Origin of the sequence: Bacteroides sp. AR20 (assembly GCF_964250605.1) — a bacterium.
In the GTDB taxonomy this organism is placed as follows: Bacteria; Bacteroidota; Bacteroidia; order Bacteroidales; family Bacteroidaceae; genus Bacteroides; species Bacteroides uniformis.
The window spans coordinates 1-88,600 of the sequence record NZ_CAXUGK010000020.1; the positions used below are offsets into that span (position 1 = coordinate 1).

The 88,600-nt window shown below is 44.8% G+C and carries 72 protein-coding genes, 2 tRNA genes, 3 pseudogenes and 1 riboswitch; of the genes and pseudogenes, 36 read left to right on the forward strand and 41 right to left on the reverse strand.

The window, feature by feature from the left end; genetic code table 11:
- Nucleotides 1-134: 134 nt before the first annotated feature.
- From ACESTD_RS11400 to ACESTD_RS11415, 4 genes are all read right to left on the reverse strand, one after another.
- On the reverse strand, nucleotides 135-1,832 hold the full coding sequence (locus ACESTD_RS11400) for an alpha-amylase family protein (protein ID WP_005837091.1): 1,698 nt from the start codon (nucleotides 1,830-1,832) through the stop codon (nucleotides 135-137).
- Between the two features lie 32 nt (nucleotides 1,833-1,864).
- A complete protein-coding gene (locus tag ACESTD_RS11405; RefSeq protein ID WP_005837092.1) occupies nucleotides 1,865-2,674 on the reverse strand; it encodes a patatin-like phospholipase family protein in 810 nt (269 codons plus the stop codon).
- Nucleotides 2,675-2,959: 285 nt separating this feature from the next.
- Nucleotides 2,960-3,469, reverse strand: coding sequence for a hypothetical protein (locus ACESTD_RS11410; RefSeq protein WP_005837093.1), 510 nt, complete (start codon nucleotides 3,467-3,469; stop codon nucleotides 2,960-2,962).
- A gap of 64 nt (nucleotides 3,470-3,533) precedes the next feature.
- A complete protein-coding gene (locus ACESTD_RS11415; RefSeq protein WP_373158885.1) occupies nucleotides 3,534-4,655 on the reverse strand; it encodes a DUF362 domain-containing protein in 1,122 nt (373 codons plus the stop codon).
- A gap of 169 nt (nucleotides 4,656-4,824) precedes the next feature.
- On the opposite strand from ACESTD_RS11415, the gene ACESTD_RS11420 reads away from it, so the two are divergent.
- The gene (locus ACESTD_RS11420; RefSeq protein WP_005825555.1) at nucleotides 4,825-5,472 is read left to right on the forward strand and encodes a DUF4476 domain-containing protein; all 648 of its coding nucleotides are present in this window, start codon (nucleotides 4,825-4,827) and stop codon (nucleotides 5,470-5,472) included.
- A gap of 108 nt (nucleotides 5,473-5,580) precedes the next feature.
- Here the strand turns inward: ACESTD_RS11420 and thiD are convergent, their stop codons facing one another.
- The 10 genes from thiD to fabD all read right to left on the reverse strand — a co-directional run bounded on the left by thiD (nucleotide 5,581) and on the right by fabD (nucleotide 14,209).
- On the reverse strand, nucleotides 5,581-6,408 hold the full coding sequence (thiD, locus tag ACESTD_RS11425; protein ID WP_005837097.1) for a bifunctional hydroxymethylpyrimidine kinase/phosphomethylpyrimidine kinase: 828 nt from the start codon (nucleotides 6,406-6,408) through the stop codon (nucleotides 5,581-5,583).
- A 28-nt stretch (nucleotides 6,409-6,436) separates the two neighbouring features.
- Nucleotides 6,437-7,030 (reverse strand): thiamine phosphate synthase, encoded by a 594-nt coding sequence (locus tag ACESTD_RS11430; protein WP_005837099.1) that lies wholly within the window; start codon nucleotides 7,028-7,030, stop codon nucleotides 6,437-6,439.
- Nucleotides 7,031-7,048: 18 nt separating this feature from the next.
- Nucleotides 7,049-7,744, reverse strand: coding sequence for a HesA/MoeB/ThiF family protein (locus ACESTD_RS11435; protein WP_005837100.1), 696 nt, complete (start codon nucleotides 7,742-7,744; stop codon nucleotides 7,049-7,051).
- 35 nt (nucleotides 7,745-7,779) lie between these two features.
- Nucleotides 7,780-8,913, reverse strand: a complete 1,134-nt coding sequence (gene thiH / locus ACESTD_RS11440) for a 2-iminoacetate synthase ThiH (RefSeq protein ID WP_005825548.1) — start codon at nucleotides 8,911-8,913, stop codon at nucleotides 7,780-7,782.
- A 20-nt stretch (nucleotides 8,914-8,933) separates the two neighbouring features.
- Complete coding sequence (thiC, locus tag ACESTD_RS11445) at nucleotides 8,934-10,616, reverse strand: phosphomethylpyrimidine synthase ThiC (RefSeq protein WP_117866584.1); 1,683 nt, start codon at nucleotides 10,614-10,616, stop codon at nucleotides 8,934-8,936.
- Between the two features lie 164 nt (nucleotides 10,617-10,780).
- Entirely contained in the window at nucleotides 10,781-11,560 is a 780-nt protein-coding gene (locus ACESTD_RS11450) for a thiazole synthase (protein WP_009038437.1), read from the reverse strand.
- A 23-nt stretch (nucleotides 11,561-11,583) separates the two neighbouring features.
- The gene (locus tag ACESTD_RS11455; protein ID WP_009038436.1) at nucleotides 11,584-12,234 is read right to left on the reverse strand and encodes a thiamine phosphate synthase; all 651 of its coding nucleotides are present in this window, start codon (nucleotides 12,232-12,234) and stop codon (nucleotides 11,584-11,586) included.
- Between the two features lie 5 nt (nucleotides 12,235-12,239).
- Nucleotides 12,240-12,437, reverse strand: coding sequence for a sulfur carrier protein ThiS (gene thiS / locus ACESTD_RS11460; protein ID WP_005837106.1), 198 nt, complete (start codon nucleotides 12,435-12,437; stop codon nucleotides 12,240-12,242).
- A gap of 69 nt (nucleotides 12,438-12,506) precedes the next feature.
- Nucleotides 12,507-12,597: riboswitch (TPP riboswitch) on the reverse strand.
- Nucleotides 12,598-12,671: 74 nt separating this feature from the next.
- A complete protein-coding gene (locus ACESTD_RS11465) occupies nucleotides 12,672-13,214 on the reverse strand; it encodes a hypothetical protein (RefSeq protein ID WP_016273742.1) in 543 nt (180 codons plus the stop codon).
- 107 nt (nucleotides 13,215-13,321) lie between these two features.
- Entirely contained in the window at nucleotides 13,322-14,209 is an 888-nt protein-coding gene (gene fabD / locus ACESTD_RS11470; protein WP_005825542.1) for an ACP S-malonyltransferase, read from the reverse strand.
- 398 nt (nucleotides 14,210-14,607) lie between these two features.
- Between fabD and ACESTD_RS11475 the strand changes: the two genes are divergently transcribed.
- The 5 genes from ACESTD_RS11475 to ACESTD_RS11495 all read left to right on the forward strand — a co-directional run bounded on the left by ACESTD_RS11475 (nucleotide 14,608) and on the right by ACESTD_RS11495 (nucleotide 21,614).
- A complete protein-coding gene (locus ACESTD_RS11475; protein WP_005825541.1) occupies nucleotides 14,608-15,339 on the forward strand; it encodes an NUDIX domain-containing protein in 732 nt (243 codons plus the stop codon).
- 47 nt (nucleotides 15,340-15,386) lie between these two features.
- The gene (locus tag ACESTD_RS11480) at nucleotides 15,387-16,865 is read left to right on the forward strand and encodes a xylulokinase (protein ID WP_034529774.1); all 1,479 of its coding nucleotides are present in this window, start codon (nucleotides 15,387-15,389) and stop codon (nucleotides 16,863-16,865) included.
- A gap of 105 nt (nucleotides 16,866-16,970) precedes the next feature.
- Nucleotides 16,971-18,287 carry a xylose isomerase gene (gene xylA / locus ACESTD_RS11485; protein ID WP_005825539.1) on the forward strand — a complete coding sequence of 439 codons (1,317 nt, stop codon included), beginning with the start codon at nucleotides 16,971-16,973 and terminating at the stop codon, nucleotides 18,285-18,287.
- Between the two features lie 114 nt (nucleotides 18,288-18,401).
- Nucleotides 18,402-19,889, forward strand: a complete 1,488-nt coding sequence (gene xylE / locus ACESTD_RS11490) for a D-xylose transporter XylE (protein WP_005825537.1) — start codon at nucleotides 18,402-18,404, stop codon at nucleotides 19,887-19,889.
- Between the two features lie 192 nt (nucleotides 19,890-20,081).
- The gene (locus tag ACESTD_RS11495) at nucleotides 20,082-21,614 is read left to right on the forward strand and encodes a carbon-nitrogen hydrolase family protein (protein WP_005825535.1); all 1,533 of its coding nucleotides are present in this window, start codon (nucleotides 20,082-20,084) and stop codon (nucleotides 21,612-21,614) included.
- Nucleotides 21,615-21,655: 41 nt separating this feature from the next.
- Here the strand turns inward: ACESTD_RS11495 and ACESTD_RS11500 are convergent, their stop codons facing one another.
- Nucleotides 21,656-21,784 carry a hypothetical protein gene (locus ACESTD_RS11500; RefSeq protein ID WP_005837113.1) on the reverse strand — a complete coding sequence of 43 codons (129 nt, stop codon included), beginning with the start codon at nucleotides 21,782-21,784 and terminating at the stop codon, nucleotides 21,656-21,658.
- Between the two features lie 47 nt (nucleotides 21,785-21,831).
- Here ACESTD_RS11500 and ACESTD_RS11505 point away from each other — a divergent pair, with 47 nt between their 5' ends.
- A complete protein-coding gene (locus ACESTD_RS11505) occupies nucleotides 21,832-22,638 on the forward strand; it encodes a hypothetical protein (protein WP_005825533.1) in 807 nt (268 codons plus the stop codon).
- Between the two features lie 274 nt (nucleotides 22,639-22,912).
- Here ACESTD_RS11505 and ACESTD_RS11510 read toward each other — a convergent pair whose 3' ends face one another.
- Genes ACESTD_RS11510 through ACESTD_RS11525 form a run of 4 tightly spaced genes read right to left on the reverse strand, consistent with a single transcriptional unit; the run spans nucleotide 22,913 to nucleotide 26,093 of the window.
- The gene (locus ACESTD_RS11510) at nucleotides 22,913-23,785 is read right to left on the reverse strand and encodes a site-specific DNA-methyltransferase (RefSeq protein WP_005825531.1); all 873 of its coding nucleotides are present in this window, start codon (nucleotides 23,783-23,785) and stop codon (nucleotides 22,913-22,915) included.
- Nucleotides 23,782-24,303, reverse strand: coding sequence for a hypothetical protein (locus ACESTD_RS11515; protein WP_005825529.1), 522 nt, complete (start codon nucleotides 24,301-24,303; stop codon nucleotides 23,782-23,784). Before ACESTD_RS11515 ends, ACESTD_RS11510 begins: the two co-directional genes overlap by 4 nt.
- A gap of 8 nt (nucleotides 24,304-24,311) precedes the next feature.
- A complete protein-coding gene (locus ACESTD_RS11520) occupies nucleotides 24,312-25,172 on the reverse strand; it encodes a type II restriction endonuclease (RefSeq protein WP_005825528.1) in 861 nt (286 codons plus the stop codon).
- 6 nt (nucleotides 25,173-25,178) lie between these two features.
- Entirely contained in the window at nucleotides 25,179-26,093 is a 915-nt protein-coding gene (locus ACESTD_RS11525) for a DNA adenine methylase (RefSeq protein WP_008664601.1), read from the reverse strand.
- A gap of 319 nt (nucleotides 26,094-26,412) precedes the next feature.
- Here ACESTD_RS11525 and ileS point away from each other — a divergent pair, with 319 nt between their 5' ends.
- From ileS to ACESTD_RS11550, 5 genes and pseudogenes are all read left to right on the forward strand, one after another.
- A complete protein-coding gene (gene ileS / locus ACESTD_RS11530) occupies nucleotides 26,413-29,904 on the forward strand; it encodes an isoleucine--tRNA ligase (protein ID WP_195288657.1) in 3,492 nt (1,163 codons plus the stop codon).
- A 20-nt stretch (nucleotides 29,905-29,924) separates the two neighbouring features.
- Nucleotides 29,925-30,305 carry a TraR/DksA C4-type zinc finger protein gene (locus tag ACESTD_RS11535; RefSeq protein WP_005654117.1) on the forward strand — a complete coding sequence of 127 codons (381 nt, stop codon included), beginning with the start codon at nucleotides 29,925-29,927 and terminating at the stop codon, nucleotides 30,303-30,305.
- A 2-nt stretch (nucleotides 30,306-30,307) separates the two neighbouring features.
- Nucleotides 30,308-30,925: pseudogene (locus ACESTD_RS11540) on the forward strand (lipoprotein signal peptidase); the annotation flags it as partial.
- Nucleotides 30,926-31,154: 229 nt separating this feature from the next.
- Nucleotides 31,155-32,081, forward strand: coding sequence for a DUF4296 domain-containing protein (locus ACESTD_RS11545; RefSeq protein WP_373158883.1), 927 nt, complete (start codon nucleotides 31,155-31,157; stop codon nucleotides 32,079-32,081).
- Complete coding sequence (locus ACESTD_RS11550) at nucleotides 32,078-32,413, forward strand: hypothetical protein (RefSeq protein WP_005837115.1); 336 nt, start codon at nucleotides 32,078-32,080, stop codon at nucleotides 32,411-32,413. Before ACESTD_RS11545 ends, ACESTD_RS11550 begins: the two co-directional genes overlap by 4 nt.
- Here the strand turns inward: ACESTD_RS11550 and ACESTD_RS11555 are convergent.
- Nucleotides 32,361-33,122 carry an RNA methyltransferase gene (locus ACESTD_RS11555; protein ID WP_008664596.1) on the reverse strand — a complete coding sequence of 254 codons (762 nt, stop codon included), beginning with the start codon at nucleotides 33,120-33,122 and terminating at the stop codon, nucleotides 32,361-32,363. The two genes, ACESTD_RS11550 and ACESTD_RS11555, sit on opposite strands and share 53 nt — an antisense overlap.
- Nucleotides 33,123-33,265: 143 nt before the next feature.
- On the opposite strand from ACESTD_RS11555, the gene ACESTD_RS11560 reads away from it, so the two are divergent.
- Nucleotides 33,266-35,575 (forward strand): BamA/TamA family outer membrane protein, encoded by a 2,310-nt coding sequence (locus tag ACESTD_RS11560; protein ID WP_005837118.1) that lies wholly within the window; start codon nucleotides 33,266-33,268, stop codon nucleotides 35,573-35,575.
- A gap of 76 nt (nucleotides 35,576-35,651) precedes the next feature.
- Here ACESTD_RS11560 and ACESTD_RS11565 read toward each other — a convergent pair whose 3' ends face one another.
- From ACESTD_RS11565 to ACESTD_RS11575, 3 genes are all read right to left on the reverse strand, one after another.
- The gene (locus tag ACESTD_RS11565) at nucleotides 35,652-36,206 is read right to left on the reverse strand and encodes a DUF3332 domain-containing protein (protein ID WP_005837119.1); all 555 of its coding nucleotides are present in this window, start codon (nucleotides 36,204-36,206) and stop codon (nucleotides 35,652-35,654) included.
- A 138-nt stretch (nucleotides 36,207-36,344) separates the two neighbouring features.
- Nucleotides 36,345-36,782 (reverse strand): DoxX family protein, encoded by a 438-nt coding sequence (locus ACESTD_RS11570; RefSeq protein ID WP_005837120.1) that lies wholly within the window; start codon nucleotides 36,780-36,782, stop codon nucleotides 36,345-36,347.
- Between the two features lie 56 nt (nucleotides 36,783-36,838).
- Nucleotides 36,839-38,125 (reverse strand): NAD(P)/FAD-dependent oxidoreductase, encoded by a 1,287-nt coding sequence (locus ACESTD_RS11575; RefSeq protein WP_008664590.1) that lies wholly within the window; start codon nucleotides 38,123-38,125, stop codon nucleotides 36,839-36,841.
- 208 nt (nucleotides 38,126-38,333) lie between these two features.
- On the opposite strand from ACESTD_RS11575, the gene ACESTD_RS11580 reads away from it, so the two are divergent.
- Entirely contained in the window at nucleotides 38,334-39,527 is a 1,194-nt protein-coding gene (locus ACESTD_RS11580) for a BamA/TamA family outer membrane protein (protein ID WP_008664589.1), read from the forward strand.
- Complete coding sequence (locus ACESTD_RS11585; protein WP_005837124.1) at nucleotides 39,514-41,214, forward strand: lipid A phosphoethanolamine transferase; 1,701 nt, start codon at nucleotides 39,514-39,516, stop codon at nucleotides 41,212-41,214. The genes ACESTD_RS11580 and ACESTD_RS11585 overlap by 14 nt, the downstream gene beginning before the upstream one ends.
- 24 nt (nucleotides 41,215-41,238) lie before the next feature.
- Here ACESTD_RS11585 and ACESTD_RS11590 read toward each other — a convergent pair whose 3' ends face one another.
- The 8 genes and pseudogenes from ACESTD_RS11590 to ACESTD_RS11625 all read right to left on the reverse strand — a co-directional run bounded on the left by ACESTD_RS11590 (nucleotide 41,239) and on the right by ACESTD_RS11625 (nucleotide 49,024).
- A complete protein-coding gene (locus tag ACESTD_RS11590) occupies nucleotides 41,239-41,655 on the reverse strand; it encodes a DUF1893 domain-containing protein (RefSeq protein WP_005825513.1) in 417 nt (138 codons plus the stop codon).
- A 1-nt stretch (nucleotide 41,656) separates the two neighbouring features.
- Entirely contained in the window at nucleotides 41,657-43,057 is a 1,401-nt protein-coding gene (locus ACESTD_RS11595) for an aldo/keto reductase (RefSeq protein ID WP_009038429.1), read from the reverse strand.
- A 21-nt stretch (nucleotides 43,058-43,078) separates the two neighbouring features.
- A complete protein-coding gene (locus ACESTD_RS11600; RefSeq protein ID WP_055288547.1) occupies nucleotides 43,079-44,575 on the reverse strand; it encodes a 4Fe-4S binding protein in 1,497 nt (498 codons plus the stop codon).
- Between the two features lie 130 nt (nucleotides 44,576-44,705).
- Nucleotides 44,706-45,566 (reverse strand): annotated as a pseudogene (locus ACESTD_RS11605) (trehalose-6-phosphate synthase); the annotation flags it as partial.
- A 140-nt stretch (nucleotides 45,567-45,706) separates the two neighbouring features.
- On the reverse strand, nucleotides 45,707-46,264 hold the full coding sequence (locus tag ACESTD_RS11610) for an NAD(P)H-dependent oxidoreductase (RefSeq protein WP_057258613.1): 558 nt from the start codon (nucleotides 46,262-46,264) through the stop codon (nucleotides 45,707-45,709).
- A 324-nt stretch (nucleotides 46,265-46,588) separates the two neighbouring features.
- Nucleotides 46,589-46,661 (reverse strand) — tRNA-Lys (locus ACESTD_RS11615).
- Between the two features lie 94 nt (nucleotides 46,662-46,755).
- Entirely contained in the window at nucleotides 46,756-47,559 is an 804-nt protein-coding gene (locus tag ACESTD_RS11620; protein ID WP_025835841.1) for an MBL fold metallo-hydrolase, read from the reverse strand.
- Nucleotides 47,560-47,641: 82 nt separating this feature from the next.
- On the reverse strand, nucleotides 47,642-49,024 hold the full coding sequence (locus ACESTD_RS11625) for an MFS transporter (protein ID WP_195288658.1): 1,383 nt from the start codon (nucleotides 49,022-49,024) through the stop codon (nucleotides 47,642-47,644).
- A gap of 207 nt (nucleotides 49,025-49,231) precedes the next feature.
- On the opposite strand from ACESTD_RS11625, the gene ACESTD_RS11630 reads away from it, so the two are divergent.
- Entirely contained in the window at nucleotides 49,232-49,921 is a 690-nt protein-coding gene (locus ACESTD_RS11630) for an HAD family hydrolase (protein ID WP_009038423.1), read from the forward strand.
- Between the two features lie 42 nt (nucleotides 49,922-49,963).
- Here the strand turns inward: ACESTD_RS11630 and uxaC are convergent, their stop codons facing one another.
- On the reverse strand, nucleotides 49,964-51,370 hold the full coding sequence (uxaC, locus tag ACESTD_RS11635; RefSeq protein ID WP_005837136.1) for a glucuronate isomerase: 1,407 nt from the start codon (nucleotides 51,368-51,370) through the stop codon (nucleotides 49,964-49,966).
- A gap of 233 nt (nucleotides 51,371-51,603) precedes the next feature.
- Between uxaC and ACESTD_RS11640 the strand changes: the two genes are divergently transcribed.
- Together ACESTD_RS11640 and ACESTD_RS11645 are read left to right on the forward strand one after the other, a co-directional pair.
- Nucleotides 51,604-52,665 carry a substrate-binding domain-containing protein gene (locus ACESTD_RS11640; protein ID WP_120175585.1) on the forward strand — a complete coding sequence of 354 codons (1,062 nt, stop codon included), beginning with the start codon at nucleotides 51,604-51,606 and terminating at the stop codon, nucleotides 52,663-52,665.
- Between the two features lie 39 nt (nucleotides 52,666-52,704).
- Nucleotides 52,705-54,153, forward strand: a complete 1,449-nt coding sequence (locus tag ACESTD_RS11645) for a tagaturonate reductase (protein ID WP_005837138.1) — start codon at nucleotides 52,705-52,707, stop codon at nucleotides 54,151-54,153.
- 108 nt (nucleotides 54,154-54,261) lie between these two features.
- Here ACESTD_RS11645 and ACESTD_RS11650 read toward each other — a convergent pair whose 3' ends face one another.
- Complete coding sequence (locus ACESTD_RS11650) at nucleotides 54,262-54,795, reverse strand: FHA domain-containing protein (protein ID WP_005825486.1); 534 nt, start codon at nucleotides 54,793-54,795, stop codon at nucleotides 54,262-54,264.
- Between the two features lie 50 nt (nucleotides 54,796-54,845).
- Nucleotides 54,846-56,000, reverse strand: coding sequence for an SPOR domain-containing protein (locus ACESTD_RS11655; RefSeq protein WP_005825483.1), 1,155 nt, complete (start codon nucleotides 55,998-56,000; stop codon nucleotides 54,846-54,848).
- 233 nt (nucleotides 56,001-56,233) lie between these two features.
- On the opposite strand from ACESTD_RS11655, the gene ACESTD_RS11660 reads away from it, so the two are divergent.
- Genes ACESTD_RS11660 through ACESTD_RS11675 form a run of 4 tightly spaced genes read left to right on the forward strand, consistent with a single transcriptional unit; the run spans nucleotide 56,234 to nucleotide 60,360 of the window.
- On the forward strand, nucleotides 56,234-57,652 hold the full coding sequence (locus tag ACESTD_RS11660; protein WP_005837139.1) for a capsule assembly Wzi family protein: 1,419 nt from the start codon (nucleotides 56,234-56,236) through the stop codon (nucleotides 57,650-57,652).
- Nucleotides 57,653-57,656: 4 nt separating this feature from the next.
- The gene (gene rfbC / locus ACESTD_RS11665) at nucleotides 57,657-58,205 is read left to right on the forward strand and encodes a dTDP-4-dehydrorhamnose 3,5-epimerase (RefSeq protein WP_005825481.1); all 549 of its coding nucleotides are present in this window, start codon (nucleotides 57,657-57,659) and stop codon (nucleotides 58,203-58,205) included.
- A gap of 3 nt (nucleotides 58,206-58,208) precedes the next feature.
- Nucleotides 58,209-59,522: a UDP-glucose/GDP-mannose dehydrogenase family protein gene (locus ACESTD_RS11670; protein WP_373158882.1), complete on the forward strand. Its 1,314-nt coding sequence runs from the start codon at nucleotides 58,209-58,211 to the stop codon at nucleotides 59,520-59,522.
- Between the two features lie 37 nt (nucleotides 59,523-59,559).
- Nucleotides 59,560-60,360, forward strand: coding sequence for a DUF4738 domain-containing protein (locus tag ACESTD_RS11675; protein WP_005837141.1), 801 nt, complete (start codon nucleotides 59,560-59,562; stop codon nucleotides 60,358-60,360).
- A gap of 36 nt (nucleotides 60,361-60,396) precedes the next feature.
- On the opposite strand, the gene ACESTD_RS11680 is transcribed toward ACESTD_RS11675, so the two are convergent.
- Together ACESTD_RS11680 and serB are read right to left on the reverse strand one after the other, a co-directional pair.
- Complete coding sequence (locus tag ACESTD_RS11680) at nucleotides 60,397-61,683, reverse strand: DEAD/DEAH box helicase (protein ID WP_044467634.1); 1,287 nt, start codon at nucleotides 61,681-61,683, stop codon at nucleotides 60,397-60,399.
- Nucleotides 61,684-61,811: 128 nt separating this feature from the next.
- Entirely contained in the window at nucleotides 61,812-63,041 is a 1,230-nt protein-coding gene (gene serB, locus ACESTD_RS11685; protein WP_005837143.1) for a phosphoserine phosphatase SerB, read from the reverse strand.
- 276 nt (nucleotides 63,042-63,317) lie between these two features.
- On the opposite strand from serB, the gene ACESTD_RS11690 reads away from it, so the two are divergent.
- Nucleotides 63,318-63,818 carry a thioredoxin-like domain-containing protein gene (locus ACESTD_RS11690; RefSeq protein ID WP_005825473.1) on the forward strand — a complete coding sequence of 167 codons (501 nt, stop codon included), beginning with the start codon at nucleotides 63,318-63,320 and terminating at the stop codon, nucleotides 63,816-63,818.
- 273 nt (nucleotides 63,819-64,091) lie between these two features.
- On the opposite strand, the gene ACESTD_RS11695 is transcribed toward ACESTD_RS11690, so the two are convergent.
- Genes ACESTD_RS11695 through lon form a run of 3 tightly spaced genes read right to left on the reverse strand, consistent with a single transcriptional unit; the run spans nucleotide 64,092 to nucleotide 68,832 of the window.
- Nucleotides 64,092-65,228, reverse strand: coding sequence for an LptF/LptG family permease (locus ACESTD_RS11695; protein WP_005825471.1), 1,137 nt, complete (start codon nucleotides 65,226-65,228; stop codon nucleotides 64,092-64,094).
- Nucleotides 65,225-66,355 carry a tRNA guanosine(34) transglycosylase Tgt gene (gene tgt, locus ACESTD_RS11700; RefSeq protein WP_117878072.1) on the reverse strand — a complete coding sequence of 377 codons (1,131 nt, stop codon included), beginning with the start codon at nucleotides 66,353-66,355 and terminating at the stop codon, nucleotides 65,225-65,227. The genes ACESTD_RS11695 and tgt overlap by 4 nt, the downstream gene beginning before the upstream one ends.
- Complete coding sequence (gene lon / locus ACESTD_RS11705; protein WP_057097906.1) at nucleotides 66,352-68,832, reverse strand: endopeptidase La; 2,481 nt, start codon at nucleotides 68,830-68,832, stop codon at nucleotides 66,352-66,354. Before lon ends, tgt begins: the two co-directional genes overlap by 4 nt.
- A gap of 171 nt (nucleotides 68,833-69,003) precedes the next feature.
- On the opposite strand from lon, the gene ACESTD_RS11710 reads away from it, so the two are divergent.
- Together ACESTD_RS11710 and ACESTD_RS11715 are read left to right on the forward strand one after the other, a co-directional pair.
- Nucleotides 69,004-69,711 carry a tRNA1(Val) (adenine(37)-N6)-methyltransferase gene (locus ACESTD_RS11710; protein WP_005837149.1) on the forward strand — a complete coding sequence of 236 codons (708 nt, stop codon included), beginning with the start codon at nucleotides 69,004-69,006 and terminating at the stop codon, nucleotides 69,709-69,711.
- 86 nt (nucleotides 69,712-69,797) lie between these two features.
- Nucleotides 69,798-69,872, forward strand: a tRNA-Pro gene (locus tag ACESTD_RS11715).
- Between the two features lie 61 nt (nucleotides 69,873-69,933).
- On the opposite strand, the gene ACESTD_RS11720 is transcribed toward ACESTD_RS11715, so the two are convergent.
- Together ACESTD_RS11720 and ACESTD_RS11725 are read right to left on the reverse strand one after the other, a co-directional pair.
- Nucleotides 69,934-70,899 (reverse strand): PAS domain-containing sensor histidine kinase, encoded by a 966-nt coding sequence (locus tag ACESTD_RS11720; protein ID WP_117688981.1) that lies wholly within the window; start codon nucleotides 70,897-70,899, stop codon nucleotides 69,934-69,936.
- Nucleotides 70,896-72,269, reverse strand: coding sequence for a sigma-54 dependent transcriptional regulator (locus ACESTD_RS11725; RefSeq protein ID WP_034523182.1), 1,374 nt, complete (start codon nucleotides 72,267-72,269; stop codon nucleotides 70,896-70,898). Before ACESTD_RS11725 ends, ACESTD_RS11720 begins: the two co-directional genes overlap by 4 nt.
- 218 nt (nucleotides 72,270-72,487) lie before the next feature.
- On the opposite strand from ACESTD_RS11725, the gene ACESTD_RS11730 reads away from it, so the two are divergent.
- From ACESTD_RS11730 to ACESTD_RS11780, 11 genes and pseudogenes are all read left to right on the forward strand, one after another.
- Entirely contained in the window at nucleotides 72,488-73,975 is a 1,488-nt protein-coding gene (locus tag ACESTD_RS11730) for a TolC family protein (RefSeq protein ID WP_022402419.1), read from the forward strand.
- 169 nt (nucleotides 73,976-74,144) lie between these two features.
- The gene (locus tag ACESTD_RS11735) at nucleotides 74,145-75,395 is read left to right on the forward strand and encodes an efflux RND transporter periplasmic adaptor subunit (protein ID WP_005837154.1); all 1,251 of its coding nucleotides are present in this window, start codon (nucleotides 74,145-74,147) and stop codon (nucleotides 75,393-75,395) included.
- Nucleotides 75,396-75,406: 11 nt separating this feature from the next.
- Nucleotides 75,407-77,812, forward strand: coding sequence for an ABC transporter permease (locus ACESTD_RS11740; protein ID WP_373158881.1), 2,406 nt, complete (start codon nucleotides 75,407-75,409; stop codon nucleotides 77,810-77,812).
- Between the two features lie 11 nt (nucleotides 77,813-77,823).
- The gene (locus ACESTD_RS11745) at nucleotides 77,824-80,199 is read left to right on the forward strand and encodes an ABC transporter permease (protein WP_373158880.1); all 2,376 of its coding nucleotides are present in this window, start codon (nucleotides 77,824-77,826) and stop codon (nucleotides 80,197-80,199) included.
- Nucleotides 80,200-80,217: 18 nt separating this feature from the next.
- The gene (locus ACESTD_RS11750) at nucleotides 80,218-82,617 is read left to right on the forward strand and encodes an ABC transporter permease (RefSeq protein WP_008664546.1); all 2,400 of its coding nucleotides are present in this window, start codon (nucleotides 80,218-80,220) and stop codon (nucleotides 82,615-82,617) included.
- Between the two features lie 23 nt (nucleotides 82,618-82,640).
- The gene (locus ACESTD_RS11755; RefSeq protein ID WP_005837160.1) at nucleotides 82,641-84,998 is read left to right on the forward strand and encodes an ABC transporter permease; all 2,358 of its coding nucleotides are present in this window, start codon (nucleotides 82,641-82,643) and stop codon (nucleotides 84,996-84,998) included.
- A gap of 38 nt (nucleotides 84,999-85,036) precedes the next feature.
- On the forward strand, nucleotides 85,037-85,711 hold the full coding sequence (locus tag ACESTD_RS11760) for an ABC transporter ATP-binding protein (RefSeq protein ID WP_005837161.1): 675 nt from the start codon (nucleotides 85,037-85,039) through the stop codon (nucleotides 85,709-85,711).
- Nucleotides 85,712-85,870: 159 nt separating this feature from the next.
- Nucleotides 85,871-86,138: pseudogene (locus tag ACESTD_RS11765) on the forward strand (RyR domain-containing protein).
- A gap of 24 nt (nucleotides 86,139-86,162) precedes the next feature.
- Complete coding sequence (locus ACESTD_RS11770; protein WP_022402415.1) at nucleotides 86,163-86,558, forward strand: hypothetical protein; 396 nt, start codon at nucleotides 86,163-86,165, stop codon at nucleotides 86,556-86,558.
- Between the two features lie 13 nt (nucleotides 86,559-86,571).
- The gene (locus ACESTD_RS11775; protein ID WP_229079755.1) at nucleotides 86,572-88,218 is read left to right on the forward strand and encodes a hypothetical protein; all 1,647 of its coding nucleotides are present in this window, start codon (nucleotides 86,572-86,574) and stop codon (nucleotides 88,216-88,218) included.
- The gene (locus tag ACESTD_RS11780) at nucleotides 88,185-88,541 is read left to right on the forward strand and encodes a hypothetical protein (RefSeq protein ID WP_229079753.1); all 357 of its coding nucleotides are present in this window, start codon (nucleotides 88,185-88,187) and stop codon (nucleotides 88,539-88,541) included. The genes ACESTD_RS11775 and ACESTD_RS11780 overlap by 34 nt, the downstream gene beginning before the upstream one ends.
- The last annotated feature ends 59 nt before the right edge of the window (nucleotides 88,542-88,600 follow it).

An 88,600-nucleotide genomic window follows, 5' to 3' on the forward strand; every position in this document is an offset into this window, starting at 1 on the left:
AAATTAAGAGAAAAGCTAACATAAAGTAAAGCTTTTCTCTTGATTTATTAGAAAGAGGAACATTTACTGAATATCCCCGTGTTGTTCTGCATAATCAGTGCCAAACCTAATAAATCACCTGAGTTGTGCCCCCATTATAGCTTTATCTTAAGTATCTTTCCTCCATATCCTTCGACGGCCACATTAGTAGCCTTATAGGGAAGCAGACTTATGTTTTCTTCTTTTCCGCTGAGCAGCTCCGTAGCTTTGTACTGGTCCATCTGCGGTATTTGCAGGAAGTCAAAAGCATGAGAAGGAATATTTATGGCAAGGTCTGCCGAGATATGGTCGAAGTTCACGACGAACAGCAGCAGGTCTCTCTCAAATTTGCGCAGGAATGTATATTGCTTATGTTCATTAAAGCGCCATCCGTTGACATTGGCATACATCAAATCGAAGAAAGCCCCCTGAGAGATGGCCTTTTCTTCATTGCAAAGAGTCAGTAGCCGTTTATAAATGCTGTATAGGTGTTTCTGGTCCTCCGTCAGCATCTTGCCGTCGAACTTGCCGCCATTGCGCCAACGGCGGATAGTATCTACACTCCAATAGTCAAAGATGGTTGTACGTCCGTCCCGGCCGCTGAAACCTTCACTATCCATGCCCAGCTCACCAAACTCCTGACCGAAATAAATCATCATCGGATTGGTGTTCATGCAAGCTGACACAATGAGTGCCGGAATCGCCTTGCGTGGGTTACTGGCAAAAAAGTCGGAAGCGATACGTTGCTCGTCATGGTTTTCCAGAAAGTTCAGCATGCGTTTTTCTATACCTCCCAGACTTTGCCAAGAGCGGGTGATGGCAGTTGCCGATTCATACCCGCAAGTAACAGCCCGCAAGGTATCATAAAGTCCTACTTTGTCGTATAAATAATCAAACTTGCCACGGAACAAGTAATTCTTGTATTCTCCCGGGTTATAGACTTCGGCTATAAACAGCAGGGAGGGATATTGCTCCTTTACCTGCGGGATTGCCCATTCCCAGAACTCTACGGGAACCATTTCGGCCATATCGCAACGGAAACCGTCTATATTCTTTCCCGCCCAGAACAGCATGATATCCAGCATCTTGGTCCATGTGTCGGGAATGGGGTCGAAATGGCAAGTCCCGCCGTTCTGATAATCCACTCCATAATTCAACTTTATAGTTTCGTACCAATCGGTGATGTTTGGATAAGCGTCAAAACGGTTGTTTCCGGTAGCTTTTGCCGGAAATTCCCTATAAGATTCGGCGGCTGTACCTTTCATGTCAAATTGGCCATGCAGTTCCGATTTCGGGATATAATAGAAGTTATTATATGGGCTGAACGCATAGTTGGTGTCATCGTTTGAACCCAGTTGTGAAGTGCCATCCGGCTGGGCATCCGAGTGATATTGACGGGCTACGTGGTTGGGAACAAAATCTATGATGACCTTCAGACCGCTACGGTGAGTACGCTGCACCAGATTCTCAAACTCTCTCATACGCTCCGGTACGTCCTTGGCGAGATCCGGATCGACATCATAATAGTCCTTGATGGCATAGGGAGACCCGGCTTTACCTTTCACAATGGCCGGATGGTCGGGTTGGATATTGTGACGGCGGTAGTCAGTTTGCGTAGCATGCTCGATGATGCCCGTGTACCATATATGTGTAGCGCCAAGCTTCTTGATTTCTCCCAACGCCTTGGCTGTAAAGTCAGCCATCTTGCCGCATCCATTTTCGGTGATGCTGCCATTATTGATGCAGTGGTTATTGTTGTTTCCGAATAGTCGGGTGAACACTTGATAAATAATCAATTTGTTTTCGTCGTTCATTTCTTTGTTTTCTATGTTATAGAATGGTTGTTTTATTCTTTCCAAATGCTGCCTTTGTCTATGAGCAGACGTTCCAATATATCATTGGTCGTATTATATCCCTGCATGAATATCTCCTCCGCCTTTTCCAGCTCTGTATTGCTGTATCCCTCCAAGTTATAAGGTTCTATCAGCAAATCAGCCTTCTCGCGTTCAGGAAAAGAGTTGGAGCGGAACATAAAGTTATAGGAACGTAAGGCAATGCTCACAATGTTCATTTTATACTTGGTCGCCATCAGAGGGCTGACATTCACGGCAATCACTTTTTCGCATATACGGCGGAGGGTAGAGACCGGCAGGTTCATCAGCAGACCTCCATCCACGTAATGTGTACCGTCTATATTGACCGGAGCAAACAATACCGGCATGCAACACGAAGCAGCTATGCGTTCGGCGATGTCACCCTTATGGAAATGTACCAAACGTCCATGGTCCAGATCAGTAGCTGTAATAATCAGAGGAATTTGCAGTTCTTCCAGTTTTTTGGATTTCAAATTGCTTTTCAGGAAATCGATGAATTCTCCCAATTCAAACAATCCGACTTTGGGAATCACCAGTTTGGTCAGGTCCTGAAACTTGTGCCCGGCAAAGTAGTCAAGAACTTTATGCGGTTCATTGCCGTCGGCGTAGAATACCCCGGCCAAGGCTCCGGCGCTGACTCCGGAAAGTATATTGGGCTTTATGTCATGTTCCAATAAGGATTGCATGGCACCCAAATGGGCAAAGCCTTTGATGAAACCGCCGCTTAAGGCAAAACCTATTGGATATTTTTTAGTGAACCAGTTGTTCGTTACTACTTCCATGTTGAAAATATGATATATTGTTCGGCACGAAATTAATGATTTTATTGTAGGGAGAAAGGAAAATAGCGGAAAAAAGTTCAAAGTATTAAGAGAAAAGTCTTCTCTATTAAGGAGAAAGTTTTTCTTAGTTAGGGAAAAAGTTTTTATCAGTTAAGAAAAAACTTTGTTTATGGTTTGCGGATGTCTATCCCAAGCCTTGGGATAGACATCCGCAAACTGGGGATATGTATCCGCAGTTTGCGAACAAAGTTTTAGGATTAAGGGATACTGTTTGAGAATATACGCTTAATTTTTTGCGATTGCTTTCAGCAGTGCATATCCTCCGAACCACTGAATCAGCATGCCCGGAATCCCCATACGGAAATCTTGCACAGCCAGAAAGAAATTACCGCACAACGCCCATTCAAAGACCGTACCGATAATTTGATAGGAGAGGACTACACCCAGCAATGCCAATAAAGAGATATTCTTGGCATAGCGTGCAGCAAGAGCGGCGGTTCCGGCCAGCAGACCGGACTTTATAAGTATGGCCGGCAACACGGCTGCTGCAGGCATGGCAAAAAGCAGATGATTGATGACCGGAGACAAGAGAGCCGTCAGCAGACCTACCTTGAAACCATATTTATAAGCAGCTATCAGTGTAAAGAAATAGATGGGAAGCAACGTCGGACCGCCTGCTGGGACCAGATGGCAGAGTTGCGGCAAGGCGATGTTTCCTGCCACGAACAGCAGGACGAATAGATAGGTCTTTACGTTGCCGAAAGGCAAAGAATAAAGTTTTGCAGATGTTTCCATTTGTATAATATTATAGTTGATAAATCTATTTTTAGTATGACTGTTTAAAACTGAAAAGGTTTAATCAAATCTTCACCAATTCATATTCCATGGTTCCCAATCCTATTTTCTCGGCATGGCGCAATCCGGCAAGCCAGTCCGTGTCGGGGTGCATCAAGTGGAACTTGTCGCATCCACACAAGTCGTCGTGCTCGTGTGCCGTGGCAAGGCAATTGTTACCGTGCAGTATCGGGGCTTGGATGACCATATCTGCACATGCCTTGTCCAGTGCAACCGGGTCTGCCGAAGCCAGAATGCCGAGGTCGGGCACGATGGCGGCATCGTTGTGGTTCCAGCAGTCGCATTCGGGAGATACGTTCATGATGAAGCTGATGTGGAAATGGGGCTTGCCCATAACGACAGCGAGGGCATATTCCGCAATCTTGTAGTTCAGGCGCTCGGAGGTATCTTCGGCTCCCATCACGGCACCGTCGTGCTGGCAGAGGGCTACGCACTGTCCGCAACCTACGCATTTGGTGTAGTCTATTTCTGCCTTGCGGCTGGTATTGAGGTGCACAGCGTCGTGTGCGCAGTGCTTCACGCAGATGTTGCAGCCTATGCAGCTTTCTACGTCAATCTTGGGTTGCGAGGCGCAGTGCAGTTCCAGCTTTCCGCCTACACTGGCACATCCCATGCCCAGATTCTTCAAAGCACCGCCGAAGCCGGCTTGTTCGTGTCCCTTGAAGTGGTTCATACTGATTACAATATCGGCGTCGGCTATCGCTGTACCGATTTTGGGTGCCGGACAATATTCTCCGTTCAGAGGGATTTCGCGGTAGTCCGTTCCCTTCAGTCCGTCGCCGATGATGACCTGGCACTGGGCCGAAATGGGGTTGAACCCATTCTCCATCGCGCTTTGCAAGTGGTCTACGGCATTGGCGCGACGACCGGAATACAGTGTGTTGCAGTCCGTCAGGAAAGGTTTGGCTCCCAGGCTGCGGAGCAGGGTTGGCATTCGAGCTGCATAATTGGGACGCAAGTATGCCAGATTGCCGGGTTCGCCGAAATGGATTTTGATGGCAGCAAAGCTATCCTTCAAAGGGAGTTGCTCGATGCCTGCCCGTTTCAGCAAGCGTTCCATTTTATCCAAAAGATTGGATGTAGGGGAGGTACGCAAATCAGAGTAGTATACTTTTGCTTTTTCCATGTGTTTTTACCTATTTATAGTGATAGTATCTGCAAAAATAACGGATTATTTCCATATTAATAGGTATATGGCTAAAAAAAGTAGGGAAATCCCTTTTGACAAATAGGGGGATAATAAGAGGTCTATCCATGTTTCTGCCTACCTTTGTGGCAACTAAAAACTCGATAAGATGAAAACAATCAGACTAATTATTGCGGGACTGGTAATGACGATGGGATTCAGCAGTTGTTCCAGTTTGTTTTATGATGCTAAGGTAGATGTGTTGAACAGTATCCAGAAGGGGATGAGCAGGCAGGAGGTCACCAAGATATTGGGAACTCCAGAGTATCGCCGCTTCGACCGGGATATAGAAGAATGGGAATATTCCAGAGTGCTGTCCGGTAAAAGTAATATCAGCCGAACTCAGATTGTCGTGACTTTTGAAGGTGGGAGAGTCGTTGCAATGGACTCATTCTCCGGAGAGCCACGTACGTTGCCGGTTGTTCCCAGTGAAGTAGTGATAGATTCTCCAGCTCCGGTTTATGTCAGGGGGATGCACCCCGAAGACTTCCGGCATTTTTATGAAAAAGTGAAGTCCCGCCCTTTCAAGGATGATCAAATCGAAATGATGAGAACTGTTGCCCGAAACAACAGTCTGAACTGTGTGCAATGTGCCAGTTTGATGGCACTATATACTTTTGATGACGACAAGATGAAAGTCCTCAACATATTCGCTCCCAATATCGTAGATCCGGAAAACTACGAAGCGATTTTAGACGTCATTGATTCACTGTTCAAGAAAGACGATGCCAAGAAAATTCTGGGCATACGCTATTAAGAAGCAGACATGTCGAAACGCATTGTCCGTTGGTGCCAAACACATGATGTATCGGAGGCTGACAGATAATGCGTTTAAGGTAAACAGATAATGCGTTTCGACGAGCTCTTATTCCGATAAAGGAAAGTGCCATAACGGACCGTTCCCGTGCCCTATATTCATGTCTTTCCCCCGGTTTATCGCAGTACCGATATACTCTTTAGCCTTGCAGACCGCTTCATCGAGTTTGTTGCCACCGGCAAGAAATGTAGCTATGGCAGAGGAAAGGGTACACCCTGTGCCGTGCAGGTTACGGCTCTCTATTTTGGGGTTGGAATAGAGGATGCATCCGGATGGCAGGATGTCAGCCCCGGCAGAAGGTTGCCGGCAATAAAGCACGTCGCACATGTCATTATCCTCTAGATGTCCGCCTTTGACGAGAATAGCGGTGTTGTATCTGCAGGATAATTCCTGTGCCGCTTGTCGCATCTCCACAGTACCGGTAATGGTTTGCCCCCAAAGCAGGCTTGCTTCATTCAGGTTGGGAGTAATGAGGGTGCATAGCGGAAACAGTTCCGTCTTAATGACTTGTATGGTTTCTTCGGTCATCAGTCGCCGTCCGCTGGTCGATATCATGACGGGGTCATAGACTATACACTCCGGAGTATAAGTCTGAAGACAATCGACAATGGTGGTCACAATACCGGCATCATGTACCATACCTATCTTGACGGCATCCGGCCTTAAATCATCCATAACAGAGGTGATTTGTGCCTTAACCATATCCGCAGGTATCGGATAAACCGATTGTACTCCCAGTGTGTTTTGTGCAGTAACAGCCGTGATGACGGAAGCGGCATAACCTCCCAAAGCGGAAATGGTCTTTATGTCTGCTTGTATGCCTGCACCGCCCGAACAGTCGGAACCGGCAATGGAAAGGATAATAGGGGGAAGCATGAAATAATTAAAAATTAGAAATTAAAAATTAAAGGGGGGAGGAGAGCTGTTTCAGGTGGAGGAAGTGGGGGATGAAATCTTCCTTCGCTTGCTGCCAGATGTCTCCTAGCAGGACGGCACCTCCGAAACCTAAAACGGCTATTTCCGGAAGATGCTCCAGGCTGATGCCACCCAATGCCATGACGTTGGAATCGATGATACCTGCTTGCTGTGCTTTCTTCAAGGTATCGCAGGAGTAAGCGGAAGAGTAGCCTTCTTTGGATATACTGTCATAAATGGGACTGAGGAACACATAGCTACAATCTGATTTATGTTTCAACACTTCTTCAAGAGAGTGGCAGGAACAACTGATGTGTCCCTTATATCCGAACGGTATCTGCGGATTGCGCCCGTTCAGATGAATTCCTTTCAGACCGAAAACGGATGCCAGCTGGAATTGCTCATGCGTGACAATGCGCGGCATATATTCCATCGGCAACTGCCGCAGGAAATACTCCATCTCTTCTGCCGAAGCTCCCGGCTTGCGCAGATGGAGTATTTCCAAACCGTTTTGGAATAAGGAGGTAACTGCCGCTGCTTCTCCTTCAAAGAATTGCGGCGTGGTAATGACTATCAGTTTCATATCTTTATGGATGTTTGTCTATAATGAGAGAATATACGACTGCATGGTTCTTAAATCAATCGTCCATAGCTTTCCTGCCAAGGGTTCACCGTAGCCGCAAATCAGTTTCAACACTTCATTGGCTTCTACGCTACCCACAATGGCAGGGGTTACGCCGATAACCGATTTGTCCGGAGATGGCATGAGCAGTGTCCCTTCTTCATCCGGATAGAGGTCACGATAGTTTTTTGCACCCTCACCGTAGCAGAAGACGGACACTTGGCCTTCAAAGCCTTGAATGGCACCATAAACGTAGGGCTTGCCCCAAGCGTTGCATACGTCATTCAGCAAGTAGCGGGTAGCGAAGTTATCGCATCCGTCTACCACTATATCGTAGTTCCTTATCAGTTCTCCGGCATTCTTCTTGTCCAGACGGAAGGGGTATACTTCCACGTTTACATCGCTGTTCAAACCCTGCACTCTACGGGCGCCACATAGAGGTTTAGGCTGTCCAAGGTCAGCTTCAGCATACAGAACCTGACGTTGAAGATTACTGATGCTGACCTGGTCATCGTCCACCAATCCCAGCGTTCCGACTCCTGCTCCCGCCAGATAGAGGGCAATGGGAGAACCCAATCCTCCCACACCGACTATCAACACCTTGGCATTACGCAGTTTCTCTTGTCCGGCTTCGCCTATTTCGGGAAGGGACGTTTGTCTGGCATATCGGTTCATTTGTTCATTGTTATTAAGGTTCTGTATTCGGTCACTCATCTCTTGAAAGCCTTCAAATCAAAACTCGCATCCCAATCTTTCCACACCGGTTCGCGCCCCAGGCGTTTCAACGCTTTGTCCACTTCCACAGCCTTGCGCTCGTCGCTGACATGAAACTGTTCCAGCGTTTGCGGATAGCTGTAATATCCTCCCGGCTCGGTCTTGCTTTCGGCGCTCATGGTTGTCACACCAAGTGTTGCCATATGGTCGCGTATATCGGCAGGCTCGCGGGTGGAGTAGGAGATGTCCACATCATGGTCAAAGATACGCATGGCAAAAGTGACTTGTGCCAGTTCGCAGTCGCTCATGATGACATTGGGCTGGAAGCCGCCATTCTCCGAAGGACGCATACGGGGGAAGTTGACGCTGTATTTCGTCTGCCAATAATGTTTCTGGAGATAGCGCAGGTGATAAGCCATCATGGTGATGTCTGTCCGCCATTCTTTCTCCAGACCGATGAGCACTCCCATGCCGATGGAATGGACGCCTGCCTGCCCCATACGGTCAAAACCGTTGACACGCCATTCAAACTTGGACTTCATGCCGCGGGGGTGGTAGATGTTGTAATTCGCTTTGTGATAGGTTTCCTGGAAACAAATCACACCGTTCATGCCGTGCTCTTTCAGCTCTGCATACTCTTCCGTTTTTAAGGGCATCACTTCTATTTTCAGATTGCTGAAGTAGGGTTTTGCCAGGTCCAGTGCGCGGGCTATGTAGGGCACGCCTGCTTTGGCCGGATTTTCTCCCGTCACCAACAGCAAATTCTCGAAAGGTGCCAGCTTCTTGATGGCCTTGTACTCGTTCACGATTTCTTCTTCCGTCAGTATGGTACGCGGCATGGGGTTGCTGATGTGGAAACCGCAATACACGCAAGAGTTGGTGCAGGAATTCGTGATGTAAAGAGGCACGAACATGGAGATGGTCTTCCCGAATCGTGCCTCGGTGTATTTCTTGCTCAATCGTGCCATCGTCTCCAGATAGGGGGCAGCGGCGGGTGAGATGAGGGCCATGAAGTCCTCTACATTACAATGTTCTTTGGAGAGGGCACGGCGTACATCCGCATCTGTCTTGGCATGGATGCGTGCCGTGGTTTCCTCCCAGGATATATGTTCTAATTCGTCTGAAAACATAGTGTTCTATCAATTCCCATTTATTTCTTTTTTAATTCTCTCGACAACCGCATTGCACAGAAGTTCGGTCCGCACATCGTGCAATACTCCCCATCCACATGCTTCCCTGCATGAAAATAGCTGAACGCACGTTCCGGGTCGAGCGACAAGTCAAACTGGTCTTTCCAGCGGAATTCATAACGTGCTTTGCTCAGTGCATTGTCACGCACTTGTGCTCCGGGATGCCCTTTTGCCAGGTCGGCGGCATGGGCGGCTATCTTATAGGTGATGACACCTACACGCACATCCTCCTTATCGGGCAGTGCCAGATGCTCTTTGGGAGTGACATAGCAGAGCATCGCCGTACCCAGCCAGCCTATCTGCGCTGCACCGATGGCGGACGTGATATGGTCGTATCCCGGTGCGATGTCCGTCACGATGGGGCCGAGCGTATAGAAAGGCGCATCGTGGCATTTTTCTATCTGGCGCTCCATATTCTCCTTAATCTTGTGCATGGGCACGTGGCCGGGACCTTCGATGAAAGCCTGCACATTCTTGTCCCAGGCACGCAGCACAAGCTCGCCCATCGTGTCGAGTTCTGCAAACTGCGCTTCATCGTTGGCATCGTGCGTAGACCCCGGACGCAGCCCGTCTCCCAAAGAGATGGCAACGTCATACTGTGCCAGAATGTCGCAAATGTCATCAAAGTGTTCGTAAAGGAAACTTTCGCGGTCGTGCACCAGGCACCATTTGCTCATGATGCTGCCGCCACGGCTCACGATGCCGCACAACCTTTTCTCGGCCAGATGCACATTGTGGCGGCGTATGCCGGCATGGATGGTGAAGTAGTCCACTCCCTGCTCGCATTGTTCAATCAAGGTGTCGCGGTAGATTTCCCAGGTGAGGTCTTCCACCTTGCCGTTCACTTTCTCCAATGCCTGGTAGATGGGGACAGTGCCCACGGGAACGGGACAGTTGCGGATAATCCATTCGCGCGTTTCGTGTATGTTCTCGCCCGTGGAGAGGTCCATCAGCGTGTCGCCGCCCCATTTGCAGCTCCACAATGCTTTCTCTACCTCTTCTTCGATGCCCGAGGTGGTGGCGGAGTTTCCGATATTGGTATTTATCTTCACCAGGAAGTTACGGCCTATAATCATCGGCTCTGCTTCGGGATGGTTGATGTTGGCAGGAAGCAGGGCGCGTCCGGCAGCAATCTCCTGGCGTACAAATTCCGGTGTGATGTGCGTCTCTATTCCCAGCTCCGCGCAGTTCATGTTCTCGCGAATCGCCACATACTCCATTTCAGGCGTGATGATACCTTGTTTGGCATAGTACATCTGTGTGCAGCATTTTCCTTGAAGGGCGCGGTAGGGCAGGGTGATATGCTCAAAGCGCAGAGAGTCGAGCGACTGGTCGTCGCGGCGCATGCGTCCGTACTCCGACGTTATTTCGGAAAGCTGCTCCACATCGCCGCGTTTCAGTATCCACGGCTCGCGCAGACGGGGCAGCCCTTTCTTCAAATCCACTTCGACGGCAGGGTCGCTGAACGGTCCGCTGGTATCATACACATACACTTCCGGATTCGGAGTAAGTACCTTTTCTCCATCAACGAAGTTCGTACTGGGCACTTGCTCCACCTTGCGCATAGCTACGCGCAATTCGGGAAACAAGGTGCCCGGCAAATATACTTTCTCGGAACGGGGGAATTTTATCTTCTGGTTCATTTTTCTTTAGGTTTTGTTATGTAGAGATTTACGATTAGACAATTTACGATTTACGATTGGAGTTTGTATTGTTAAACAACCTCTCTCAACCGGTAGGTTTATGATTGCATGAGTAACTTCAATCGTAAATCGTAAATTGTCTAATCGTAAATCTCCCTGTTTTGTCATTTTTCATTCAAGAAAGCCGTCAGCGGTGAGCTGGCTTCCGCAACAAAATTATCTGCCTGTATGCCCAGACCTGCTTCGTATGCCATGCGTCCCGCCTCTACAGCCTGCTTGAACGCTACCGCCATGGTCACGGGGTCGCCCGCCACTGCAATGGCTGTATTCACCAGGCAAGCCGAAGCGCCCATTTCCATAGCCTCTGCCGCATGGCTCGGGGCACCGATACCGGCATCCACCACTACGGGGATATTGGCTTGTTCAATGATTATTCTCAGGAAATCCCTTGTCTGTAGTCCTTTGTTTGTACCGATAGGAGCACCCAGCGGCATGACGGTGGCGGCACCGGCTTCTTCCAGCCTCTTGCACAGTGTGGGGTCGGCCTGGCAATAGGGCAGTACCACAAATCCTAACTTGACCAGTTCTTCCGTGGCTTTCAGCGTCTCTACAGAATCGGGCAACAGATAGCGGGGGTCGGGGTGTATCTCCAGTTTCAGCCAGTTCGTGCCGAAAGCTTCACGCGCCATCTGTGCAGCAAAAACAGCTTCTTCGGCATTGCGCACGCCGGAGGTGTTGGGCAGAAGCTGGATACCGGGATGCTGTATGTGTACCAGCATATTGTCTTCCTTGTTGTCCAGTTCAATGCGTTTCATGGCTACCGTCACCATTTCTGTGCCGGATGCCAGGATAGACTGCTCCATCACTTCATCGGAATTGAACTTTCCGGTTCCTAAAAACAGACGGGAGTTGAACTCACGTTCCGCAATCACTAATTTTTCCATATCAGTCGTCATATATTAATTCTTTATTTTTCATTCTCCATTAAAGAAATGATTCTTTTCATTTCATCTGCCGGACTATCGGCATGCAGTACCGTGCCCGAAAGGGCAATCCCGCTTACCCCCGTCTGCATAACGGCTGGAATATCCGCTATGGTTATTCCACCGATGGCTACTATCGGAAGGTGTATATCCTTCTCCTGCATCCGGTGGATGATAGCTGTATATCCTTCCAGTCCCAATATCGGACTCAGATTCTTCTTGGTAGTGGTGTAGCGGAAGGGGCCGCAGCCTATGTAGTCGGCACCGGCTTTGTAGTGTTGCAGTACATCCTCAAAAGTATTGGCGGTACCGCCTATAATGTACTCCGCGCCCAGAATCCGGCGTGCGTCGGCTATGGGCATGTCTTTCTTTCCAAGATGTACGCCGTCGGCATGCAGTTTTCGCGCCAGTTCCACATGGTCGTCAATGATGAAGGTGGCACCGTATTGCCGGCAAAGGGCCTGCACTTCCAAAGCTACGGGTTCTATCGTTTCCACCGGGGTGTCTTTCATGCGCAGTTGCACCCAGCGGCAACCGCCCTCAAGAGCCATGCGTGCAGCATCCAGATACGAATATCGTTCCGTATAGTGCGTGATGAACTGCATTCCTCCGTTTTTCAGTCTCTCGTCCTTCATCTTCCTCACCCTCCGCAAGCTGCTTTGATAATGATGATGGGCATGTATTCCCTCAGGATGCATTTTGTCCATTCCGTGCGAAGTACAATACGGTTGTCTACGGCCACGGCAATGCCTTGCATCGGTAGGGCAAGTTCCTCGATAAGTTGTGAAAGGGTAGTGGCGCCGGTTTTCACTTCCTTGTTGTTGACCAATACTTTCATTTTTCTGTTCATTAAGAAATAAAACAATGGAAGTAAATACAAAGAAGCGTCTTTACGGCAAGTTCAGTGAAGAAAGAAATATCCAATTCCTACGGCAGTACTAACTGCATCAGGTTCGAGGGTATAATCTCAGCCCGTCGGGGCACCCCTTTGTCTTTACGGCAACAAAGGTAAGGGAAAATCGGAAATAAAAAACAAAAGAACGTACTTTTTATTTCAGTGATTACTTTTTGTTTACTTGCGCCCCTTTGTGGCACGTATCTTTTTCAGCGTATTCCGAACAGTGGTTCTGACTCCAGTTGAATAAAAATCAAGCTCTGTATTTTCTAGTATCAGTTGCAATTCCTGCAGCAGTTCCGGCTCCTTCCTGCAAAGCAGATAGGCTATTCTGATGGAAAGGGCTTGCACTCCTATGCTTTCTTGCGGAGATAGCATGTGGTCCAGGCAGTAATTCAGCAAATCGACGGAGATTGGAGTAGGGATGGGAATATTATACAGTATAGATAATAAGAGACGTTTGGAACCGTCGTGCGTGCAGTCTATCAGCCGTTGAATGATTTCATCGTACAGTAGGATGAACCAGTCGGGATGGATTTCGCTCAATTTCTCGCATACCCATATTGCTCGCCATGACACCGTCTGTTTTTCATCGTATGTCAATCGGTATATATCTTCAAAATACTCGGGGCAGAGGCATACCTCTTGTACCAGAGAGTCTATCGATAACTTATGAATAGGTACTGCCAAGGTATTTCTGAACTCCGTAATCTTTTCCATATATCCCATTTTGTTGTGAGTGGCAAATATAAAGGAAATGGCCTACTAAAACAAGAAAGGCTGTCTATTTGAAGAAAGACAGCCTTGAAAATATTCTATTTAAGGAATTATGCAATCCCGTGAGCCGTAGCTTCCGGTGCAATCTTCTTGATAAGACCTTGCAGCACTGCACCAGGACCGCACTCTGTGAAGTCCGTAGCACCATCGGCAACCATGTTCTTCACTGTTTGCGTCCAACGTACCGATGCTGTCAGCTGAGCCACCAGGTTCTTCTTGATTTCTACCGGGTCAGTATGAGGCATAGCGTCTACATTCTGATATACGGGGCACTTCGGAGCATGGATTTCTGTTGCATTGATGGCTGCTTCCAGTTCAACTTTGGCAGGGTTCATCAGCGGAGAGTGGAACGCACCGCCTACCTTCAACGGCAGAGCACGCTTTGCACCTGCAGCCTTCATCAGTTCGCAAGCCTTGTTGATACCTTCTATGGAACCGGAAATTACAATCTGTCCCGGGCAGTTATAGTTGGCTGCCACGCAAACTTCACCTTCAGCACTTACTTGAGCGCAGATTTCCTCAACCTTTTCATCCGGCAGGGCAATAATGGCTGCCATAGTGGAGGGCTGTGCCTCGCAAGCCTTTTGCATAGCCATGGCACGGGCATACACCAGTTTCAGACCATCTTCAAAGCTCAGTGCACCGGCAGCAACCAAGGCAGAGAACTCGCCCAATGAGTGACCGGCGGTCATCTCCGGCTTAAAGTCATCGCCCATGCAGAGGGCGGAAATAACGGAATGAAGGAACACGGCAGGTTGGGTAACTTTAGTCTGGCGCAGGTCTTCATCTGTTCCGTTGAACATAATATCAGTAATACGATACCCGAGGATATCATTTGCTTTCTCAAAAAGTTCCTTGGCTAATGCCGAATTTTCGTACAGGTCCTTTCCCATGCCAACGAATTGGGCACCTTGACCCGGAAATACAAATGCTTTCATATTTACTCGTTTTTTAGTGTTTAAATAAAAAGTGCTGCAAAGGTAGAGGTTTTTCTGATATTCACCGCACAAACGGATGTTTTTTGTGCAATGCCCTTACTTTAAGGAGGGAAGCTAAAATACAATATGTATGCTTGGGCCTTCTGTGGTATCCGGAGGCTGAAATACTTATAAATGAAACACTTTCTCCTTATTGTACTTCCTACAATTAGACCTCTTGTATATTCTTGTAAATTACATATTGTATTCCATACGATAACAACTGAAAATGATATTGTATAAAGTAAGATATGTATTCAGTTGAAAAATAATGCTTTATAATATTATAAAAATATTCTTTTCCTTTATTGCAAATTAGAAAAACCTATTTATATTTGCAGCGCTTAACGAGATATATTATGCAAAACATAGAACAAAAAACGCCGTTGGCAAACAATCATATCTCTGTGGACTGTGTAGTGATTGGTTTTGACGGAGAACAGCTAAAGGTTCTGCTGATTAAGCGTGCAGGAGAGGAAGAAGGAGAAATCTTTCATGATATGAAGCTTCCCGGAAGTTTGATTTACATGGATGAGGATTTGGATGAAGCTGCCAAACGGGTGTTGAATGAATTGACGGGGCTGAAGAACGTCAATCTGATGCAATTCAAGGCATTCGGCTCAAAAAACCGTACGAAGGACCCCAGAGATGTACATTGGCTGGAACGTGCCATGCAGTCCAAGGTAGAGCGTATTGTCACCATAGCCTATCTTTCCCTGGTGAAGATAGACCGCGCATTGAACCGTGATTTGGACAATTATCAAGCTAGTTGGGTAGCCATGCCGGATATAAAGGCTCTGGCATTCGACCACAACCTGATTATCAAGGAGGCCATTACCTATGTCCGTCAGTACGTCGAGTTCAACCCGTCTTCACTGTTCGACTTGTTGCCGCGTAAGTTCACCGCATCCCAGCTTCGCACTTTGTACGAACTGGTGTATGACAAGCAGTACGACGTACGCAATTTCCATAAAAAAATTGCCTTGATGGAGTATGTCGTCCCCCTGGAAGAAAAACAGCAGGGCGTGGCCCACCGGGCGGCACGCTACTACCGTTTCGACAAAAAGATATACAATAAAATCCGACGGTAGCCGGATTGTAAATTCTTCATATCACTTTCATTTTAATATTGATAGAAATGTATTTATTAGGTTATGACATCGGCAGCTCGTCTGTAAAAGCGAGTCTGGTAAATGCGGAAAGCGGCAAGTGTGTATCGTCTGCCTTCTTCCCCAAGACTGAAGCGGAAATTATCGCAGTGAAGCCCGGCTGGGCAGAGCAAGACCCCGGAAACTGGTGGGAAAACTTGAAACTGGCCACACAAGCGGTATTGGCAGAATCCGGAGTAAACGCAGAAGACATCAAGGCGATCGGTATCTCTTATCAGATGCATGGCTTGGTATGTGTAGATAAAAACCAGCAGGTGTTGCGTCCTGCCATTATCTGGTGCGACTCCAGAGCCGTGCCCTACGGACAAAAGGCTTTCGAAACATTGGGAGAGGAGACTTGCCTTTCACATCTGCTGAATTCTCCGGGCAACTTCACGGCCTCCAAACTGGCTTGGATTAAGGAGAATGAGCCTTCCGTTTACGAAAAGATTCATAAGATAATGCTGCCGGGCGACTATATCGCCATGAAGTTGAGCGGTACCATCTGTACCACGGTGTCCGGTTTGTCCGAAGGGATGTTCTGGGATTTCAAGAACAACCGGGTTGCCGACTTTCTGATGGACTATTATGGGTTCGACTCCTCTCTGATTGCCGACATCAAACCGACTTTCTCCGAGCAGGGACGTGTCAATGCTGCTGCAGCCGCAGAGCTGGGTCTGAAAGAAGGTACGCCTATCACTTACCGTGCCGGCGACCAGCCCAACAATGCCCTTTCCCTGAATGTATTCAATCCGGGTGAAATAGCTTCCACCGCCGGAACGTCCGGCGTGGTATACGGCGTGAACGGTGAGGTGAACTACGACCCCAAGTCACGTGTCAACACCTTTGCACACGTCAACCATGCTGCCGGGCAAACCCGTCTGGGTGTTCTGCTGTGCATCAATGGTACGGGCATTCTCAATTCATGGGTAAAACGCACCGTTGCTCCCGAAGGCATCTCCTACAGCGATATGAATCTGCTGGCAGCACAAGCTCCCATCGGCAGTGCCGGTATCAGCATCCTGCCCTTTGGAAACGGTGCGGAGCGTATGCTTGAGAACAAGGAAACAGGCTGTTCCATTCATGGCATCAACTTCAACCAGCACGGCAAACAGCATATCATCCGTGCAGCGCAGGAAGGCATCGTTTTTTCCTTTAAATATGGAATCGACATCATGGAACAAATGGGCATTCCCGTGCAGAAAATTCATGCAGGCAAGGCTAATATGTTCCTCAGCCCGCTGTTCCGCGAGACATTGGCCGGTGTGACGGGAGCTGTCATCGAACTGTATGATACCGACGGCTCTGTAGGTGCCGCCAAAGGCGCCGGAATCGGTGTGGGCATATACAAGGACAACAACGAAGCATTTGCCACGCTTGAGAAGCTCGAGGTGATAGAGCCGAAAGTGGCAGACCGCCAGGCTTATGCCGACGCATATGCGCGCTGGAAACACTGGGTAATGTGCTAATGTGCACATTAAAACGTTAGCACGTTAAAACAATAAATTAATAATTAACCCCGTGATGAATGTGTCTGTCATTGGCACATTCTCACATTAAAACATTAAATTCTTATGGCAACAAAAGAGTATTTTCCCGGAATAGGAAAGATTAAATTCGAAGGTAAAGAGAGCAAGAACCCGATGGCATTCCGTTATTACGATGCCGATAAAGTAATCATGGGTAAGAAAATGAGCGAATGGCTGAAGTTCGCCATGGCATGGTGGCACACTCTTTGCGCAGAAGGTGGTGACCAATTCGGTGGCGGAACAAAGAAATTCCCCTGGAACGGTGAGGCTGACAAGGTTCAGGCTGCCAAGAACAAAATGGACGCCGGCTTTGAATTCATGCAGAAAATGGGTATCGAATACTACTGCTTCCACGATGTAGACCTCTGCGAAGAAGCCGAGACCATTGAAGAATACGAAGCCAACTTGAAGGAAATCGTAGCGTATGCCAAGCAGAAACAAGCAGAAACCGGCATCAAACTGTTGTGGGGTACTGCCAACGTATTCGGCCATGCCCGCTACATGAATGGTGCAGCCACCAATCCCGATTTCGATGTTGTGGCACGTGCCGCCATCCAAATCAAAAACGCCATCGACGCTACTATCGAACTGGGAGGCTCAAACTATGTATTCTGGGGCGGTCGCGAAGGCTACATGTCATTGCTGAATACAGACCAGAAGCGTGAGAAAGAGCACCTCGCACAGATGTTGACCATCGCCCGCGACTATGCACGTGCCCGCGGCTTCAAAGGTACCTTCTTGATTGAACCGAAACCGATGGAACCTACAAAACACCAGTATGATGTAGACACCGAAACCGTTATCGGCTTCTTGAAGGCTCACAATCTGGACAAAGATTTCAAGGTGAACATCGAAGTGAACCACGCTACTTTGGCGGGCCACACCTTCGAGCACGAACTCGCAGTAGCCGTAGACAACGGTATGCTCGGCTCCATCGACGCCAACCGTGGTGACTACCAGAACGGCTGGGATACAGACCAGTTCCCCATTGACAACTTCGAACTGACCCAGGCAATGATGCAAATCATCCGTAACGGAGGCTTTGGCAATGGCGGTACAAACTTCGATGCCAAGACCCGTCGCAACTCCACCGACCTGGAAGACATTTTCATTGCCCACATCGCCGGTATGGACGTGATGGCACGTGCACTGGAAAGTGCAGCCAAACTGCTTGAAGAGTCTCCTTACAAGAAGATGCTGGCCGACCGCTATGCTTCCTTCGACAGTGGTAAAGGCAAGGAATTTGAAGATGGCAAACTGACGCTGGAGGATTTGGTAGCTTACGCAAAAGCCAACGGTGAGCCGAAACAGACCAGCGGCAAGCAGGAATTGTATGAGGCAATCGTGAATATGTACTGCTAATAATGATCAATGTTTAGTGATTAGTGGTTAATAAGTTGCGCATGAGGTGTTTCAATATTAATCATTAATCGCTAATCATTAATCGCTAATCATTAACCATTAATCATTAATATCATGAATTATACAGAAAAAGGCAGTAAACTCTACCTCTTCTCTATTGTGCTGGTAGCCGTCATCGGGGGCTTGCTTTTCGGCTACGATACAGCAGTCATATCCGGTGCCGATAAAGGGCTTCAGGCATTTTTTATGGGTGCCTCCGATTTTGTCTACACAGATACGATTCACGGCATTACCTCTTCCAGTGCACTTATCGGATGTATCATCGGTAGTGCTCTTTCGGGATTCTTCGCATCCAATCTGGGACGTAAGAATTCTCTTTTCATAGCCGGCGTCTTGTTCTTTCTGTCGGCATTGGGCTCCTACTACCCGGAATTCCTTTTCTTCGACTATGGTGTTCCTTCCTATTCCTTGCTCGTGGCATTCAATTTCTACCGTGTATTGGGAGGAATCGGCGTAGGTTTGGCATCGGCCATCTGCCCGATGTATATTGCGGAAATTGCGCCGAGCAACATTCGCGGGACTCTGGTATCATGGAATCAGTTTGCCATTATCTTCGGCCAGTTGGTGGTTTACTTCGTGAATTTCCTTATTCTGGGCGAGAATTCAAATCCGGTGATAAAGGCCATTGAAGGAGTCAACCAGATTCTGAATCCCGAAGCGGCAGCATGGACCACAGAGATAGGATGGCGTCTGATGTTTGTCAGTGAGGCTGTTCCTGCAGGAGTCTTTGCGTTGCTCGTACTGTTTGTTCCCGAAACGCCACGCTATCTTGCCATGAGTGGCAAGGATGATAAGGCACTCCAGGTGTTAAGCCGTATCAACGGCTTGGCTCAGGCAAAGGTTATTCTGTCTCAAATCAAAGCCACGGCAGAGGAAAAGACGGAAAAGCTTTTCACTTATGGCTGGATGGTTATCTTTATCGGTATCATGCTGAGTGTATTCCAGCAAGCGGTAGGTATCAACGCCGTACTCTATTTCGCACCGCGTATCTTCGAAACGATGGGAATGGGCAACCCGATGGTTCAAACCGTCATCATGGGTATCATCAATATTCTGTTCACGTTGCTGGCTGTCTTTACAGTCGAGAAATGGGGACGTAAACCGCTGCTCATCTCGGGGTCTATCGGCATGGCGATAGGTGCTTTCGGAGTAGCTCTTTGCAACGTTGTGGCAGGGCTTCCTCCCATGTTGGCTGTTGTCAGCATCATGGTCTACAGTGCTTCGTTCATGTTCAGCTGGGGCCCCATCTGCTGGGTACTGATTGCTGAAATCTTCCCGAATACCATCCGTGGCGCTGCAGTAGCCATTGCCGTAGCCTTCCAATGGATATTCAATTTCATTGTATCTTCCACCTTCGTACCTATGTACAATATGAGTTTGGGAGATATGGGAGACAAGTTCGGGCACATGTTTGCTTATGGCTTATACGGAATCATCTGTGTGGTGGCTGCTCTGTTTGTCTGGAAGCTTGTTCCCGAAACGAAAGGCAAGACACTGGAAGACATGACCAAGCTGTGGAAGAATAGAAGAAACAATAGATAAGACCGTCATTGAAACTGTCCATATAAGACGGGAAAGAGGAGGCCTGATGAATGCCTCCTCTTTTTGTTATCAATTCCGTATCTTTTCCCTTATCCGTTCAAGATGGGAAAGAAAAATCTTCGGAGGGGAAGATAACATGTAAGGATAAACCGTACCTTTGCACTGTTTTTAATCAGGAATAGCAAGAAAGTTATGGATTCAATGAAAATCAATAAGGTGCAGATACGCAATCTGCAGATTGAAGATTATGACCAGTTGGCACAATCGTTTACGCGCGTTTATTCAGACGGAAGCGATGTGTTCTGGACGCACAAACAAATAGAAAAACTGATACGCATCTTCCCCGAGGGGCAGATTGTGACGGTGGTTGACGAGAAAATCGTGGGCTGTGCGCTTTCCATCATAGTGAACTACGATGATGTGAAGAACGACCACACTTACGCCCAGGTTACGGGCAAGGAGACTTTCAACACCCACAATCCGAAAGGCAACATACTTTATGGCATCGAAGTCTTTATCCATCCCCAATACCGTGGCCTGCGTCTGGCACGCCGTATGTATGAATACCGCAAGGAACTTTGCGAGACATTGAACCTGAAGGCAATCATGTTTGGCGGACGTATCCCCAACTACTACAAATATGCCGATCAAATCCGCCCCAAGGAGTACATAGATAAGGTGAAGCAAAAGGAGATCTTCGATCCGGTGCTGACCTTTCAGCTCTCTAACGACTTCCACGTGCGCAAGGTGATGCGCAACTACCTTCCCAATGATGAGGAGTCCAAGCACTACGCCTGCCTGCTGCAATGGGACAATATCTACTATCAGGCTCCCACACAAGACTATGTAAACCCCAAAACCACTGTCCGCGTAGGCTTGGTACAATGGCAGATGCGTACCTACAAGACACTGGATGACCTTTTTGAGCAAGTGGAATTTTTTGTGGATGCCGTGAGCGACTACAAGAGTGACTTTGTCCTTTTTCCCGAATACTTCAACGCACCGTTGATGGCAAAATTCAACAACGAGGGCGAGTCGCAGGCTATCCGCGGGCTGGCGGCCTATACCGAGGAAATCAAGGAGCGTTTCGTCAAGCTCGCCATCAGCTATAACATCAACATTATTACGGGCAGTATGCCGCTTATCAAGGAAGACGGGCTGCTATACAACGTAGGATTCCTCTGCCGACGTGACGGAAGTTATGAAATGTACGAAAAGATACATGTCACTCCCGACGAGATAAAGTCCTGGGGACTGAGCGGAGGCAAGTCCATCCAAACTTTCGATACGGACTGTGCTAAGATAGGCGTGCTGATATGCTACGATGTAGAGTTCCCCGAACTGAGCCGCATCATGGCGGACCAAGGCATGCAGATACTCTTTGTTCCTTTCCTTACCGATACGCAGAATGCTTACAGCCGCGTAAAGGTGTGCGCCCATGCTCGTGCCATCGAAAACGAGTGCTTTGTAGTGATAGCCGGCAGTGTAGGCAATCTTCCCCGCGTGCACAACATGGACATCCAGTATGCCCAGTCCGGCGTGTTCACTCCCTGCGACTTCGCTTTCCCCACAGACGGCAAGCGTGCGGAAGCCACTCCGAATACCGAAATGATTCTTGTGTCGGATGTGGATCTGGACTTGCTGAATGAACTGCATACCTACGGCAGTGTACGCAACCTGAAAGACCGGAGAGGCGATTTGTACGAGGTGAAGATGAAAAGATGACTTTCCCGAATGCCACACTCGGTTGCCTCCAATGCCACACCTTATTCTCCGAAATGCCACACTTCATCGTCCGGAATGCCATAGGTTTCGGACAACGGAGTGTGGCATTTCAGCTGCTGAAGTGTGGCATCCGGGACGATGAAGTATGGCATTTCGGATGGTAATTCCATAGTTTATCCGTATCTTTACAAAACTTTTATTCTAAAAAACAGAAACAATGGCCAAGAAAGCTCTCTCTGCTCCCGAAATACCTCTCTGCATCAATGTGTTGCGATTACTTAACTACCGTCTGGCTCCCGACGAGCTGATTCTGTTCGACTGGCTTACAGTAAAACAGATTTCTTTTAAATACAAGCCTTTCCATTACTCCCAGGCGCGTGTAGAGGAAGAAACCCGTATCCGCCGTACCCGGCAGGAAGTCATCATTAAGCAATTCTCGGCCTTGGGCTTCTTGAAAACCGACATAAAGGTCAATTCCGTCACCCGTGGACGTGTCCGCTATTACTCCGTGGACTTCAGTGTACTTGCCGACGTGGATGTCCTGGTAGAAATCATCATGCCCCAAACCACGCTCTTCCGTGACTTCATCCTCTACTTTGCCTACCACGCCACTATGCAGAAGAAGAGCAAGGAAGAACAACTGAAGCCTGCCTCCGCCATAAATCACGAGGCTGCCGCCCGAATCTATCAACTGCTGAGCCAAGTCTATGACGAGCGCCGCCAATACTATAATGATGGGGGACTGACCGGAGATGTGAAGCCTGAACGCTCGAAATCTGCCATGCAATTGCAGCATAACAAACCCATAGAACGTAAACTGGCAAAGTTGGCAGACTACTACAACGATAACAGCATCAAAAACGCCTTTCTTGCCTATGTGGACGAAATCCTGACCCAAAAGAAAGAACCCGAAAACCTGATGTATTACTTTCTCTCTTTCGATGAGACATCGGATTGTTTCGGAGTGGTGAATCATTACCTTAATTATTTCACCTTGCATTATAGTTACAGCAGCAACAGTTGAAGTCTATCCGCTGATGATGCTGTTATTATTTCTTTTAATATAATACTTTATTATTCTTTCCCATGCTGTTCTCTGCACGCTTATTGCTGATTGCGGCAATAGCATTCGCAGAATTCTACATACCATTTGTTGAACTCAGCAAAATAGCCCTCTCATTTGTTGTTTTCAACGTAGTTTTCAGGTCGCTTGTTTGAGCTAAATTTACGTTTTTTGCCGTTTTTGCTTAGGGAACCCGTGGATTTTGGCTTATTTTGAGAAACGTGATTCGCTCAAACTAAAACGGCAAATCATAAATGGAGACTTCTTTTTCGTGTACTGACATTCTCTCTGCATTATTCAAAAGAGAAATATCTTTAATCTTTTTATGATATAGAGAAAATTTTGCAATTTGTTCTATTTCTTTTTTACGGTTTTTACTAAGGATTAGATATTCTTCTTCTCTATCAATTCCTAAAAAACGGCGTCCCAAAAGATTGGCTGCAATTCCTGTAGTGCTGCTGCCTGTAAATGGGTCGAGAATCCACGCACCACCACGAGTTGATGCCAAAATAATACGCGACAATACAGATAAGGGTTTCTGAGTAGGATGTTTGCCACATGATTTTTCCCAACGAGCTATGGCCGGTAATTGCCATACGTCCGTCATCTGCTTGTTGCTGTTGATTTGCTTCATGATACTATAATTATAGTAGTGTGTTATTTTAGCAGACTTGCGTGCCCAAATAATGAACTCTGTTGAGTGTGTAAAATAACGACATGAAATATTAGGTGGCGGATTGGTCTTTGCCCATGTCACTACATTCAAAATCTTAAATCCTAATTCAGTCAGGATATTGGCTATTGAAAAAATATTATGATATGTACCGCTAATCCATATTGTTCCATTTTCCTTCAGTTTATTTTGGCATTCGCTTATCCATGCTCGATTGAACGAATCTATGTATTCAGGAGTACCTCCTTTATCCCATTCCCCTTTATCCACGCATACCATCTTCCCACTTTGCACACTTATCCCTCCATTACTGAGAAAGTAAGGAGGATCGGCAAATATCATATCGAACTTGAAACTGAATTGCTTTAATAATTCGATGCAGTCACCATGCAGGAGGGTAAAGGCACGGTCGGAGGATTTGAAATAAGGAATCATAATTTAGCAATAATCTCTTGATATTCCTTCCAGGACATTAACCGACCTTCTCCAGTGGGATAATTGACATCTTCCTGCCCCCATATCCATTTATATACTTTTATTAAAGCCTCAGGAGTTTCACCGGAAGCGAAATTTAAAGCTCTTATTTCATTTATAAAATCGGAAGGTTCTTCTCCATTATATGTTTTTTCCATTAAAGTCAGAAATACTTTTGCTTTATCTTTGTTTTCCTGAACTTTATTTATTACATCTTCTAAGATTTGTTTGTGAGATATTTGCCATAGTGTATTATCATTGGGATTATAGATGAATACTAAAAAATCTTCTTTTTTAGGTCTTCCATATACAGATTTACCACCAGGCTTCGTGATAACGATTTTCCTACCATCAGAGAGTTCTTCGACTTCATAACCTCGATATGGTAAATCTATAAGTTTTTGTGAGAAAGTAGCTTTATCCGCATTGTTTATACGAATAGGCTCTAGTTCTATATTATGTTGATAGATGTTTTTCATCGTTCTATTTATTTCATGATTTTACTTATAATGCCGTTCTCCATATCATTAATATTGTATATATGTTCAAGTACATCAAAAGTTTCTTCCAAATTTCGACGCGCACTATTCCATCCTTTTCCATCCGTAAACCAGACAAATGTAAAATCTGTTAGGTCTTTGGTTTCCAAGGTTATCGTTTTGTAACTTCTTGCTGTTTCGTTAAGCTTAGAGCCACTACTTCCATAAAAATTGGTTTCTATACCATATACCATGGTAGGTGTTTTTACGACAAAATCAAATCGTTTCTCTGCCTTACCTTGGTTAGATATTGAAGATAAATCAATACCCCATTTCTTTTCGATAGCATGAATATACATTTCTTTGAAGTAGGTGATACCTTTTACAAACCCAGCCTTCTGTATATATGATTCGACGAGGTTCTCCATCAGGTGTCCACCTCTATTTTTTCTTCCATTAGAATCAAGCCCAGTTTCTATTCCTGTAACATAATCTACAAGACTTCCGATAATGCGATTCTCAATCAAGTTGAAAATACCAGTTTTGCGCATAAATATTTTATATTGCTCTACACTATAGTTCATTTTTTTGAAATTATAACAGAAGCTGCCTTCTTCATCTATAGCTTCTATATCCATTTCACGCTTTGCTATCAGAATAGGAATACACTTTAGAATACTAGGGTATTTACATAATAAATTATCAAAATCGTTTTCTATATTTTTGCTGCCAATAAGAGAATTCATAATATTCAATTCCACTTTAATAGCATCAACATTAGAGAAAACTTTGTCAAAGTATGTATAATATTGGTAGTTCGCAATACTTGTACGAAACAGTGCAAGCCATTGTTTAAAATCTCTTTCCATACAAATTTATCTATAATTCATGCTAATATTAGAAATCATAAGTTCGGACAGTTTCCCTCTTTTTTCAGGATTGGCATTAACCATTCGCGTAGCCATTACTCGCTGAATATGGTATTCGTTATAAATCTCATCAAAGAAATTATCATTTTCGTCTTTGCCTTTCACATCCGAATTACTTAAGATGAAATTAGTTTTATATTGAACTATCTTGTGACAAAAATCGCGTAGCCGTATTTGTTCATTATCGTCAAACTCATCTTTGGCATACGAGTTGAAAGAAGAAGTTTTGCTTAAAGGTTTATATGGAGGATCAAAGTAGAATAAAGCATCAGGAGAAGCGTAAGCTATTGTTTTCTCGAAATCCCCACACAAAATATCTACCTTTTGCAAAATCTTAGAATCTGCAAGAATTGTATCTTCATCACAAATTCTAGGATTGGCATATTTTCCATGGGGAACATTGAATTTTCCTTTAGAATTTACTCTATACAACCCATTGAAGCATGTCCTATTTAAAAAAATGAATAAAGCGGCGGTCTCTATTTCAGACAAGGATGAAGCGTTATATATGTCGCGCTTATTTAAATAATACTCTTTTCTGTCTTCTTCTCCCAAGGGGATATACTTTTCTTGAAGTTCTTTTAATTGTTCAATCAATTTATATGGTTGTTCCTTAATAACTTTATATGTAGTTATCAAATGGGGATTTATATCATTAATCACAGCTTTTTGAATATTGGGAAATTGCTGTAATATCCAAAATAAAACAGCCCCACCTCCAACGAAAGGTTCTACATAAATAACGTTTTTTTTCTGTGAGAAGTCAGATGGTAAGGTACGCTCTATATCTCCTAAAAGCTGCGTCTTTCCACCTACCCATTTTACAAAAGGTTTTGCAGTTCTATATATTCTATGTTGCATATTTGGTCTAAATATCATTCTTCTAATGGCAAAGATAGTGAATCTCTTCAAGTTGTGCGAATATATTAGGAGTCTTTCTTTTTATTTTTTGAATTCTATGTCTAAAAGGATATTAATCACTCTTATTATCCCTCTTTTCATCCTTAAATAAAACATTTTACTGCACTTATCCAGCTTTTTCTACCTAAAAAGTCTCTTGTATTTAAGTTTTTTGTAAATTTGCACCCTTAAAATGGAGAAGGTAGCTTTTGACGTACCAAATGCCTATCAAGAGTATCTTCAATCGTAAATTGTAAATTGTCAAATAGTAAATATCAAGATGGGTAAGAAGTTTGCCGAATATTCGAAGCTCGACCTTTCCGAAGTGAACGGAAAAGTGTTGAAGAAATGGGACGAAAACCAGGTTTTCGCCAAGAGTATGACAGAACGTGAAGGTTGTCCTTCTTTCGTATTTTTCGAAGGACCTCCCTCGGCCAATGGTATGCCGGGCATTCACCACGTAATGGCTCGCTCCATTAAGGACATTTTCTGCCGTTACAAAACGATGAAGGGGTTCCAAGTAAAGCGTAAGGCCGGATGGGATACTCATGGACTGCCCGTGGAACTGGGTGTGGAAAAAGCACTCGGCATTACGAAAGAGGATATTGGCAAGACTATTTCCGTAGCAGAATACAATGCTGCCTGCCGCAAGGACGTCATGAAGTTCACCAAGGAATGGGAAGACCTGACGCACAAGATGGGCTACTGGGTGGACATGACGGACCCGTATATCACCTACGACAACCGCTACATCGAAACCTTGTGGTGGCTGCTGAAACAGCTCTATAAGAAAGGACTCCTTTATAAAGGGTATACCATACAACCTTATTCTCCTGCTGCCGGAACCGGACTCAGCTCGCACGAGTTGAACCAGCCCGGATGTTACCGTGACGTAAAAGACACGACCATGGTGGCACAGTTCAAGATGAAGCATCCGAAACCGGAAATGGCAGAGTGGGGAACTCCTTACTTCCTGGCATGGACCACTACTCCGTGGACGTTGCCCAGCAACACTGCGCTCTGCGTCGGTCCCAAGATAGACTACGTGGCCGTACAGACTTACAACGGATATAGCGGTGAGAAGATGACTGTTGTCTTGGCAAAAGCACTGCTCTACACTCACTTCAACAAAAAAGCGGAAGGCATTGCATTAGAGGATTATAAGCCGGGTGATAAGCTGATACCTTTCAAGATAGTAGGTGAGTACAAAGGCCCCGATTTGGTAGGTATGGAGTACGAACAGCTCATCCCTTGGGTGAAACCGATAGACGTTGCCGAAGACGGTAGCTGGACTCCCAGCGACAAAGGTTTCCGTGTAATTTCTGGTGACTATGTGACGACTGAAGACGGTACGGGTATCGTACACATTGCCCCGACCTTTGGTGCGGACGATGCTTTTGTGGCACGCGCTGCAGGTATACCGTCCTTGTTCATGATAAACAAGAAGGGTGAGACCCGCCCGATGGTAGACCTCACCGGTAAGTTCTTCTTGATTGACGAACTGGACGAGGAGTTTGTAAAGGCATGTGTCAATGCAGACCTTTACAAAGACTATCAGGGCAAGTGGGTAAAGAATGCCTATGACCCTCAATTCACTGTAGACGGCAAGTATGATGAGCAGGCTGCACAAGCTGCCGAATCATTGGATATCGAACTCTGCATGATGATGAAAGCCGCCCGCCAGGCATTCAAGATAGAAAAGCATGTACACAATTATCCGCACTGCTGGCGTACGGACAAACCCGTATTGTACTATCCGCTGGATAGCTGGTTTATCCGCAGCACCGCTTGCAAAGAACGTATGATAGAGTTGAACAAGACCATCAACTGGAAGCCGGAAAGCACCGGTACGGGACGTTTTGGCAAGTGGCTGGAAAACCTGAATGACTGGAACCTCAGCCGTTCGCGCTATTGGGGTACTCCGCTGCCCATCTGGCGCACGGAGGACAATAGCGAGGAAAAATGTATCGAGTCTGTAGAAGAGCTCTACAACGAAATAGAGAAATCCGTGGCTGCCGGCCTGATGCAGTCCAACCCTTACAAGGAGAAGGACTTCCAGCCGGGTGTATATACCAAAGAGAATTACGACAAGATAGACTTGCACCGTCCTTACGTGGACGATGTCATCCTTGTTTCCAAAGACGGCAAGCCGATGAAACGCGAGACGGACTTGATTGACGTTTGGTTCGATTCCGGTGCCATGCCTTATGCACAAATACACTATCCGTTCGAGAATAAGGAACTGCTGGATAGCCACCAGGTATATCCTGCCGATTTCATCGCCGAAGGGGTGGATCAGACACGCGGTTGGTTCTTCACGTTGCACGCCATCGCCACGATGGTGTTCGACAGCACCGCCTACAAAGCCGTCATCTCCAATGGTCTGGTGCTCGACAAGAACGGAAACAAGATGTCCAAGCGCTTGGGCAATGCCGTAGACCCCTTCTCGACCATCGAGAAATACGGTTCCGACCCGTTGCGCTGGTACATGATTACCAACTCCTCTCCGTGGGACAACCTCAAGTTCGACGTGGATGGCGTGGAAGAGGTGCGCCGCAAGTTCTTCGGAACACTCTATAACACCTATTCATTCTTCGCCCTCTATGCCAATGTGGACGAATTTGAATACAAGGAAGCCGACGTGCCCATGACGGAACGTCCCGAGATAGACCGCTGGATTCTCTCCGTGCTGAATACGCTGGTGAAGAACGTGGATACCTGCTACAATGAATACGAACCCACAAAGGCGGGACGTCTCATTTCCGAATTCGTGAATGACAACCTCTCCAACTGGTATGTCCGCCTGAACCGCAAACGTTTCTGGGGCGGTGGTATGACGCAGGACAAGCTCTCTGCATTCCAGACACTCTATACATGCCTCGAAACCGTGGCTAAGCTGATGGCACCCATCGCTCCGTTCTATGCTGATATGCTCTATTCCGACCTGACCGAAGTTACCGGACGCGACAACGTCGTTTCCGTACACCTTGCCAAGTTCCCCGAGTATAAGGAGGAAATGATAGACAAGGAACTGGAAGCCCGTATGCAGATGGCGCAAGACGTCACTTCCATGGTATTGGCATTGCGCCGCAAAGCAGATATTAAGGTTCGTCAGCCATTATACACAGCATGGATACCTATCACAAATGAGGATATGGAAAGACGTCTTAACGCAGTAAAGCATTTAATAGAGGCTGAAGTTAATGTTAAATCCTTAACATTAATGAGTAGTAATACTATTGGGATGATTATAAAACGCGTCAAATGTGATTATAAAAAGATGGGGCCCAAGTTTGGCAAACTGATGAAGTCCATAGCTATAGCTGTAGAAGAACTTTCTCAAGAAGAAATATTAAAATTCGAATCAGAAAGGAAATACTCTTTGAAAATAAATGATACAGTTGCTGTTATAGAACTTAGTGATGTGGAAATATTAACAGAAGACGCTCCTGGCATGTTGACAATGACGAATGGTAATCTAACAGTAGGTTTAGATATTGAGATAACGGAAGAACTTCGATTTGAAGGTATTGCTCGTGAATTAGTAAATCGTATCCAAAATATACGTAAATCAAGTGGTCTTGAAATTACTGATAAAATAAAAATAACACTATCTAAAAATCCACAAACAGATAGTGCAGTAATTAATAATAAAGACTATATTTGTAACCAAGTTTTGGGGACTTCTCTAGAACTTAAGGATTTTATTGAAAATGGTACCGAAATAGAGTTTGAAAACTTCAAACTCCATGTGAGCATTGTTAAAGAATAATTAATTAAACATGTAAAGTTATGGCAGAAAAGACAAGATACTCAGATGCAGAATTGGAAGAATTCCGTGCTATCATTTTAGAAAAGTTGGAATTGGCACAACGTGACTATGAACTATTAAAGGCCAGCCTAACAGGTGCAGATGGTAACGATACCGACGATACATCTCCTACTTATAAAGTGTTGGAGGAGGGCGCTAATACTTTGTCTAAGGAAGAAACAACACGTTTAGCACAGCGTCAACTAAAGTTCATCCAAGGATTACAAGCTGCTTTAGTACGTATTGAAAACAAAACATACGGTATTTGTCGTGAAACTGGTAAGTTGATTCCGGCAGAACGCTTACGTGCTGTGCCCCATGCTACCTTAAGCATAGAAGCTAAAAATAACGGCAAGAAATAGAAATGGGTAATTTTTTCACCAAAAGTCGAATTGCGTTACTTGTTATTTTTTCGGTATTAATTATCGACCAGATAATAAAAGTATGGATAAAAACACATATGTATTGGCACGAAAGTATACGTGTCACAGATTGGTTTTATATATACTTTACAGAAAATAATGGTATGGCTTTCGGTATGGAAATATTAGGAAAGCTGTTTTTGACGTCATTTCGTATTGTTGCTGTAACAATCATAGGATGGTTCTTATATAAATTTGTAAAACAAGGTGTTAAAACTGGATTTATAATCTGTATATCACTTATCCTTACTGGAGCATTAGGAAATATAATTGATAGTGTATTTTATGGTGTACTGTTTAATGAAAGTACTCATTCCCAGATAGCCTCTTTTCTACCTGAAGGAGGAGGGTATGCTTCCTTATTTTATGGTAAGGTAGTAGATATGTTTTATTTCCCTATCATTGATACTAACTGGCCCCAGTGGCTACCATTTATCGGTGGACAGCATTTTATTTTCTTTAGTCCGATTTTTAACTTTGCTGATGCAGCAATAAGTTGTGGTATTATCTCACTATTGTTATTCTATAGCAAATATTTGAATGAAGTTTTTCATACTGTAACTCCTAATTTAACGAAAATCGGAAAGAACGGAATAAAAATTGGCATTACTTGTATCGCATTAGGTTGGCTCATTGGTTATATATTTAATGATATCAAGTTATTTGTAGACATGTTAATGCAAGGTTGCATTCTAATTTTGATAGGGATTACTGTATATATTATTGGCAAAATAAAGAAAAATAAGAAATAGTTATATCCTTAACTAATGTTAGAGGAATAAATTATAAATGAAAGGAATAAATCGAATTCAATGGTGTAGCGTAGTCCTTCTGGCGTTCAGTCTGACGGCTTGTAAGGTGAAAAGACCTGAAACCGTCCTTCCGGATGCCAAGATGGAAAACGTGCTTTATGATTATCACATAGCCAAAGCTATGGGTGAAGAAGTGCCGTATAACGAAAGTTATAAGCGGGTGCTATACATTGAATCGGTTTTCAAGAAATATGGCATTACTCAGGCCGATTTTGACTCTTCTATGGTCTGGTTTGCCCGTAACCCGGAAGTACTTACCAAAATCTACGAGAAAGTGAATGTACGGTTGAAAGCCGAGAGAGACGGTATCAACCACTTGATTGCCCTGCGTGACAACAAGCCGAAAGAATCACTTCCCGGAGACAGTATCGACGTGTGGATATGGCAGCATATCTATCAGTTGACGGGTATGCCCCTGGACAACAAGATAACGTTTACGTTGCCATCAGACACCAATTTCCACGACCGTGACACGCTGCGCTGGAGCGTGCGCTTCCGTTTCCACAACGGTGCACCGGACAGCATACATGCTCCGTTGATGGCGATGCAGATTCTTTACGAAAAGAATGACAGTGTCATCAGTGCCATTCGGAAAGTACAAGACACAGGTGTGGAAACGCTCACCTTGTTTACCGATACTTTAGGAGAAATCAAGGAAATACGCGGGTTCATCTATTATCCGCAGCAGGAGACTCCACAGCCTTTGCTGGCAGACCGTATCTCACTGATGCGCTATCACGCCACGGACAGCTTGGTCATTGCCCCAAAGGACAGCCTTCAGCAGGCGACAGACTCCCTTCGCAAAGACAGTATCGGAAAACCTGAGAAATTGAAACCTCTGGAAATTCAGGAGCAGGAAAATACCACGACTCCCAGAACCATACGTCCCCGTCCGAAAGCATGAAACGCTACGCTTCCCATTTTCTGTTTCTTCCCGGGCATGGCTATCTGAAACAATATGTGGTGGAGATAGGTGAAGGACAATGTGTATCACGTATCTTCCCATTGACAGAAGAGGTGGAGAATACGGAATGGCTACCGGGAGTCATAGCTTTGCTTACGGAGGTGGAAACAGACTATCCTCATTTTGATACGTGCTGCAATATACTGACGGCAATCCCTCCGGTTATCGAGGAAGAATTGCCTTATTTGATTCCCTGGTTGTTTTTTCCTTTTGATTTTACTACAATGCAGCCTGGCGCCGGAACTCAGCGCAAACTACTGCTGTGGCAATAGCCACGTTCAATGACTCCGAGGTCTCACGGCTGGCGGGATAATTCGGTATGTATAGTTTGCGGTTGATGAGTGCCTCCACTTCTTTTCCGATGCCATTTCCTTCATTACCCATCACAATCAGCCCATTTTTCGAAAGCGGTTGTCCGTACATATTCTCTCCGTCCAGGAAAGTGCCGTAAACGGGAATATCCTTCAGTGAGCGGATGAACTCGGGTAGGGGAGTATAATGCAGTCTGACGCGTGCGATACCTCCCATCGTGGCCTGCACAGTTTTGGGATTATAGATATCCACCGTGTTGGGCGAACAGAAAATATGCTCTATCCCGAACCAATCAGCAAGGCGGACAATCGTTCCCAGGTTACCGGGGTCTTGCACATCATCCAAAGCCAGACAGAGGGAGTGGCTGATGACGGAAATATCCGTCTCCTCATCCGGCTGCCGGAACACAGCCAGCACTTGTTGGGGAGTTTTCAGCAGGCTGGCACGCGAAAGTTCCTCCTCCGATACTTCCGTGACATCCGTTACGGTGGAGAGAGGGCGGTTCCGGGAAAGCCATTCTGAAGTTGCCAGCAAGAACTGACAAGGAAAATGTCCCAACAAATCCCCTACGAGTTTAGGTCCTTCTGCCAGAAATACCTTGTCGGCCTTCCGGTTCTTTTTCTGCTCCAACGAGTGGATATATTTAATGCGATTTTTACTTAATGCCATAGGACACACATGTTATCATTTGACAAAAATACGTGATTATTTCAATATAATCAAAAACTCTGCACTCTTCCGGCGTTTTTTATTTCGGGAACAAAAAAATACAAGTATATTTGTAGCTGTTTATGCGCAATTAATGACTCGGTATGAATAAAGGTTTCCGCTACGCGATACTTACTACTATCGTACTTTTGTTGGCTTCCTGTTCTTCTACCAAATATGTGCCGGACGGCTCGTATTTGCTGGATGAAGTGCGCATACATACTGATAATAAGGAAGTAAAACCATCCAATCTCTCCATGTACATCCGCCAGAATCCCAATGCGAAGTGGTTCAGCCTGATAAAGACCCAGTTGTATGTCTACAACTGGTCCGGACGGGACTCTACACGCTGGATAAACCGTACATTGAGGAAATTAGGTGATGCCCCGGTCATATACAGTGAGGAGGAAACCAACCGGACCAGGGAAGAAATCACTAAGGCTGTGCAGAATATGGGCTATATGGGCGCCCTGGTGGAACCGGTACGCCAAGTCAAGAAGAAAAAGATGAAGTTGGTCTATAAAGTGACAACCGGCAAGCCCTATAAAGTTCGTACCTTGAAATATGATATCCAGGACAGTAAAATAAAGGAATACATGCGGCAGGATTCCGCAGTAACCTTATTATCCGAAGGCATGTATTTTGATGTCAATGTACTGGATGCAGAACGCCAGCGCATCACAAACAAACTGCTTCAGAATGGATATTACAAGTTCAATAAAGAGTACATATCCTATACTGCGGATACTGTCCGTAATTCTTATCTGGTAGATTTGACACTGCATTTGGCTCCATACAGACAGCATAACGAGGATACGCCGCAGAATCACCGGCAATACACTATCAATAAAGTGAGTTTCATTACCGATTATAATGTGTTGCAGGCATCCACCCAGAACAGCATCGAGGTGAATGATTCATTGCATTACAAAGGCTTTCCCATCTACTACAAAGACAAGCTTTATCTGCGCCCCAAAGTGCTGACCAACAATCTGCGCATCACTCCGGGAACTCTCTATAACGAGCAGAACGTGCAGCGTACCTACTCCAACTACGGACGCCTGCAAGCCCTGAAATATACCAATATCCGTTTTTTTGAAGTGCAACAGAGTGACAGTGCAAAGCTCAACGCCTATGTGATGCTGACCAGAGGCAAGCATCAGTCCGTATCTTTTGAGGTGGAAGGCACAAACTCTGCCGGCGATTTGGGAGCTGCCGCTTCGGTGGCTTTTCAGCACCGCAACATGTTCAAAGGTTCCGAAACATTCATGTTCAAGCTACGTGGGGCATACGAGGCTGTGTCCGGTTTGCAGAGCTCCTTGAATCAAGACTACATAGAATTAGGTGCGGAAGCAACCATCAACTTCCCACGGTTTATGTTTCCCTTTGTATCCAGCGATTTCAAGCGGAGGATAAGGGCTACTACAGAATTCGGATTGCAATATAACTACCAGATGAGACCCGAATTCACGCGCATTGTAGCATCTGCCGGATGGAGCTACAAATGGGGGGTACAACAACAGCGTTCGCAGCATCGCATTGATTTGCTGGACATCAACTATCTGTATATGCCCAGCATAGACCAGACATTCAAAGAGGATTATCTGGAGAAAGACGAGAACTACATCCTCAAATACAATTATGAAGACCGCTTTATTGTCCGCACCGGCTATAGCTATATCTACAACAGTGCCGGAAGAGCATTGATGAATAACTCCGGTATCGGAAATTCCTATACCATCCGCCTCAATTTTGAATCGGCGGGTAACTTGTTGTATGCTGTGGCAAAGCTCGGAGGAATGAAGAAGAATGCATCGGGGGAATACACCTTGTTGAACATTCCTTTTGCCCAATACCTGAAAGGCGATTTTGACTTTGCCAAGAATCTGGTCATTGACAACCGCAATTCATTGGCATTTCATTTTGGTGCCGGTATTGCCATTCCATACGGCAATGCAACAATGCTTCCATTTGAGAAGCGCTACTTCTCCGGCGGCGCCAACAGTGTGCGCGGATGGTCTGTACGTGATTTGGGGCCCGGTTCTTTCCCCGGCGATAATAACTTCATGAACCAGTCGGGAGACATCAAGCTGGATGCCAGCATTGAATACCGCACACGGTTGTTCTGGAAATTCAGAGGAGCCCTCTTTGTAGATGCCGGGAATATCTGGACAATACGGGATTATAAAGACCAGCCGGGAGGTCAGTTTAAATTTGACAAGTTCTATAAGCAGATTGCCGTGGCATATGGTTTGGGATTGCGTCTTGACCTGGATTTCTTTGTATTGCGTTTCGACGGAGGTATGAAGGCCATCAATCCGGCTTATGAAAAGAAAAAAGACCGTTATCCCATTATTCATCCTAAATTCAGCCGCGATTTTGCTTTCCACTTTGCTGTGGGATATCCGTTCTAATGAAAGTTGAAAATGGAAAGTGAGAAATGCTTATTGGGCATCTATGTACCAGCCACTTTCCATTTTCAATTTTCCATTAATTAAAAGCGTAGTACGTGCCAATCATCGTCGCCTGACGTGCTGCTGCCACACCTTGGGCATCCAGCGTCACTGTCATTTCCTCACCGTTCGGAAGGGTCATTTGTGCAGTGCCGTCATTGTTCATTTGCAGCAATTCTGTGCTGACACCATCGGCAACAACATTCCAAGTATTCAACTCTTTGTTGTAAATGAGTTCCATAGAAGCAGTCTCACCTTCTTTGGTGATAGAATAGCCGTTTTCAAGTGTCTCTACCAGGTAGTCACCGTTTTCGCCTTTCACTTTCTTTACATCACCAATGCTGGCCATAGGGTTTGAACCACTCCAGAATTCGATGGAGTTGATGACCAATGCATCGGCCAGATAGCAAACGCCATATACCGGGATAATATTGAATGCCAGATAAACCAGTTCGTTTACAAACTTGGTACCAATACCTTGATTCCAGCTGACCAGTTTACTATGCAGTCCAAAAGAACCGATACAAGAACTGAAAAGAAACGAGCCGCAAATCATTACGGTCGCAGCCATCTTCAAATTGAACTTTTTCATAATCACTCTTTTTTATTTTACTGTGTTTAATTAGCTTTATAGCTCATCGAGTTATTTTAAGCATCCGCAAATATAGGATTTTTTACGAAAATACATCCTATTTGAGCTTAAAATCTGTTTTCAGTAAAACGGAAGTGTCTATTTACGAGCCTTTTGGAAAAGAGCTTTTCTTATCCAGCGGTCAACGGCAAACTTGCCCGGACCTATGATATACATCAATATGAACACTACCAGATATACAAAAGCCAACTCTTTCGTGGCAAACGGGTCATTACCATGAATTACAAAAAAGGCAACAGCCATTGTAAACACCATTGGTATCATAGCCAAACGATAGAGAAAACCTATAATGAATGCCATGGAACATGCCAATTCACCAAAGATAGCCAGTCCTAAAGACAGCGGACTGCCTACACCCAGCGGGTCAGGGAAAACGGCCGACAGCTCTTGAAAGTTAGTCCACTTCTGGATACCGTGGTTCATTAATAATATACCGAATACAATTCTTGCAATCAATAGCATAGCAGATGTTGCCGTTCCGTCCGGTTTGACAGGAAATAAAAGTCGTTTTAACATATTCATTCGTTTTTAAGTTCGTATATGAACTATAACAAATATTACTCAATAAAAGTTTACTCCCGTTTCAACGGTTTGATGATAATCCGTAAAGACGGGTCATAGGTAAAGTAACTCCACATCCAGTCTACGAAGATGAAAAGACGGTTCTTTACACCCACAATACTCATCAAATGGATGAATAGCCACACAGCCCATGCCGGAAAACCGCCAAAACGCAGTTTCTTAAGCTCGACTACGGCATGATTGCGGCCAATGGTCGCCATGGAGCCTTTGTTTTGATATATAAACGGCTGCAACGGCAGGCCTGTTTCTGCACGCTGCAAGTTCCTTATCAAGTTGCGGGCCTGCTGGATGGCTGGTTGCACCACTTGCGGGTGTCCTTTGGGATACTCCTCAGAAATCATAAGGGCCGTATCCCCGATAGCGAAAATATTGGGATATTGAGAAAGACGGTTATAAGTGTCCACCTTCAAGCGGTTTCCCGGTCCATAGGCATCGGCAGGCAATCCTTGAAGGCTGTTTGCCTTGACACCGGCCACCCAGAATACATTTTTGGTATCGATGGCAGTCCCGTCATTCAATGCCAATTGATAATTCTCGTATCCCATCACCCGTTGATTCAATTTGATTTCCACATCACGCTTCTTCAGATAATCGGCCACTTCTTTGGAAGACTCTTCTGAAAAAGCAGACAAGAGCCGGGAAGAGCCATCCAACAAGATGATACGCATCTCATTGATATTCAAGTCCGGATAGTCTTGAGGAAGGACAAACTTCCTCATCTCGGCCAAAGCACCAGCCAACTCTATTCCCGTAGCTCCACCGCCTACAATGGCAAAGGTCATCAGACGCCTGCGCTCTTCTTTATTACCGGTGTTCTGGGCTTGTTCAAAACTATCCAATATCTGGTTTCGGTTGAACAAGGCTTCCGAAGTATTCTTTAGTGCCATGGTCTGTTTCTCCAGCCCGTCGTTTCCAAAATAATTTGTGTTGCAGCCGGTGGCAATGACCAAATAGTCGTATGCCAGCGTGCCGATGGAAGTCTCCAGCAGATTGTGTTCCGGGAAGACTTGCTGTGCTTCACAAATACGTATATGGAAATGCTCTCTTTTTTTGAAGATTTTTCGGTATGGGAATGATATGGCACTCGGTTCAATACCTGCTGTGGCCACTTGATAGAGTAACGGTTGGAAGATGTGATGGTTATTCTTATCCAGTAAAACTATCTGAAACTTGTTGCTTTTCAATTTTCGTGCCAGCTTTAATCCGCCAAAGCCGCCGCCTACGATTACCAGTCGTTTCTGTCCCTCTTTATCGGGAATGTCCATTGCTGTTTTCATAATTCAATATCATGTTGTTCTTTGTAATATTAAAATAACAGTATAAATCGAGGAAAGTTCTATAAATGATGTAGTTAAAAAGAGTAAACCCCACATGCAATGTAGAAATGAACATTAAAAGAGAAAAATTGGAAACAAAAAGAACAGTAACATTGTTGTAATGAAGAACATAAAAACTAACTTTGCCACGGAAGTTTTCTACAAGTAAATGGACACTAAATTGACAAAATGGATATTACCAATATTGATGCTGATTACAGAAACGGCTGTTCATGCACAAACACACCTTGCAGAAGCAAAAAACTCTGTGGACTCAATTTCTACGTATCCGATAGACTCGCTTCCCAAGAAACGCAGTTTTTTCGGAAAAATTTTGAATTACTTCAACGATGCCAACAAAGAAAAGAAAAACAAGAAATTTGATTTCAGCATTATAGGCGGGCCTCATTATTCCAGTGACACCAAATTTGGAATCGGACTGGTGGCGGCAGGACTCTACCGTACCGACCGGAACGATAGTATTCTCCCTCCGTCCAATGTCTCTCTGTATGGGGATGTCTCCACAGTGGGATTCTATTTGCTGGGAGTACGTGGAAACCATCTGTTTCCCCAAGACAAATACCGGTTGAACTACAATCTGTATTTCTATTCTTTCCCAAGCCTTTACTGGGGACAAGGATATGACAATGGAGCCAATGATGACAATGAGAGTGAATACGATCGCTTTCAGGCGCAGGTTAAGGTGGACTTCATGTTCCGGATGGCACGTAACTTTTATATCGGTCCGATGACAGCATTTGATTACGTGTATGGACATGACTTTGAAAAACCGGAATTATGGAAAGGAATGAAAGCGCGTAGCACCAACGTGAGCTTGGGGTTTTCCTTGTTGTATGATTCACGCGATTTTCTGACAAATGCCTATAAAGGATATTACCTACGGATAGACCAGCGCTTCAGTCCGGCCTTTTTGGGAAATAAATATGCATTCAGCAATACGGAACTGACGACCAGCTATTACCAGTCCGTGTGGAAGGGTGGGGTGTTGGCAGGCCAGTTCCATACTCTGCTGAACTACGGAAATCCGCCCTGGGGACTGATGGCAACATTGGGAAGTTCCTATTCTATGCGTGGCTATTATGAGGGGCGCTACCGTGACAAGTGTGCAATGGATGCCCAGCTGGAACTACGCCAACATGTATGGAAGCGAAATGGAGTTGCCGTATGGGTAGGGGCGGGAACCATATTCCCGAATTTCTCGGAATTGGAGGCCAGGCATATTCTTCCTAATTATGGTTTCGGCTACCGCTGGGAGTTCAAAAAGAGAGTAAACGTACGTTTGGATTTAGGTTTTGGCAAACACCAGACCGGATTTATATTCAATATCAATGAAGCTTTTTAGAGACATAAAAAAATGGTTCGACAATCAGGAACATTTGTTCTATCTGTTTCTGGTCATTCTGATAGTGCCCAATGTAGTGCTATGCTTTACAGAACCCATATCATGGACGGCAAAGATATGTAATATCCTGCTACCCCTTTCTATATATTATGCTGTAATGGCTTGGTCGAGAAACTGTGGCAGGACATTCTGGCTGCTATTTCCGTTCATCTTCTTCGGAGCCTTCCAGCTTGTATTGCTGTATCTTTTCGGTCAGTCCATTATCGCAGTGGATATGTTTCTGAATCTGGTGACAACCAATTCGAGCGAGGCGCTGGAACTGCTGGACAATCTGATACCTGCCATCGTTATTGTGGTAGTGCTCTATATACCTGCATTAATTCTGGCAACCATATCCATTGTACACAAACGCAGACTGTCCGAAGCATTCATCCGGCAAGCTCGCCGTCGCACTCTGTATGTGTTGTCTGCCGGAATATTATCCTTAGGCACTGCTTATTTGACAGATAACCGGTATGAGCCGAAATCCGAACTGTATCCTGCCAACGTATGCTACAACATAGCACTTGCTTTTCAACGGACGGCCCAGACGCGGAATTATCACAAGACCTCTAAAGATTTTACCTTTCATGCTAGAAGTACTCATCAGGCTGATGAAAGGGAAGTATATGTAATGGTGGTGGGAGAAACCTCACGGGCATGCAACTGGGCTTTGTACGGCTACGAACGGGAGACTAACCCGGGACTGTCGGGCATTGGCGGACTGACAGCTTTCAGCCATGTGCTGACAGAATCAAACACTACCCACAAGAGTGTTCCGATGTTGCTGTCGCCGGTCAGTGCTTCCAGTTTTGATTCCATCTATTATCAGAAAGGGATTATCACAGCATTCAAGGAAGCCGGTTACCAGACCGCCTTTTTCTCGAACCAGCGTTATAACCACTCATTTATAGACTTCTTCGGCAAAGAAGCCGACACGTATGATTTCATTAAAGAAGATGTGGGGGATTCCAATTACAACCCCTCTGATAACGAACTGTTGAAACTGGTAGCAAAAGAACTGGGCAAAGGAGTTTCCAGGCAATTTATAGTTCTCCACACTTACGGTTCTCATTTCAATTATAAAGAGCGCTATCCGGCAGAGCAGGCTTTCTTCCTGCCGGACATGCCCGTTGATGCGGAAGTGAAATACAAAGACAACCTGATTAATGCCTATGACAATTCTATCCGCTACACGGATAATTTTCTGGTTCGTCTGATAGATATGCTTCAAGAACAACATGTCAATTCTGCCCTGATATACACTTCAGACCATGGAGAAGATATTTTCGATGACAACCGGCATCTCTTTCTGCATGCCTCACCGGTACCTTCCTATTATCAGATACATGTGCCATTCTTTATTTGGATGTCCGACAACTACCGGCAGAGATACCCATCGTTATTGGAGGCCGCACAAGCCAATAGGCAGAAGAATGTATCTTCCAGTGCCTCATTCTTCCAGACAATGCTGGAAATAGGTGGAGTGGAGACCCCATACCGGAATGACTCTTTATCTGTCACCAGCGCTCTGTTTATCGAAAGACCCAGAGTCTATCTGAACGACCACAATGAAGCCCGCACACTGGATGATGTCGGTATGCTCAAGGAAGACTTCAAGATGCTGGAAGAGAAAGGCATCAGGTAATCAGGGAAAGAGAGCAGGCTGTTGCTATTTTGCCCTGATTCTTGATATAAAATTCTGAATCACCGGATACATCTCCTCTACCGTATTCAGCTCCATGCAAGCCGTCTCCAACGGGCACCAGCCGGTCTTGTCACGGTTAATGATATGGGGAACCTCTTGGGCAAAAGTCGTTTCAATTCCTGCTTCGCACAGCAATGCCAGCGCAGGAGTGCTGATTATATCGGCATAGACCGTTTTAAAGCCTCCCAGTACCATCAAAGCAGCGGCACCTTTCCCTATAACCTTATCGGCAATGGCAGCCCCCTTCATAAATGCAGAATCTGCCTGGTACAAATCATACAAATCCGCTACTCCCCGTTGGGTGAAAGTACGGACTTCCTCCCGGTTCTTCATAACACAAGAGTATCCTCCCTTGTGCAGTATGTCAATGATACTCTCCATTTTATAAAGTCTCTTGTTTCAACTGTTCTACAAATTTGTCAATACGATGCAGTTCTTTGGGAATATCAATCGTTTGCGGGCAATGCGGAGAACACTGGTTGCACCCGGTACAATGGTCGGCCTGCCTCAGTTTGGGTACACTTCGGTCATATCCTACGAGAAAAGCACGGCGTGCTTTCCGATAATTCTCATCCTGGCTGCTTTCCGGCACATTTCCTTCATTGACACATTTATTGTAATGTATCAAGATGGCAGGAATGTCAATTCCATACGGGCAAGGCATGCAGTACTTGCAGTCGTTGCAAGGTATGGTGGGGTACTCCATCATCAAATCTGCCGTATCATACAGATACTGAGTTTCCTCTTCTGTGAGTGGTACCAATGGAGAGTAAGTACGGATGTTATCCTGCAAATGTTCCATATAAGTCATGCCGCTCAGCACTGTCAGTACATCCTGGGGAGAACCGGCATAACGGAATGCCCAAGACGCCACACTGCGTTCGGGTTCGCGCTGCTTCAGCCGTGCCACAATATGGTCGGGGACATTGGAGAGCCGCCCACCCAGCAGAGGCTCCATAATGACAGCAGGGATCTTACGCTTGGCCAGCTCGTCATACAGATACTCTGCCTTGAAGTTGCTGCCCGAAGCATGTTTCCAGTCCACATAATTCAACTGTATTTGTACAAAGTCCCAATGAACTTCACCACGGTCATGCATCTGCAAGGCATAGTCATAGACTTCGATATCTCCGTGGAACGACCATCCCAAACGGCGGATGCGTCCTGCTTCACGCTCCTTGACAAGAAAATCAATCATACCGTTGTCTATGTAGCGTTTGCGGAATTGCTCCATGCCACCGCCACCAATCATGTGTAGCAGATAGTAGTCTATATAGTCCACCTGCATATCCTCGAACGACTTACGGTACATGGCGATGGAACCCTCGCGAGTCCAGGTATCAGGATGAAAATTGGATAGTTTGGTGGCAAGATAGAACGATTCGCGTGGATGGCGTTTCAGAGCTATTCCCGTAGACTTCTCACTCCATCCTTGTACATACATCGGAGACGTATCGAAATAATTCACGCCATGGGCAATGGCATAATCCACCAGTTCGTTTACAGCATCCTGGTCTATCATTTCCCCTTTTCCATCCGGAGCAGGAACGGTAGGCCAGCGCATACAGCCGTATCCTAAAATAGAAACTTTGTCACTCCCCAAACCAGGAAAACTACGATAGGTCATTTTATCCGTCGGAATGGGGCCCAATACTTTACTGCCTTCACTGCTTCCTTCCTTAGAACCACATCCATAGAGGGCAGCAGTAGATGTGGCGGTTGTAATTCCCACTATCTTCAAGAAATCACGACGGTTCATATTGTTTTTATGATGTTCTTCCATACTTATAGAAATTCTACTTTGTTATATAATTCGATGTCTTTCATGTCCTTCCACATAGATGGCACTGAACGGACGGGCCGGACAAAGATTCTCACATGCCCCGCAGCCGATACAACGCTCCACATTGATTACCGGAATCTTTGGAGAATCCTTGTCTTCAGGTATACTCGGCACCATTTGTATGGCTCCCGTCGGACAATGGCGTGCACAGTTGCCACACTGCACACCATCCGTCAGTGGTATGCAATTTTTCTTTACCCACACGGCATGCCCTATCTGAACGGATGATTTATCAGCTTTGGTTATCGGACGGATAGCCCCTGCAGGACATACCTCCGAACATTTTGTACATTCCGGTCTACAATAGCCGCGTTCGTATGACATTTCCGGTTGCATCAATTTCCTTAAGTCTGCAGAAGGACGAAGAACCTGATTGGGACATGCCGACACACAGAGCTGGCAGGCCGTGCAGTGTTGCGCCATATTGCGGGCACTCAATGAGCCGGGAGGAGTGAGGGGAGTGCTTCGCTCAGGAATCTTCTTATCTTCAATGGCTGCCAGTCCTCCGTCTACTTTCTTTTCCTGCGCTTTTAAAACAGAAGTGGCTGCAACCAGAGCCGTTGCTGTGAAAAAACTGCGGCGGGTTTCGTTTATCTGTTCCGAATCTGCCTTGCCCGCAGCAGGTTTACCGAAAGGATGATACTTGTAGGAAATGGCTCCATGCTTGCACTTCTCAATGCAGTTCATGCAAACCACACACCGGCTTGCATCAATCTGATGCTCCTTAAAGTTGATGCAGGCTGCCTTGCAGTTGCGTGAACAAAGACTGCATTGGTTGCACTTTTCCGAATCTATTGTGATGCGGAAAAGCGAATAACGTGAAAGGAAGCCCAAGACCGTTCCTACCGGGCAAATCGTATTACAATAGGTTCGTCCGTTGCGTCCGGCCAGAACAACAAGCACAGCCAAAGTAGCGGCAGCAATAATAAAAGTCGGCAGGCTCTTCAACCATACATCCGTTTCATAAAAGGCATAACTGTCTGCCCGTTCAGCCAGATAAGCAAGCAGATTGTTGCCCCATTGCCATATAGGTTGAAAAAGATTATTGGCAATACGTCCGTATGCACTATAGGGTGCAAGTAGAGCAGCCAATGAACCAATTCCGGCAATCAAAGCAATGATAAACACACCCAATACGCCATAGCGCAGCCAAGATAAGGCCGGAGAATAAGAGTAAGGAAGCTTCCTGCGTTTTTTAGGTTGCCGGCCCAGCCATGCCAGTATATCCTGAAATACCCCTAAGGGGCAAATCACAGAACAATAGATACGCCCGCATACCAAAGTGAGAATTACAAGAAACAATATCACTCCCACATTCAGCGCCAATACAGCCGGCAAAAACTGGATTTTGGCTAACCAGCCGAACCACCCATGCAACGTTCCCGTAAAATCAAGGAACAGCAAGGTGATGAGTGCAAAACAAATCATTGCAAAAGTCAGTCTAATCTTCCGTAACATGATAATCCTTTATTTTGAGTTCCTAAACATTCTATATCAGCGATATGAGTACAAAACAACTGCCGAAATAGTGAAATTTTCTTTATGCAAAAATAAAGAAAAAAAGAAAGATATCATCATTCAATGGAATTAAAAACGAAAGAAATAAACGGTGCAGAATGCCTTTACTATAATCCAAGCGGTCTACAGAAAGAATCAACTTATGATTTCCGAAAAATTTCCGTGTACGGTCTATCGCCCGCCGTACTTCCGGTCTGGAAGAAGCATTGTGATACAGTCCGTAGTTGATTCCCATAGGAAGAGCATCGGTCTCAACTACTCTATTCCCGAGTTGTGCTTCGTCCAGTTTAAAGTCAATACGCAGTACCCGTTTGACAGCACTGATAAAATGCCGCATATAGTCATAAGTATGGAAAGCTATAAAGTCAGCATCCAATAATCCTTTCAGGATTTCTGCACGTTCCGGTAATATCCGGAAAAGTTCATAGGAAGGGAAAGGGATATGATGGAAATATCCGATATTCAAATTCGGGTAAACCTTCCGAAGCATTCCGGGAAGCAGCATTGGCTGATAGTCTTGAATCCACACCTTGTCACCTGGATGTATCACGCGGCAAATGGCATCGCAGAACAACTGGTTCACTTCCTGATACGATTGCCAGAAAGAGTTCCGATATAGCGTATAAACAAAAAAGTAGTGACATAATGGCCAAATAGTACTATTACTATAGCCTTCATAATAATTCTTTATCTGTGTTTCGGACAAGAATACTGGGTGAAAATTTATTCCTTCCAATCTAGAAGTGATTTCCTTTTTACTTTCTTCGTTGTCAACGCATATTCCAGGCCATCCAATCCAATGTTTTTCGTAGGAAATCTGAAGTGAGTCCAAACCGGTAGCCAGTCCACCTTCACTTCATGAAAACACGAACGTTTCATCCTCTTTGGTAACCTTAACGGGTAATCTGTTTGATATAATATAAAATTTCATGTATGAGTTAACACAAGAAATATGCCAACTCATACAATATTTTATTTATTGCTTATAATCAGGATTTTAGAAAAAGATAAAGAGAAAAACAAACATTCAAAAAATGAAAAAGAATGTTCCATTTCGATATGGTCCTACTATTACCAATTATCACTGGAAATGTCTTTCTTCACCAATGCTTCAATTCTTTGCTTATAGCAATTTATCCCTTCTGCTATATTTTTACTAGCTTCCGAGGTCCCCATTCCATAGACTATAAGAGGAGTTTGCCATACCATTCCGGCATGTACAGCACTTGCTTGATAAGGTCTTAACAACTCATCCACCGTAAAACGATTTCTTCCTCCGCTTCTATAAGCATCATGTTCAGAGCCGGCAGTAGTGACCACCATCAATGTCTTACCAGCCACAGCAGGAGTTTTTGCCAGATAAGTAAATACTTCATCCAACCATCTCTTCAATAAAGAAGGAGCCGACATCCAATAGAACGGAAACTGAAATACAAGCGCAGATGCATGCGATATGATAGTGCTCCATATCTCTGCATTAAAAGCATCTTCCACACGCATCTCATATAAATTGTATATGGCCACCTCTCCCATGTCACTAATAGCATCCATCAATGCCTTGTTAGCTCGCGACTCTTTTATATTGGGATGTGTCAGAAGAACCACTACTTGCTTTGAATCTTTATCCATATTGTTTTTCTTTTAGTTTAAAATCATTGATGTGTGTACAAATATACAAAATATAGATATACGAGTAGAAGGAAATAAAAGTTTTCTTCCTACTTTCATTTTCTGACATATATTTTCGAATGTGACGGAAGAGGCGGCAAGCGGGTGAGGGCAAAGGCATAAAAACAAACTTCTGAAGAATTTATTATGCGGACTAACGAAAAATAATGTATCATCCTCATATATATTTACTAGTGATTCCGTATGAGGAGCTTATACCCATCAAAGCATGTTCTTGTTAAGACAAATTAAAAAAGGAACAACAGTCATTGTTCCTTTTTTAAGTACACCCTCAGGGATTCGAACCCTGGACCCACTGATTAAGAGTCAGTTGCTCTACCAACTGAGCTAAGAGTGCATTCCTTATTTCTTGTTTGCGGGTGCAAAAGTAGTCCTTTTATTTTATTCGTGCAAACAAAACGGGGTGTTTTTTGCGATGGAATGGGATTTTTTTATTCAAACTCGTATAAATCAGAAGGAGTAGTACGCTTCAAAGCACACAACTGTACATCCTTTCCTACGATAATTCCTTTTTCCCTTAATTTCCATTCCACTGTTTTATATGCCAATTCAGGATGATTGTTGTCCTTGCTCAAATGGCAAAGCCAAATATACTGTAAATGTTCCGTCATATTTTCCGAAAGAAATTCAGCAGTAGCAATATTACTCATGTGTCCGGTGCGGCTGGTAATCCGTTCTTTCAGGTATTGGGGGTAGGTACCCATGCGTAACATTTCCTCATCGTAGTTGGCTTCCAATATCAGATAATTTGCCTTTCTGATATATTCTGCGGCCGTAGGAGTAATTTCACCAAGGTCTGTAAGAAAAGCAAACACTTTTCCGTCTATCTCAATACAATAGCCCACATTGTCCGTGCCGTCATGAGGTACCTCAAAAGATTCGATATGAAAATCTTCCAACTGCATGGGTTGCTGCTTTTCCAGGTAACGGACAGACGAATATAACTTTTCTGTCATGCAATAGCTCCGGTTGATACCCTCATGAATCCGGGCAGTTGTATAAATAGGAATATTCTGTTTCTCACCCAATCCACCTACCGCTTTAATATGATCTGCATGATCGTGCGTAACAAATACCGCACGTATCATTTCCATGCTGATACCTGCTTCCTTCAGTCCTTTTTTTATCGTCCGTACTGCAATGCCGGCGTCGATGAGTATTCCATATTTTTCTGTGCCTATATAATAGCAGTTGCCGCTACTTCCACTGGCAAGGCTTATAAATTTTACTTTCATCCTAATCTCCTTAATTACAAAAAAGCCGTCGCTTTAAAAAAAAGTGACGGCAAATATACAAAAAGTATGCAATATATAAACCTTATGCCTTCTTCTTTTTGTCGATGAATTCGGTAGTTTTGGCAAAAACGAATAATGCTATTGCCGCAACCAATCCTATAGCAGCGAAATAATACCAGATATAATGTGCATTGACACTGGCTGCTTCCCACGCTTCGCGGGTTTCAAACAAGACTGGATCAGGACAATATTTTGTCAGAAGCACCCCCGCAATACCGAATCCGAAAATAGAAGAGAGGAATGAATGAAGATGGCTGAAACCGAGGTACATACCTTCTTCGCCCTTGGGGGCCTGCAAAGAGAAGTATTCCAGATAACGCGGTGAGATAAAACATTCTGCCAAAGCTTGCACAACAATACCAAGCACCATCATCAAAGTAATATTGCTCATGCCGGAAATAATATCGTTACCCAGCAAATTACCGCATGCCATCAGCAATGCCGATACCGGAATAAGAAACATGCCTATATTCATAGAAGTAATAGCTGTGCGCTTTGCCATCCACCGGGTGATAAAACTTACGCAGCAAACCACTACAAACGGGTTTACATTGGCTATCCACCCCGGTTTGGCTGTTTCACCCGCCATGCGGATGACATATTTGGGCATAGTTGCATAGAGTTGTTGCTGTACCATCCAAAAGCCGGTTACGATGAGGATAAGAATCAACAAACGCCAATTAGTGATAATACGTAGAAAACCTTGTCCAATTTCACGCATGCTTTTCCCTTCACCTGCTGTATGTGCCGATTTATACAATAAAATGACAGCCAATAATGCCAGCACCGTCATGGCAGCCGAGAAGTAATTGATATAAATATAAGCCTGCTCACCGATAACATTCCGTAGAGGATCGACCACCGTTTTTCCGGTAAAAGCTCCTATATTCACCATCATATAGAAGATGGAATAGCCGCGAGCACGGGTAGCCTCTGTTGTTTCCTTAGCCACCGATCCCGATATGATAGACTTGATGAACGAACCTCCTACCATGATAACAAACAACACGGGGACAATTATCCAGCGGTCATTACTATCCGGCAATCCTGAAAAACGGGTTGTCTCGCCATACTCCACCAGACCGGCTGCTTCCAGTAGGGTGGGAAGCAATCCCAAACCCAAATACCCGATGGAAAGCAGTGAGAAAGCAATAATCATCGACTTTCGGAAACCTATCTTATCGGCATATGCGCCCGTAAAGATAGGCAACAAATAGAGCCCTCCCGAAAACAGACCGGAAATCATGCTTGACTCAAAATCATTGAAACCTAAAATATTGGAAAGATAAATGGTAAGAACAATAAATACGGCATAATATGCCATGCGTTCGAACAGTTCTACTGTACTGCTTACCCAGAAAGCTCTGCTGAAGCCTTTGGAAGCGGGTTGGGGTGATGTCATCATCCTTTTGTACGATTAAAATTTATGTATTAAATGAAAAAATAAGTGCAAAAATAGGAAATTAATATCGTGTTTGCAAGATATTAATTTTCTGCAAACACAATATTAATAAGTTGCAGACAAGATATTAACTTCCCATTTATCACTATTTATCTTTTCATTTATATAGAATACTCCGTATCTTTGGACGCTTTTATAAAACGACCATTCATGAAAGATAAAATCGAATTTATAGCTTTTGACGCTGATGACACACTGTGGGAAAGCGAACTTTATATTCAAGAGTTCGAGCACAAATTCTGTAACCTTTTAAGGCAATATCTGCCTGCTTCATCCATATCACAAAGGTTTTTTGAAACAGAAATGAAGAATCTGCATATGTATGGCTATGGGCTGAAGAGCATAATGCTCAGTATGACTGAAACCATCTGCAAAGTGACAGACGGAAACGGGAATATGCATCTTATAGAAGAAGTAATAGGATGGGGACAAGAGCTTCTGCAGAAACCGGTTACACTACTGGAAGGCGTGAAGGAGACCATATCGTCACTTCATGGGAAATATAAATTGGTGTTGGCCACTAAGGGGGACTTGTTCGACCAGAAAAGAAAAATAGAAGCTTCCGGACTGCGAGAATATTTCCATCATATCGAAATTATGAGTGACAAGAAAATCGATGATTACCAGAGGCTGATTGATACATTGGGCTGTCCGCCTGAAAAACTCCTGATGATAGGTAATTCTGTAAAATCAGACATACTTCCGGTATTGGAACTTGGGGGATACGCTGCCCATGTACCATACCACGTGACTTGGGCATACGAGCAACATGAAGGGGAAATACGACATCCCAATTTTATACGATTGGATAGTATCAAAGAAATATTAGATAAGCTATAAGTTATGGGTGAAACTGCATAACTTATAGCTTACTATTGCTTTTTAGAATTGGAAGAAATTCTTAGCGTTATAATAGCTGATATCTTCAATCATCTGGTTTACGCGTTCCATCTCGGAAATAGGAATTTCACCATTTTCTACATCACGGCCTACAAGATTACACAATGTACGGCGGAAATATTCATGGCGCGGATAGGAGAGGAAGGAACGGGAATCGGTCAGCATACCAACAAATCGGCTCAATAAGCCCAGTACAGAAAGGGCATTCATCTGCTTTTCCATACCATCCTTCTGGTCAAGGAACCACCAACCGGAACCGAATTGAATCTTACCGGCAACCGTACCATCCTGGAAGTTACCCAGCATAGTAGCAATGACTTCGTTGGCGCATGGATTCAAATTATAAAGAATAGTCTTGGTCAGCTTACCATTGGAGTTTAAGCGGTCGAGAAATTTAGCCATAGCTTTTGCTGTAGTAAATTCGCCAATGGAATCAAAACCGGTATCAGGACCTAACAGTTTGAACATCTTACTATTGTTGTTGCGAATAGCACCATAATGGAACTGTTGTGTCCAACCTTTCTCCCAATCCATTTCGCCGAACACAACCAGCATGGCCGACTTGAATTTCAGAATTTCCTCCTTCGTCAATCCAGTACCGCCATATACCTTGTTAAAGATAGCCTTAACTTCCGCTCCTGTATAATCCTCGGCATAGAATTCTTCAATTCCGTGGTCAGACAGTTTACATCCTTGTTCCGCGAAAAAATCGTGACGCTTACGCAAGGCAGCAACCATATCGTCAAAGCAGGAAATAGCCACATCGCTCACTTCGGCCAACTTTTCTACATATGCGCGAAAATCGGCAGGAACTTCCACCGCCATTGCCTTATCCGGACGCCAAGTAGGCAACATCTTGATTTCAAAGCCGCTCTCACGTGTCTTGATATGGTATTCCAAGGAATCAATAGGATCATCTGTAGTACAAACCACTTCCACATGATAACGGCGCATCATGCCACGGGCGGAATATTCAGGCTGTTTCAACTTCTCATTACATTCATCATAAATTTCACGGGCCGTATGAGGATTGAGAATTTTATCGATTCCAAAAGCGGTCTTCAATTCAAGGTGGGTCCAGTGATACAACGGATTACGGAAAGTATAAGGTACCGTTTCGGCCCACTTCTCAAACTTTTCCCAATCTGTAGTATCCTTACCGGTACAGAAACGTTCGTCCACACCATTGGTACGCATGGCACGCCACTTGTAGTGGTCACCTCCCAACCAAATCTCAGTCAGTGACTTAAATTGATAGTCTTCCGCCACCATTTGAGGAATCAAGTGACAATGATAGTCGATAATCGGCATTTTAGCCGCATGCTCGTGGTACAACTTCTGTGATGTTTCCGTTTGCAACAGAAAATTTCCGTCCATAAAGTTTTTCATCTTCTTGTGTTTTAAGTATCTAAAAATATTACTTTCTATTTATTACACCTATATAGTATTGATTGTAAAGCTAATAGGTCGTATAATTGTTTTTAGTTTTATTAACCGTTATCGAACACAAAAGTAGAAATTTTACTTGGAGAAACAAAATAATTCGTATCTTTGCGGCGAATATTTATAATATTTAAGCTTCAGACGTCTCACCTTTACTGCCTTAGGCAGCATACCTCAAGATGAAAAACAAGAACTATACCATTAAAGACATAGCACGCATGTCCGGCGTCTCTGCCGGCACTGTAGACCGCGTACTGCACAACCGCGGAGACGTATCCGTTTCCAGTAGGGAAAAAGTCCAGAAAGTACTCGACGAGATAGATTATCATCCCAATATGTTTGCCATCGGGCTGGCGGCTAAAAAGCGCTATCATATTGTCTGCATTATACCTTATTATATAGAACATGATTATTGGCATGCTGTAGCAGCGGGAATTGACCGTGCCGCACAAGAATTACGGCCGTTCAATGTTGGGGTTAGCTATCTGTACTATCGGCATGCGGACAAATCCTCCTATAAAGAAGCATGTGCTGTGCTCCGGGAGGAAAATGCCGACGCCGTACTTGTTGCCCCGAATTTCCGAGAGGAGACCATAAAACTCACTACTTATTTGGAGGAAGCGGATATTCCCTATGCATTCATAGACTTCAATATTGAACAGACGCATGCCTTGTGTTATATCGGACAAGATTCCAAAACCAGCGGATACATTGCTGCCAAGATTCTGATGCGTAGCTATGAAAAAGGGCAGGAGCTTGTGTTATTCCTGAGCAATCAGAAAAACAATCCGGCAGAAATCCAGATGCAACGCCGCCTCGAGGGGTTCATGCAATACCTTTCCGAGGAACATAAGGATTTGACTATCCATGACATTGTGTTGCACAAGGAAGATACTGATGGCAACAGACGGATATTGGATGCTTTTTTTAAAGAACATCCCCAAGCCGTACTGGGAGCTGTTTTTAATTCCCGTGTTTATCAAGTGGCAAGTTATCTGCACGAAAAGGGGTGGAAGCTGGCAGGACTTGTGGGATATGACCTTTTACACAAAAATACAGAGCTCCTGAAAACCGGTGAAGTAACCTTTCTCATCGGTCAACGTCCAGGCCTGCAAGGCTATTGTGGCGTAAAGACTTTATGCAACCACGTGGTATTTAAAAGACCGGTCACTGCAGTGAAATACATGCCCATCGACATATTGATGAAGGAAAACATAGACTTTTACTTTGAGTTTGAATAATTAAAAAATTACATATCAACCATTTAAATCATTTTTTAAATGAAAGCATTAAACAAAGAAACTGCTCCCAAAGCACAACGCCCGGAACGCATTATCCAGTTTGGCGAAGGTAATTTCCTTCGCGCATTTGTGGATTGGATTATTTATAACATGAATCAAAAGACCGATTTCAACAGCAATGTGGTAGTAGTCCAACCCATCGATAAAGGTATGGTTAACATGCTGAATGCCCAGGATGACCTTTATCATGTAAATCTGCAAGGTCTGGATAAAGGAGAAACCATCAACAGTCTGACTATGATAGATGTAATCAGCCGTGCCTTAAACCCCTATACTCAAAACGATGAGTTCATGAAATTGGCCGAACAACCGGAAATGCGTTTTGTCATTTCCAACACGACGGAAGCAGGTATAGCCTTTGACCCTGCTTGTAAGCTGACAGATACACCGGCGTCTTCTTATCCGGGCAAACTGACACAGCTGTTGTATCACCGCTTCAAGACATTCAACGGCGACAAGAGCAAAGGACTGATTATCTTCCCTTGCGAACTCATCTTCCTGAATGGCCACAAGTTGAAGGAGGCAATCTATCAATATATTGAATTATGGCAATTGGGTGATGAGTTCAGAGCTTGGTTTGAGGAAGCCTGCGGTGTGTATGCAACACTGGTGGACCGTATCGTTCCAGGATTCCCCCGCAAAGACATTGCCGCTATAAAAGAAAAGATACAGTACGATGACAATCTGGTAGTGCAGGCTGAAATTTTCCATTTATGGGTCATCGAGGCTCCGCAAGAAGTCGCCGAAGAATTCCCTGCCGACAAAGCCGGACTGAATGTATTGTTTGTTCCTTCTGAAGAACCTTACCACGAAAGAAAAGTAACCTTGCTGAATGGACCTCATACCGTATTGTCTCCAGTAGCCTATCTGTCGGAGGTAAATATTGTACGCGATGCCTGCCAGCATCCTATAATCGGACAATACATCCATAAAGTGATGTTTGACGAGCTGATGGAAACGTTGAACCTGCCGAAAAACGAATTGAAAAAGTTTGCAGAAGATGTATTGGAGCGCTTCAACAATCCGTTTGTTGACCATGCCGTAACCAGTATTATGCTGAACTCTTTCCCTAAATACCAAACCCGTGACCTTCCTGGCCTGAAAACCTACTTGAAACGTAAAGGAGAACTGCCGAAAGGTCTGGTATTGGGACTGGCTGCCATCATCACGTACTACAAAGGAGGTACCCGCGCAGACGGCACAGAAATCATCCCGAATGATGCTCCCGAAATCATGCAGTTATTGAAAGACCTTTGGGCAACGGGGGATACCCGCAAAGTGGCAGAAGGCGTATTGGCAGCCAAAGACCTTATCTGGGGGGAACACGGAGACTTGAATACCGTTCCAGGATTGACAGACATGATTACCTGCTTCTTAAAATCCATCCAAGAAAAAGGCATGCAGGAAACAGTAAAAGGTATTCTTTAATTCCTATGATTTTAAACAAGCAGACCGTACAAAAGGAGTTTTTATACGGTCTGCTTTATTTATACCACATTTGATGGGAAATAATTAAGCCACAGTTTTCTTTTTTGTCTAAAGGCTTTCCTGCTCTGCTGCCCGCAATATAAAAGTAGTGGCACCAATAGTTACAATGGCTCCATCCTCAATGCGAATACGGTCTTTGTCACCCAAAATTTCATTATTAAGGAAAGTTCCCGTCAGGCTGGGAGCATCGCGTAAGGTATAAATCAACACTCCCTGCTTATTACGCTTTACATTAATGATACAGTGACGCCGGTCCATACTCATATCCGAAGTCTCAATCGGCACATCGATAACATTCCCCACGCAACGCCGGCCTATGATATTGTCACCTTCTTGCAATGGAAGTACCTGCTTAAAACCAAACACGTTCTCAATGACCGTGATGCTGCCAAAAGCCTCTTTAAACTCCGCTTCATCCGGACGTTCTTCCTTTTGAGGGGCTTTCATCTTTGATTTACCTAAACGGATACTGAACTGCTTCTTACACTGGTCACATACAAAGACCAGTGATTGGCCTTCGGTATACTTGGTTTCATCGAATGTTAAGTAATTCTCACATTTGGGACAACGGATACGCTTCATGATAGTTAAAAATTAAAGAATTAAAAAATAAAGCAAGGGTAGATTACTTTCTACTTCTTTAATACCCAAGCGTTCTTATACGTTTCATTCTGGCGAACTCTGTTCAATGCCTGATATGCTTCTGTTTCTGTGCCACAAGACTCAATGCTGACACGCATTTTACCATCTCCAACAATTGCTTTTGCATGAGGGTAACCTTTTTCAATCAGTTGCTTTGCCATTGCTTCGGCATCCTTCTCAGTACCTACACTGGCAATGATGACGTGGTATTTCTGTGCAGAGACAAGTGACGGGGCGACAGTCCCTGCTGTGGTCTTTTGAATTTCACTCTTTGTTGTTACAGATGTTGAAGAGGACACTTCTGCCGCCTGCTGCTTAGGCTGAGAAACAACCGGAGCATTCTGCGCGTTAGCTTGGCCCACCTTAACCTCTCTTACGGCAACCGGAACCACCTTTTTCTTTGCCTTCTGCCCCGTGTTTTTTTGAGCCGACGCTTTCGGAGTGTCGGCCTTCCGGCTAACAACAATCGGATTAATGGCAAGGGATTCCTTTTCTATCATCTCAAAAAGTTCATTCGGAAGTAATTGCGCATAATTTCCTTCAACCACTTCCGTATTCTCTATCGGTGTAGACAAAAAGAAAAACAAGGCAACCACTGCAATCATGGCAACCGCATTCGACAAATAGGAACGGTTGAATTTAATCTCAAACCTTCGCTTTTTGTCTTCCGGCACAACTGGAACAGAATAACGGATGGTCTTTTCCATGTACGGTTTCTTCAGTTCCGCCAGTTCCTGCATTTCAAAACTATCCAACCCATATAAGTAAGGAGTGGTTATCTTGTGGTCATAGGGAACAAAGTCATAAATACCATGAATGGAGTAACGCAATTCGCCAATGTTGGGCAAATCCACCTTACCTTCTTCATGGAGAGCAGTGAATATATGCGCCACTTCTTTTTCTACAATCCGCGTAGCATCAGAAAAATCAGTATCATAGACAGCCATATAGGATTGTACAAGTAAGCCGTCATTCATCTTCAGTTGAGGATTGAAACCGATAATACGGGTAGGGGGCAGAAAAACATTCTCTTCCGCTACTCTCATTGCCGGAGTATAATGAGCTACAAATCCTCCCAAACCGGGAACAATGACACAATCGTTCTCCAATAACAATACTTCTATGTGCTGTGCTAATTCAATCATGCTACAAAAGTAGCGGAAATATCGGATATACGCTAGTTTCAGAGCTTTTTTCTTATCAACAAATTATGAACATTGCACATTGAAAATGTATTTGAAAAAGGTTTTTTGGCAAGAGAAGGAATTTTTACCGGAAAAATTTCTACTTTTGTACCGTTTAACTATACTCGTCAAGAATAGAAAGACAATTGTCCTCGCAAGAGTATACAAACCTAAACACTTAACAAAAGACTATTATGCGTATTATTTTCTGTCTGATGGTTTTCTTGTTCATAGGAAAGAACACGATGCTGGCACAGCAGCTGTCCTCATTCGTAGAATATGGAGCAGCCCTGCATACCGGTGACAATACTCCTCTTTGGCAGGTCAGCAACCAGCAAGGACTCACTTCGCTCGACAACAATACTTACATACGTGGAGGAATATCCTACAAACACCAACTTGGAAAATGGAAGTTTGAAGAAGCACTGGATTTGGTTGCAGCAGCCGGATTCAGCACGACCTCCTTCATTGTACAGCAGGCTTACGTAGACATCCGTTACAAGTGGTTTGGATTCTTTGCCGGAAGCCGGGAACAGAATTCTCCATTGCTGAATCAAGAGCTGAGCAGTGGCGGCATGACCTGGTCGGGTAATGCGCGTCCCATCCCACAAGTACAGATAGGCATACCCGAGTATGTACAGTTGCTACCCCGTTTAGGCCTGAAAGGAGAAATCTCGTACGGATGGTTTACAGATAACAAATACCAGCGGGAGCAAGTCGGAGAAAAATACTGGTACACCAAGAGTATCAAATACCATCATAAAGAAGGGTTCCTGCGTATCGGTATACCCAAAGGAAAATGGCAACTGGAACTCGGAATGACCCTCGACACCCAATTCGGAGGATACAAGATTGGAGGTTCCGAATCGGGAGACTTGGGCAACGGATGGAAGGATTACGTACGCGTATTCTTCCCCGGCCACGGGCGTGAGGACGGACCGGTAGGTGAACATCTGGCTTTCCAAGGCAATTTTCTGGGTAGCGAATATATCAAAATGACTTATCGTCCTAAGGAAGATTTCTCCATCAGCGCCTATCTGGACAATCATTTTGATGACTTCTCCGCCATGGCCAAACTCAACGGTTGGGATGGCTTATGGGGTGTGGAATATAAATCCAACCATAGACAAGCCATCAACGGAATCGTTATCGAATATCTCCAGACTACCAATATGAGCGGTCCACTGCACGGTTTGCAAAATTCTGTAGTAGGTAAGACCGGAGGAGCCGACAACTACTACAACAACGGTTACTACCCAGGATGGGCACATTGGGGTATGGCGATAGCCAATCCGTTGATAGCATCGCCTATCTATAATAAGGATGGCGATATGAGTTTCAAGTACAATCGCGTTAAGGCCCTGCATCTGGGATGGAGCGGCGACATCAGCAGTGAGTGGAGATATGTGGCAAAATTGTCCCACAACAGAACTTGGGGAACTCCTCATCGTCCAATACCCGATATATTAGAAAATTTTTCTACTTTTGCATCGTTTTACTATATTCCCCGTAAATGGAAGGGCTGGTGCTTCAACGCGTCCCTTGCATTGGATATGGGAGAGATATATGGAGACAATTTTGGATTCCAACTGAAAGTACATAAAACATTTTAAGAAAATGAACTACATACAAACAGAGATTGACGGCGTATGGCTGATTGAGCCGAAAGTATTCCATGATGCCCGCGGATACTTTATGGAAGCATTTAAGGAAGAAGAGTTCCGTGCACATGTCGGAAACGTTCACTTCATCCAGGACAATGAGTCCAAATCCTCTTTCGGTGTATTACGTGGTCTTCATTACCAGAAGGGTGATTGCAGCCAGGCCAAACTGGTACGTGTCATTAAGGGAAAAGTGCTGGACGTGGCTGTCGACTTAAGAAAATCTTCTCCCACTTTCGGAAAGTATGTCAGTGTGGAGCTAAGTGAGGAGAACAAAAGACAATTCTTCATTCCGCGTGGTTTTGCCCACGGTTTTCTGGTGCTGAGCGATGAAGCTGTCTTTACATACAAGGTAGACAACGTATACGCACCACAATCCGAGGCATCCATCCGTTTTGACGACGAAACCATCGGTATTGAATGGCCCGTTGCTACGGAACAGCTTCTATTATCAGATAAAGACGGACATGCCGTATCGTTCAAGGATGCGGTCTATTATGAATAAAATATGAAAATAGCCATTGTCGGTACAGGATACGTCGGTTTGGTAACCGGAACCTGCTTTGCGGAAATCGGTGTCAACGTTATTTGCGTAGACACGAACAGTGAAAAGATAGAGTCACTGAAAAAGGGTGTTATTCCTATCTATGAAAATGGACTGGAAGAAATGGTTAGCCGGAATGTGAAAGCAGGACGCCTGCAATTCACCACGTCTCTGGAGAGTTGTCTGAATGAGGTGGAAGTGGTATTCAGTGCCGTAGGTACACCACCCGATGAGGATGGAAGTGCCGACTTGAGCTATGTGCTGGAAGTTGCCCGCACCATTGGACGCAATATGCAGAAATATGTGTTGGTGGTAACCAAAAGTACCGTTCCCGTAGGTACTGCCAGAAAAGTGCGGGCTACCATTCAAGAAGAACTTGATAAGAGAGGGATGAACATTGACTTCGATGTCGCTTCGAATCCCGAGTTTCTGAAAGAAGGTAATGCTATCAACGATTTTATGAGTCCCGACCGTGTAGTGGTGGGAGTAGAGTCCGAACGAGCCAAGAAGATAATGAGCAAGCTCTACAAACCATTCCTGCTGAACAACTTCCGTGTCATCTTTATGGACATCCCTTCTGCAGAAATGACAAAGTATGCAGCTAACTCCATGCTTGCCACCCGCATCAGCTTCATGAACGACATTGCCAATTTGTGCGAATTGGTGGGAGCGGATGTAAACATGGTGCGCAGTGGTATCGGTTCGGATACCCGTATCGGACGCAAGTTCCTCTATCCGGGGATAGGTTACGGCGGTTCATGCTTCCCTAAGGATGTAAAGGCACTGATTAAAACGGCTGAACTGAGCGGCTACAAGATGTGTGTACTCCATGCAGTAGAGGAGGTGAACGAGAAACAGAAGAGTATCTTATTCGAAAAGTTGCAGAAGCATTTCAATAATGATTTGGAGGGAAAGACCATTGCCATTTGGGGGCTGGCCTTTAAACCCGAAACAGATGACATGCGTGAAGCCCCGGCTCTGGTATTGATTGACGAGTTGCTGAAGGCCGGTTGTAAAGTACGTGCCTACGACCCGGCTGCCATGAACGAATGCCGACGCCGCATAGGAGAAAGTATTTATTATGCGACAGATATGTATGATGCTGCGCTGGATGCAGATGCACTGATGCTGGTGACCGAATGGAAAGAATTCCGCCTGCCTTCATGGGCAGTCATCAAGAAAACTATGGAGCAGCCGTTGGTATTGGACGGACGTAACATTTATGACAAGAAAGATATGGAAGAACAAGGTTTCACATATCATTGCATCGGAAAATAAAGTTGCAGAAAAAAGAAAAGAAATAAATAGGGACGTTATGACAATAAAAGGAAGTGCGATTCTCATTGTACTTGTTGTCTCATTGGCCTCATGCAGCAACAGACAAACAGGAGAGGTTTCCGTAAAGGAAGACCTCATTGCAAAACAACTGTTACAAGGCATCTGGGTGAACGATGAAACAGAAATGCCGTTGATGCGCATCGAAGGGGATACGGTATATTATGCCAACCCGCAAAGCGCTCCCGTACCTTTCAAGGTTGTTCACGATACAATCTACATATACAGCAATGAACCGGTGGCCTATAAGATAGACCGTCAAACGGAATACAGCTTCTGGTTCCACTCGCTGGCCGACGAAGTAATTAAACTGCATAAATCAGAGAATGCGGAAGATTCTTTGGTTTTCACCAGTCGAGAAGTGGAGGTCATTTCTACTACTCCGGAAGTGATAAAGAAAGACAGTATCGTAACATACAAGAATACAAGATATAGGGGATATGTATATATCAACCCCTCAAAGATGAAGGTTTTCAAGACTTCCTATTCTGAAAATGGAATCAGTGTGGACAATGTGTATTATGATAATGTAATCCACATCTGTGTATACGAAGGGAAGAAGATGCTTTATGGCCAGGACATCACTAAAAAGATGTTTGCGGATATATTCCCTGCCGAAATGCTGGACCAGGCCATTCTTGCCGATATGAATTTCATGGGTGTGGATAGTAAGGGGTACCATTATCAGGCAACCCTCGGCATACCCGAAAGTTCCGTATACAATTTGGTAAATATGATTATTGGTTTTGACAATACAATGAACATAGAAAAAGCGGAATAAATCCGCTTTTTCTATTTCTTTTCTTCACCACAATGTTTATTTCTTCTCGCCGCCATTCTGTGGACGTTTGGCTCTGGGCTTTCCACCTTTACTGTTGTTACGGCCGTTCTTGTTTCCTCCTGGCTTACGTCCGTTTCCACGGCCGCCCCGTCTTCCTCCGTCAAATGCTCTCGGCTTGTATTCGGGGGCTTCGCCCAGCTCCTCGGGAACCGGTATCTTATAGATGTCCCTATCCAGGAATTTTTCGATATTCTTAAAGTTCCCCTGCTCCTTTTCGGAAACGAAAGTGATGGCTACGCCGTCATTATTGGCACGCGCCGTACGTCCGATGCGGTGCACATAATCTTCACTGTCGTGGGGAACGTCATAGTTTATCACCAGACGGATGTCATCGATATCAATACCTCTCGCAACGATATCTGTAGCTACCAGGATATTGATACGTCCTGCCTTGAATTCGTACATCACTTCTTCGCGCTGTGCCTGCTCTAAATCGGAGTGCATTTCACCAACGTTCAGTTTCATCTGCTTCAAGGCTTTGGTCACTTCCTTCACTTTCAGTTTGGAAGAAGCAAAGATGATGACGCGTTCCGGCGTCTCCTCTGCAAAGAGGCTACGGATGATGCCCAGCTTCTGATTCTCGTAGCAGACATAGGCTGCCTGCACAATCTTTTCCGCTGGTTTGGAAACCGCCAACTTCACTTCGGCGGGATTGTTCAGAATGTTGCCAGCCAACTGTTGTATCTTGGCAGGCATGGTAGCAGAGAACATAATGGTCTGCCGCTCTTTAGGGAGAAACTTGACAATCTGCATAATGTCATCATAGAATCCCATATCCAGCATCCGGTCTGCTTCATCCAAAATAAAATAAGAGACACGGGAAAGATCTACATAACCAAGGCTAAGATGGGCTATCAAACGCCCCGGGGTAGCAATAACGACATCAGCACCCAGTGTCAACCCTCTTTTCTGCTGCTCGAACAGTATTCCGTCATTACCGCCATACACAGCCACGCTGGAAACCGGCATGAAATAAGAGAAACCTTCCATCTGTTGGTCTATCTGTTGCGCCAACTCGCGGGTAGGAGCCATGACAATGCAATTGATGGCATCGGCAGGGTGTCCGCCCTCTGAAAGTTTGTTCAATATAGGCAACAAATATGCGGCTGTTTTTCCCGTTCCGGTTTGTGCCACTGCTATTAAATCTCGACCTTCGAGTATGACGGGAATTGATTTTTCTTGTATGGGGGTGCACTCTTCAAAGCGCATGGCATCCAGTGCCTCCAGCACATCGCCATTTAAATGTAGTTCTGAAAACTTCATGTATCTCTTTTAAATTTGCGTACAAAGATAGGAAAAAGACTTATAAAATAGACTCTTACAGTAAAAAAATAAGCCCTTGGGACAATAATTATCTCAAGGGCTTGCAAATTTGTTTCAAGCATCTGCCTTCAACGGGGAATATCAATGTATGAATCCTTAAATCCCAGAAAGTAAAGTACGCCATCTAAGCCGATGGTGTTGATGGATTGCTTGGCATTGGCAACTACTTTGGGCTTTGCATGGAAAGCGATTCCAAGGCCGGCAATTCCCAGCATGGGCAGGTCGTTGGCACCGTCGCCCACAGCAATAGTCTGCGCAATATCCACTTTCTCCACCTGAGCTATCAAACGCAGCAACTCCGCCTTACGCTTACCGTCGACTACATCACCGAGATAGCGGCCGGTCAGTTTGCCATCCTCTATTTCCAGCTCGTTGGCATACACATAGTCTATACCGTACTTCTTCTGGAGGTACTGCCCGAAGTAGGTAAACCCTCCCGAAAGAATAGCTATCTTGTAACCGTATTTCTTCAAAACATACATCAGGCGATCCACACCTTCCGTAATGGGAAGATTCTCTGCAATCTCCTGCATCACGGACTCATCCAATCCTTTCAGCAAAGCCACTCGTTCGCGAAAGCTCTCAATGAAATCTATCTCACCACGCATGGCACGTTCGGTAATGGCCTTCACCTGGTCGCCCACACCTGCACGTATGGCCAATTCATCAATCACTTCCGTTTCAATCAGCGTAGAGTCCATATCGAAGCAAATGAGGCGGCGCATCCGGCGGTACATATTGTCCAACTGGAAAGAGAAATCCATTTCCAGTTCGGTTGCCAGTTTCATTAACTGTTCTTGCATGGCAATACGGTCTTTCGGAGTGCCACGAACGGAAAATTCGATGCAGGCGCGTGTACGCGATTCGCATTCGTCCAGCGGGATACGTCCTGTAAGGCGCTTGATGGCATCGATATTCATGCCTTGCTCTGCAAGAATACGGGTAACGGCAGATATTTGACGGGCAGACAACTTACGCCCCAATAAAGTAAGAATATAGCGGTTCTTTCCCTGCATATTCACCCAATCCTCGTACTCTTTGGTAGTAATGGGGTAGAAACGGACAGTCACTCCCAGGGAGGAAGCCTTGAAAAGCAGTTCCTTCATAATGAACCCCGAGTGTTGTTCTTCCGTCTTGCACAAAATGCCCAACGAAAGAGTATTGTGAATATCTGCCTGGCCAATATCCAGAATGGTAGCATCATATTTCGCCAGAATTTCCGTCACGGAAGCTGTCAGTCCCGGACGGTCTTCACCCGTAATACGTATCAGGATGAGTTCAGTGTTCAATGGTTGCATAAGTCATCTTTTTGATAGAATAATAGGCTACAAAAGTAAGGAAAATTCCCACTATTTATGCTAAATAACATAAAAATATGCCTCTAAAAAGTGAGAAAAATGCTTGTTTATTTGGAAGTTTGTTTAGGAATTACTTACCTTTGCACCCGATTTCACAATTAAAAGCTTTGATTATCAGTGTATTTATCACTATTCAAGGCTTTGACAAGACGATGTTCCGGGAAGAAATCACTGTTGAAGGACAGTCCCGGATAGTATTAACCAAAACCGTGCCGCATGAAATATGCAAAATGGATTTTTGTTGTATTACTAATAAGTTCCTTGACTTCTTTTGTAGAAAAAGACAAACCTACCGGAGGTTTGAATGTGGGTGACATGGCCCCGGATTTCAAAATCCAAACCATGTCGGCAGAGCAATCCCAAACCGAACTTTCAGACTTGAAAGGAAAGTATGTATTGCTCAGTTTTTGGGCAAGTTACGACGCGCAGTCCCGGATGCAAAACGCAAGTTTGAGCAATGCGCTTCGCTCTACTGCCCGCAACAATGTGAAGATGGTTTCAGTTTCATTCGATGAGTATCAGTCAATCTTTGAAGAAACCATCCGTAAGGACCAAATAGTTACGCCCACTTGTTTCGTGGAAACTAAAGGCGAATATTCCGGCCTCTTTAAGAAATATCGCTTAGGCCGCGGATTCACTAACTATTTACTGGATGATAATGGTGTAATTATTGCCAAAAACATCTCTGCTGCAGAACTTTCCGCTTACTTGAATTAAGCTTGCTGATGCCCGGTGCATACAACAGCAACTTAAAAAACCTGTAAGACGAAAGTGAGGGTGTTCCCTAGAAACCGACGTCTCTTTCCGGCAAAAAAGGGAACAGAACAAAAGAGGAAAATGAATACAACAAAAAGCCCCTCCCGCACTTGTACAACGCAAGAGTGGGAGGGGCTTCTTATTTTAATGGGCTTCCAGAGACAAACATCCTAAACCTCTGCTTTAGTACGCCAAACCTCAACTTGAGCAAGCTGAAGTAGAGGTTTAGAATGCTTATTTCGGCGCTTTCCTATATAGATAGAATGCAATGAAGGCATACATTATATTCGGTATCCACACAGCGATGACCGGAGGCATGTTGCCGTTCACGGCAAATGTGGAAGCAATGGTCTGAAACAGAATATAAGAGAAACTCAATGCCAAGCCGATACCTAAATGCAATCCCATTCCACCTTTCGTTTTCTTGGAAGACAAAGACACTCCAATCAGCGTCAGGATAAAGGAGGCAAACGACATGGCAATGCGTTTGTGGTACTCTATCTCAAATTCCTTAATGTTGGCAAAGCCGCGTTGCCGCTGCCTGTTGATGTACTCGCTTAGCTGAGGGCTGGTCAACATCTCCTGCTGGTTCTTCATAATCAGGAAGTCGGCAGGCTCCATAAAAAGGGTAGTGTCTATGCGGTCACCCTTCGTGATACTCTCCTTCATGCCATCCATCTGGCGAATCATATAATCCTTGATTTTCCACTTATGCACGGCCGTCGTGTCGTAGGTAATGGAACGGGCTGTAAGGTGGGAGACCAGTTGCTTGTCATTGAACTTGTCCAAAGAAAAGCGATAACCGGTCTTGCTGTAGTCTTCAAAACGTTCGATATAGGCAATTACCCCCGAATCCACTTCCAGCTGGATGTTCCGTGCCGTATTCGCCTTACGGGGTTTGTAGTACTTGTCCTCAAAATTGATACGTGTCACACTGCCTTTGGGAATGACATAAGACCCGAGGCAGAACGTCACTACCGCAATGATTGCCGCAGATACCATATAAGGACGCAACATACGCTTGAAACTCATTCCCGTAGAGAACATGGCAATAATCTCCGAGTTCTCCGCCAGTTTGGAAGTAAAGAAGATTACGGCGATAAATACAAACAGCGGACTGAACAGATTGGCAAAGTAGGGGATGAAGTTCAGATAATAATCAAAGACAATAGCATTCCACGGCGCTTCATGAGACATGAAGCGGTCCATCTTCTCGTTGAAGTCGAACACCACCGCAATGGAGATAATCAATGCGATGGCAAAGACATATGTACCCAGGAACTTCTTAATAATGTACCAGTCCAGCCGCTTCAGGAATTTACCTCTCGGCAGCTTTATATTCTTCCATATCCTCCAGTTCATTTTTCTCATAATCTTGTCGATACGCGTTTCACCATCATCGGTTTCCAGGTAGCAAAGTCGCCTGCAATGATATGCTTACGTGCCTCGCCTGCCAGCCACAGATAGAAAGCCAAGTTGTGGATAGATGCTATCTGCATGGCAAGCAGCTCTTGTGCATGGAACAGATGGCGCAAATACGCCTTGCTGTACATGGTATCCACGTAGGAGGCGCCATCCGCTTCAATGGGAGAGAAATCCATCTCCCATTTCTTGTTGCGCATGTTCATGATGCCGTCTTTGGTAAACAACATCCCGTTGCGTCCGTTTCGGGTAGGCATCACACAGTCGAACATATCGACACCGCGTTCAATGCCTTCCAGGATGTTTACCGGAGTCCCGACTCCCATCAGATAGCGAGGCTTGTCTTTGGGAAGAATACCGTTCACCAGCTCAATCATCTCGTACATCTTGTCTACGGGCTCGCCCACAGCCAGACCGCCAATGGCATTACCGTCAGCACCTTTGGAGGCAACAAACTCTGCCGACTGCTCACGGAGGTCGCGATAGACACAACCCTGCACAATAGGGAATAAGGATTGCTGGTAGCCGTACTTAGGTCCCGTTTCATTGAAACGCTTGATACAGCGGTCCAGCCAGCGATGTGTCAATCCCAGTGATTTTTTGGCATATTCGTAGTCCGAATCCCCCGGAGGACATTCATCAAAGGCCATCATGATGTCTGCACCGATAGTCCGTTCTATATCCATCACCTTCTCCGGTGTAAAGATATGCTTGCTACCGTCGATGTGTGAACGGAATTCCGCACCTTCTTCGCGCAACTTGCGGATACCGGACAACGAGAATACCTGGAAACCGCCGCTGTCTGTCAGCATAGGACGGTCAAAGCCGTTGAACTTATGCAGTCCACCGGCTTTCTCTATCACTTCCAGTCCCGGACGCAGATAAAGATGATAGGTATTACCCAATATAATCTGCGCCTTTATATCCTCTTTCAGCTCAGGCAGATGCACGCCTTTCACTGTTCCCACTGTACCTACCGGCATAAAGATAGGTGTCTCAATCTGCCCGTGGTCAGTAGTAATCAGTCCGGCACGTGCATTGGTCTTGCTGTCTGTATATTGTAACTCGAATGTCATTCCTCTTTCTTTTCGGTCTTTTCTTTCTTTACGGACAAGTCGATGGCATCGGCTACTTTTTCATCAGTCAGCGCAATGGCAAACACTTCCTTAATATCTTTCACATAGTGGAAAGTCAGTCCTTTCAGATATATATCCTGTATCTCTTCTATATTCTTGCGGTTCTCGTCGCTCAAGATAATCTCCTTGATACCGGCACGCTTGGCAGCCAGTATCTTCTCCTTGATGCCTCCTACCGGAAGTACCTTACCGCGAAGTGTTATCTCTCCCGTCATGGCAAGATTGGCCTTCACCTTTTTCTGGGTGAGGGCAGAAGCGAGGGAGGTAGCCATCGTGATACCGGCAGACGGACCGTCTTTCGGAATGGCGCCTTCGGGCACATGGACATGGATGTTCCAGTTATCAAAAATCTCTTCGTCAAGATTCAGCAGGGAGGCATGCGCCTTGATGTATTCCAATGCCAGCATGGCCGACTCTTTCATTACATCACCCAAATTGCCGGTCAATGTCAAACGTCCACCCTTGCCACGGCTCAGGCTGGTTTCCACGAAAAGTATTTCACCACCTACGGCAGTCCACGCCAGACCGGTCACCACCCCTGCATACTCATTACCCTGATACTTGTCCCGGGTATATTCGGGTGCACCCAGGAATTCATACAAGTCTCCCGGTTTTATTTCGGTCTTCGCAAAATAACCGTCCGTAGCATATTGGCGTGCAGATTTACGGAGTATCTTTCCGATTTTCTTTTCCAGTTCGCGCACGCCGCTCTCACGGGTATAATTCTCTATAATGGCTTCCAGTGTGTTCTTCGGAATCTTGATATCATTCTTTTTCATACCGTTTGCCTCCAATTCCTTCGGAACCAGATGGCGGCGGGCAATCTCAATCTTTTCTTCCGTGATATAGCCGCTTACCTCAATCAGCTCCATACGGTCCAGCAACGGTCCGGGGATGGTATTCAGATTATTGGCAGTAGCGATGAACATCACTTTGGACAAATCATAGTCCACATCCAGAAAGTTATCATGGAATGTAGTATTCTGTTCCGGGTCGAGCACTTCGAGGAGGGCAGAGGAGGGGTCTCCCTGGCGGTCGGCACTCACCTTGTCTATTTCATCCAGAATAAATACCGGATTGGAGGAGCCTGCCTTTATCAGATTCTTGATAATCCGTCCCGGCATGGCACCGATATAGGTTTTACGATGACCGCGAATCTCAGCTTCATCATGCACGCCTCCCAGCGACATACGGATATACTTACGCTTCAAGGCTGCAGCAATGGAACGCCCCAAAGAGGTTTTTCCCACACCCGGAGGGCCATACAGGCAGATGATGGGGGACTTCATATCGCCCTTCAGCTTTAATACAGCAAGATGTTCCAGAATGCGTTCCTTCACCTTCTCCAAACCATAATGGTCTTTGTTCAGTGTCTTTTCTGCATTGACAAGGCTCAGATTATCCGTCGTATAAATGCCCCACGGCAAACTAAGCATCGTCTGCAGATAGTTCAGCTGCACGCTATAGTCGGGAGACTGGGGATGGGTACGTTCCAACTTATCCACCTCTTTCAGGAACGTAACCTTCACCTCATCATTCCATTTGATGGTCTCCGCCTTCTTACGCATCTCCTCTATTTCCTGCTCTTGACCGCCGCCACCCAGCTCATCCTGAATGGTTTTAATCTGCTGCTGCAGGAAATACTCACGCTGCTGCTGGTCTATATCCTCACGTGCACGCATCTGGATAGACTCTTTGATTTCGGCAAGCTGCACTTCACGATTCAGAATCTCAAGCAGGCGGTAGGTACGCGCCCGCAAAGAGTCGATACGGAGCAGTTCTATCTTTTCGTCTTTCTTGAGTGGCAGGTTCGTACAGATAAAGTCTACCAAAAACATTGGATTGGTAATGTTCTTGATGGCAAATGCCGAATCCTGCGGAAACATATCGGATGACTTGATGTAGCGTACTGTCAAGTCTTTACACGCCTCTACCAATGCATGGAATTCCTTGTCATTCTTCTCCGGAAGTTCTTCATTCAGCGTAGCTATCCGTCCCTTCAGATAAGGAGTCGTATCCGTAATCTCCTTCAGTTCCATACGTTTGGAGCCTTGCAGAATGACGGTAGTTGTCTGGTCTGGCATTTCAAGCACACGTACTATCTTGGCAACTGTACCGATGGTATGTAAATCCTCAAACAGAGGTGTCTCTGTTTCAGCCACCTTTTGGCATACAACAGCTATATAAGAATTTTTCTTTTCTGCTTCACGCACCAATTTGAGGGAAGATTTTCTTCCTACAGATACCGGCATAAACACCCCAGGGAACAATACCATATTTCGGAGAGGCAATATCGGTAAAACCTCTTCTACCTCAATGTCCATCAATTGTTCTTCATTCCCCTCAAAATCAGCAATTACAGAGAAAGCGTTTCCGCTTCTATCTTCGACATCACTCAGGTAATTTCTTTTCTTCATTTCTTTCTTTTTAGTTTATGTCATATTGGCAGGCCAATAAAGCGCCTGCAAAGTTAAGCTATTTCTTCATAAATAAACGTTCTTCACCCTTTAAAAAGACAAAAACAGTGCCAATTTTATGACAAATATGCAGGCTTTGATTATTTTTGAGCCCAATTAAAGAAGATAAACATGCCAAAATCATCTTTTAAGTTTAAACAATTTACCATATTTCATGATAAATGCGCCATGAAGGTCGGCACAGATGGTGTACTACTTGGGGCATGGGCCTCGGCAGACAAAGCAAAGCGTATACTGGACGTTGGAACCGGTACCGGATTAATAGCCTTACAGTTAGCGCAAAGGAATCCGCATGCCCGGATTACTGCAATCGAGATAGATGCGGCTGCAGCCGGACAAGCCACAGAAAATGTATCTCACTCTCCATGGGCCGATAGAGTAGAGGTCATATGTCATGATTTCCGAGATTATCAGCCGGAAAACAGATTTGACCTCATCGTTTCCAATCCTCCCTATTTTATAGATGCGTTGAAATGTCCTGACGAACAAAGGTGCACAGCACGGCATGCGGGCAATTTGAATTACGATTTACTGTTTCATCGTTCGGCATCTTTGCTTGAAGAGCAAGGAGTCGTAAGCATCATTATTCCAGCGGAAGCTGAAAAAACGGTTGTGGATACAGCTTGGAACCATAAGTTGTTTCCATTGCATCGTGTGCAAGTCTTCACCAAGCCCGGAAAACCGTGCAGACGGGTATTGCTGAACTTTGGTTTTGAAGCAAAAGAGTGTAGAGAAGAGAAACTCTGTATTGAGGTGAATCACAATGAGTTTACCCCTGAATATGTAGCTTTAACGAAAGATTTCTATCTGAAAATGTAATTTTAATTGCATAAAACTTGCCTAAATGTTTGGTTGGTATCAGAATTGTTTTTACCTTTGCACTCGCTTTTCAGAAGTAAAGTATTCGGGGTGTAGCGCAGTCCGGTTAGCGCACCTGCTTTGGGAGCAGGGGGTCGTGGGTTCGAATCCCGCTACCCCGACAGAAATTAATAAGCTACTGATTTTTCAGTAGCTTATTTTTGTATATACCCTCTTTCCCACTTATCCAAATAGCAGCGTAAAGCAACTCCCTTTTCCCACAGCAGACTGCACCGTGATATTCCCTCCATGCCGGTTCATCACTTGTTTACATAAACTGAGCCCGATGCCCGAACCGGAAGGCTTGGTGGTGAAGAACGGTACAAAAATCTTATCTTGCACTTCCGGCAGAATGCCTTCACCATTGTCACTGACAGTGATTAGGCATTGCCACGAGAGGGCGGGTAGCATCTTCACTTCTATCCGGGGATGCTCTTTCCTGCTACATGCCTCTTTGGCATTTTTAATCAGATTAATCAGTACTTGTTCTATCTGTGTCCGGTCTATCTGGAGTATGCGGTCGGTCTCCGGAAGCTCTATCCGGATATACTCTTCCGAAAACAGCTTCTGCAAATCCTGCAACAGCTCGCGGACGGCAACCGGACGACGGACGGGGGCGGGAAGTCTTGTCAGCTTCCGGTAATTCTCCACAAACTCCAACAACCCCTTACTACGGCGGTGGATAGTCTGCATTCCCTGCCGCATGACGGGATAGTTCTTTTCCGACATTTCCCGCTCGCTCAAGGTTTCGGAGAGGGAGATGATGGGAGTGATTGAATTCATTATTTCGTGCGTCAGCACACGTATCAGCTTTTGCCACGCTTCCATCTCATTGCGTTCCAGCACGCGGGTACGGAAATTCCTCATCGCTTCGGAAAGCTCGTCCACCATATCCTCCATAGACCGGTTCTTGTAGGGAGAACGGAATGACAGCATCATGTCGTCATAGCGCAGGCTCTCTGCCAGATGGCGCATCATGCGCACCTGCATCATCTGCAGGCGGTACAGATGAACGGCAATCGCCAGCAATATCAAAAAAGCCATCAGTGCACTGAACCACAGTCCGGCATCCACCAGCAGATAAACGCCGACCGAAAGGAAGGCTATGCCGATGATGTGCAGTGCCACAATCAATGAATATCGTTTCATAAGCCCAGTTTTTCAAGTTTCCGGTACAAGGCGAAGCGAGTAATGCCCAAGTATTCGGCGGCACGGGTCACATTTCCTTCACTGAGCCGCATGGCACGTTCCACAGCCTGCCGTTCCAATTGCTCCAAGTTGAGGACTTCTTCTTCCTTCTTCTGACGGGAAACAGAAGCTTGGAACATAAAGTTCTCCGGACGAAGCAGAGAACCGTCTCCCAATATGACAGCACGTTCCACTGTATGCTGCAACTCACGTACATTACCCGGCCAGGCATATTTCAACAACTTGTTTTTCGCCTCCCGGGTCAGCCCGCGCATCTCTTTCTGATATTTGCGGGCATACCGTTGCAGGAAATACTCTGCCAGCAGGAGGATGTCGTTTCCGCGTTCCCGCAGAGGTGGAATATGCAACTCGATGGTGTTGATGCGATACAGCAGGTCTTGGCGGAAGTCTCCTTCGTCCACCAGCCGACGGATGTCTGCATTGGTGGCGCAGATGAGCCGCACATCAATGGGCGTAGCCTGCGTACTTCCCAAACGACTGATACAACGCTTTTCGATGGCAGTCAGCAATTTGGCCTGCATGGGCAGGGAAAGGTTACCTATCTCGTCCAGAAAAAGCGTACCGCCGGTTGCCACTTCCATACGTCCAACTTTCGCTTTCCGTGCATCGGTGAAGGCGCCTTTCTCGTAGCCGAACAACTCGCTTTCGAACAACTGTTCGGGAATACTGCCGAGGTCTATCGTGACAAACGGCTTTCCATAGCGGGGAGAATTGCGGTAAAGCATACGGGCAATCACATCCTTTCCGGTTCCATTCTCACCTAATATAAGAATGTTGGCATCCGTATCGCGCAACTTCTCCACAGTAGAGAAAACTTGCTGCATGACGGGAGAATCACCGATAATAATCTCTTCGGAGCCTCCCGCTGTGGCATTGCTCAGAACTTCCACCTGCTCCTTCAGCAGATTTATCTCGGTCCGCGAACGACGCAGCTTCATGCCCGAAGAAAGGGTCGCCAACAATTTTTCCTTCTCCCACGGCTTGGGAATGAAATCCGTAGCCCCCGCTTTGATGGCACGCACTGCCTTGTCCGTATCCGCGTAGGCAGTCATGAAGATGACCACTGCTTGCGGGTCGATACTCAGAATCTGCTTCAAGCTATCGAAACCTTCCTGACCACTGATGGCATCACGGCTGAAATTCATATCCAGCAGAATAATGTCCGGACGGAAAGTGGTCATAAAATGCTCGATGCGGTCGGGAGTCACTGCCACTTTTATCTTCTCGGCGTAGGGTTCGAGAAGAAGGTTCAGCGCAAAAAGGACATCCTCGTTATCATCTACAATCAATATTTTACCAAACTGTTCCATATCTGTTTTCTTTTCGTGCAGGCAAGGCCTACACAATCCCACATCTCTTGTACGGGCAAAGATAAGTATAATATCCATGTGTTGTGCGTGCATTATCGCACTATTTTTGTGCGCAACTGCACACGTTTGGAAAGCTTCGAACCACAACAAACACTTATAATACAACAACTTATACTTATGGCATAGAATTTGAACTTTATAGAGTAAAGAAAACAACTATGCACCGGAATATATTTTTATTGCTTATTACATTCAGTCTGATGTCGAGTGCCGTTGCTCAAGAGCACACGCTGGAGCTGACTTTGGAAGAAACCATCGAGCAGGCCCGCCAGCAGTCGCCCGACGCCCAAAATGCCCGCCATAGCTTCCGTTCCGCTTATTGGAACTACAAATACTACTGTGCCAACTACCTGCCGACGCTCAAGCTTACTTCCAATCCCTATCTGGACCGTGCTATCAACAAAGTGACCCAAAGCGATGGCAACGTCAAGTTCATAGAGCAGAACCTGCTGAGCACTGACCTGACACTGAGCCTGACACAAAACGTGCCGTGGACCGGAGGAACCTTTTTCATTGAAACGGCTGCGCAGCGCCTCGACCTTTTCAGCAGTGACACCTATTCCTGGCAGACTTCACCCGTCAACATCGGATACAGCCAGTCCTTGTTTGGCTACAACAGCCTGAAGTGGGACCGGCGCATCGAACCTATCCGTTATCGCGAAGCCAAGAAAACCTACGTAGAAACCCTTGAGCTTGTTGCCGCCAATGCCACAGAGAAGTTCTTCAACCTGGCCAAAGCACAAAGCAACTACGAAATAGCCAACGCCAACTACGCCAATGCCGACACCTTGTATATATATGCGCAAGGACGATATAACATCGGCACCATCAGCGAAAACGAAATGTTGCAGCTCGAACTCAACAAACTGACCGAAGAAACCAACTGCATGAATGCCCGCATCGAAGTGGAAAACTGCATGCAGGAACTCCGTTCCTACCTCGGCATCCAAGAAGACCTCCTTATAAAGGTGAGAATAGACAACCGCGTGCCCGACCTGCACATCGACTTGGATGCCGCGCTGATGCTTGCCAACGAAAACAGTCCGGAGATACAGAACATGCTACGCCGCAAGGTGGAAAGCGAGAGTGCCGTGTCGCGCGCCAAGGCCAATGCCGGACTGAAGGCAGACATCTACCTGCGCTTCGGCTTGACACAAACTGCCGACAAGCTGAAAGATGCCTACCGGAATCCACTGGACCAGCAGTACGTCAGCTTGGGCATTACCCTCCCAATCCTGGACTGGGGGCGCGGAAGGGGACAAGTACGCGTGGCCCGTTCTAACCGAGACCTTGTCTACACGCAGGTAGAGCAAGACAAGACGGATTTCGACTTGAACGTACGGAAACTCGTAAAGCAATTCAACCTGCAGGCGCAACGGGTAAACATAGCCGCCCGCACGGACCATACAGCCCAACGACGCGCCGAAGTAGCCCGAAAACTCTATCTGCTCGGCAAGTCCTCGGTACTCGACCTCAATGCATCCATCACGGAAAAAGATACGGCCCGGAGAAGCTATATAACGGCTTTGTACAACTATTGGAGTTTGTACTATGCACTGAGAAGCATCACGCTATATGACTTTGAAAAAGAGAGGCCACTGGCAGAAGACTTGGAAAGGGTTACTAATGAAGAATCTATACAGTAATAGAATCGTGGAATAGTTTTAGTAAAAACTGGCCGGAGATTTACTAAAACTCCGGTGACGATTTACTAAATCTCCGGTAAAGTTTTAGTAAAACTCGGAACCCTTATTCAGAAGTACTTCTGAAGGGGGTATCTGAAAAGTAAAAAAAGAGTATATAAAATATTGCATTATGGATATAAAACTTGAAAAGAAACCCTGGTACATCCGTTACCGCTACTATCTGGCGGGAGGCGTTGCCTTCCTTGCCTTCCTGATTTATGTAGTCACCCTTTCGCTGGGTCCCAGCAAACTGCGTATCGAGCAGGACAACATACAGATAGCCGAAGTCAAGAACGGCAAATTTATGGAATATGTAGATGTGGAGGGAGTGATTCAGCCCATCCTTACCATCAAGGTCAATGCACGTGAAGCCGGAAGCGTGGAACGCATCATAGGAGAGGAGGGGAGCCTGCTCCGGCAAGGAGATACCATCCTCGTCATGGAAAACCCCGACCTGCTGCGCAGTATCGAAGACCAGCGCGACGACTGGGAAAAGCAGCTTATCACCTACCGCGAAAAAGAAATTGAAATGGAGCAGAAAAGCCTGAACCTGCAACAACAAGCCCTGCAGACCGATTATGACCTCAACCGCCTGCGCAAGAGTTTTGCCCTTGACAAGGAGGAGTACCGCATGGGCATCAAGAGCAAGGCGCAGCTCGAAGTTTCCGAGGACGAATACAACTATAAAGTGAAAAATGCCCATCTTCAAAGGGAAAGCCTCCGTCATGACTCTGCCGTCACCGTCATCCGCAAAGACCTCATTAGGAACGACCGCGAACGGGAACGGAAGAAGTATGAACGCGCCTGCGAACGGCTCGGCAACCTGGTGGTGAAAGCTCCCGTCGCCGGCCAGCTCAGTTTTGTCAAGGTGACTCCGGGACAGCAGGTCGCTTCCGGTGAAAGCATTGCGGAAATCAAGGTGCTGGACCAATATAAAGTGCATACTTCCCTGAGCGAATACTACATCGACCGCATTATCACCGGATTGCCTGCCACCATCAATTATCAGGGAAGAAAATACCCGTTGCGCATCACGAAAGTGGTTCCCGAAGTCAAAGACCGCACGTTCGACGTAGACCTCGTCTTCACCGGTGACATGCCCGACAACGTACGTGTAGGCAAAAGCTTCCGGGTACAGATAGAACTCGGCCAGCCGGAGGAGGCGCTCGTCATTCCGCGCGGCAACTTCTACCAGAGTACCGGAGGACAATGGATTTACAAACTGAACGCCGCAAAGACAAAAGCCGTGCGCGTGCCGCTTGGCATCGGTCGCCAAAATCCGCAACAATACGAGATTACGGAAGGTTTGCAGCCCGGAGATTGGGTAATTACAACGGGATATGATACCTTTGGCGAGGCGGAAGAATTGATAATGAAATAAAACTACGCACTATGAGACAAATAATCTTAGCCATCAATGCATTGCTGAAATTCAAAGCATACACCCTTATCAATGTATTGGGACTGGCGTGCAGTTTGGCTTGCGTACTCACCGTAGCCCGATATATCCACCAAGAAAATACAGTGAACCAATGCTTTCCCGAATATAAACGCATTTGCCTGATAAAAACCTCTACCAGCAGTGGTGAAAACTTCTTGGGAGGCTACCGGTCGGGATTGGAAAAGGATCCTGCCGTAGAACAATTTACGGTGATTTATCAAATATCGGATATGCCCGCTCTGTTCGGTGAACAAGAAATTGCAGCGAACGCTTTTTCTGTAGACAGCACCTTCTTCAAAATCTTTCCATATAGGGTGATTGCCGGAAGCGGAAGAATAGTCCGCCCGAGGGATGTTGTCATCACCCGTTCTTTTTGGAAGAAGAAGCTGGGAGGGAAGAATGCCATAGGCGCTACTTTCAAAAACACAAAAGGGAATAAATTCACTATTATAGGAGTGGTGGACGACCCCGATACCAAGACATCATGGATGCCGGATATATTTATGTCGGATGAACTGGATGAATTCCTTTTTTTCGACCCTATATACGCCATGCTGATGGCACCGGATACAGACATTGCACTGCTGAATAAAAAGTATTCAAAAGAACACCCCCGCAGCAAATGGAGCACTTATGAGACAGTACGCTATCAGTATTTGCCTTTGAAAGATTTATATTACGATAAAGACCACGGAAAAGAAAACAAGAACTATCAATATGGCAACCAAAGCTATGTCCGGGTATTGATGGTAGTAGCCTTCCTGGTAGGTATCATAGGGCTGCTGAACTTCATCAACATCTACACTGTCATCATGTCCAAGCGGTCAAGAGAGTTTGGGGTGAAAAAAGTGTTCGGTGCAGGCAGGACAGACATTTTCCTGCAAATATATGCCGAGAACATCTTATTGACGGGACTGGCATTACTCCTTTGCTGGGCTTTAATAGAAATAACCAGGTTTTTCTTTTTCCATGAACTTTATATACCTACCACAACAGACTCCGGCTTTGACCGGAAGGTCTCTGCCATCGTACTTTTAGGATTGCCATTGCTGACTACTGTTTATCCGTTCTTGAAATACACATGTAGCAGACCCGTCAACTCCATACGCGAGCTGGCATCTTCACGCTTTTCCACACGGTCACGCATGATATTACTGTGTTTTCAATATGTCGTAACCATCTTTATAATAACCGTTTCTCTATTCTTTGTACGGCAGTTGGAGTATATGCTCTGCGCCGACCTCGGTTTCCGCTCGCACGATGTGATAACTTGCTGGATGTATGTCGATAAATTGGGCTTATATAAAACAACTAAAGAGGAGGGATTGGATGAAGGAAAAAGACAATATATAAGTAATGCTTTGGTCAATAAACGAATGAGTGAAAGCACTCTGTTTGAGCATTGGAGCAGAGGAAACGACTTGCTGTTCACCGACTTCCGTTTTGACAGTTTTGCGCTCAACAGAGCCGAAAACGGTTTCCATCCGGCATTATCTGCACATTTAACGACCCACTCCATGGCAATATACGATTTTCAACTTGTAGAGGGGCGCCTATGGAACGACTCCATAGATGAAGCGTTCACCAAAAACAGTTTCAAGGTAATTATCAACGAAACCGCTAAAAGAGTCTATGGAATAAAAGACATCACCAAAGACAAGCTGCAACCTGAAGAACCACACTACGCCTCAAGCAGCTTACCGGATTTCTACAATCCACCTTGCGAGATAGTAGGGGTCATAAAGGATTTCAATGTTCGGCACCTTTCACAATCCATCCAACCGGTTGTCATCTATTATCACGATGCAAGCATAGGCGGAATTTATACTGTTACAGCCTCGTATAAGCACGAGAATAAAGCCAAAGTCATTGATTTCCTGCGCCGCTTATACGAAGAATCTACGGGAAGAACCGACTTTGAATATACGCTGATAGAAGATGAACTCCAAAAGATGTATCGTGAAGACCGTCAAGTGGTGAACATTTATACGCTCTTTGCCGGAATAGCCATTTTCATCTCTTCATTGGGATTATTGTCAATATCCTTGTTCGATATTCGGCAACGTTACCGTGAGATAGGTTTACGCAAAGTGAACGGTGCGCAAGCAAAGGATATTTATCCCTTACTCATTAAAAAGTATCTCTCGGTCATGGGAGTCGCCACTTTGCTATCCATACCCTTGTCATGGATTGCCATTACCCTCTATTTGCAGGATTTTGCCCACAAAGCCCCTTTGACATTCGACTTGTTTGCCGTAGCAGTAGCCATAACAACTGCCATCTCCTTGTTGACTATTATTGGGCAAATCAGCAAGGCTGCCAACATCAATCCGGCAAGCATTATGAAAAACGAATAAAAGACACGAATATGAAACTCATACTATTATATATCCGAACATTAAGTAGGTTTAAAGTATATACGGTAATCAATATTATCGGACTGGCACTGAGCTTGGCTTGTGTCATTATTATATTCCGCTACGTGAAGCAGGAAAATGATGTAGATTGTTATAGTCCCAACAAAGACCGGATAGGCATCATGGTGCAGGAATACAAAGATGACAACAATAAAACGGCAGTTATCGGAGGTCCCCTCGAAGATGCAGACATAGAAGCGATGTCCACTTTCGTATGGTTCAATAAAGACTATATCATAAAGGAAGAAAAACATATTGATGTAGAAACGATTGTAGCAGACAGCTTGTTTCTAATAGTGACTGATTTTCCCATGAAATATGGAAAAGCCGAATCATGGGCGGCGTCTCCACAAACCGCCTTTATCACAGAAGAGCTGAGTGAGAAACTATTCGGGAACATAAATCCTATCGGCAAAACCATTGAATACTCTACCGGTGACCCTCTTACGGTGACCGGAGTTATCGGCAAAGACAGAGGGAAACGCTCGCTTCATTTCGACTTGCTTGTTCCTGAAACATTGCAGAAGGATTGGGAGTTCCGTTTCCCGATGAAAATGGCATTAATTCATAAAGGGGCCTCCTTTACGAAGATAAATGCACGGCATGCAGCGTTCCGGCAATCTCCACGTGCTGCGGATGTTGAATTCAGGTATCAACTGCTTCCCATGCGTGAAGTGTATTTTCATCCAGCCATTGATGTTTGGCAGGACATGCTGCAAAGGGGGAATTTACCACAGCTACATCTATTGGCACTTGTTGCTGTACTAATTTTAATTGTAGGCATCTTCAATTTTATGAGTCTTTATACGGTTGTATTATTGAAACGAAGCAAAGAATTCAGACTAAAGAAGGTTTTTGGAAACAATTCAGCACAGCTATTCTCCCAACTATATATCGAGAATTTATGTCTGACACTTGTATCATTATTTATAGCCTGGTTCCTTGTCGAGATTTCCGTCTTTCCCTTAAATAAATATTTTGATGTCATTCAACAACCTAATGGTATATTTGACATAGGAATAACCATAGCTATCCTGATTTTACAGCCATTGACAGCTTCAATCTATCCGTTTTTTAAATTCAAATACAACACGCCTATCCATTCATTACGGAAAATAGGCAGTGGTGAAAAATCGTCTGTTGTAAGAAACCTCTATCTGAGTATTCAGTATATCGTGGCATTCATTCTAATAGTTGTTTCCATGTTCTTCGCCAAACAACTGTATGAAATGACTCATATAGATTTAGGCTATGACACAGACTCTATCGTTAAAGTCCATTTTGAACGCTATGAACGCAAACAGCCTACCACTGAAGCAGAATATCTGAAACAGACCTCCTTGCGCAAAGCCTCCAAAGAAAATATATCCACTGCAATGAATGCCTCTCCTTTATTCACGGCATGGAATTACTCTTTATCCCCTTATGAATATTTCACAGAATCTCCGGTACTTTTCCGTAAGCTCGGAGAAGCCAATTTCAAACAATTGTATTGCATTCCCATAACAGAAGAAGAAATAAGATTTCATGGCTTCCGTTTATCCCAGGGACGTTTATGGGATGCCGACATCGACCATGAAGGTGAAGCAAAACTGATTCTCAATCAAAAAGCCATGCAACTCTTCGGACTCGAAAGCGCAATCAATGCCCGGCTGGAACCCCAACAACCTTTATGGCCGCGTAGGGATTTGAGCCCTTATCAGATTATAGGTATCGTCGAAGATTTTTATTGCGGACATTTATCCCAACCGGTTCTTCCTATAGCTTTTATATACGGTGAAACATATCTTTCACAAATTCCTTTGCAAGCTAAAATTGCTCCAGGACATCAAAAAGATGCCGTTGCCTTCCTGGAAAACCTACACAACGACAATGCTGATGGAGCCTTCAATTATACTTTTGCAAAACAGGAAGTTGAGAATCTCTATAAGTCAGACAAGCAAATAACTATTACCTATTCCTTTTTCGCCTTTATGGCCATTCTAATATCCTCAATAGCTTTGTTTGGATTGTCCTTATTTGACATACAACAAAGATACCGGGAAATAGCTATACGAAAAGTACATGGCGCTACACATAAGGAAATTTTATTGTTATTACTCAAAAAATACATTATCATATTAGCAATGTCATTTTTGATTGCCATTTCTATATCTTATTGGGGAATAACCATTTATCTGAGAGATTTTGCCTACAAAGCCAACATCAGCAGTTGGTTGTTCATTATTGCAGCAATCATCATATCATTAATTTCCATATTAACATTGGTTTATCAAGTAAAAAAGGCTGCACGACAGAATCCGGCGGAAGTAATCAAAAGCGAATAATACAATAATGATACTATTATGATAAGACATTATATTAAAACAGCATTCAGAAACCTATTAAAGTACAAGGCACAGAATATCATCTCTATCATCGGACTGTCGGTAGGTATACTTTGTTTTAGTATCTGCCTATATTGCAGCCGCTATATAAATTCTACCGACAAGTGCTTTACCCACTGGGAACGCATTGCAGACATAAACCTATATACTCCAGCAGAAGAACCTTATTCCGGAACTCCCGCTACGTTGTTTGAGAGTCTGCGCCAATTGCAATTCCAAGAAGTAGAAGCATTTACTTTTGTTGCCTATCCCCGCCCACGTAGCTACAATGTGGAAACTATCGACAAGGAAGAACTGCCTTACGAAGATTTATATGCTATGGAAGTAGATACAGCCTACCATAGCGTGTTCACCCCGGAAGTATTACAAGGTTCATGGGCTGTAGCATCGCAAACTCCCAATGCCGTGATACTGACACGCTCTCTGGCACACAAAATATTTGGTCTCGGAGAGAATCCGATAGGAAAGCGAATGACCTTAGCACAACGGCTTTTCTCTTCACCTGATACCACACCACGAACAGGAGGTACCATCTATACCATACAAGCGATAATAGAAGATATTCCATTGAATACCAGCCTTAGCTTTCTCCAAAAGATTGATATGTTAATCTTGAACGACAGCGAAGGACTTATACAATTCGATGGACGAGACAGTATGACCGGTGGACTTACTTTTGCTCTTCTTCGTCCGGGCAAAACATCCGCGCAACTTGAAGCAAGTTTCCGTGCAATGGACTTGAAGCACACAATATTCAATGAGAAAAATACCGTATCAGCCTCGAATTTCGGAAAACTTTTTCGGGAGAAATCCGTTGCCCCTTACTTTGCCGGAATCACATTCATTGTCGGCCTTTTGATTCTACTGACTGGTCTACTCAACTTTTTTCATTTTTTGACGGGGAGTTATCTGAACCGTTCGCACGAGTTCGGCATTCGTAAAGTGAATGGAAGTAATGGCAACAAACTATTTTGGTTACTTTTTACCCAAGCCATTATCATTTCGTTCATAGCCTTCTTATTGACTTTCTGTCTGATAGAAATATTTACCCCTTACCTTTCATTCTCTTTATTTGATTTCACATTAGTCATTGAACGGGACCTATTATTGATACAGACAATAGAATATATGGCAGGCGTTATTTTACTATGCTTATTACTCTGCTTGTTTACCGTATGGAGGATGAAGCATGCCTCCATCCAGTCAAGTATTTACAAGAACAAATCCAAACGCCACAAACAGAAGATACGAAATTGTCTTTTGGGTATCCAATTTTTCATCTGTTGGTTATTCATAGTCTTTACAGTCGCTTTATATTTGCAGGCTAACAAGACCGGTTCCACACTGTTCAACACACTGACAGAAAAAGAAAAGTCCGAAATCATCAGTATTCCTATGGATTACCGTTTTATGAAAAATGACGAAAAGCTTGCTCTCATAGAGCGCATCAGTCAACATCCGGATATAAAAGATAAAATGCTGACAGATATTAATTATCTGAAAGGTATTTCGGGAACAAGCATGCAGACAGAAAAAGATAACCGGGAAAGTAGCCTTGAAGTCAATATAATGAATGTTCCTAATAACTTTTTCGAGTTTATGAATATCCCCATTCTCTCCGGGCATGTCCTGAAGACAAATAGTGACATGGTAGCAGACCGTAAATTGGTAGAACGTATAAAGAAGGATTTACTGGGAACCACCTTGTACAATTATCAAGATAGCTACACGGTATGCGGCATTTGTTCCGATTTTGTAGCCGACACTTACAATCAGAGCCAGGGCTTCGTCTTTCTGCCTTGTGATTTCAAATATTATGTAGGTCATTGCTATTTGAAGTGTGTACCCGGAAAAGCAGAAGAAGTAGAGGCTTTCGTTAAGAAAATGCTGGAAGAGAATCTTCCACCGAGTATACAATTACACATTTCGACCTTGCAGGAAGACATTCACCAAGCGCAAGCCATCGAGAACAACATGAAAGGGATAATCTTATTCTTCTCATTTGTCAGCCTTATAATCACTTTATTAGGCGTCTATTCGGCAATCACACTGGATACGGAACGCAGACAAAAGGAAGTGGCAATCCGTAAAGTAAATGGTGCAGGATTGAAACAGATTATCATATTGTTTGCCCGTACGTATATTTATCAGCTTGTACTCTCGGCAACAATGGCATTTCCTTTATGTTATGCCATACTGCAGTTATGGAAAAACATGTATATCGTATTCTTTAATGATGGCCCGCTATTTTGGATTTCAATCTTCATAATCGTAGCTGTCATTACTACTCTGACTATTATTTTCCGTATTCTGAAAATAGCAAGGACAAATCCGGCAGAAGTCATTAAAAACGAATAAGAAAATATATTTACCTAAAGATTATGACCATACTTACAATCCTAAAAATAATTACCCGCAGTTGGTGGAGAAACAAAGTTTTCTTCTTCATTTCTATAGTCAGTCTGGCTATAGGGCTAGCATGTACAAACTTGCTGTTCACCTATTATGTACATGATTACAATATAGAGAGTGGCAATCGGGACAAGAACCGTATTTTCTGTCTGCGTCAGGATAATCCGATGCAGGACGGAAGCAAGGTGGCCTATGCTGATGCCAATATTCCCCCTATGCTGAAAGAAAAATATGCAGAAGTGGAAGACTACCTGCGTATCAATTCTCTGGTTCCACAATATTGTAAATATGGAGGGGAGATTTACCACGATATAACCTTTATATCTGCCGATACTACTTTGCAACATTTCTTCCACTATCATCCCATTGCCGGTAGTTTAAAGCAAGTATTGGAACAACCGGGCAAAGTAGCACTCAGTGAAGCTTTTGCACATAAACTGTTTGGAGATAAAAATCCATTAGGAGAATTGCTGGAAATAAAAACCATGACTGATACCCAAAGTTATGAAGTGGCAGCCATATTAAAGTCACGGTCACAATCATTGCTCCAATTCGACATGATTACCGGGAATAACAAAGACTTTTGGGGTGGAATGACGTTTCTGAAACTAATTCCAAATACCGATGCCCAACAGTTTACCGAAAAAATCAACCACGACAAAATTCCCACTTTGATTCCGGAAAAGACACAATATTACGTCGACCCTCTGTCCGACATCTACTTTACTACACCGGACTACGATACACAACAACCTCTGCCGTATATCAATCAAAGTAATGTGCAATTATTGTATATCAGCCTTGCTGCCGCCTTGTTGGTACTTATCATAGCCTGCTGCAACTATACCAACATGAGCCTGAGCCGTGTATTGCAACAGCTCAAAATGATACATGTGGAGAAACTGATGGGAAGCAGCTTGAAGGATATCCGCATCCAACTGTTTGGTGATGCATTCCTCACTGTGCTGCTGGCATTCGGATTATCTTTACTCATCATCAACGACTGTCTGTCTTTTTTCAATGGATTATTTGCATCCCATTTAAACGTACATTTCTTTTTCAGCCTACAGATGCTACCCTTGTTAGTGCTCTTTGTACTAGTTATGTCCATTGTCCCTGCCTGGTATATCAGCCATAGACTTTCACAACTCTCATTCAGCGAATACAAGACACTTTACGGAGGTAAAAAGAAACAACGTTTCATAGCTTTGCTGGTCATTCTTCAGTTTTCCATTTCTATAGGGCTGATATTCGCTACTCTCGTTGCCAATGAACAAATCAATCTCATCAAGGAACGGGCCTACTGTTACGAAAATCGGATTGAAATAGGAGATTTCAATGCCGCACCGGCTACAATACTTAAAGAAGAGCTGGAGAAACATGTACAAGGAATAGAGTCCATCGCCCTGTCACAAGGCTCCATATTGAATTCATGGATACGTGAGCTATCCATCAAACAAGCCGACGGTACGGAAAAAAGTTCCTACCTATTAATGCTGTATAGTGATGCCAATCTGGTAAAAACGATGGGGTTCAAACTCTTGTCCGGTAACGCTCCCGAACAACTGCAAAAACAATATGCCTATCCTGCACTGGTCAACGAAAGCTATGTCAGAATGCTGATTCCAGCAGGAATAAATGCCATTGGAAAACCTTTGAAAGAATTTGACCAGTCTGCCGATTCTTTATACATCATCGGCGGTGTATTAGAGGACTTCCCGTTCAGTTCATTGGAAAATGAAATTACCCCGGTCATACTTTACCTTCCACCTACAGAGAGAATGTCGGGTGCCAACTATCTGCAGATTAAGCTGATTGAAAGCAATAAACAAGAAACACTACATCAAATAGCCCAAATATGGGAAAAGATGAATGAAGGGGAGATATTTCAATACACAGACATGCACCAAGACTTTATGAAACGCAATGGTAAAGTCTTGTCTCTCTCCAAACTCCTTATCGCCTATTCTCTGATTGGCTTGATATTGACCTGCTTCGGCTTATTCGGCATTTCATGGTATGCCACTCGCCAGCGTATCCGCGAAATCAGCATTCGCAAGATTCATGGAGCAACATCCCGACAAATCGTGCTGTTGCTGAATAAACCATTCTGCCTGCAAATTCTGCTTGCATATATTCTAGCTGTCCCCATTGTCTATTGGCTCATGCACCATTGGCATGAACAGTTTGCCTATAAAGCCCCCTTCACCGTTATGGACTTTCTATTGCCACTATGTATTGTCTGGATAATATCTGCCGTCACAGTGTGTCTGCAAAGTTATTTGCTGAACAAAACAAATCCGATTGACTGCATCAAATCCGAGTAAGAAATGAAATATTTATAAACCATAAAAACCAAAGCATTATGATTAAGACAGTAAATTTACAGAAGATTTTCAAGACCGAGGAAGTACAGACTCTGGCTTTGAACGACGTAAACATTGAAGTGAAAGAAGGGGAGTTTGTTGCTATCATGGGACCTTCAGGCTGCGGAAAATCCACTTTACTGAATATCCTCGGTCTGTTGGACAATCCTACATCCGGAGAATATTACTTGAATGGGACGGAAGTATCCAAATATACAGAAGCCCAACGTACCAACTTGCGTAAAGGAGTCATCGGCTTTGTATTCCAAAGTTTCAACCTGATTGATGAGCTGAATGTATACGAGAACATCGAACTGCCGCTACTCTACATGGGCATTCCTGCCACCGAACGCAAGCGCCGGGTGGAAACCGCTATGGAGCGTATGGCAATCATGCACCGCAGCAAGCACTTCCCGCAACAATTGTCCGGCGGACAACAGCAACGCGTGGCAATCGCCCGTGCAGTCGTATCAAACCCTAAACTGATACTTGCCGATGAGCCTACCGGTAACCTCGATTCAAAGAACGGAAAAGAGGTAATGGAACTACTGAATGAACTGAATAAGGAAGGCACTACGATTGTCATGGTGACACACTCACAACATGATGCCGGATTTGCCGGACGTATCATCAATCTGTTTGACGGGCAGGTAGTGACGGAAGCTAACTTATAATTCACGCTTCTCCCGATTTATATGCAGGTTGCAATGTTTTTTCCATTGTAATCTGCATGTTTTTTTGGAAATAGCTTTCCTTTTTTTTGTTTCTGTCGTCCGAAATGCCTAATATTGCTACCAATAAACTTTTTACTTCCACATTTTAAATAACAGAAAATGAAAACATACACACCGTCCCCTTTGAACGCAGAAAATATCACTTTACCGGATAATTTGACGGAACTCACAGAAGCCATGGCACGCAATGTGCATGAAGTATGGGCTTTGGGAAGACGGAGAGACACGCAATGATGAATTAAAGACACATCCCGGACTTGTACCATACGAAGAGTTACCGGACTCAGAACGAGAATACGACCGGCAAACAGCCATACAGACACTGAAACTGATTATGAAACTGGGATTCGACATACAGAAGAAATAATAATCCAATATCTATTATAGTACTATGAGGACGAGTGAGAACAAGTATTATCCTATCCGGCACTGGTGGAAATTCGTGATTCCTGCCTTTATCATTCTCTTTCTGGTTGCAGCATTGATTGTGACATGCACTACATTCCAAAACCTTATTCAATTCTTTCCATCGCGTGGAATGACCTACCTGATGACACTCCATGCCATCATTTCCCTTAGCGTATGCATCTGTTTTTTTCTATGTATCAAGAGATTAATAGATGTATTCTCATTGAATCTGGAACAAGAAAGAAACATTCTTGCATCCTTGTACCAGGAAAAAGAAAAACGGGAGATTATCAATAACGATGAGAAAGAAATCAATAAACTGAAAGAGAATATCAGAAAAGAATTGAAACAAGAAACTGAAAAAAAGGAAACTGCCTAATGACAAAACAAATATGAATCTGCTAACAAGACTTTTTGCCCTTCATTTTGACCGCTCTTTTTCCGGAAAAGGATGGAGGCAGCTTGCTTGGCTTTTCGGAGTCATAGTAACTGTTTTCTTATTGATATATCTGGTAAGTTTTGCATTTATCTTTCCTGAGCCGTCTCTTGAAGAATGGACCGGTATTGATAAAGACGTACCTATGGGGCGTTTGCTTCAGTTGATTTGTCTGTTCATCGATCCGGGGAATATTGTGGAAGTACCACCTTATCTGCGTTGGTTCTCTCTATTGGTCGTAGTGCTGGGATTAATTTTGTTCTGCGGATTATTGATATCCGTAATCTCCAATATGCTGGAACGCAGAGTTGAGCGATATCGTGAAGGCGATATCGTTTACCCTTTGCAAAACCACATCGTCATTATCGGTTTTGACAACATGGTCCCCACTCTTATCCAGCAAATTTGCGATGACACACATTATGGGAATTGCCATATTCTGATTCAGAGTACCCAACCGGCACAAGAAATCCGTAGCAAAATCCATACGGAACTGGATGCCAAAAACGAAAAAAGAATTGTGGTGCTGCGTGCCCGGCGCGACTCTATCGAGGAGTTGGAAAAACTCTATACTACCAAAGCGCGCGAAGTATTCCTTATCGGAGAGAGGAACGAACATGACCATGACTCACTGAACATAGACTGCCTGAAAAAGATAGTTGACATTCATAAACGATGCAATAAATGTTCCCTCATACCATTCACCGTTCTTTTCGAATATCAGACTACTTTTGCCGCTTTCCAACTGACCGATTTGTCTGCCGAATGGAGAAAATATATAGAATTCCATCCCTTTAACTTCTACGAGGGCTGGGCCCAAAAGATATTGGTAAGCCGGCAATACGGAAAAGGGGAGAACTGCATTGAATATCCTCCTCTCGACCGTGAGACAATAACCTACGAAAGCGAAAAACATGTTCATCTTGTTATCATCGGTATGAGCCGTATGGGAGTGGCAATAGGAGTAGAAGCTGCCCATCTGTTGCATTTTCCAAACTTCTGCCGGGACAAGAACATAAAAAGTGTCATTACCTTCATTGATGAAAATGCCGACCGGGAAATGAATTTCTTTTGTGGACGATACCGCCATTATTTCGAGATATCGTCTACCCATTATTACGACATGAGCAAGGACGAAAGGCACGAGAGATTTGTCCTTCCCACCCGTTTTAAAGGAAAAGATGCAGACTTTCTGGATGTGGAATTCGAATTTATCAAAGGCCGTGCGGAAACTCCTGCCATCCAGAACCTAATTAAAGAATGGGTACATGACTCAGGCCAGGTATTGACGATTGCCGTCTGTCTCAATTATCCTCCTCAAAGCATGGCAATGGGATTATATCTGCCGGACGATGTATATGATGAAAACATCCCAGTTTTGTCCGTCAGGAAACCTCCAGTGCACTGCTCAATATGCTTAACAGTAAAAAGAAAGATGAAGCGATTCATAAATATTCCCATGTTTTTCCTTTTGGAATGCTGGACAACTGTTACGACTTGGACAAAAAAAGCCGGAGGGAGGGACAAATCATCAATTATATATACGATTTCAAGAATAAATATGGAAATGTGCCTCAATCATGCCCACCTGACAATGAGCTGAAAGACTCATGGAACAAACTGTCCGTATCCCTTCAGTGGTCCAATTTGTACAGTGCATATTCCATTAGTCCCAAGCTACGCTCCATAGGCATTACGGATGGTTACGTGAAACTGGACAACGACCAGATAACATTGCTTGCCGAAGTCGAACATAACCGTTGGAACATGGAGAAGCTGCTGCTTGGCTTCCGTAAACCCACCGCCGAAGAAGAAGAGTTAATCTATGGCAGCAAGGAAATGGGAGACATCTTCAAAAAGAAACGCTTTGTGCATCCCGATATACGTCCGTATGATGAATTGAAGGAAAGTGTAGCTAACACTTGAAAAGGGACCCGGGTAGCATTTGAAACGTGTACCACCCGATAGGTTTTGCAAAGTTAATT

Bases quoted from the DNA above. Each gene is read 5' to 3' on its own strand.
- ACESTD_RS11430 (WP_005837099.1), bottom strand. From the start codon at position 7,030: ATGAAACTGATAGTCATTACCACGCCGCAATTCTTTGAAGGAGAAGCA.
- ACESTD_RS11735 (WP_005837154.1), top strand. From the start codon at position 74,145: ATGGATATAAAACTTGAAAAGAAACCCTGGTACATCCGTTACCGCTAC.
- ACESTD_RS11750 (WP_008664546.1), top strand. From the start codon at position 80,218: ATGATAAGACATTATATTAAAACAGCATTCAGAAACCTATTAAAGTAC.
- ACESTD_RS11450 (WP_009038437.1), bottom strand. From the start codon at position 11,560: ATGGAAAAATTAGTGATTGCGGAACGTGAGTTCAACTCCCGTCTGTTT.
- thiS (WP_005837106.1), bottom strand. From the start codon at position 12,437: ATGAAAGTATTGGTCAACAACAAGGAAGTGAAAACCGGCGCCACTACC.
- ACESTD_RS11775 (WP_229079755.1), top strand. From the start codon at position 86,572: ATGAATCTGCTAACAAGACTTTTTGCCCTTCATTTTGACCGCTCTTTT.
- ACESTD_RS11420 (WP_005825555.1), top strand. From the start codon at position 4,825: ATGAAAACAATCAGACTAATTATTGCGGGACTGGTAATGACGATGGGA.
- ACESTD_RS11680 (WP_044467634.1), bottom strand. From the start codon at position 61,683: ATGAAGTTTTCAGAACTACATTTAAATGGCGATGTGCTGGAGGCACTG.
- ACESTD_RS11745 (WP_373158880.1), top strand. From the start codon at position 77,824: ATGAAACTCATACTATTATATATCCGAACATTAAGTAGGTTTAAAGTA.
- ACESTD_RS11730 (WP_022402419.1), top strand. From the start codon at position 72,488: ATGCACCGGAATATATTTTTATTGCTTATTACATTCAGTCTGATGTCG.
- xylE (WP_005825537.1), top strand. From the start codon at position 18,402: ATGAATTATACAGAAAAAGGCAGTAAACTCTACCTCTTCTCTATTGTG.
- ACESTD_RS11410 (WP_005837093.1), bottom strand. From the start codon at position 3,469: ATGGAAACATCTGCAAAACTTTATTCTTTGCCTTTCGGCAACGTAAAG.
- ACESTD_RS11595 (WP_009038429.1), bottom strand. From the start codon at position 43,057: ATGGAAGAACATCATAAAAACAATATGAACCGTCGTGATTTCTTGAAG.
- ACESTD_RS11520 (WP_005825528.1), bottom strand. From the start codon at position 25,172: ATGGAAAGAGATTTTAAACAATGGCTTGCACTGTTTCGTACAAGTATT.
- ACESTD_RS11545 (WP_373158883.1), top strand. From the start codon at position 31,155: ATGAAAGGAATAAATCGAATTCAATGGTGTAGCGTAGTCCTTCTGGCG.
- ileS (WP_195288657.1), top strand. From the start codon at position 26,413: ATGGGTAAGAAGTTTGCCGAATATTCGAAGCTCGACCTTTCCGAAGTG.
- ACESTD_RS11610 (WP_057258613.1), bottom strand. From the start codon at position 46,264: ATGGATAAAGATTCAAAGCAAGTAGTGGTTCTTCTGACACATCCCAAT.
- ACESTD_RS11690 (WP_005825473.1), top strand. From the start codon at position 63,318: ATGAAATATGCAAAATGGATTTTTGTTGTATTACTAATAAGTTCCTTG.
- fabD (WP_005825542.1), bottom strand. From the start codon at position 14,209: ATGAAAGCATTTGTATTTCCGGGTCAAGGTGCCCAATTCGTTGGCATG.
- ACESTD_RS11675 (WP_005837141.1), top strand. From the start codon at position 59,560: ATGACAATAAAAGGAAGTGCGATTCTCATTGTACTTGTTGTCTCATTG.
- ACESTD_RS11435 (WP_005837100.1), bottom strand. From the start codon at position 7,744: ATGAACCGATATGCCAGACAAACGTCCCTTCCCGAAATAGGCGAAGCC.
- rfbC (WP_005825481.1), top strand. From the start codon at position 57,657: ATGAACTACATACAAACAGAGATTGACGGCGTATGGCTGATTGAGCCG.
- ACESTD_RS11565 (WP_005837119.1), bottom strand. From the start codon at position 36,206: ATGAAAAAGTTCAATTTGAAGATGGCTGCGACCGTAATGATTTGCGGC.
- ACESTD_RS11660 (WP_005837139.1), top strand. From the start codon at position 56,234: ATGCGTATTATTTTCTGTCTGATGGTTTTCTTGTTCATAGGAAAGAAC.
- ACESTD_RS11725 (WP_034523182.1), bottom strand. From the start codon at position 72,269: ATGGAACAGTTTGGTAAAATATTGATTGTAGATGATAACGAGGATGTC.
- ACESTD_RS11625 (WP_195288658.1), bottom strand. From the start codon at position 49,024: ATGATGACATCACCCCAACCCGCTTCCAAAGGCTTCAGCAGAGCTTTC.
- serB (WP_005837143.1), bottom strand. From the start codon at position 63,041: ATGCAACCATTGAACACTGAACTCATCCTGATACGTATTACGGGTGAA.
- thiH (WP_005825548.1), bottom strand. From the start codon at position 8,913: ATGTTTTCAGACGAATTAGAACATATATCCTGGGAGGAAACCACGGCA.
- ACESTD_RS11585 (WP_005837124.1), top strand. From the start codon at position 39,514: ATGAAGCTTTTTAGAGACATAAAAAAATGGTTCGACAATCAGGAACAT.
- lon (WP_057097906.1), bottom strand. From the start codon at position 68,832: ATGAAGAAAAGAAATTACCTGAGTGATGTCGAAGATAGAAGCGGAAAC.
- ACESTD_RS11720 (WP_117688981.1), bottom strand. From the start codon at position 70,899: ATGAAACGATATTCATTGATTGTGGCACTGCACATCATCGGCATAGCC.
- ACESTD_RS11400 (WP_005837091.1), bottom strand. From the start codon at position 1,832: ATGAACGACGAAAACAAATTGATTATTTATCAAGTGTTCACCCGACTA.
- xylA (WP_005825539.1), top strand. From the start codon at position 16,971: ATGGCAACAAAAGAGTATTTTCCCGGAATAGGAAAGATTAAATTCGAA.
- ACESTD_RS11710 (WP_005837149.1), top strand. From the start codon at position 69,004: ATGCCAAAATCATCTTTTAAGTTTAAACAATTTACCATATTTCATGAT.
- ACESTD_RS11555 (WP_008664596.1), bottom strand. From the start codon at position 33,122: ATGGCATTAAGTAAAAATCGCATTAAATATATCCACTCGTTGGAGCAG.
- thiC (WP_117866584.1), bottom strand. From the start codon at position 10,616: ATGAACCAGAAGATAAAATTCCCCCGTTCCGAGAAAGTATATTTGCCG.
- ACESTD_RS11535 (WP_005654117.1), top strand. From the start codon at position 29,925: ATGGCAGAAAAGACAAGATACTCAGATGCAGAATTGGAAGAATTCCGT.
- ACESTD_RS11510 (WP_005825531.1), bottom strand. From the start codon at position 23,785: ATGATTCCTTATTTCAAATCCTCCGACCGTGCCTTTACCCTCCTGCAT.
- ACESTD_RS11695 (WP_005825471.1), bottom strand. From the start codon at position 65,228: ATGAGAAAAATGAACTGGAGGATATGGAAGAATATAAAGCTGCCGAGA.
- ACESTD_RS11575 (WP_008664590.1), bottom strand. From the start codon at position 38,125: ATGAAAACAGCAATGGACATTCCCGATAAAGAGGGACAGAAACGACTG.
- ACESTD_RS11590 (WP_005825513.1), bottom strand. From the start codon at position 41,655: ATGGAGAGTATCATTGACATACTGCACAAGGGAGGATACTCTTGTGTT.
- ACESTD_RS11650 (WP_005825486.1), bottom strand. From the start codon at position 54,795: ATGAAGCGTATCCGTTGTCCCAAATGTGAGAATTACTTAACATTCGAT.
- ACESTD_RS11475 (WP_005825541.1), top strand. From the start codon at position 14,608: ATGCAAAACATAGAACAAAAAACGCCGTTGGCAAACAATCATATCTCT.
- ACESTD_RS11455 (WP_009038436.1), bottom strand. From the start codon at position 12,234: ATGAAGGACGAGAGACTGAAAAACGGAGGAATGCAGTTCATCACGCAC.
- ACESTD_RS11480 (WP_034529774.1), top strand. From the start codon at position 15,387: ATGTATTTATTAGGTTATGACATCGGCAGCTCGTCTGTAAAAGCGAGT.
- ACESTD_RS11580 (WP_008664589.1), top strand. From the start codon at position 38,334: ATGGACACTAAATTGACAAAATGGATATTACCAATATTGATGCTGATT.
- ACESTD_RS11465 (WP_016273742.1), bottom strand. From the start codon at position 13,214: ATGGAAAAGATTACGGAGTTCAGAAATACCTTGGCAGTACCTATTCAT.
- ACESTD_RS11655 (WP_005825483.1), bottom strand. From the start codon at position 56,000: ATGATTGAATTAGCACAGCACATAGAAGTATTGTTATTGGAGAACGAT.
- tgt (WP_117878072.1), bottom strand. From the start codon at position 66,355: ATGACATTCGAGTTACAATATACAGACAGCAAGACCAATGCACGTGCC.
- ACESTD_RS11560 (WP_005837118.1), top strand. From the start codon at position 33,266: ATGAATAAAGGTTTCCGCTACGCGATACTTACTACTATCGTACTTTTG.
- ACESTD_RS11405 (WP_005837092.1), bottom strand. From the start codon at position 2,674: ATGGAAGTAGTAACGAACAACTGGTTCACTAAAAAATATCCAATAGGT.
- thiD (WP_005837097.1), bottom strand. From the start codon at position 6,408: ATGCTTCCCCCTATTATCCTTTCCATTGCCGGTTCCGACTGTTCGGGC.
- ACESTD_RS11415 (WP_373158885.1), bottom strand. From the start codon at position 4,655: ATGGAAAAAGCAAAAGTATACTACTCTGATTTGCGTACCTCCCCTACA.
- ACESTD_RS11600 (WP_055288547.1), bottom strand. From the start codon at position 44,575: ATGTTACGGAAGATTAGACTGACTTTTGCAATGATTTGTTTTGCACTC.
- ACESTD_RS11550 (WP_005837115.1), top strand. From the start codon at position 32,078: ATGAAACGCTACGCTTCCCATTTTCTGTTTCTTCCCGGGCATGGCTAT.
- uxaC (WP_005837136.1), bottom strand. From the start codon at position 51,370: ATGAAAAACTTTATGGACGGAAATTTTCTGTTGCAAACGGAAACATCA.
- ACESTD_RS11495 (WP_005825535.1), top strand. From the start codon at position 20,082: ATGGATTCAATGAAAATCAATAAGGTGCAGATACGCAATCTGCAGATT.
- ACESTD_RS11740 (WP_373158881.1), top strand. From the start codon at position 75,407: ATGAGACAAATAATCTTAGCCATCAATGCATTGCTGAAATTCAAAGCA.
- ACESTD_RS11525 (WP_008664601.1), bottom strand. From the start codon at position 26,093: ATGCAACATAGAATATATAGAACTGCAAAACCTTTTGTAAAATGGGTA.
- ACESTD_RS11505 (WP_005825533.1), top strand. From the start codon at position 21,832: ATGGCCAAGAAAGCTCTCTCTGCTCCCGAAATACCTCTCTGCATCAAT.
- ACESTD_RS11620 (WP_025835841.1), bottom strand. From the start codon at position 47,559: ATGAAAGTAAAATTTATAAGCCTTGCCAGTGGAAGTAGCGGCAACTGC.
- ACESTD_RS11760 (WP_005837161.1), top strand. From the start codon at position 85,037: ATGATTAAGACAGTAAATTTACAGAAGATTTTCAAGACCGAGGAAGTA.
- ACESTD_RS11670 (WP_373158882.1), top strand. From the start codon at position 58,209: ATGAAAATAGCCATTGTCGGTACAGGATACGTCGGTTTGGTAACCGGA.
- ACESTD_RS11500 (WP_005837113.1), bottom strand. From the start codon at position 21,784: ATGGAATTACCATCCGAAATGCCATACTTCATCGTCCCGGATGCCACA.
- ACESTD_RS11570 (WP_005837120.1), bottom strand. From the start codon at position 36,782: ATGTTAAAACGACTTTTATTTCCTGTCAAACCGGACGGAACGGCAACA.
- ACESTD_RS11630 (WP_009038423.1), top strand. From the start codon at position 49,232: ATGAAAGATAAAATCGAATTTATAGCTTTTGACGCTGATGACACACTG.
- ACESTD_RS11645 (WP_005837138.1), top strand. From the start codon at position 52,705: ATGAAAGCATTAAACAAAGAAACTGCTCCCAAAGCACAACGCCCGGAA.
- ACESTD_RS11640 (WP_120175585.1), top strand. From the start codon at position 51,604: ATGAAAAACAAGAACTATACCATTAAAGACATAGCACGCATGTCCGGC.
- ACESTD_RS11770 (WP_022402415.1), top strand. From the start codon at position 86,163: ATGAGGACGAGTGAGAACAAGTATTATCCTATCCGGCACTGGTGGAAA.
- ACESTD_RS11755 (WP_005837160.1), top strand. From the start codon at position 82,641: ATGACCATACTTACAATCCTAAAAATAATTACCCGCAGTTGGTGGAGA.
- ACESTD_RS11515 (WP_005825529.1), bottom strand. From the start codon at position 24,303: ATGAAAAACATCTATCAACATAATATAGAACTAGAGCCTATTCGTATA.